The 115,343-nt window shown below is 54.1% G+C and carries 107 protein-coding genes, 3 pseudogenes and 1 riboswitch (1 of these 111 running past the window's edge); of the genes and pseudogenes, 49 read left to right on the top strand and 61 right to left on the bottom strand.

From position 1 onward, the window contains the following. Positions 1-1,322 carry the 5' portion of an arginine--tRNA ligase gene (gene argS, locus GKAS_RS01820; protein WP_035891733.1) on the bottom strand. 412 nt of this gene lie to the left of the window's left edge, so only the first 1,322 of its 1,734 coding nucleotides appear in the window; the start codon lies at positions 1,320-1,322; its stop codon lies off the left edge, out of view. A 231-nt stretch (positions 1,323-1,553) separates the two neighbouring features. Here argS and GKAS_RS01815 point away from each other — a divergent pair, with 231 nt between their 5' ends. Both GKAS_RS01815 and cutC read left to right on the top strand, forming a co-directional pair. Then, positions 1,554-2,120, top strand: a complete 567-nt coding sequence (locus GKAS_RS01815; RefSeq protein ID WP_035891731.1) for a VOC family protein — start codon at positions 1,554-1,556, stop codon at positions 2,118-2,120. Positions 2,121-2,193: 73 nt separating this feature from the next. Beyond that, on the top strand, positions 2,194-2,934 hold the full coding sequence (gene cutC / locus GKAS_RS01810) for a copper homeostasis protein CutC (RefSeq protein WP_035891728.1): 741 nt from the start codon (positions 2,194-2,196) through the stop codon (positions 2,932-2,934). Between the two features lie 288 nt (positions 2,935-3,222). Here cutC and cmoB read toward each other — a convergent pair whose 3' ends face one another. Genes cmoB through GKAS_RS01785 form a run of 5 tightly spaced genes read right to left on the bottom strand, consistent with a single transcriptional unit; the run spans position 3,223 to position 6,799 of the window. Beyond that, positions 3,223-4,191: a tRNA 5-methoxyuridine(34)/uridine 5-oxyacetic acid(34) synthase CmoB gene (cmoB, locus tag GKAS_RS01805; protein ID WP_035891727.1), complete on the bottom strand. Its 969-nt coding sequence runs from the start codon at positions 4,189-4,191 to the stop codon at positions 3,223-3,225. Next, on the bottom strand, positions 4,188-4,931 hold the full coding sequence (cmoA, locus tag GKAS_RS01800) for a carboxy-S-adenosyl-L-methionine synthase CmoA (protein WP_035891724.1): 744 nt from the start codon (positions 4,929-4,931) through the stop codon (positions 4,188-4,190). Before cmoA ends, cmoB begins: the two co-directional genes overlap by 4 nt. A gap of 39 nt (positions 4,932-4,970) precedes the next feature. Then, positions 4,971-5,366 carry an MAPEG family protein gene (locus tag GKAS_RS01795; protein ID WP_035891721.1) on the bottom strand — a complete coding sequence of 132 codons (396 nt, stop codon included), beginning with the start codon at positions 5,364-5,366 and terminating at the stop codon, positions 4,971-4,973. Between the two features lie 51 nt (positions 5,367-5,417). Then, complete coding sequence (locus tag GKAS_RS01790; RefSeq protein ID WP_035891720.1) at positions 5,418-6,236, bottom strand: DUF72 domain-containing protein; 819 nt, start codon at positions 6,234-6,236, stop codon at positions 5,418-5,420. Beyond that, positions 6,233-6,799 carry a hydrolase gene (locus GKAS_RS01785; RefSeq protein WP_035891718.1) on the bottom strand — a complete coding sequence of 189 codons (567 nt, stop codon included), beginning with the start codon at positions 6,797-6,799 and terminating at the stop codon, positions 6,233-6,235. Before GKAS_RS01785 ends, GKAS_RS01790 begins: the two co-directional genes overlap by 4 nt. A 267-nt stretch (positions 6,800-7,066) precedes the next feature. Between GKAS_RS01785 and aspS the strand changes: the two genes are divergently transcribed. The 7 genes from aspS to GKAS_RS01745 all read left to right on the top strand — a co-directional run bounded on the left by aspS (position 7,067) and on the right by GKAS_RS01745 (position 12,957). Continuing rightward, the gene (gene aspS, locus GKAS_RS01775; protein WP_035891713.1) at positions 7,067-8,854 is read left to right on the top strand and encodes an aspartate--tRNA ligase; all 1,788 of its coding nucleotides are present in this window, start codon (positions 7,067-7,069) and stop codon (positions 8,852-8,854) included. A 1-nt stretch (position 8,855) separates the two neighbouring features. Beyond that, positions 8,856-9,299: a dihydroneopterin triphosphate diphosphatase gene (nudB, locus tag GKAS_RS01770; protein WP_035891712.1), complete on the top strand. Its 444-nt coding sequence runs from the start codon at positions 8,856-8,858 to the stop codon at positions 9,297-9,299. Positions 9,300-9,327: 28 nt separating this feature from the next. Continuing rightward, positions 9,328-10,071, top strand: coding sequence for a YebC/PmpR family DNA-binding transcriptional regulator (locus tag GKAS_RS01765; protein ID WP_035891711.1), 744 nt, complete (start codon positions 9,328-9,330; stop codon positions 10,069-10,071). A 34-nt stretch (positions 10,072-10,105) separates the two neighbouring features. After that, positions 10,106-10,627, top strand: coding sequence for a crossover junction endodeoxyribonuclease RuvC (ruvC, locus tag GKAS_RS01760; protein WP_035891708.1), 522 nt, complete (start codon positions 10,106-10,108; stop codon positions 10,625-10,627). Between the two features lie 81 nt (positions 10,628-10,708). Continuing rightward, positions 10,709-11,320 (top strand): Holliday junction branch migration protein RuvA, encoded by a 612-nt coding sequence (gene ruvA / locus GKAS_RS01755; protein ID WP_035891707.1) that lies wholly within the window; start codon positions 10,709-10,711, stop codon positions 11,318-11,320. A gap of 8 nt (positions 11,321-11,328) precedes the next feature. Beyond that, complete coding sequence (gene ruvB, locus GKAS_RS01750) at positions 11,329-12,339, top strand: Holliday junction branch migration DNA helicase RuvB (protein ID WP_035891705.1); 1,011 nt, start codon at positions 11,329-11,331, stop codon at positions 12,337-12,339. Positions 12,340-12,504: 165 nt separating this feature from the next. Next, complete coding sequence (locus tag GKAS_RS01745; protein WP_035891704.1) at positions 12,505-12,957, top strand: hypothetical protein; 453 nt, start codon at positions 12,505-12,507, stop codon at positions 12,955-12,957. A gap of 83 nt (positions 12,958-13,040) precedes the next feature. On the opposite strand, the gene znuB is transcribed toward GKAS_RS01745, so the two are convergent. Next, positions 13,041-13,829, bottom strand: a complete 789-nt coding sequence (gene znuB / locus GKAS_RS01740; protein WP_035891702.1) for a zinc ABC transporter permease subunit ZnuB — start codon at positions 13,827-13,829, stop codon at positions 13,041-13,043. Further along, positions 13,826-14,581, bottom strand: a complete 756-nt coding sequence (gene znuC, locus GKAS_RS01735; RefSeq protein ID WP_035891701.1) for a zinc ABC transporter ATP-binding protein ZnuC — start codon at positions 14,579-14,581, stop codon at positions 13,826-13,828. Before znuC ends, znuB begins: the two co-directional genes overlap by 4 nt. Before the next feature lie 77 nt (positions 14,582-14,658). Here znuC and znuA point away from each other — a divergent pair, with 77 nt between their 5' ends. The 3 genes from znuA to lpxM all read left to right on the top strand — a co-directional run bounded on the left by znuA (position 14,659) and on the right by lpxM (position 18,060). Then, positions 14,659-15,618 carry a zinc ABC transporter substrate-binding protein ZnuA gene (gene znuA / locus GKAS_RS01730; protein ID WP_035891699.1) on the top strand — a complete coding sequence of 320 codons (960 nt, stop codon included), beginning with the start codon at positions 14,659-14,661 and terminating at the stop codon, positions 15,616-15,618. 12 nt (positions 15,619-15,630) lie between these two features. Beyond that, the gene (gene mepM / locus GKAS_RS01725; RefSeq protein ID WP_035891697.1) at positions 15,631-16,953 is read left to right on the top strand and encodes a murein DD-endopeptidase MepM; all 1,323 of its coding nucleotides are present in this window, start codon (positions 15,631-15,633) and stop codon (positions 16,951-16,953) included. Positions 16,954-17,061: 108 nt separating this feature from the next. Continuing rightward, positions 17,062-18,060, top strand: coding sequence for a lauroyl-Kdo(2)-lipid IV(A) myristoyltransferase (gene lpxM, locus GKAS_RS01720; RefSeq protein ID WP_035891695.1), 999 nt, complete (start codon positions 17,062-17,064; stop codon positions 18,058-18,060). A gap of 84 nt (positions 18,061-18,144) precedes the next feature. On the opposite strand, the gene pyk is transcribed toward lpxM, so the two are convergent. Next, entirely contained in the window at positions 18,145-19,587 is a 1,443-nt protein-coding gene (gene pyk / locus GKAS_RS01715; RefSeq protein WP_035891694.1) for a pyruvate kinase, read from the bottom strand. A 101-nt stretch (positions 19,588-19,688) separates the two neighbouring features. After that, a complete protein-coding gene (locus tag GKAS_RS01710) occupies positions 19,689-20,558 on the bottom strand; it encodes a MurR/RpiR family transcriptional regulator (RefSeq protein WP_035891692.1) in 870 nt (289 codons plus the stop codon). A 396-nt stretch (positions 20,559-20,954) separates the two neighbouring features. Here GKAS_RS01710 and zwf point away from each other — a divergent pair, with 396 nt between their 5' ends. The 3 genes from zwf (at position 20,955) to GKAS_RS01695 (ending at position 25,154) form a co-directional block, all read left to right on the top strand. Beyond that, positions 20,955-22,430: a glucose-6-phosphate dehydrogenase gene (zwf, locus tag GKAS_RS01705; RefSeq protein WP_035891689.1), complete on the top strand. Its 1,476-nt coding sequence runs from the start codon at positions 20,955-20,957 to the stop codon at positions 22,428-22,430. A 231-nt stretch (positions 22,431-22,661) separates the two neighbouring features. Further along, on the top strand, positions 22,662-24,473 hold the full coding sequence (gene edd / locus GKAS_RS01700; protein ID WP_035891688.1) for a phosphogluconate dehydratase: 1,812 nt from the start codon (positions 22,662-22,664) through the stop codon (positions 24,471-24,473). A 39-nt stretch (positions 24,474-24,512) separates the two neighbouring features. Then, positions 24,513-25,154 carry a bifunctional 4-hydroxy-2-oxoglutarate aldolase/2-dehydro-3-deoxy-phosphogluconate aldolase gene (locus GKAS_RS01695; RefSeq protein ID WP_035891686.1) on the top strand — a complete coding sequence of 214 codons (642 nt, stop codon included), beginning with the start codon at positions 24,513-24,515 and terminating at the stop codon, positions 25,152-25,154. 76 nt (positions 25,155-25,230) lie between these two features. Here GKAS_RS01695 and purT read toward each other — a convergent pair whose 3' ends face one another. Further along, positions 25,231-26,409 (bottom strand): formate-dependent phosphoribosylglycinamide formyltransferase, encoded by a 1,179-nt coding sequence (purT, locus tag GKAS_RS01690; protein ID WP_035891684.1) that lies wholly within the window; start codon positions 26,407-26,409, stop codon positions 25,231-25,233. 177 nt (positions 26,410-26,586) lie between these two features. Between purT and ptrB the strand changes: the two genes are divergently transcribed. Continuing rightward, positions 26,587-28,638, top strand: a complete 2,052-nt coding sequence (ptrB, locus tag GKAS_RS01685; RefSeq protein WP_035891682.1) for an oligopeptidase B — start codon at positions 26,587-26,589, stop codon at positions 28,636-28,638. Here the strand turns inward: ptrB and exoX are convergent, their stop codons facing one another. From exoX to GKAS_RS01670, 3 genes are all read right to left on the bottom strand, one after another. After that, the gene (gene exoX, locus GKAS_RS01680) at positions 28,639-29,298 is read right to left on the bottom strand and encodes an exodeoxyribonuclease X (protein ID WP_035891680.1); all 660 of its coding nucleotides are present in this window, start codon (positions 29,296-29,298) and stop codon (positions 28,639-28,641) included. Positions 29,299-29,320: 22 nt separating this feature from the next. Then, positions 29,321-29,989, bottom strand: a complete 669-nt coding sequence (locus GKAS_RS01675) for a carbon-nitrogen hydrolase family protein (protein ID WP_035891679.1) — start codon at positions 29,987-29,989, stop codon at positions 29,321-29,323. An 89-nt stretch (positions 29,990-30,078) separates the two neighbouring features. After that, positions 30,079-30,309, bottom strand: coding sequence for a DNA polymerase III subunit theta (locus tag GKAS_RS01670; RefSeq protein ID WP_035891678.1), 231 nt, complete (start codon positions 30,307-30,309; stop codon positions 30,079-30,081). A 137-nt stretch (positions 30,310-30,446) separates the two neighbouring features. On the opposite strand from GKAS_RS01670, the gene yobA reads away from it, so the two are divergent. From yobA to lpxP, 4 genes are all read left to right on the top strand, one after another. Then, positions 30,447-30,821, top strand: coding sequence for a CopC domain-containing protein YobA (yobA, locus tag GKAS_RS01665; protein ID WP_035891747.1), 375 nt, complete (start codon positions 30,447-30,449; stop codon positions 30,819-30,821). Between the two features lies 1 nt (position 30,822). After that, positions 30,823-31,692 (top strand): copper homeostasis membrane protein CopD, encoded by an 870-nt coding sequence (gene copD, locus GKAS_RS01660; RefSeq protein ID WP_035891676.1) that lies wholly within the window; start codon positions 30,823-30,825, stop codon positions 31,690-31,692. Positions 31,693-31,704: 12 nt separating this feature from the next. Continuing rightward, complete coding sequence (locus GKAS_RS01655; RefSeq protein ID WP_115074432.1) at positions 31,705-32,043, top strand: YebY family protein; 339 nt, start codon at positions 31,705-31,707, stop codon at positions 32,041-32,043. Between the two features lie 743 nt (positions 32,044-32,786). After that, entirely contained in the window at positions 32,787-33,722 is a 936-nt protein-coding gene (gene lpxP / locus GKAS_RS01650; RefSeq protein WP_035891672.1) for a kdo(2)-lipid IV(A) palmitoleoyltransferase, read from the top strand. A 31-nt stretch (positions 33,723-33,753) separates the two neighbouring features. On the opposite strand, the gene GKAS_RS01645 is transcribed toward lpxP, so the two are convergent. The 4 genes and pseudogenes from GKAS_RS01645 to yebS all read right to left on the bottom strand — a co-directional run bounded on the left by GKAS_RS01645 (position 33,754) and on the right by yebS (position 39,509). Continuing rightward, the gene (locus tag GKAS_RS01645) at positions 33,754-33,993 is read right to left on the bottom strand and encodes a YebV family protein (protein ID WP_035891671.1); all 240 of its coding nucleotides are present in this window, start codon (positions 33,991-33,993) and stop codon (positions 33,754-33,756) included. 110 nt (positions 33,994-34,103) lie between these two features. Continuing rightward, positions 34,104-35,543 (bottom strand): 16S rRNA (cytosine(1407)-C(5))-methyltransferase RsmF, encoded by a 1,440-nt coding sequence (gene rsmF / locus GKAS_RS01640; RefSeq protein ID WP_115074434.1) that lies wholly within the window; start codon positions 35,541-35,543, stop codon positions 34,104-34,106. Between the two features lie 79 nt (positions 35,544-35,622). Further along, positions 35,623-38,257: pseudogene (locus GKAS_RS01635) on the bottom strand (PqiB family protein). After that, entirely contained in the window at positions 38,226-39,509 is a 1,284-nt protein-coding gene (gene yebS / locus GKAS_RS01630; protein WP_035891665.1) for a membrane integrity lipid transport subunit YebS, read from the bottom strand. Before yebS ends, GKAS_RS01635 begins: the two are co-directional and overlap by 32 nt. Before the next feature lie 143 nt (positions 39,510-39,652). On the opposite strand from yebS, the gene GKAS_RS01625 reads away from it, so the two are divergent. The 4 genes from GKAS_RS01625 to htpX all read left to right on the top strand — a co-directional run bounded on the left by GKAS_RS01625 (position 39,653) and on the right by htpX (position 44,087). Next, a complete protein-coding gene (locus GKAS_RS01625) occupies positions 39,653-40,150 on the top strand; it encodes a GAF domain-containing protein (protein WP_035891663.1) in 498 nt (165 codons plus the stop codon). A 97-nt stretch (positions 40,151-40,247) separates the two neighbouring features. Then, entirely contained in the window at positions 40,248-40,940 is a 693-nt protein-coding gene (proQ, locus tag GKAS_RS01620) for an RNA chaperone ProQ (protein ID WP_035891662.1), read from the top strand. 19 nt (positions 40,941-40,959) lie between these two features. Continuing rightward, positions 40,960-43,008 carry a carboxy terminal-processing peptidase gene (gene prc / locus GKAS_RS01615; RefSeq protein ID WP_035891659.1) on the top strand — a complete coding sequence of 683 codons (2,049 nt, stop codon included), beginning with the start codon at positions 40,960-40,962 and terminating at the stop codon, positions 43,006-43,008. 194 nt (positions 43,009-43,202) lie between these two features. Further along, entirely contained in the window at positions 43,203-44,087 is an 885-nt protein-coding gene (gene htpX / locus GKAS_RS01610) for a protease HtpX (RefSeq protein WP_035891656.1), read from the top strand. Positions 44,088-44,139: 52 nt separating this feature from the next. Here htpX and pgaD read toward each other — a convergent pair whose 3' ends face one another. Genes pgaD through pgaA form a run of 4 tightly spaced genes read right to left on the bottom strand, consistent with a single transcriptional unit; the run spans position 44,140 to position 50,361 of the window. Then, positions 44,140-44,574 (bottom strand): poly-beta-1,6-N-acetyl-D-glucosamine biosynthesis protein PgaD, encoded by a 435-nt coding sequence (gene pgaD, locus GKAS_RS01605; RefSeq protein WP_035891655.1) that lies wholly within the window; start codon positions 44,572-44,574, stop codon positions 44,140-44,142. Further along, positions 44,574-45,902 (bottom strand): poly-beta-1,6-N-acetyl-D-glucosamine synthase, encoded by a 1,329-nt coding sequence (pgaC, locus tag GKAS_RS01600; RefSeq protein WP_035891654.1) that lies wholly within the window; start codon positions 45,900-45,902, stop codon positions 44,574-44,576. Before pgaC ends, pgaD begins: the two co-directional genes overlap by 1 nt. Further along, positions 45,899-47,905, bottom strand: coding sequence for a poly-beta-1,6-N-acetyl-D-glucosamine N-deacetylase PgaB (pgaB, locus tag GKAS_RS01595; protein WP_035891652.1), 2,007 nt, complete (start codon positions 47,903-47,905; stop codon positions 45,899-45,901). Before pgaB ends, pgaC begins: the two co-directional genes overlap by 4 nt. A gap of 8 nt (positions 47,906-47,913) precedes the next feature. Next, positions 47,914-50,361: a poly-beta-1,6 N-acetyl-D-glucosamine export porin PgaA gene (pgaA, locus tag GKAS_RS01590; protein WP_035891651.1), complete on the bottom strand. Its 2,448-nt coding sequence runs from the start codon at positions 50,359-50,361 to the stop codon at positions 47,914-47,916. 618 nt (positions 50,362-50,979) lie between these two features. Here pgaA and GKAS_RS01585 point away from each other — a divergent pair. Continuing rightward, positions 50,980-51,579 carry a helix-turn-helix transcriptional regulator gene (locus GKAS_RS01585; protein ID WP_035891746.1) on the top strand — a complete coding sequence of 200 codons (600 nt, stop codon included), beginning with the start codon at positions 50,980-50,982 and terminating at the stop codon, positions 51,577-51,579. A 21-nt stretch (positions 51,580-51,600) separates the two neighbouring features. Here GKAS_RS01585 and GKAS_RS01580 read toward each other — a convergent pair. Further along, a pseudogene (locus GKAS_RS01580) lies at positions 51,601-52,973 on the bottom strand (MFS transporter). A gap of 177 nt (positions 52,974-53,150) precedes the next feature. Here GKAS_RS01580 and kdgR point away from each other — a divergent pair. Next, on the top strand, positions 53,151-53,942 hold the full coding sequence (gene kdgR, locus GKAS_RS01575; RefSeq protein ID WP_035891649.1) for a DNA-binding transcriptional regulator KdgR: 792 nt from the start codon (positions 53,151-53,153) through the stop codon (positions 53,940-53,942). A 49-nt stretch (positions 53,943-53,991) separates the two neighbouring features. Here the strand turns inward: kdgR and GKAS_RS01570 are convergent, their stop codons facing one another. Beyond that, positions 53,992-54,231: a YobH family protein gene (locus GKAS_RS01570; protein WP_035891647.1), complete on the bottom strand. Its 240-nt coding sequence runs from the start codon at positions 54,229-54,231 to the stop codon at positions 53,992-53,994. Between the two features lie 168 nt (positions 54,232-54,399). On the opposite strand from GKAS_RS01570, the gene mgrB reads away from it, so the two are divergent. The 5 genes and pseudogenes from mgrB (at position 54,400) to rlmA (ending at position 56,991) form a co-directional block, all read left to right on the top strand. Continuing rightward, complete coding sequence (mgrB, locus tag GKAS_RS01565; protein ID WP_035891646.1) at positions 54,400-54,543, top strand: PhoP/PhoQ regulatory lipoprotein MgrB; 144 nt, start codon at positions 54,400-54,402, stop codon at positions 54,541-54,543. Between the two features lie 73 nt (positions 54,544-54,616). Then, on the top strand, positions 54,617-54,910 hold the full coding sequence (locus GKAS_RS01560) for a YebO family protein (protein ID WP_035891643.1): 294 nt from the start codon (positions 54,617-54,619) through the stop codon (positions 54,908-54,910). Between the two features lie 759 nt (positions 54,911-55,669). Then, positions 55,670-55,814, top strand: a pseudogene (locus GKAS_RS23540) (DUF2627 domain-containing protein). Between the two features lie 12 nt (positions 55,815-55,826). Further along, on the top strand, positions 55,827-56,036 hold the full coding sequence (cspE, locus tag GKAS_RS01555) for a transcription antiterminator/RNA stability regulator CspE (RefSeq protein ID WP_001062678.1): 210 nt from the start codon (positions 55,827-55,829) through the stop codon (positions 56,034-56,036). A 157-nt stretch (positions 56,037-56,193) separates the two neighbouring features. Next, positions 56,194-56,991, top strand: a complete 798-nt coding sequence (gene rlmA, locus GKAS_RS01550) for a 23S rRNA (guanine(745)-N(1))-methyltransferase (RefSeq protein WP_035891641.1) — start codon at positions 56,194-56,196, stop codon at positions 56,989-56,991. Here the strand turns inward: rlmA and mntP are convergent. From mntP to manX, 5 genes are all read right to left on the bottom strand, one after another. Beyond that, the gene (mntP, locus tag GKAS_RS01545; protein ID WP_035891640.1) at positions 56,988-57,557 is read right to left on the bottom strand and encodes a manganese efflux pump MntP; all 570 of its coding nucleotides are present in this window, start codon (positions 57,555-57,557) and stop codon (positions 56,988-56,990) included. The genes rlmA and mntP overlap by 4 nt on opposite strands. 17 nt (positions 57,558-57,574) lie before the next feature. Further along, positions 57,575-57,737, bottom strand: a riboswitch (yybP-ykoY riboswitch). A gap of 198 nt (positions 57,738-57,935) precedes the next feature. Then, positions 57,936-58,394: a DUF986 family protein gene (locus GKAS_RS01540; protein WP_035891639.1), complete on the bottom strand. Its 459-nt coding sequence runs from the start codon at positions 58,392-58,394 to the stop codon at positions 57,936-57,938. Positions 58,395-58,447: 53 nt separating this feature from the next. Next, the gene (locus GKAS_RS01535; RefSeq protein ID WP_035891638.1) at positions 58,448-59,302 is read right to left on the bottom strand and encodes a PTS mannose transporter subunit IID; all 855 of its coding nucleotides are present in this window, start codon (positions 59,300-59,302) and stop codon (positions 58,448-58,450) included. Positions 59,303-59,314: 12 nt separating this feature from the next. Continuing rightward, complete coding sequence (locus GKAS_RS01530) at positions 59,315-60,115, bottom strand: PTS mannose/fructose/sorbose transporter subunit IIC (protein WP_035891636.1); 801 nt, start codon at positions 60,113-60,115, stop codon at positions 59,315-59,317. Positions 60,116-60,177: 62 nt separating this feature from the next. Then, positions 60,178-61,146, bottom strand: coding sequence for a PTS mannose transporter subunit IIAB (manX, locus tag GKAS_RS01525; RefSeq protein ID WP_035891635.1), 969 nt, complete (start codon positions 61,144-61,146; stop codon positions 60,178-60,180). Between the two features lie 455 nt (positions 61,147-61,601). Between manX and yoaE the strand changes: the two genes are divergently transcribed. Beyond that, entirely contained in the window at positions 61,602-63,155 is a 1,554-nt protein-coding gene (yoaE, locus tag GKAS_RS01520; protein WP_035891634.1) for a CNNM family cation transport protein YoaE, read from the top strand. A gap of 91 nt (positions 63,156-63,246) precedes the next feature. Here yoaE and GKAS_RS01515 read toward each other — a convergent pair whose 3' ends face one another. The 4 genes from GKAS_RS01515 to pabB all read right to left on the bottom strand — a co-directional run bounded on the left by GKAS_RS01515 (position 63,247) and on the right by pabB (position 68,415). Continuing rightward, positions 63,247-64,812, bottom strand: coding sequence for an EAL domain-containing protein (locus GKAS_RS01515; RefSeq protein WP_035891631.1), 1,566 nt, complete (start codon positions 64,810-64,812; stop codon positions 63,247-63,249). A 136-nt stretch (positions 64,813-64,948) separates the two neighbouring features. Further along, entirely contained in the window at positions 64,949-66,313 is a 1,365-nt protein-coding gene (gene sdaA / locus GKAS_RS01510; protein ID WP_035891630.1) for an L-serine ammonia-lyase, read from the bottom strand. 165 nt (positions 66,314-66,478) lie between these two features. After that, on the bottom strand, positions 66,479-67,057 hold the full coding sequence (locus tag GKAS_RS01505; RefSeq protein ID WP_035891628.1) for a CoA pyrophosphatase: 579 nt from the start codon (positions 67,055-67,057) through the stop codon (positions 66,479-66,481). 2 nt (positions 67,058-67,059) lie between these two features. Beyond that, positions 67,060-68,415: an aminodeoxychorismate synthase component 1 gene (gene pabB / locus GKAS_RS01500; protein WP_035891626.1), complete on the bottom strand. Its 1,356-nt coding sequence runs from the start codon at positions 68,413-68,415 to the stop codon at positions 67,060-67,062. Positions 68,416-68,505: 90 nt separating this feature from the next. On the opposite strand from pabB, the gene GKAS_RS01495 reads away from it, so the two are divergent. Continuing rightward, the gene (locus GKAS_RS01495) at positions 68,506-68,691 is read left to right on the top strand and encodes a YoaH family protein (protein ID WP_035891624.1); all 186 of its coding nucleotides are present in this window, start codon (positions 68,506-68,508) and stop codon (positions 68,689-68,691) included. A gap of 40 nt (positions 68,692-68,731) precedes the next feature. Further along, positions 68,732-69,427 carry a phosphodiester glycosidase family protein gene (locus GKAS_RS01490; protein WP_373995158.1) on the top strand — a complete coding sequence of 232 codons (696 nt, stop codon included), beginning with the start codon at positions 68,732-68,734 and terminating at the stop codon, positions 69,425-69,427. Between the two features lie 70 nt (positions 69,428-69,497). Here GKAS_RS01490 and GKAS_RS01485 read toward each other — a convergent pair whose 3' ends face one another. The 10 genes from GKAS_RS01485 to GKAS_RS01440 all read right to left on the bottom strand — a co-directional run bounded on the left by GKAS_RS01485 (position 69,498) and on the right by GKAS_RS01440 (position 78,254). Continuing rightward, on the bottom strand, positions 69,498-69,818 hold the full coding sequence (locus GKAS_RS01485; RefSeq protein WP_035891621.1) for an AzlD domain-containing protein: 321 nt from the start codon (positions 69,816-69,818) through the stop codon (positions 69,498-69,500). Beyond that, positions 69,808-70,560 (bottom strand): AzlC family ABC transporter permease, encoded by a 753-nt coding sequence (locus tag GKAS_RS01480; RefSeq protein WP_035891619.1) that lies wholly within the window; start codon positions 70,558-70,560, stop codon positions 69,808-69,810. Before GKAS_RS01480 ends, GKAS_RS01485 begins: the two co-directional genes overlap by 11 nt. 168 nt (positions 70,561-70,728) lie before the next feature. Next, entirely contained in the window at positions 70,729-71,739 is a 1,011-nt protein-coding gene (gap, locus tag GKAS_RS01475; RefSeq protein WP_035891618.1) for a type I glyceraldehyde-3-phosphate dehydrogenase, read from the bottom strand. Between the two features lie 78 nt (positions 71,740-71,817). Then, the gene (locus GKAS_RS01470; protein WP_035891617.1) at positions 71,818-72,798 is read right to left on the bottom strand and encodes a GlxA family transcriptional regulator; all 981 of its coding nucleotides are present in this window, start codon (positions 72,796-72,798) and stop codon (positions 71,818-71,820) included. A 49-nt stretch (positions 72,799-72,847) separates the two neighbouring features. Next, positions 72,848-73,225 carry a hypothetical protein gene (locus tag GKAS_RS01465; protein ID WP_035891614.1) on the bottom strand — a complete coding sequence of 126 codons (378 nt, stop codon included), beginning with the start codon at positions 73,223-73,225 and terminating at the stop codon, positions 72,848-72,850. Between the two features lie 122 nt (positions 73,226-73,347). Then, on the bottom strand, positions 73,348-74,595 hold the full coding sequence (locus GKAS_RS01460) for an MFS transporter (protein WP_035891612.1): 1,248 nt from the start codon (positions 74,593-74,595) through the stop codon (positions 73,348-73,350). Positions 74,596-74,735: 140 nt separating this feature from the next. Then, entirely contained in the window at positions 74,736-75,635 is a 900-nt protein-coding gene (locus GKAS_RS01455; RefSeq protein WP_035891610.1) for a L,D-transpeptidase family protein, read from the bottom strand. 201 nt (positions 75,636-75,836) lie between these two features. Continuing rightward, positions 75,837-76,601 carry a class I SAM-dependent methyltransferase gene (locus tag GKAS_RS01450; protein ID WP_035891608.1) on the bottom strand — a complete coding sequence of 255 codons (765 nt, stop codon included), beginning with the start codon at positions 76,599-76,601 and terminating at the stop codon, positions 75,837-75,839. Positions 76,602-76,744: 143 nt separating this feature from the next. Continuing rightward, positions 76,745-77,596: a Vmh family MBL fold metallo-hydrolase gene (locus GKAS_RS01445; RefSeq protein ID WP_035891606.1), complete on the bottom strand. Its 852-nt coding sequence runs from the start codon at positions 77,594-77,596 to the stop codon at positions 76,745-76,747. A gap of 7 nt (positions 77,597-77,603) precedes the next feature. Further along, positions 77,604-78,254, bottom strand: a complete 651-nt coding sequence (locus tag GKAS_RS01440; RefSeq protein WP_035891604.1) for a DsbA family protein — start codon at positions 78,252-78,254, stop codon at positions 77,604-77,606. 109 nt (positions 78,255-78,363) lie between these two features. On the opposite strand from GKAS_RS01440, the gene GKAS_RS01435 reads away from it, so the two are divergent. Continuing rightward, complete coding sequence (locus GKAS_RS01435; protein ID WP_035891602.1) at positions 78,364-79,245, top strand: LysR family transcriptional regulator; 882 nt, start codon at positions 78,364-78,366, stop codon at positions 79,243-79,245. 54 nt (positions 79,246-79,299) lie between these two features. Here GKAS_RS01435 and GKAS_RS01430 read toward each other — a convergent pair whose 3' ends face one another. From GKAS_RS01430 to GKAS_RS01420, 3 genes are all read right to left on the bottom strand, one after another. Then, on the bottom strand, positions 79,300-80,562 hold the full coding sequence (locus GKAS_RS01430) for an MFS transporter (RefSeq protein ID WP_035891599.1): 1,263 nt from the start codon (positions 80,560-80,562) through the stop codon (positions 79,300-79,302). Between the two features lie 64 nt (positions 80,563-80,626). Continuing rightward, entirely contained in the window at positions 80,627-81,574 is a 948-nt protein-coding gene (locus GKAS_RS01425; protein WP_035891597.1) for an aminoimidazole riboside kinase, read from the bottom strand. Positions 81,575-81,604: 30 nt separating this feature from the next. Next, a complete protein-coding gene (locus tag GKAS_RS01420) occupies positions 81,605-83,041 on the bottom strand; it encodes a glycoside hydrolase family 32 protein (RefSeq protein ID WP_035891595.1) in 1,437 nt (478 codons plus the stop codon). A 173-nt stretch (positions 83,042-83,214) separates the two neighbouring features. Here GKAS_RS01420 and GKAS_RS01415 point away from each other — a divergent pair, with 173 nt between their 5' ends. Next, positions 83,215-84,210 carry a LacI family DNA-binding transcriptional regulator gene (locus tag GKAS_RS01415; protein WP_035891593.1) on the top strand — a complete coding sequence of 332 codons (996 nt, stop codon included), beginning with the start codon at positions 83,215-83,217 and terminating at the stop codon, positions 84,208-84,210. A gap of 17 nt (positions 84,211-84,227) precedes the next feature. Here GKAS_RS01415 and GKAS_RS01410 read toward each other — a convergent pair whose 3' ends face one another. The 5 genes from GKAS_RS01410 to GKAS_RS01390 are packed head-to-tail and all read right to left on the bottom strand — an operon-like array spanning position 84,228 to position 90,145. Continuing rightward, a complete protein-coding gene (locus GKAS_RS01410) occupies positions 84,228-84,956 on the bottom strand; it encodes a fimbrial biogenesis chaperone (protein WP_035891590.1) in 729 nt (242 codons plus the stop codon). After that, a complete protein-coding gene (locus GKAS_RS01405; RefSeq protein ID WP_051910711.1) occupies positions 84,956-86,290 on the bottom strand; it encodes a fimbrial protein in 1,335 nt (444 codons plus the stop codon). Before GKAS_RS01405 ends, GKAS_RS01410 begins: the two co-directional genes overlap by 1 nt. A gap of 11 nt (positions 86,291-86,301) precedes the next feature. After that, the gene (locus GKAS_RS01400; RefSeq protein ID WP_035891588.1) at positions 86,302-88,836 is read right to left on the bottom strand and encodes a fimbria/pilus outer membrane usher protein; all 2,535 of its coding nucleotides are present in this window, start codon (positions 88,834-88,836) and stop codon (positions 86,302-86,304) included. Between the two features lie 15 nt (positions 88,837-88,851). Beyond that, entirely contained in the window at positions 88,852-89,571 is a 720-nt protein-coding gene (locus tag GKAS_RS01395; protein WP_035891585.1) for a fimbrial biogenesis chaperone, read from the bottom strand. Positions 89,572-89,611: 40 nt separating this feature from the next. Then, complete coding sequence (locus GKAS_RS01390) at positions 89,612-90,145, bottom strand: fimbrial protein (RefSeq protein ID WP_035891583.1); 534 nt, start codon at positions 90,143-90,145, stop codon at positions 89,612-89,614. 920 nt (positions 90,146-91,065) lie between these two features. Between GKAS_RS01390 and GKAS_RS01385 the strand changes: the two genes are divergently transcribed. Beyond that, positions 91,066-92,553 carry an EAL domain-containing protein gene (locus GKAS_RS01385; RefSeq protein ID WP_051910709.1) on the top strand — a complete coding sequence of 496 codons (1,488 nt, stop codon included), beginning with the start codon at positions 91,066-91,068 and terminating at the stop codon, positions 92,551-92,553. Positions 92,554-92,823: 270 nt separating this feature from the next. Here GKAS_RS01385 and ychF read toward each other — a convergent pair whose 3' ends face one another. Further along, the gene (gene ychF / locus GKAS_RS01380; RefSeq protein ID WP_035891582.1) at positions 92,824-93,918 is read right to left on the bottom strand and encodes a redox-regulated ATPase YchF; all 1,095 of its coding nucleotides are present in this window, start codon (positions 93,916-93,918) and stop codon (positions 92,824-92,826) included. 159 nt (positions 93,919-94,077) lie between these two features. Next, entirely contained in the window at positions 94,078-94,662 is a 585-nt protein-coding gene (gene pth, locus GKAS_RS01375) for an aminoacyl-tRNA hydrolase (protein WP_035891580.1), read from the bottom strand. Positions 94,663-94,941: 279 nt separating this feature from the next. Between pth and ychH the strand changes: the two genes are divergently transcribed. Continuing rightward, positions 94,942-95,217, top strand: coding sequence for a stress-induced protein YchH (ychH, locus tag GKAS_RS01370; RefSeq protein ID WP_035891578.1), 276 nt, complete (start codon positions 94,942-94,944; stop codon positions 95,215-95,217). 90 nt (positions 95,218-95,307) lie between these two features. On the opposite strand, the gene lysC is transcribed toward ychH, so the two are convergent. Then, on the bottom strand, positions 95,308-96,669 hold the full coding sequence (gene lysC, locus GKAS_RS01365) for a lysine-sensitive aspartokinase 3 (RefSeq protein ID WP_035891575.1): 1,362 nt from the start codon (positions 96,667-96,669) through the stop codon (positions 95,308-95,310). Between the two features lie 611 nt (positions 96,670-97,280). Here lysC and GKAS_RS01360 point away from each other — a divergent pair. Further along, positions 97,281-98,666, top strand: coding sequence for a diaminobutyrate--2-oxoglutarate transaminase (locus GKAS_RS01360; protein ID WP_072011324.1), 1,386 nt, complete (start codon positions 97,281-97,283; stop codon positions 98,664-98,666). 15 nt (positions 98,667-98,681) lie between these two features. After that, a complete protein-coding gene (locus GKAS_RS01355) occupies positions 98,682-100,145 on the top strand; it encodes a pyridoxal phosphate-dependent decarboxylase family protein (RefSeq protein ID WP_035891569.1) in 1,464 nt (487 codons plus the stop codon). A gap of 91 nt (positions 100,146-100,236) precedes the next feature. On the opposite strand, the gene dauA is transcribed toward GKAS_RS01355, so the two are convergent. The 4 genes from dauA to lolB form a co-directional block, all read right to left on the bottom strand. Then, positions 100,237-101,919: a C4-dicarboxylic acid transporter DauA gene (gene dauA, locus GKAS_RS01350; protein ID WP_115074073.1), complete on the bottom strand. Its 1,683-nt coding sequence runs from the start codon at positions 101,917-101,919 to the stop codon at positions 100,237-100,239. Between the two features lie 124 nt (positions 101,920-102,043). Beyond that, a complete protein-coding gene (gene prs / locus GKAS_RS01345) occupies positions 102,044-102,991 on the bottom strand; it encodes a ribose-phosphate diphosphokinase (RefSeq protein WP_003856663.1) in 948 nt (315 codons plus the stop codon). 206 nt (positions 102,992-103,197) lie between these two features. Then, positions 103,198-104,046 carry a 4-(cytidine 5'-diphospho)-2-C-methyl-D-erythritol kinase gene (gene ispE, locus GKAS_RS01340; protein ID WP_167540396.1) on the bottom strand — a complete coding sequence of 283 codons (849 nt, stop codon included), beginning with the start codon at positions 104,044-104,046 and terminating at the stop codon, positions 103,198-103,200. Beyond that, entirely contained in the window at positions 104,046-104,669 is a 624-nt protein-coding gene (gene lolB / locus GKAS_RS01335; protein WP_035891565.1) for a lipoprotein insertase outer membrane protein LolB, read from the bottom strand. Before lolB ends, ispE begins: the two co-directional genes overlap by 1 nt. Positions 104,670-104,866: 197 nt before the next feature. On the opposite strand from lolB, the gene hemA reads away from it, so the two are divergent. The 6 genes from hemA to kdsA are packed head-to-tail and all read left to right on the top strand — an operon-like array spanning position 104,867 to position 110,201. Then, positions 104,867-106,123, top strand: coding sequence for a glutamyl-tRNA reductase (hemA, locus tag GKAS_RS01330; protein WP_035891562.1), 1,257 nt, complete (start codon positions 104,867-104,869; stop codon positions 106,121-106,123). 35 nt (positions 106,124-106,158) lie between these two features. Continuing rightward, the gene (gene prfA, locus GKAS_RS01325) at positions 106,159-107,241 is read left to right on the top strand and encodes a peptide chain release factor 1 (protein ID WP_035891560.1); all 1,083 of its coding nucleotides are present in this window, start codon (positions 106,159-106,161) and stop codon (positions 107,239-107,241) included. Beyond that, the gene (gene prmC / locus GKAS_RS01320) at positions 107,241-108,092 is read left to right on the top strand and encodes a peptide chain release factor N(5)-glutamine methyltransferase (RefSeq protein ID WP_035891558.1); all 852 of its coding nucleotides are present in this window, start codon (positions 107,241-107,243) and stop codon (positions 108,090-108,092) included. Before prfA ends, prmC begins: the two co-directional genes overlap by 1 nt. Continuing rightward, a complete protein-coding gene (sirB2, locus tag GKAS_RS01315; RefSeq protein WP_035891555.1) occupies positions 108,089-108,481 on the top strand; it encodes an invasion regulator SirB2 in 393 nt (130 codons plus the stop codon). Before prmC ends, sirB2 begins: the two co-directional genes overlap by 4 nt. 3 nt (positions 108,482-108,484) lie before the next feature. Beyond that, entirely contained in the window at positions 108,485-109,294 is an 810-nt protein-coding gene (gene sirB1 / locus GKAS_RS01310) for an invasion regulator SirB1 (RefSeq protein ID WP_035891553.1), read from the top strand. A 52-nt stretch (positions 109,295-109,346) separates the two neighbouring features. Next, positions 109,347-110,201, top strand: coding sequence for a 3-deoxy-8-phosphooctulonate synthase (gene kdsA / locus GKAS_RS01305; RefSeq protein ID WP_035891549.1), 855 nt, complete (start codon positions 109,347-109,349; stop codon positions 110,199-110,201). A 111-nt stretch (positions 110,202-110,312) separates the two neighbouring features. Here the strand turns inward: kdsA and chaA are convergent, their stop codons facing one another. Continuing rightward, positions 110,313-111,413, bottom strand: a complete 1,101-nt coding sequence (chaA, locus tag GKAS_RS01300) for a sodium-potassium/proton antiporter ChaA (protein ID WP_035891548.1) — start codon at positions 111,411-111,413, stop codon at positions 110,313-110,315. A gap of 364 nt (positions 111,414-111,777) precedes the next feature. On the opposite strand from chaA, the gene GKAS_RS01295 reads away from it, so the two are divergent. Then, on the top strand, positions 111,778-112,440 hold the full coding sequence (locus GKAS_RS01295; RefSeq protein WP_035891547.1) for a gamma-glutamylcyclotransferase: 663 nt from the start codon (positions 111,778-111,780) through the stop codon (positions 112,438-112,440). A 96-nt stretch (positions 112,441-112,536) separates the two neighbouring features. Here GKAS_RS01295 and GKAS_RS01290 read toward each other — a convergent pair whose 3' ends face one another. Both GKAS_RS01290 and GKAS_RS01285 read right to left on the bottom strand, forming a co-directional pair. Further along, positions 112,537-112,782: a DUF1883 domain-containing protein gene (locus GKAS_RS01290; RefSeq protein ID WP_035891741.1), complete on the bottom strand. Its 246-nt coding sequence runs from the start codon at positions 112,780-112,782 to the stop codon at positions 112,537-112,539. A 276-nt stretch (positions 112,783-113,058) separates the two neighbouring features. After that, a complete protein-coding gene (locus tag GKAS_RS01285; RefSeq protein WP_035891545.1) occupies positions 113,059-113,412 on the bottom strand; it encodes a DsrE/DsrF/TusD sulfur relay family protein in 354 nt (117 codons plus the stop codon). A gap of 70 nt (positions 113,413-113,482) precedes the next feature. On the opposite strand from GKAS_RS01285, the gene nasR reads away from it, so the two are divergent. Both nasR and GKAS_RS01275 read left to right on the top strand, forming a co-directional pair. After that, positions 113,483-114,700, top strand: a complete 1,218-nt coding sequence (nasR, locus tag GKAS_RS01280; protein ID WP_035891543.1) for a nitrate regulatory protein NasR — start codon at positions 113,483-113,485, stop codon at positions 114,698-114,700. A 200-nt stretch (positions 114,701-114,900) separates the two neighbouring features. Next, a partial coding sequence (locus tag GKAS_RS01275) for an ABC transporter substrate-binding protein (protein WP_035891541.1) occupies positions 114,901-115,343 on the top strand: 443 nt, incomplete at its 3' end.

Here is a 115,343-nt window from a genome sequence, read left to right as displayed (position 1 = left end):
TCGGTGGTGCGGTTTTTGGACAGATCCGCATATTTCACCGCGCCGATACCGACGACGTTGGCCAGTTTTTCCAGCTCGTCTGCTGGCATTTCCGGGTTCTTCTCTGCGACCAGGCGGCGTGCGCGCTCCAGTGCTTCGTCCAGCAGATCCGCCAGCTTCACGGTACCGCCAGCACGGGTTTTGAACGGCTTGCCGTCTTTGCCCAGCATCATACCGAACATGTGGTGCTCCAGCGGCACGGAATCTGGCACGTAACCGGCTTTACGCACGATGGTCCACGCTTGCATCAGGTGCTGGTGCTGGCGGGAGTCGATGTAGTACAGCACGCGGTCGGCATGCAGGGTTTCGTAACGATATTTCGCACAGGCGATATCGGTGGTGGTGTACAGGTAGCCGCCATCCTTTTTCTGGATGATGACGCCCATAGGCTCACCTTCTTTGTTCTTGAACTCATCCAGGAACACCACGGTTGCGCCTTCACTCTCAACGGCCAGACCTTTGGCTTTCAGGTCCGCTACGATACCCGGCAGCATTGGGTTGTAGAGGCTTTCACCCATCACATCATCACGGGTCAGGGTGACGTTCAGGCGATCGTAGGTCAGCTGGTTCTGGGTCATGGTAATGTCGACCAGCTGGCGCCACATTTTACGGAAGTATTCGTCGCCGCCTTGCAGCTTCACGACGTAGCTACGCGCGCGCTCGGCGAACGCTTCGTCTTCGTCGTAGTGTTTTTTCGCTTCGCGATAGAAACCTTCGAGGTCGGCCAGCGCCATTTCACCCGCGTTTTCCTGCTGCTGCTTTTCCAGATACGCAATCAACATACCGAACTGGGTGCCCCAGTCGCCAACGTGGTTAGCGCGGATAACTTTATGGCCCATCAGCTCCAGCGTACGAACGGCAGCATCGCCAATGATGGTGGAACGCAGGTGGCCGACGTGCATCTCTTTTGCCACGTTTGGCGCGGAGTAGTCCACGACGATAGTTTGCTTTTCAGGCTGCGCGATGCCCAGACGGTCGCTTTTCAGCGCCTGGCTAACGTGCTCTGCCAGGAAGGCAGGGTCGAGGAATATGTTGATAAAACCTGGCCCGGCGATCTCGACTTTATTAGCAATGCCGTTAAGATCGAGATGAGACAGTACCTGCTCTGCCAGTTGTCGTGGTGCCATGCCCAGTTTTTTGGCCACTGCCATCATGCCGTTAGCCTGATAGTCGCCGAACTGTACTTTTGCTGACTGACGAACCTGCGGTTCGCAATCGGCAGGCGCGCCTGCCGCAATCATGGCCTGACTGACTTTTTCTGAGAGAAGAGCCTGAATATTCACCGGAATACCTTACGTTTTAGACGCTGCAACCTGCTCGGTTCAGCGCCGGGTGTGGATAAATTAAGGCGGGAGTATACTGCATTTGCCTGATGCCGTCAGCACTGGGCCATCCTCTCATGCCTTGAAAAAACGCTGCCTGAGCAGGGATTAATCGCTCATGCGCCTGAACGGTTGGTTCAGAGGGAACAACAGGGTAGATTAGCCTTTTCATGTAATAAGAGTAGGGCTGAAATGGCAAACTGGCAGACTATCGCGGAACTGCAGGATATTTCTGCAGATCTCCCACGTTTTACTGACGCACTGGCGGCGCTTTCCCACCGGCTGGGGTTGGATATCACGCCGCTTAACGCCGATCATATTTCGCTGCGCTGCCATCAGAACGCCACCGCCGAACGCTGGCGTCGCGGGTTTGAGCAGTGTGGCACGCTGCTGTCGGAAAATATCATCAACGGCCGACCTATTTGCCTGTTCAAACTTGAGGAGCCGGTATGCGTGGCCCACTGGCAGTTTACGGTGATTGAGCTGCCGTGGCCGGGCGAAAAGCGCTACCCGCACGAAGGCTGGGAACATATTGAAATCGTTCTGCCGGGCGCACCGGAAGGGCTAAACGCGCGCGCGCTGGCGCTGCTCTCCGATGACGGACTGAGCCAGCCGGGCATTTCGGTGAAAACCAGTTCACCAAAAGGCGAACGCGAACGTCTACCGAACCCGACGATGGCCGTTACCGACGGGAAGGTCACGATAAAATTTCATCCATGGACGATTGAAGAAATTGTTGCCAGTGAGCAGCCAGTGTAACAATGTGAACTAACGCCGGGTCTGCAGATGGGAACGGTGGCATGATCTTTCGCTGAATCAAACGGAGAGAACTATGGCATTGCTGGAAATCTGCTGTTACAGCACGGAATGCGCGGTTATCGCGCAGCAGAACGGGGCGGATCGTATTGAACTGTGTGCGGCACCGCTTGAGGGCGGCCTGACACCTTCTTACGGTGTGCTGAAAGCCACGCGTCACCGGGTGACGATTCCCGTCCACCCGATAATCCGGCCCCGAGGCGGTGATTTCTGTTATACCGACGGTGAGTTCGCCGCCATGCTGGAAGACGTGCGTCAGATTCGCTCGCTGGGCTATCCCGGCTTTGTGATTGGCGTGCTGAATCCTGAAGGGCAGGTGGATATTCCGAGGATGCGCCAGATTATGGTCGCGGCTGGCCCACTGGCGGTGACTTTCCATCGCGCCTTTGATATGTGTGCGAATCCGCAGCAGGCCTTTGAACAGCTTGCGGAATTAGGCGTTGCGAGGGTGCTCACCTCCGGTCAGCAACCGTCGGCGGAAAAAGGTATTTTATTAATTCGGGAACTTATTGGTCGAAGGGATACTCCAACCATTATGGCTGGTGCGGGTGTAAGAGCGAGCAACCTTGCTCTGTTCCTCGACGCCGGTGTTAAAGAAGTACACAGTTCAGCCGGGCAATGGGTGCCCTCCGAAATGCGTTATCGCAACTCCGGACTTTCAATGTCAACGGATCCTGAAGCTGATGAGTATTCTCGCTATACCGTCGATGGCGCGGCGGTAGCAGCAATGCGGGAAATCATTGAGCGCCACGTGTAGCTAAAAGTTTTTTACCGCGTGTCATATTCGCCCAATATGATGCTTGCTTGTACCAGGCCCCTGCCCATTAAACAGGGGCCTTTTTTTCGCCGTCATATTTCACTCTGCGACTGCGTTGGCTTTCCTCGCTCGCCCCAGTTACGTACTGATGTACGCTCCCGGGGACTCGCTGCGTCGCCGCCTTGTTGCAGAGCGAAATATTCAGGCGAATCGCCGTCATATTTCCCCGGCGTTGGGTACGAACCTGTAGCCAGGCCAAGCGCAGCGCCGCCGGGAACGGCGCAAACGTTAAGGCTTACGCGCAATCAACACCGCGCGCAGCGGTGCCGGGTAGCCTTCAACCGTTTTGCTCGGGTCGTTCGGGTCGAGGAAATCGGCCAGCGACTCGGTGACCATCCACTCGGTGCGACGCTGTTCCTCGGTTGAGGTCACGCTCATATCGGCGATACGCACGTCAACGAAGCCACACTTCTCCAGCCAGTTTTTCAACGCCAGCGCCGACGGAATAAAGTAGACGTTACGCATCTGCGCATAGCGATCGCCCGGCACCAGTACCGTATTCTCATCGCCTTCAACCACCAACGTTTCCAGCACCAGTTCGCCGTCGTTGACCAGCTGATCTTTAAGCTGCCAGAGGTGCTCCAGCGGTGAACGGCGGTGGTACAACACGCCCATTGAGAAGACGGTATCAAACGCTTTCAACGCCGGAAGCTGCTCAATGCCCAGCGGCAGCAGATGCGCGCGCTGATCGTTACCCAGCAATTTACGCACCGCTTCAAACTGGCACAGGAACAGCTGGGTTGGGTCGATACCCACCGCCAGATGTGCGCCCGCGCCAATCATTCGCCACAGGTGATAACCACTGCCGCAGCCTACGTCGAGAATGGTGCGGCCGCTGAGGTCAGACAGGTGCGGCAATACGCGCTCCCACTTCCAGTCAGAGCGCCATTCGGTATCGATGTTCACGCCATACAGCGAAAACGGCCCTTTACGCCATGGCATCAGGTGGCGCAGCAGCGTATCGATGCGCTTCACCTGACCTTCGCTCAGCGGCGTTTCGCTTTCAGCCGTCACGCTGTGCAGCAGGTCGAGCTTCCACGGCTGGATTTCCGGCAGAAATTCCACTGCGTTGGACCACTGCTTAAACAGACCGTGCTGATCGCGTTGCCAGGCACCAATCTGTGCAGGCAGCGTTTCCAGCCAGTGGGATAGCGGGCTTTTGGCGATTTGCTGATAAAAATTGCCGAACTCGATCATGCCGGGGTTCCTGCTTTCAGTGCGACCAGAGAACCAAAGTTAAAGCACTGGAACCACAGCTCGCTGTGTTCGAAACCGGCCTGACTCAGGCGGGCTTTATGCACTTCAACGGAGTCGGTCAGCATCACGTTTTCCAGCATGCTGCGCTTCTGGCTGATTTCCAGTTCGCTGTAGCCGTTGGCGCGCTTAAAGTCATGGTGCATGTTGAACAGCAGCTCGCCGACGGTTGCGTCTTCGAAGCTGAATTTTTCGGACAGTACCAGCGCGCCGCCGGGGTTCAGCCCCTGATAGATTTTGTTCAGTAATGCCTGACGCTCTGCGGGTTCAAGGAACTGCACCGTAAAGTTCAGCACCACCATCGAGGCGTTATGAATCTCGATATCGCGAATATCGCCCTCAATGACATCAACCGGCGTCGGCGCTTTATAGGCATCGATATGGCGACGGCAGCGTTCAATCATCGCCGGGGAATTATCGATAGCGATAATCCGGCAGCTGTCGTGGGCAATATTGCGGCGGATAGAAAGGGTCGCGGCCCCCAGCGAGCAGCCCAGGTCGTATACCTGAGTATTCGGCTGCACAAAACGCTCGGCCAGCATGCCAATCATTGAGATGATATTTGAGTAGCCGGGGACGGAACGCTGGATCATATCCGGGAAAACTTCAGCTACCCGTTCATCGAAGGTCCAGTCGCCGAGGCGGGCTATCGGTGCAGAAAAAAGCGTATCGCGGTCAGACATAAGGTTAAATCCGGAAAAATAAAAACGGCGTATTGTGCGCTAACGCAGCGAGAAAACCAACTCCCACGGCATATACCACAGATTCATCAGCACCATTAGCAACAGTGAGAGGTAGGTGGCAATCATGCCAGAGCGTCGCCAGCGAAACAGGCGATGGTGAAAACCGTAGTAGTGCATGAGGCGACCGGCGAGCAGCATCAGGCCGCAGATATGTACCATCCAGGTTTCTGCGCCGTTCATCTCCATAAACAAAAGAAGCGCGACGCCAATTGGAATGTATTCCACCGCATTACCGTGAATGCGAATCGCACTTTGCAGCTCGCTAAAGCCGCCATCGCCATAGGCGACACGATAAAGTCTGCGCAGACGAACCACGTCGAAGGAAAATTTAATCAGTAACAACGCCGCGAGTACGGCGTACAGCGCGCTAACCATACAAACTCCCTTTAGGTTGGCAGAGGCTACTCATTATCATAGGTATGAATGTCAAAAAAGAGAAGATTGTTGTGGAATCGACGGGGCAGAACCCAGCTCGGGAAGGGCGGAATGCAGCGCTTCCCACAGAGAATGCACCAGCTCTGGCGCCTGGGCGATATCCGGGGTGTGCAGAAACAGATAAGGCGTGGTGGAATGCTGCCACTGTGCCAGTTTCTCTAGCCACGGCGCGAACATGGCCTGGTTCTGCGCCATGTCGTCACTGCCGATAAACCTCACCATCGGTTGCTCGGCGGTCACTACCGCATGTACCGGGACTTTGGGCTTTTTACGCTGAGCTTCTCGCACCGCTTCGTTGTGCGGTATGGCGGCATGTACCGGTCGGCTATCGAGGATCACTCGGTTCACGCCGCGCTCATGCAGGCCGCGGTTGAGCTGCCGCTCGCTGTCACTCTTATCGAAAAATTGCGGGTGGCGAACTTCAACGCCGTAGTGAAACACCTTTGGCAGCCCGTCAAGGAAATGCCACAGCGCGGGCAGGTCACGAGGGCCAAAAGTAGCCGGAAGCTGAAGCCAGTATTGCCCAATTCGCCCGTCAAGCGGTGCCATCCGCTGGAAAAAATCGAGCGTCAGATCGTCACAATGACGAAGCGCTGCCTGGTGCGAAATGGTGGCCGGAAATTTAAAGCAGAAGCGAAAATTATCATCCGTTTGCGCCAACCAGCGGTCGACTATTTCGGCTTTTGGCAGGGCGTACAGCGTCGTGTTGCCCTCCACGCAGTTAAAGTGGCGGGCATACTCTTCAAGGCTGGTAATACCAAGGCGCACCCATTTCGGGTGCGACCATTGGGGAAGCCCAAGATAAATCATAAGGCGGCAAGGATCTCTTCAGTGCTGCGCACGCGAGCAATGCGCGGGAAAATGTAGGAGAGGCTGCTCTGGTGCTGATCGTTATTGAACGCGCTGCAGGCATCTTCGGCAATAATCAGGTTAAAGCCCAGTTCCCACGCGTTACGGGCGGTGGACTCCACGCCGATGTTGGTGGAAATACCGCACAAAATAATGGTGTCGATGCCGCGACGACGCAGCTGCACTTCGAGGTCGGTGCCGTAGAACGCGCCCCATTGACGTTTGGTCACTTCAATATCACTGTCCTGTTTACCCAGCTCAGCCGGATAGGTCCACCAGTTTTCCGGCAGCGCTTTGGCCGGAGCGGGAGCGTCAACCGGCTGTTTCAACGCGTCTGCAAAGTCAGCTGACCAACCTACGCGAACCAACACGACTGGCGCGGAGGCAGCACGGCATTTGCCGGCCAGGCGAGCGGCGCGGGCCACCACGTCAGTAGCGGTATGTGGGCCACCGGCAAACGGCAGAATGCCTTCCTGCAGGTCAATAACGACAAGAGCGGTTTTTTTGGCGTCTAAATTCAGCATGGTTGTTCCTCTGTAAACGGGCTGTCGGGGGCATACCTTACAATCGACGCCAGGTTATTGAACTGATAATTATTGTTAATTTTTGTGAGCGTAGGCAATAAGCGTTCAGCAAACAGGCGTATAAGCTGCTCCGGGCTTATCGCGAGCGAGAATTTCCAGTATAATAGCCCCCTTTTTTCATCCAGTAGTGACATTCAGCTAAAGCTGCGACAGTAACGCCTGCACGGCAGGCGACAATCCGCCGACGGCTAAGTTAAGGGATATCTCATGCGTACAGAATATTGCGGACAGCTTCGACAGTCCCACGTTGGGCAGCAGGTGACTCTGTGTGGTTGGGTCAACCGCCGTCGTGATCTCGGTAGCCTCATTTTTATCGACATGCGCGACCGTGAAGGCATCGTACAGGTGTTCTTCGATCCGGACCGTGCGGATGCCTTGAAGTTAGCCTCTGAACTGCGTAATGAGTTCTGCATTCAGGTTACCGGCACCGTTCGTGCGCGTGACGAAAAGAACATCAACGCGGATATGGCGACCGGTGCGATTGAAGTTCTGGCTTCTGACCTGGTTATCATCAACCGTTCAGAATCACTGCCGCTGGACTCCAACCACGTCAACACCGAAGAAGCGCGTCTGAAGTACCGCTACCTCGACCTGCGTCGTCCAGAGATGGCTCAGCGCCTGAAAACTCGCGCTAAAATCACCAGCTTCGTACGTCGCTTTATGGACGATCACGGTTTCCTCGATATCGAAACCCCGATGCTGACCAAAGCGACCCCGGAAGGCGCGCGCGACTACCTGGTACCGTCTCGCGTACATAAAGGTAAATTCTACGCGCTGCCACAGTCTCCTCAGCTGTTCAAACAGCTGCTGATGATGTCCGGCTTCGACCGCTACTATCAGATTGTTAAATGCTTCCGTGACGAAGACCTGCGCGCTGACCGTCAGCCTGAATTCACCCAGATCGACGTCGAAACCTCCTTCATGACCGCACCACAGGTGCGTGAAGTGATGGAAGCGCTGGTGCGTCAGCTGTGGCTGGAAATCAAAGGTGTGGATCTGGGCGACTTCCCGATTATGACCTTCGCCGAAGCTGAACGCCGTTACGGTTCCGATAAACCGGATCTGCGTAACCCAATGGAGCTGGTTGACGTTGCTGACTTGCTGAAGTCCGTTGAGTTCGCGGTCTTCTCCGGCCCGGCAAACGATCCAAAAGGTCGCGTGGCGGCTCTGCGCGTACCGGGCGGTGCTGCGCTGACTCGTAAGCTGATTGATGAATACGGCAACTTCGTGAAGATTTACGGCGCGAAAGGCCTGGCTTACATCAAAGTGACCGAACGTGCAAAAGGCGTGGAAGGTATCACCAGCCCGGTGGCTAAGTTCCTGACCCCAGAAATCATTGAAGCCATCCTTGAGCGCACCGGTGCGCAGGACGGCGACATGATCTTCTTCGGCGCTGACAACAAGAAAGTGGTTGCTGACGCGATGGGCGCACTGCGCCTGAAGTTGGGTAAAGACCTGAGCCTGACCGACGAAAACATGTGGGCACCGCTGTGGGTTATCGATTTCCCAATGTTTGAAGACGATGGTGAAGGCGGTCTGACCGCAATGCACCACCCGTTCACGTCGCCGAAAGACATGACCGCTGAAGAACTGAAAGCGGCACCGGAAGACGCGGTAGCAAACGCCTACGATATGGTTATCAACGGCTATGAAGTGGGCGGCGGTTCCGTGCGTATTCACCGTGGTGACATGCAGCAGACCGTGTTCGGCATTCTGGGCATCAACGAACAAGAGCAGCGCGAGAAGTTTGGCTTCCTGCTGGACGCGCTGAAATACGGTACGCCTCCGCACGCGGGTCTGGCATTCGGTCTTGACCGTCTGACCATGCTGCTGACCGGCACCGATAACATCCGTGACGTTATCGCCTTCCCGAAAACCACCGCGGCAGCTTGTCTGATGACCGAAGCGCCAAGCTTCGCTAATCCGGCATCTCTGAGCGAACTGGGTATTCAGGTTGTGGCGAAAGAGCCAAAAACGTCGGCGGAGAACGAGTAACATGCCATTCAAGCGACCCGTCTCTATTCTGGTGGTGATTTACGCCCAGGACAGTAAGCGGGTGCTGATGCTGCAGCGACGCGATGACCCTGATTTCTGGCAGTCGGTTACCGGCAGCCTGGAAGAGGGGGAAACCGCGTCGCAGGCCGCCATGCGTGAAGTAAAGGAAGAGGTCACTATAGACGTTGTTTCTGAGCAACTGACCTTGATGGACTGTCAACGCACGGTGGAGTTTGAAATTTTTCAACATTTACGTCATCGCTATGCGCCGGGCGTTGAGCGCAATACAGAATCCTGGTTCTGTCTTGCGCTGCCCCATGAGCGGGAAGTTGTGTTCACCGAGCATCTGACCTACCAGTGGCTCGATGCGCCCGCCGCGGCGGCGCTCACCAAGTCGTGGAGCAACCGGCAGGCGATTGAAGAATTTGTCATTAACGCTGCCTGAAAGGGCATAGTTTTTTGGAGATATTTTTATGGCAGGTCATAGTAAATGGGCCAACACCAGACATCGTAAAGCGGCGCAGGATGCTAAGCGCGGCAAAATCTTCACCAAGATCATTCGTGAGCTGGTGACGGCGGCCAAACTGGGCGGCGGCGATCCGGATGCGAACCCACGTCTGCGTGCTGCGGTAGATAAAGCCCTGGCCAACAACATGACGCGTGACACCCTGAACCGTGCTATCGCGCGCGGTGTGGGCGGTGATGAAGATTCCAACATGGAAACCATCATCTATGAAGGTTACGGTCCTGGCGGCACCGCGGTGATGATCGAATGTCTGTCCGACAACCGTAACCGTACCGTTGCTGAAGTGCGTCATGCGTTCAGCAAAACCGGTGGCAACCTCGGTACCGACGGTTCCGTTGCTTACCTTTTCAGCAAAAAAGGGATTATTTCCTTTGAGCAGGGCGACGAAGACACCATCATGGAAGCGGCGCTGGAAGCTGGTGCTGAAGACGTTGTGACCTTCGACGACGGCGCGATTGACGTGTACACCGCGTGGGAAGAAATGGGTAAAGTACGTGACGCGCTGGAAGCGGCTGGCCTGAAGGCTGACGCGGCAGAAGTGTCTATGATCCCGTCCACCAAAGCGGACATGGATGCTGAAACGGCACCAAAACTGATGCGTCTCATCGACATGCTGGAAGACTGTGACGACGTTCAGGAAGTCTACCACAACGGCGAAATCTCTGACGAGGTTGCAGCAACCTTAGAATGAGGTGGCTGTTCCGCAACCTGACAGGAGGTGCGTGATGTCTATTATTCTCGGCATTGACCCGGGGTCGCGCATCACCGGTTATGGTGTCATTCGCCAGGTTGGCAGACAGCTAACCTACCTTGGCAGCGGATGCATCCGCACCAAGGTTGACGATCTTCCGTCACGCCTGAAGCTGATTTATGCAGGCGTGACGGAAATTATCACCCAGTTCCAGCCGGACTATTTCGCTATTGAGCAGGTTTTTATGGCGAAAAACGCCGACTCGGCGCTTAAGCTGGGGCAGGCGCGCGGGGTGGCGATTGTCGCCGCTACCAATCAGGAACTCCCGGTTTTTGAGTACGCCGCCCGCCAGGTGAAACAGACCGTCGTGGGTATTGGTAGTGCGGAAAAAAGCCAGGTTCAGCATATGGTCCGCACGCTGTTAAAGCTTCCCGCCAACCCTCAGGCCGATGCCGCCGATGCGCTGGCTATCGCCATTACCCACTGCCACGTCAGCCAGAACGCCATGCAAATGAGCGATACCCGGCTGAACTTAGCGCGTGGACGATTACGATAATCACAAATCAGGCTGGATAAATATCCAGCCTTTTTTTATGATAGTACATTACTCTTTTAGCCCTTAACGCAGGAGCGTCACGTGATAGGCAGACTCAGAGGCATCATTCTCGAAAAACAACCCCCGCTGGTTCTTCTGGAGACGGGCGGCGTAGGCTATGAAGTGCATATGCCAATGACCTGCTTTTATGAGCTGCCGGAAGCCGGGCAGGAAGCGATTGTTTTCACCCACTTTGTCGTCCGTGAAGACGCGCAGCTGCTATACGGCTTTAATAACAAGCAGGAACGTACGCTGTTTAAAGAGCTGATTAAGACCAACGGCGTTGGGCCGAAGCTGGCGTTGGCCATTCTCTCCGGCATGTCGGCGCAGCAGTTCGTCAACGCGGTAGAGCGCGAAGAACTTGGGGCGCTGGTTAAGCTGCCGGGCATCGGCAAGAAAACGGCGGAACGCCTTATTGTCGAAATGAAAGATCGCTTTAAAGGTCTGCATGGCGATCTCTTTACGCCAGCCGCCGATCTGGTGCTGACGTCTCCTGCGGGTCCGAGTGCCGACGACGCCGAGCAGGAAGCGGTTGCTGCGCTGGTGGCGCTGGGCTATAAACCTCAGGAAGCCAGCCGAATGGTGAGCAAAGTTGCCCGTTCGGATGCCAGCAGCGAAACATTGATCCGCGAAGCGCTTCGCGCGGCGCTATGAGGTAGAGGATGATTGAAGCAGACCGCCTGATTTCGTCAGGCAGTAGCATGGCAGAAGAGGTGGCGGATCGCGCCATCCGTCCTAAGTTACTGGCCGAATATATCGGTCAGCCGCATGTTCGTTCGCAGATGGAGATCTTTATCCAGGCGGCGAAGCTGCGCGGCGACGCGCTTGACCACCTGCTTATTTTTGGCCCGCCGGGGCTTGGGAAGACCACGCTCGCCAATATCGTTGCCAACGAAATGGGCGTAAACCTGCGCACCACGTCAGGCCCGGTGCTGGAAAAAGCGGGCGATCTGGCGGCGATGCTGACCAACCTCGAACCTCATGATGTGCTGTTTATCGATGAGATCCATCGTCTTTCGCCGGTGGTGGAAGAGGTGCTCTATCCAGCAATGGAAGATTACCAGCTCGATATCATGATTGGGGAAGGCCCGGCCGCGCGGTCGATTAAAATCGACCTGCCGCCGTTTACCCTGATTGGCGCCACCACGCGCGCAGGTTCTCTGACGTCACCGCTGCGTGACCGCTTCGGCATCGTGCAGCGCCTGGAGTTTTATCAGGTGCCAGATTTACAGCATATCGTGGGGCGCAGCGCGCGCTTTATGGGACTGGAGATGAGCGATGATGGTGCGCTGGAAGTGGCTCGTCGCGCGCGCGGAACGCCGCGTATCGCCAACCGTCTGCTGCGCCGAGTCCGAGACTTTGCGGAAGTGAAACATGACGGTACCATTTCGGCAGATATCGCCGCCCAGGCGCTGGATATGCTCAATGTCGATGCGGAAGGCTTTGACTATATGGACCGTAAGCTGTTGCTTGCGGTCATTGATAAATTCTTCGGTGGGCCGGTTGGGTTGGATAACCTCGCGGCGGCAATCGGGGAAGAGCGCGAAACGATTGAAGACGTGCTGGAGCCGTATCTGATTCAGCAGGGATTCTTGCAGCGCACTCCGCGTGGCCGTATTGCGACGACGCGGGCGTGGAATCACTTCGGTATTACGCCGCCGGAAATGCTGTAATGACGAGCAGACGGAATGATATATTCCGTCTGCGACCCTGACCCATTATTTTCCTCATCAGATTTATCATCCATATCATTTTAGATATCTCGCTCATTTGTGATGAATTTATAGCGAAACCCCCATGCTATAAATCAATTTCATCAATACATGAGGAGTAACAAAATGAAATCAATGACCGTCCTATCAATTGCTGCCCTGACTATCGTCGCGATGTCTGGCGTAGCGAATGCGGCTATTTCCGGAACCCAGACATGGAAAATGGTAAATGACCAACTTCAAAATACCAGTAACGGACAAACATTGTGTATGACCGGTGTTGCTTTCCAGCAGGCAACGATGGGAGTATGTGGTTCTAATCCAGGTATGCAAAATATTCGTCAGGTCACTTTCGAGATGAATGGCGCACTGCGACTGGATGCGCATCCAAATTATGCTTACACACCATTAGACGGTAAAATTTATATCCGCGAATATGATACCGTTGTGAGTAATTGGGACTATATCAACGGACAGCTGAAAAAAGTTGATTCCGATGGTGTTCTCAAGTGTCTTGATATTGAAGGCGGCAAAAACGTTCAGGGCGCCAAATTGTATTTAGCAGCTTGTACCCAGTAATAAAATAAGCACCGGTACTATCATCGGTGCTTATTTATTTAGCCGATTTCAAATCACCTCCTATGGAGGTGTTTATCGTTTATTCAGGTATTCGGTTGTTTTTTCATCATGCTGAAAATAAACAACAGGGCCGCACACAGCACCACCGACGGACCCGCAGGCGTGTCATAGAACGCTGAGAAGGTTAAACCACCGGTGACCGCTATCATGCCCACGCCAACAGCGACGCCCGCCATCTGCTCCGGCGTGCGAGCGAAACGACGCGCCGTGGCCGCCGGGATAATCAGTAGCGACGTAATAATCAGCGCGCCGACAAACTTCATCGCCACGCCAATGGTGAGTGCCGTGACCAGCATCAGCAGCAGCTTCACCCGCTGCAGCTTCACGCCGTCGACAAAAGCCAGATCCGGGCTGATGGTCATCGACAGTAAATTACGCCACTGCCAGAACAGAATCGCCAGCACCACTACCACGCCCAGCGCAATGGAGATAAGATCCTGCGGCGTGACCGCCAGCAGGTCGCCGAACAGATAGGCCATCAGATCGACACGAATATTCGACATCAGACTGACCACCACCAGACCCAGCGACAGCGCGCTGTGCGCCATAATACCCAGCAGGGTGTCCACGGCGAGATGAGGGCGTTTCTCCAGCCACACCAGGCCGCCCGCCAGCAGCAGCGTCACAAAGATAACCGCATAGAATGGATTAACGTTCAGCAGCAGGCCAAACGCCACGCCCAGCAGAGAAGCGTGCGCCAGCGTATCGCCAAAATAGGACATCCGTCGCCAGACAACAAACGAGCCAAGCGGGCCGGCAGCACACGCCAGCATTATTCCGGCAAGCCAGCCGGGAAGTAAAATTTCAATCATGACTGCCCATTTCCCCGACGTAGAACGATACGGCCCTGTAAATCATGGCGATGATTATGCTGATGGCGGTAAATACCCAGCTGTTCTGCACCGCGAGGGCCAAACATTGAGATAAATTCCGGATGCATAGAAACCACGTCCGGTGTTCCGGAGCAGCAGATATGGTGGTTAAGGCAAAGCACGTCGTCGGTCTTGGCCATCACCAGATGCAGATCGTGCGAGACCATCAGTACCGCGCAGTCGAGTTCCTGGCGAAGCTGGTTGATGAGATCGTAAAGCGCAACCTGACCGTTAACGTCCACGCCCTGAGTCGGTTCATCCAGTACCAGCAGCTGCGGTTTATTCAGCAGCGCACGCGCGAGCAGCACGCGCTGGGTTTCCCCGCCGGAAAGCTTCTGCATGGGGGCGTCCTGCAGATGTCCCGCCTGAACGCGCTTCAGCGCGGGCAGAATATCTTCTTTTCGCGTCGCCGGATGTAAACGTAAAAATCGCTTGACGGTCAGCGGCAATGTGGCGTCGAGATGTAACTTTTGCGGCACATAACCAATGCGCAGATGTTTATCGCGGATGACAACACCTTCGCTAGGTGCTACGAGGCCGAGCACCACGCGTACCAGCGTTGATTTGCCCGCGCCATTCGGACCAAGCAGCGTCAGAATGCGGCCTGGCTTGAGATTCAGCGAGACGTCAGCGAGCACCCGGCGTTGGCCGAAGGTGACGGAGACATTTTCCAGAGATACAAGATTCGTCATAGCAATTAGGGGTTGCACAAGATAGTGAATGTTATAATATCACACTTCACTTATTCATTTCGATTAATAGACGCATTATGTTACAGAAAAATACGCTTCTTTTCGCAGCTTTATCCGCTGCACTTTGGGGAACGACAGCACAGCATGCTGATGCTGCCGTTGTAGCATCGCTCAAGCCGTTAGGCTTTATTGCTTCAGCCATTGCAGATGGCGTCACTGAGACGCAAGTATTACTGCCAGACGGTGCGTCTGAACATGATTATTCACTACGTCCATCTGATGCAAAACGCTTACAGAACGCGGACTTAGTCGTATGGATTGGTCCTGAAATGGAAGCATTTATGGACAAGTCATCGCAAAGCATTCCCGACAATAAAAAAGTCACCATCGCCCAGCTTGACGGAGTGAAACCGTTGCTCATGAAAGGGGCAGATGACGATGACCATGATGCCGGTGACGGAGATGACCATGACCACGCTCACGGCGAAAAAGGTGACGCGCATCACCATCATGGCGAGTACAACATGCATCTGTGGCTCTCCCCAGAGATAGCGCGGCTGTCGGCGGTTGCAATCCATGACAAATTAGTGGAACTTATGCCCCAGAGTCGAGCCCGACTCGATGCCAACCTGAAGGATTTTGAGGCCAATCTGGCCGCAACCGATAAGCAGGTGGCGAACGAGCTGGCACCGGTAAAAGGAAAGGGGTACTTCGTTTTTCATGATGCCTATGGCTATTACGAAAAACACTACGGTTTGACGCCGCTTGGGCACTTCACCGTTAACCCCGAAATTCAACCTGGTGCGCAGCGTTTACATCAAATAAGAACACAGTTGGTTGAGCAAAAAGCAACCTGCGTTTTTGCTGAGCCACAATTCAGGCCCGCCGTCGTTGAATCAGTTGCGCGGGGAACCAGCGTTCGCATGGGAACGCTCGATCCTCTAGGCACGAACATTAAGCTGAGTAAAGAAAGCTATCCGGCGTTTCTTACTCAACTGGCGACCCAGTATGCGAGCTGCCTGAAAGGAGATAAGTAAGGAAGTGAATACGTGCAGCAGATAGCCCGCTCTGTCGCTCTGGCATTTAACAATTTGCCGCGGCCCCACCGCGTTATGCTGGGGTCACTCACCGTTCTCACGTTGGCCGTCGCTGTCTGGCGGCCTTACGTTTACCATCCAACCTCTTCATCCCCCGTCGTCCGTACGATTGAGCTGGAGAAAAAAGAAATTCGCTCGCTTCTGCCAGAGGCCAGCGAACCGATTGATCAGTCCGCGCAGGAAGACGAAGCCATCCCTCAGGATGAGCTGGACGATAAAGCCGACAACGAAACGGGTGTGCATGAGTATGTGGTATCCACGGGCGATACCCTGAGCAGCATCCTGAATCAGTACGGCATCGATATGGGGAATATCAGCCAGCTCGCCTCGGTTGATAAAGATCTGAAAAATATGAAAGTGGGGCAGCAGCTCTCCTGGACGCTGAATGACGATGGTGATTTACAGCGTTTAACCTGGGAGATGTCGCGCCGTGAAACCCGTACCTACGATCGCGTTGCTAACGGTTTTAAAATGAGCAGCGAGTTGCAGAAGGGCGACTGGGTTAACAGCCTGGTGAAAGGCACCGTTGGTGGAAGTTTCGTCACCAGCGCCGTCAACGCCGGTTTAACCAGCGCGGAAGTCAGCGCGGTGATTAAATCAATGCAGTGGCAGATGGACTTCCGTAAGCTGAAAAAAGGTGACGAGTTCTCGGTGCTGATGTCACGCGAAATGCTGAACGGCAAGCGTGAACAGAGCCAACTGCTGGGCGTGCGTTTACGCTCCGACGGCAAAGATTATTACGCGATCCGCGCCGAAGACGGTAAGTTCTACGACCGTAATGGTACCGGGCTGGCGAAGGGCTTCCTGCGCTTCCCAACCGCGCGCCAGTTCCGCGTGTCGTCAAACTTTAACCCGCGTCGTCTGAACCCGGTAACCGGTCGTGTAGCGCCGCACCGTGGCGTGGACTTCGCAATGCCACAAGGCACACCGGTGCTGGCCGTCGGTGACGGTGAAGTGGTGGTAGCGAAGCGCAGTGGCGCAGCAGGTTACTATGTCGCCGTGCGTCATGGTCGTACCTACACCACGCGCTACATGCACCTGCGTAAGCTGCTGGTGAAACCAGGTCAGAAGGTGAAACGTGGTGACCGTATTGCGCTCTCCGGTAACACCGGACGTTCTACTGGCCCGCACCTGCACTATGAAGTATGGATCAACCAGCAGGCGGTGAACCCGCTGACGGCGAAGTTGCCGCGCACCGAAGGGCTGACCGGTTCGGATCGTACCGATTACCTGGCCCAGGTGAAAGAAGTGCTGCCACAGCTGCGTTTCGACTAATTTCGCCTAAGAAGTATCCGTTCAGAGCCGGTGCCTTTACAGCACCGGCTTTTTCTTTTGTGCGAAGCACCCGGCCTCGCTACACTATCTGATTATCCACATTGACCGATGATTCAACCCCGGAATAGGCATGGAAACGAAAAAAATAACAGTGAATACATTCCCGAGTTTGAGAAATCTTTCCGCCATCCTCAATACTGGGGTGCCTGGTTAGGCGTACTGGCATTTGCGGGGATTGCTTACGTACCGGCAAAAATCCGTGACCCTATTTTGGGTAAGCTCGGTCGCCTGGCGGGTAAATTTGGCCGCAGCGCTCGCCGTCGCGCGCAGATCAATCTGCTGTACTGCTTCCCGGATAAAAGCGAAGCTGAGCGCGAAGCCATTATTGATGAGATGTTTTCCACCGCGCCGCAGGCAATGGTTATGATGGCCGAACTGGCGCTGAAAGGGCCGGAAAAAATTCTGCCGCGCCTCGACTGGCAGGGGCAGGAGATTATCGATGAGCTCCGTGCCAATGGCGAAAACGTCATTTTCCTCGTACCGCACGGCTGGGGCGTTGATATCCCGGCAATGGTGATGGCGTCGCAGGGCCAGAAGATGGCGGCGATGTTCCATAATCAGGGCAACAAAGTCTTCGACTACGTCTGGAACACTGTTCGTCGTCGTTTTGGCGGTCGTCTGCACGCCCGTAACGACGGCATCAAGCCGTTTATTCAGTCCGTCCGTCAGGGCTACTGGGGCTACTATCTGCCGGACCAGGATCACGGCCCAGAGCACAGCGAGTTCGTGGATTTCTTTGCTACCTATAAAGCCACGCTGCCGGCGATTGGCCGTCTGATGAAGGTGTGCCGCGCGCGCGTAGTGCCGCTGTTCCCGGTTTATGATGGCAAAACGCATCGCCTGACCATTCTGGTTCGCCCACCGATGGATGACCTGCTGGAAGCGGATGACAACACCATTGCGCGTCGAATGAACGAAGAGGTGGAGATTTTCGTTGGGCCGCATACTGAGCAGTACACGTGGATCCTGAAGCTGCTGAAAACGCGCAAGCCGGGTGAAACCGAGCCGTATCAGCGTAAAGAACTCTATCCAAAGAAAAAGAAATAGCCCCGTAGCCCGGCGACACGACGCTTAGCCGGTTACGCAGATAAAAAAACCGGCATTGTCCGGTTTTTTTATAGCGAGAATAACTTACTCAACGGTCAGAATACGCGTGGTGTTGGTTGAACCCACGGTGCTCATCACGTCGCCCTGGGTAACGATAACCAGGTCGCCAGACATCAGATAGCCTTTATCACGCAGCAGATTTACCGCGTCGTGTGCCGCCGCAACGCCGTCACATTCGCTGTCGAAGAAGACTGGCGTCACGCCGCGATACAGCGCTGTCAGGTTCAACGTACGCTCATGGCGGGACATCGCGAAGATAGGCAGCCCGGAGGTGATACGGGAGGTCATCAGCGCGGTACGGCCAGACTCGGTCATGGTGATGATGGCGGTCACGCCTTTCAGGTGGTTAGCCGCATACATTGCCGACATGGCAATGGCTTCTTCCACGTTGTCGAACTGTACGTCCAGACGGTGTTTAGAAACGTTGATGCTTGGGATCTTTTCTGCACCCAGGCAAACGCGCGCCATGGCGGCAACGGTTTCAGAAGGGTACTGACCCGCAGCGGTTTCCGCTGAGAGCATCACCGCATCGGTACCGTCCAGCACAGCGTTCGCCACGTCCATGACTTCCGCGCGGGTTGGCATTGGGTTGGTAATCATCGACTCCATCATCTGGGTCGCGGTGATCACGGAGCGGTTAAGCTGACGAGCGCGACGAATCAGCGCTTTCTGGATACCGACCAGCTCAGGGTCGCCGATTTCAACGCCGAGGTCACCACGAGCAACCATCACGACGTCGGAGGCCAGAATGATGTCATCCATCGCGTCCTGGCTGCACACGGCTTCCGCACGTTCCACTTTGGCGACGATTTTGGCATCGCAGCCGGCTTCGCGCGCCAGACGGCGAGCGTAGTTCAGGTCTTCACCGCAGCGCGGGAAGGAGACGGCCAGGTAATCAACGCCAATTTTAGCCGCGGTATGAATATCCGCTTTGTCTTTATCGGTCAGCGCTTCAGCCGAGAGGCCACCGCCTAACTTGTTGATGCCTTTATTGTTGGACAGCGGGCCACCGACGGTCACTTCGGTGAATACCTTCATGCCCTGGATTTCCAACACTTTCAACTGTACGCGGCCATCGTCCAGCAGTAGGATGTCGCCCGGCACGACGTCAGCAGGCAGACCTTTATAGTCGATGCCCACTTTCTCTTTGTCGCCTTCGCCTTTACCGAGGTTGGCATCGAGCAGGAATTTGTCGCCGATATTGAGGAAAACTTTACCTTCTTTGAAGGTAGAAACGCGAATCTTTGGTCCTTGCAGATCGCCAAGAATAGCTACATGGCGGCCCAGTTTTGCTGCGATTTCGCGTACTTTGTCAGCGCGTAGCTGATGATCTTCTGGCGTACCGTGAGAGAAGTTCATGCGTACGACGTTAGCACCGGCGGAAATTACCTTCTCGAGGTTGTTATCGCGGTCGGTTGCTGGGCCTAACGTGGTGACGATCTTGGTTCTGCGAAGCCTTCTGGACATGTAATACTCCGTTGACTAATACAACTCAGGTGTTGCGTGAATAGGGATCCGGTATCAATCATTACCGAATGTTTAAATCGAATACACCGTTATTATCGGTTTTAGTGATTATCGCTGTGTGCGGAAAGCTCTTTATCAAACCGCGATTCCTTTAATGCTTCTTTGACTCGCTTCAAGTTATCCCTGAATTTCGCCCCTCGACGTAAGGTAAAACCGGTTGCCAGGACATCGATCACGGTTAGCTGCGCAAGTCTGGAAACCATCGGCATATAGATGTCGGTATCTTCGGGAACGTCCAGCGTGATAGCGAGGGTCGCTTCTCTGGCCAGCGGCGTGCCGGCGGAGGTGATGGCGATAACCATAGCATCATTTTCCCTCGCCACTTGGGCGACCTCGACCAGGCTTTTGGTTCTGCCGGTATGGGAAATCAGCACCACAACGTCATCGTCGCTGCAATTCATACAGCTCATACGTTGCAATACGATGTCATCAGAATAGATGACCGGGACGTTAAAGCGAAAAAACTTGTTCATCGCGTCATGCGCCACGGCGGCGGAAGAACCCAGGCCAAAGAAAGCAATTTTCTTGGCCTGCGTTAGCAGGTCTACCGCACGATTAACCGCCGACATATCGAGCGACTGGCGAACGTGTGCCAGGCTCGCCATGGCCGACTCGAAAATTTTCGCCGTATAAGCCTCAACGCTGTCATCTTCATCAACATTACGATTAACATACGGTGTACCGTTGGCTAGGCTTTGGGCAAGATGGAGTTTGAAGTCGGGGAAACCTCGGGTCTCCATACTGCGGCAGAAGCGGTTAACGGTGGGTTCGCTGACCTCGGCTTCAAGCGCGAGTGCGGCAATGCTTGAATGGATTGCCTGTTCTGGCGCGGCCAGAATAACTTCCGCCACTTTTCGCTCGGATTTGCTAAGGTTTTCCAGTTGGGTCTGGATTCTTTCCAGCATGTTCATCGTGACAAGTTGCTCATAGATTGAAACGATTCCATTAATGGGTGAAATCTGCAGGCGTTTTAGCAAGAATATACCCCTGAAGCTGAGTGAAAAGCGAAGAGGAACAGCAAAAAATGTTGTTTTTTTCATAACATGATCACCGTCGTATTTTAACAGACGAGGCTCAGGCGAAAGAACGAACAAAACTGGCGGATTGCCTAATGCCGCAGCCGCAATGGTTCCGAATTGTGCGATCGGAGCCGGCGAAAGGCGTTAAAGGGTTTCGGCAATTTCGTAAACACAGTACAGTGCACCGTAAGAAAATTACAACGATATCCGTCGCTTTTCGGCAAAAGCTGAACGGTGACGGGTAGATAGCCTGGCATAGAACCGGGAATATAAACTGAGGAGAATGACATGGCGGTAACGCAAACGGCCCAGGCATGCGATCTGGTCATTTTCGGCGCGAAGGGCGACTTGGCCCGCCGGAAATTGCTGCCTTCCCTGTATCAGCTGGAAAAAGCTGGCCAGATTAATCCGGACACCCGGATTATCGGCGTCGGCCGTGCCGACTGGGATAAAGCGGCATACACCAAAGTTGTCCGCGAAGCGCTCGAAACCTTCATGAAAGAGAAGATTGATGAAGGTTTGTGGAACACCCTCAGCGCACGCCTTGACTTCTGCAACCTCGATGTCAACGATGCGCCAGCATTTTCGCGTCTTGGCGAGATGCTCGATCAAAAAAATCGCACCACCATCAACTACTTCGCTATGCCGCCAAGCACCTTTGGCGCCATCTGCCGCGGCCTGGGTGAAGCGAAGCTGAACGCTAAACCGGCGCGCGTCGTCATGGAAAAACCGCTGGGCACTTCGCTGGAAACTTCCCGCGAGATTAACGACCAGGTGGGCGAATATTTTGAAGAGTGCCAGGTTTATCGTATTGACCACTATCTGGGTAAAGAAACGGTTCTGAACCTGCTGGCGCTGCGCTTTGCCAACTCCCTGTTTGTGAACAACTGGGATAACCGCACTATCGATCACGTGGAAATTACCGTTGCTGAGGAAGTCGGGATTGAAGGCCGCTGGGGTTACTTCGACCAGGCCGGTCAGATGCGCGATATGATTCAAAACCACCTGCTGCAAATTCTGTGCATGATTGCGATGGCTCCGCCGTCCGATCTGAGCGCCGACAGCATTCGTGATGAGAAAGTGAAAGTGCTAAAGTCGCTGCGTCGCATCGACCGCAGCAACGTGCGTGATAAAACCGTGCGCGGTCAGTATACCGCAGGGTTCGCGCAGGGGCAGAAAGTCCCAGGCTACCTTGAAGAAGAGGGCGCTAACAAATCCAGCAGCACCGAAACCTTCGTTTCTATTCGCGTGGATATTGATAACTGGCGTTGGGCAGGCGTGCCGTTCTACCTGCGTACCGGCAAACGTCTGCCGACCAAATGCTCTGAGGTTGTCGTTTACTTCAAAAACCCTGAACTGAACCTGTTCAAAGAAACCTGGCCTGAACTGCCGCAGAACAAGCTGACTATTCGTCTGCAGCCGGATGAAGGCGTGGATATTCAGATCCTTAACAAGGTTCCTGGTCTGGAGCACAAGCATAACCTGCAGGTGACCAAGCTGGATCTGAGCTACTCAGAGACCTTTAATCAGACTCACCTGGCGGATGCCTATGAACGTCTGCTGTTGGAAACCATGCGTGGTATCCAGGCGCTGTTCGTTCGCCGCGACGAAGTGGAAGAGGCCTGGAAGTGGGTCGACTCCATCACTGAAGCATGGGCAAGCGATAAAGACGCCCCTAAACCATACCAGGCTGGCACCTGGGGACCGGTTGCTTCGGTCGCGATGATCACCCGTGACGGCCGTTCCTGGAACGAGTTCGAATAAGGGACCGCGATAATCCGGAAGGGTTATTTTACCGGTAACATGATCTAACACAGCATGTAGTGCTATTTTTGCTCATTTAAGCCCCGAGTGGATTCACCACCGGGGCTTTTTTATTACACTACGGGTAGACCTTTGCCTCTGAGCTGCGCTATACGGTGATTTTCGATAAATCAGACCAATGATTTACCCGTGTAAGATAGCGGCCTGGACAGAAAAATTTGAGGAGCCTTTATGAACTCTGTAATGTTACGGGTAACAAATCGTATTATTGAACGCTCGCGCGACACGCGTGAAGCCTACCTGGCGCGTATCAATCAGGCCAAAACTGAAACGGTTCACCGTTCTGAACTGGCCTGCGGTAATCTGGCGCACGGTTTTGCCGCCTGCCAGCCCGACGATAAAGCATCGCTGAAGAGCATGCTGCGTAACAATATCGCGATCATTACCTCCTATAACGACATGCTTTCTGCCCACCAGCCGTATGAACACTACCCGGATGTGATCCGTAAAGCGCTGCATAGCGTGAATGCGGTCGGTCAGGTCGCGGGCGGCGTGCCGGCTATGTGCGACGGCGTAACCCAAGGGCAGGACGGCATGGAGCTTTCTCTGCTGAGCCGCGAAGTGATTGCGATGTCTGCTGCGGTAGGCCTGTCTCATAATATGTTTGACGGCGCGCTGTACCTTGGTGTGTGTGACAAAATCGTCCCAGGGCTTGCCATGGCGGCGCTCTCCTTTGGTCATCTGCCTTCCGTCTTTATTCCATCGGGCCCGATGGCGAGTGGTCTGCCGAACAAAGAAAAAGTACGCATTCGTCAGCTTTATGCTGAAGGCAAAGTGGATCGTAATGCGCTGCTGGAGTCCGAAGCCGCGTCCTACCACGCTCCGGGCACCTGCACTTTCTACGGTACCGCCAACACCAACCAGATGGTGATCGAATTTATGGGCATGCAGCTGCCGGGCTCCTCTTTTGTTCACCCGGATGCTCCGCTGCGTGCAGAACTGACCGCTGCCGCTGCGCGTCAGGTGACGCGTATGACCGGTAACGGTAACGAGTGGATGCCGCTCGGTAAGATGATCGACGAAAAAGTGGTGGTTAACGGTATCGTGGCGCTGCTGGCAACCGGCGGTTCGACCAACCACACCATGCACCTGGTGGCGATGGCGCGCGCGGCGGGCATCATCATCAACTGGGATGATTTCTCTGACCTGTCAGAAGTCGTGCCGCTGATGGCGCGTCTCTATCCGAACGGCCCGGCGGATATCAACCACTTCCAGGCGGCGGGCGGTGTACCTGTGCTGGTCCGTGAACTGCTGAAGGGCGGTCTTCTGCATGAAGACGTAAACACGGTAGCCGGTTTCGGTCTCTCTCACTACACCATGGAGCCGTGGCTGAACGAAGGCAAGCTCGACTGGCGCGAAGGCGCTACGGCTTCGCTGGATGACAACATCATCGCCACCTTCGACAAGCCGTTCTCTAAACATGGCGGTACCAAAGTCCTGAGTGGCAACCTGGGCCGCGCGGTCATGAAGACTTCAGCCGTCCCGGTTGAAAACCAGATTATTGAAGCGCCAGCGGTGGTGTTTGAGAGTCAGCACGATGTGCTGCCAGCCTTCGAAGCAGGCTTATTGGATAAAGATTGCGTGGTTGTTGTGCGCCATCAAGGGCCAAAAGCGAACGGCATGCCAGAATTACATAAACTTATGCCGCCACTTGGTGTATTATTGGACCGCTGTTTCAAAATTGCGTTAGTCACTGATGGACGACTGTCCGGTGCATCCGGTAAAGTGCCGTCAGCGATCCACGTAACCCCTGAAGCATATGACGGTGGCCTGCTGGCGAAAGTGCGAGATGGCGACATGATCCGCGTCAATGGCCAGACCGGCGAGCTGACGCTGCTGGTTGATGAAGCCGAACTGGCCGCACGCCAACCGCATATTCCTGATCTGAGCGCTTCGCGCGTGGGGACAGGCCGTGAACTGTTTGGCGCATTACGGGAAAAACTGTCCGGCGCAGAACAGGGCGCAACCTGTATTACCTTTTAAGATGACACGTTTTGTAGATCTGGCGAGAGAAAATTTCTGATGAAAAACTGGAAAACAACTGCAGAAGCAATCCTGACCACTGGCCCGGTAGTACCGGTAATCGTGGTTAACAAGCTTGAGCACGCTGTACCGATGGCGAAAGCGCTGGTTGCTGGTGGCGTACGCGTACTGGAAGTGACGCTGCGTACTGCCTGTGCGATGGACGCTATCCGTGCTATCGCAAAAGAAGTGCCGGACGCTATCGTGGGTGCGGGTACCGTGACCAACGCTCAGCAGCTGAAAGAAGTGACCGACGCTGGCGCGCAGTTTGCTATCAGCCCAGGCCTGACCGACAACCTGCTGAAAGCCGCTACCGCGGGCACCATTCCACTGATCCCAGGTATCTGCTCCGTGTCTGAACTGATGCTGGGTATGGAACACGGCCTGAAAGAGTTCAAATTCTTCCCGGCTGAAGCGAACGGTGGCGTGAAAGCGCTGCAGGCAATCGCGGGTCCGTTCTCTCAGATTCGTTTCTGCCCAACCGGCGGTATCTCTCCAGCTAACTACCGTGACTACCTGGCACTGAAAAGCGTTCTGTGCATCGGCGGTTCCTGGCTGGTGCCGGCCGACGCGCTGGAAGCAGGCGACTACGATCGCATCACCAAACTGGCTCGCGAAGCGGTTGAAGGCGCGAAGCTGTAAGGTGTTCGCTGCGCCCGGTCTGATAGCCGGGTAAGCAAAAGAAGGGCGGGTATGCGTAAGCAGCCCGCCTTTTTTCTTATCCCTGAACGACGACTGCCGCCGCGGCGATTTTGGCGCGTTCCACGGCCTCTTCAACGCTGTCTGCGGTTGCCAGCGCGACGCCCATGCGACGAGAACCCGCGATATCTGGTTTGCCAAACAGGCGCAGCTGTACGCCAGCTTCCAGTGCATTCTGCACGTTATCAAAGGTGACGTTGCGACTGGTCAGCGTCGGCAGCAGTACGGCAGAAGCGGACGGACCGTACTGACGGATGCCACCAATCGGCAGCCCAAGGAAGGCGCGAACGTGCAGGGCAAATTCCGATACATCCTGCGAAATCAGCGTCACCATGCCGGTATCGTGCGGGCGAGGGGACACTTCGCTGAATACCACGTCGTCACCGCACACAAACAGCTCCACACCGAAGAGACCGTATCCGCCCAGCGCCAGCACGACCTCGCGGGCGATCTCCTGCGCGCGTGCCAGCGCCAGTTCGCTCATCTGTTGCGGCTGCCAGGATTCACGATAGTCGCCATCTTCCTGGCGATGGCCGACAGGAGCGCAGAAGTGCACGCCGTCGACGGCGTTAACGGTCAGTAGGGTGATTTCGAAATCAAAATTAACCACGCCTTCCACAATCACTCGGCCCGCACCGGCGCGACCGCCTTCCTGCGCATACTGCCAGGCCTGCGCCAACTGGTCTTCATGGCGAATAAAGGTCTGGCCTTTCCCGGATGAACTCATGACGGGCTTCACGATGCACGGCAGGCCGATATCGGTGACCGCCTCACGGAACTGCGCTTCGCTGTCGGCAAAGTGGTAGGCTGAGGTTGGAAGCTTGAGCGTTTCTGCCGCCAGACGGCGAATGCCTTCGCGGTTCATCGTCAATTTGGTCGCTCGGGCGCACGGCACCACCTTCTGGCCCGCCTGCTCAAGCTCAATCAGCGTATCCGTGGCGATGGCTTCGATTTCCGGGACGATAAAGTCCGGTTTTTCCTGCGCAACCAGTGCTTTCAGGACATTGCCATCGAGCATGTTGATAACGTAAGCGCGGTGCGCGACGTGCATCGCTGGCGCATCGGCGTAACGATCGACGGCGATCACTTCAATGCCTAAGCGCTGGCATTCGATCGCCACTTCTTTACCTAACTCACCTGAACCCAGAAGCATTACGCGCGTCGCAGCGGGACGCAAAGCTGTTCCTAATAACGTCATTACCCATTCCACCGTCTATCCAAAGTTTGGCGCATTATAAACGAAAACGTTTGCGTCTGTCTTGCGAGTGGCACAAAAGGCTGATGAAACGTAGGATGAGGGGATAGGTTAAGTTGGCAATGAGCGCGACTTTTGCCAGGCTTAATAATGAATTAACACAACAAGAAGAATAACGAGATGCCACCTAAAGCGAAACGGATACCCCACACCATGACATTGCATGGTGATACGCGCGTCGATAACTACTACTGGCTTCGCGATGACACCCGCACCAAACCGGCGGTGCTTGACTATTTACAGCAGGAAAACGCCTACGGGCGCGAAGTGATGTCCTCCCAGCGCAGTCTACAGGATCGCGTGCTGAAAGAGATTGTCGACAGGATCCCACCGCGTGAGGTCTCCGCGCCTTATATCAAAAACGGTTATCGCTACCGCCAGGTTTTTGAGCCGGGACGCGAATATGCGATTTACCAGCGTCAGGCGTTAGATAGTGATGAATGGACGTTGCTGATTGATGAAAATAAGCGGGCGGCGCACAGCGAGTTTTATACCCTGGGCGGGCTGAACGTAGCGCCGGACAATAACCTGCTGGCGGTGACCGAAGATTTCCTTTCCCGCCGTCAGTACAGCCTGCGGATTCGCCATCTGGAAAACGAAACCTGGCTGCCAGAAGTGATTGACGATGTCTCGCCGGGCGTGGTGTGGTCAAATGACTCCCGCGTGCTTTACTACGTTCGCCAGCACCCCACGACGCTGTTGCCGTGGCAGGTCTGGCGGCATCAGGTTGGGGCATCTACCGAACAAGATGAACTTATCTATGAGGAGCAGGACGAGACGTTTTACGTCAGCCTGCACAAGACCTCTTCACGCCAGTACGTGGTGATTGTGCTCTCAAGCACCACGACCAGCGAAATGCTGCTGCTCGATGCCGACCAGGCAAACGCCCAGCCGCGCGTCTTTGCGCCGCGCCGTAAAGACCATGAATACAGCCTTGATCACTATCAAAACCAGTTTTACCTGCGCTCTAACCGCGATGGCAAAAACTTTGGTTTGTATCGCAGTGAATCCTGGGAAGAGGCTGAGTGGCAAACTCTGATTGCGCCGCGCGACGCGGTCATGCTGGAAGACTTCACGCTGTTTCGTGACTGGCTGGTGGTTGAAGAGCGCCAGCGTGGCTTAACCAGCCTGCGCCAGATCCATCGCCATAGCCAGCAGGAAACGGCCATCGCTTTTGATGATCCGGCCTACGTGACGTGGATTGCCTACAACCCGGAACCGGAAACCGCCTGCCTGCGCTATGGCTACTCGTCGATGACCACCCCCGACACGCTGTTTGAGCTGAACATGGACAGCGGAGAACGCCGCGTGCTGAAGCAGCAGGAGGTGAAAGGTTTTGATGCCAGCCGTTATCGCAGTGAGCGTCTGTGGATTACTGCACGTGATGGCGTAGAGGTCCCGGTTTCACTGGTTTACCGCCATGAACATTTCCGTCGGGGTAAAAATCCGCTGTTGGTCTACGGCTACGGCTCTTACGGTGCCAGCATGGACGCCGACTTCAGCAGCAGCCGCTTAAGCCTGCTTGACCGCGGCTTTGTCTTTGCTATTGCCCATATTCGCGGCGGCGGTGAGTTGGGGCAGTTATGGTACGAAGAGGGGAAATTCCTCAAGAAGAAAAATACCTTCAACGATTATCTGGATGCGACGGAAGCGCTGCTGGCCAAAGGCTACGGTGACCCCTCGCTGTGCTATGGCATGGGCGGTAGTGCGGGAGGTATGCTGATGGGCACGGTGGTAAACGAGCGTCCCGATCTGTTCCACGGTGTCGTTGCACAGGTGCCGTTCGTTGATGTCGTGACTACTATGCTCGACGAGTCGATTCCGCTGACCACCGGCGAGTTTGAGGAATGGGGTAACCCGCAGGATGAAACTTACTATCGCTATATGAAATCCTACAGCCCTTACGACAATGTGCGTGCGCAGGCCTATCCGCATCTGCTGGTGACATCGGGGCTGCATGATTCCCAGGTGCAGTACTGGGAACCCGCAAAATGGGTCGCTAAGCTGCGCGAGCTGAAGGTAGACGACAATCTGTTGCTGCTGTGCACCGAGATGGACTCCGGCCACGGCGGGAAGTCCGGACGCTATAAAAGCTATGAAGGAGTGGCGCTGGAGTTTGCCTTCCTGATTGCCCTGGCGCAGGGAACGCTGCCGGGGCAAACCGAGCGTTAATTACTGCTCGAGGTAGTGCTTAAGCGTAACGCGCAGTTCCGGGCTCATGCGGTCGAGGTTGTTAAACAGCCAGCGCAGGTAGCCCGGATCGTTTTTCGCCACTTCCGCGACTTCCTGCCCGCGGTACTTGCCGAAGGTAAAGGTACGCAGCAGCGCCGGTCGACCGGTGACGTCTACCATTTGATCCGGCGTCCAACCTGACACCTGCATAATATCAATCAGCAACGACGCGGTGATATAGCAGTCGTAAAGCGCGCGGTGATGATGCAGACCTGGTGGTGTCGCCACGCTTAGCTTGCGTGATTTATACAGCGCCATATTGCTGTACTTGATTCCCGGCCACAGGCGGCGGGCCATCTTCATGGTACAGATCCATTCGCCGTCCATTTCAGGCAACACACGGCGGTCGAAGCTGGCGTTGTGGGCGACATACCACGGGCTACCCTGGTAAAACGGCACTACTTCTTCAATCCACGGTTTGTCGGCCACCATCTCTTCGGTGATCCGGTGGATGGCCATCGCCTGCGGGCTGATAGGGCGGTCCGGGCGAACCAGATGACTCATCGGGTTGACGATTTTACCGTCAATAACATCGACGGAGGCTATCTCGACGACGCCCCCTTGTAGGTCACAGGTTTCTGTATCGATTACGCGCAGCATGGCAAACTCCGGCCTAAAACGTTTAGCGTAATGGAATGATCTCGCCTTGCCAACCCTGGGCGTTCTTTCTGCCTGTCAGCAACAGTTCGCCGCCGTCGGCGCGGACGATAAGCTGGCCGTTTTCATCCCACAATGCGCTGCCGCCTGAAAACGTGCCGCTGGCATAGTTCGATTTTAAAACGGCAATGGCATATTTGTGGGCGAAGCGCTGAAGCCGCTGGCTGGTGCGCTGCTGCTGCGGCTCCGCCATGGAGCTGACGGTTGCCAGCACTGAGGCTTGTGGGGAGAGTTCACACCCTTCATGGTTCAGCTCAAAGACGCTGATTTGATCTGATTCGGGTGCGAGACAGGTTCCTTGGCCTTGATGCTGCTTAATGGGGCCTGGGGTATGCGGGGCAAAAATGACAATACCCTTAATGCGTTTGCCGTCGTTGTCCATTGGCAGGCCAGCAATAATGGTCATTTGATGGCGCTGAGCGGCTTCGCTTAACGGCAAAAGCTGAGAATCGTCCGGCGGCGCAGGTAACGTCTGTTCGTCGTCAGGGCCGGTAAGCGAGAGCTCTGGAAATATCAATACCTTACAGGCCTGTTCGGCCGCGACATCGATAAACCGCAAATGGTGGGTAATGTTCTCCGCAACATCTCCCTTACGGGGAGCATATTGCGCTGCTGCGATAGTCCATGTCAGCATCGTTGCATCCTTCAACACGTTGTCATTGGGCTTTTATTCCAGCTCATAGTATCAGGATTGGCGTAAGGAACTGTAACCAAGCGTAAGCTTTACTTGGATTTAGGCTCGTACGGCAGCCGGGAAAGATTGACGGAGGCCAAACGGTGCGTAATCAGGCGTTCGCGGAACCAGTCTCGCAGATGCGCTGGCTGTTCACGTTCAACCACTTCGGCGACGACCGGCATGTTATAGCGCTCTTTAAACGCCACGCCAGCGGCAGCCAGATCAACGTTCACTTTGTCCATCTCGTCTTGTGGTAGGGTTGCCAGATTGGTGTGCATGATTTTCTCCTTGGAATAACGCGCAAAAGTTACTAAGAGTATCGCAAAATGGCAAGTCCAGAGGGTGCTCATCTCGACGAGAACATTATACAGCGTTATTCTTTGTCATATATCGATAACAAAAGGGAATGATGGAAATGAAATTCACCGCGCCTCGCGCACTCAGTGCCATGGTGTTTGTCCTGGGTTCACTCAGTGCTTCATCCGTCTGGGCTCATGCCCATCTTCAGCAGCAAATCCCAGCAGCAAATTCAGCGGTCAGCCCCGCACCTCACGCATTAACGCTTAACTTCTCTGAAGGTGTTGAGCCTGGCTTCAGCGGTGTGACGCTGATGGGGCCAGATAAGCGCATTATTCCCGTTGGTAAAGCCACGCGTAGCGAAAGCGATAACGCGCAGCTGGTTATTCCGCTGAACGAAACGCTGGGCCACGGGCTTTATACTGTCGAATGGCACGTTGTTTCCGTCGACGGGCACAAGACTAAAGGTCAGTACCAGTTTAGCGTGAAGTAATATGCTGGCGGCTCTCTACGTTGGCTTGCGTTTTGCTCACTTTGCCGCGCTGATGGTGGCCTTTGGCTGCACGCTTTATGCGGGGTGGTGGGCGCCTGCAGAACTCAGGCGTTTGCTGGTCCAGCGCTTTTCTCAGCTACTGCGCAGCGCGTTAGCGGTAAGCGTGCTTTCAGCTATGTTGATGCTGGTGGTGCAGGGCGGGCTGATGGGCGACGGCTGGTCAGATACCTGGCGGCCCGAAGTCTGGCGGGCGGTGATACAGACTCACTTTGGCAGCGTCTGGCTGTGGGAGATTGTCCTCGCGTGGGTCACATTAGGCGTCGCCTGGATTCAACCTCGACAGATGATGCGTCGGCTTTTGCTTCTGGGCGTCGCACAGTTTATCCTGCTGGCGGGTGTAGGGCATGCCGCCATGTATGACGGCGCGCTTGGTGTGCTGCAACGTATCAATCATGCGGTACATCTCCTTTGTGCTGGCGCATGGGTTGGCGGGCTGGTGCCGTTTCTTTATTGCCTGCGTCTGGCAAAAGGGCGCTGGCGTAAAGCGGCTATTGACACCATGATGCGCTTTTCCCGTTATGGGCACCTGGCGGTGGCTGGGGCGATTGCAAGCGGTCTGGTTAATGCCTGGCTGATTCAGGGTGGGCTTAGCGTTGCAACACCCTACGGGGTCGCGCTGTGGGTGAAGTGCGGCTTCGTGGCGTTAATGGTGATGGTCGCGTTGGCGAATCGTTATCTGCTGGTGCCGAGAATGTCGGCCGCGACGGAACTGACGCAGCGTATTTTCCTGCGAACCACGCAGGCGGAAATTGTCCTGGGGGCTCTGGTGCTGGCGTGTGTAAGCCTGTTCGCCACCTGGGAACCTTTTTAATTGAACTGGCGAATTATGAAAAAGATTATTCTCTCTTTGTTGTTACTTACCACCACCGGCTCAGCGTTGGCTGCACAGATTATTACCGTCAGCCGTTTTGAGGTGGGTAAGGAGAACTGGGCGTTCAACCGCGAAGAGGTCATGCTGACCTGTCGCCCTGATAATGCGCTGTACGTCATCAACCCGAGCACGCTGGTGCAGTATCCGCTTAATGATGTGGCTGAACAGCAGGTGAAAGCGGGCAAGACTCAGGCGCAGCCGCTAAGCATCATCCAGATTGACGATCCTAAACAGCCGGGTGTGAAAATGAGCCTGGCACCGTTTATCGAGCGAGCGAAGAAACTCTGCTGATTCTCAGAATATCTGTTTAAAAATCAATAAAAAACCGCAATCATTCTCATGGAATGGCTGCGGTTTTTTTATCTTATGCCGTTTATTCAACGAAATTTTTCAGCTCACAGCGGTTGTGGACTGGAAAACCTGTCACGGTCATCTATTCTTATAAAGCAAGGCGACTTAGCCTGCATTAATGCCAACTTTTAGCGCACGGCTCTCTCCCAAGAGCCATTTCCCTGGACCGAAAACAGGAATCGTTTTCGGTCTCTTTTTATCTGTCGTTTCCTTCCAACAGGGCAAACACGGTATACGGCTCGGGTGCTTGTTAAACCAATGTAAACAGATTTTCTGCCGCATCCAAGTACTTTTGTGTCATTTCGCAAAAAAAAAATTTCCGTGGAAATGTGATGCAGGAAATGGAACTGCTGAAAAACGCAGAAGAATCATTTCACTCACTAAAACCGCTATCGTGCTAATTATATTTATGCTCAGTATTAGAATAATTATTTCAATGCGTGAATAAAAATCGCTATTTTTTTTAAAAGAAAAAGCGCATGCTTGCGGCGAGTTAAGCCACAGCCTGCCACGCCGTATTACACCTCCGTATTCTGCCGTTTTGTAAATAAACGTCCGGACAGTGAATTTGTCGAATGCAGTACTGTCAAATACTCATACGTACCGCGTTAAGACAGAGGAATGGACTCATTTTTTTCTTAAGCGTTACCTTGTGCAGTGCTCCACGTTATCCGGAAAAAATGATGTTCCAGAATTTTGATGTTCGTTTGCTTCACCCACGTAATGGGTTGAAGTGGTTTGCGCTTGCTCTCTTATGGCTAGTAGTCCAACTCCCTTATCCGCTTTTACACCTGCTCGGTACCTCCGTCGGTAAAGCCTCGCGTCGTTTTCTGAAACGCCGTGAGCAAATTGCTACGCGCAACATTGAGCTCTGTTTCCCTCATATGACGGCGGAAGCGCGCGAAAAGCTGATTGAACAAAACTTTATGTCTCTGGGCATGGGGCTTATCGAAACCGGTATGGCCTGGTTCTGGAGCGATGCGCGCGTGCGCAAATGGTTTGATGTCGAAGGCTATGCCAACCTGATGCACGCGCTGACAGAACAGCGTGGGGTGATGGTGGTTGGTGTGCACTTTATGTCACTGGAATTAGGTGGCCGTGCGATGGGTCTGTGCCGTCCGATGATGGCAACCTATCGCCCGCACAACGACCCGTTGATGGAGTGGGTACAAACCACCGGGCGTCTGCGTTCAAACAAAGCGATGATCGATCGTCGTAACCTGCGTGGCCTGGTTCAGGCGCTGAAAGCGGGGGAGGCGGTGTGGTTTGCGCCGGATCAGGACTACGGCCCGAAAGGCAGCGTGTTTGCTCCGTTCTTCTCGGTGAGCGAAGCGGCAACCACCAATGGTACTAACGTATTGTCACGCCTTTCCGGTGCGGCGATGCTGACCGTGACGATGGTGCGTAAGCCTGATACGAAAGGCTACACGCTGCACATTAGCGAAGCGATGACCGATTATCCTTGCGGGGATGAAGTGTCGGCGGCGAGCTATATGAACAAAATTATCGAACGCGAGATTTTACGTGCACCGGAGCAGTATCTGTGGGTGCATCGTCGGTTTAAAACCCGACCGCGGGGAGAAGCATCGCTCTACAAAGTGGTGCCACACGCCAAATAAATAACCCGCCTATGGGCGGGTTCCTTTTGGGTTAGACAAGCCGCATAACCCAGGCATCAGACGGTTGATCGTAATGTTTGCGATAAAGCACTGAATGTTCGCCATCAAGAAGGGCCGGGATGCTGATATCGGCATCCCAGGCATCTAACTGCATGCACAAATCGGGATCGGACTTACAAGGGATGCTTAACGTTCGCTCGCCGTGTTGCTCGGCGTGCAGCACGGCATCATCAATTTCGAATGCGCCGATGCGTACGCTGGTTTTGCTCATAATGCTCTCCGTTAATCTGCTGACCGGTGTGGTACGACCAGTGGCCGTACCTTTTCATCCTAGACAACACAGAGCATTTCGCCAATCAAAAAATGCGCTTTTTTTGTGCGCTACTCCGACCTGTTGGCAAAAAGTTTTCCATCGCGCACCAGTTCACGCGGATAGCTGTTCTTCAGACGTGAACCAATACGTTTTGCCAGACCAAGCGGGAACCCCTGGAACGTGACGATGACATCATCATGAGACGGGGCATTTTCCGGGTAGACGTCGCGTCCACGGTACCATTCCTGCGCGTCAGCTGATGTTAATTCGTGGCCGAGTTCAGCGGGGTTGGCCAGCGCAATCACCGCTTCATGCTGCCAGCGGAAACCTTTATTGTGAGTTTCGGCAAGCTTAATACCAATGCGTGAGAAACGCACTTTACCCAGCAGCGGCTCGATTTCTTTCGGGAACAACCAGACTTCTTTGTCACGCTGCCATAGCACCAGCGACTCATCCCACTCAATACCGACACGGCGCGCGGCATCGATGACGGTATGGGATTCCCGGGTTTTCATCGGTACGAACGGGAATTTACCCACTTTGTAGCCCGGCGCGGGCAGCGGGTCGATCGCCGCCGTTTTCTGCAGACGGGCCACGAAGAACCCTTCGCAGTCATAAATCTGCGGGAAAACGTGCAGGTAACCTTCCGCAGTCAGCGCCTGGTCGGCAGTAGGGAAAAGGTCGCCTAACGGGAGAACGTGCACCGCATCGGGATAGCGCTCGAGCAGCCAGTTCACCACCGATTCATTCTCATCACGGTTGAGCGTGCAGGTGGAGTAGACCAGCGTACCGCCGGGGCGCAGGGCGTGAAATGCGCTGTCGATAAGCTCACGTTGGGTGTTGGCAATATCCTGATTGCTGGCAAGCGACCAGTTCTTCAGCGCGTCCGGGTCTTTGCGCACTACGCCTTCGCCGGAGCACGGCGCATCCAGCAAGATAGCGTCGAAGCACTCCGGCAACGCCGCGCCGAATACGCGACCATCAAAGTGGGTCAGCGCCGTATTGGCAATGCCGCAGCGGCTGATGTTGGCGTGCAGCACCTTGACCCGGCTGGCGGAAAATTCGTTAGCCAGCAGCATGCCGCGGTTACCCATTCGGGCGGCAATCTGAGTGGTCTTAGAGCCAGGTGCCGCGGCGACATCCATTACTCGCGCAGGCGCGTCACCGTCGGCAAACAGGGCTGCAACCGGCAGCATGGAGCTCGCCTCCTGAATATAAAACAGACCGCTCAAATGCTCTGCGGTACTGCCCAGCGGGAACTCGTCTTCGTTATCACGCTCAATCCAGAAACCTTCGGCGCACCAGGGCACCGGCGTTAACTGCCAGCCATAAGGCGCGACCAGTGCCAGAAAATCATCGACGGTAATTTTGAGCGTGTTGACGCGAATACTCCGGCGCAGTGGGCGCTGGCAGGCATCAATAAATGCTTCAAAGGAGAGATTCTTCGGCATGGCCTCGCGCATCTGCGCAAGGAATTCATCGGGGAAAAAGACTGCGTTTTGAGCCACTGGCGAATACCACAAGGAGATAAAGAGCGCGCAGTTTACCATAAAAATGCGCCGGTGACGGGCACCGGCGCAGAGGTTGTTAGCGTGGCAGGGCGGTGCCCCATTCTCGCCATTCTTTCGGCTCTGACTCCAGCAGCAGGAAGTGTTTTCCTTCCTGCGCTTTTGGCGCCAGCGGAATGCCCGGTGGAGTGGCAAAGGCAATGCCGCCGCGGATGAACTGATTGAAGGTGCCGGTTTTGACCACGCCACCAATCAGCCCGAAATCGAGGCTGTAGCCAGAAGCCAGCCAGAACACCGAGTTGTTGCGTACCAGATGCTGATAACGCTGGCCGATGCGCATTTCGATCATCACGCGGTCGGAGAGGCTACCCAGACGCAGACCGGTGACGGTCCCGACTTCAAGTCCGCGGAATAATACCGGCGTGCCGATACTCAGCGAACCCGCTTCTGGCGCTTCGACGACGATGTTCAGGCCGTTGAGATAGCGTGAGTCGGAGATGGTCGCTTCCTGAAGCTCAAAATCACGACGCATTTCACCGTGGCCCGGCTCGACGTTAACGTACGGCTGCAGCAGGGTATCCAGATGCTCAACGCCTGCAGCCGAAATTTGCGGGGTGATCACCGAGAAGCGGGTGCCGCGGCGGGCGAACGTTGACACGTACTCAGGGTAGAGCACGGCGCTGGCCTGGACTTCGTTGCGTGAGGCGTTCAGCTCAAGGCTTTGCACCTGGCCGATGTCGATACCGAGGTAGCGAATCGGCATGCCGGAGGAGAGCTTATCGGCATCAAAGGCGTGTAGCGTTATCTGCCCGCCGATAGCACGAGCGGCGGTTTCTGATGCATAAAGCAGGCGTTTGTCACCCTTGCGGCTGCCTGCGCTGGCAGCGTTGAGATTATCGAAGCTGATAGCCCCTTTCAGCGCACGTGAAAGCGGTGAGGCTTGCACCGTTAGCCCGCTGCCATTCAGCTGCACTTTCGCACCACCTTCAGCCCAGAACACGCTATTTGGGGTCAACAGTGAGCGGTATTCCGGTTTAATGTGAACCGCAATATCGAACGCATTAGCGCGCGGCTGCACCGAGGTGACTTCGCCGACTTCAAACTTACGATACAGCACGATAGAGCCGGTCTGAATATCCGGCAGGGTATCGGCGGTCAGCATCAGGGTAGTGGTAGGGTAGTCGCTTAAATTGTTCTCCTGCGCTTTCTCGAGATTAGAGAACAGCGGGTAGCTCGCCTTCATTGGCCCTTTTTCGCCAGGCAGAATGCGAATGCCGCCGCTTAACCACTCATTGGCGCTGGCACCTAAGAATTCAACGCCGTCGATGCCCACTTTGACATCCATCTTGCTGTTGACCACAAATTTGCTGTCGCCGTGGAGCAGGTCGCGGTACTGCGGGTCGATGGCTACCGCAAAGCTAATACCTTTCGCACTCAGCGTGCGTTCCATCACCTGACCGATTCTGACCCCGTGCAGCATGATAGGCTGTCCGGCATCAATACCGTAACTTTCCGGTGCGGTCAGCGTCAGCGTCAGGACGCCAGGCTGTTGCAGTAACGTTTTGTCGGCGGCCAACACGGTAAAGCGGTCTTTTGGTTCGCCGTCACCGGGTACCAGTTCAAACGTACTGCCGGTCAGCAGGGTGCTCAGATTCGGATTATCCAGCGATAGCTTAGGCTGATTCAGTTCAATCCGGGTCTTTTCTCGCAGCAGCGAGACGACGCTCGGGTCAACGGTCATTTCACCGGTAACGGAGCTATCCGGATTCAGCGTCAGTTTGGTCAACTGACCCACTTCCAGCCCTTGGTAGAGCATGGGTGTGGAGCCCGCTTTCAAACCGTCGCCGCTCGGCAGCTGAAGCTGGATCAACACGCCACGTTGGCTGTGGGCGAGGTCTTCATAGAGGCCATACTCATCGTTTTGCGCAGCGGCCTGCGAGTCGGGCGGTGAATCAAAAGCGATAGCACCGTTGACCAGCGCCGCGAGGCTTTCGAGCTGTACTTTGGCACCGCTCAGCCCTACATCCGCTTTAATGCCCGACACGTTCCAGAAGCGGCTGCCTTTTTTCACCAGATTGGTGAAACGACGCTCGATCAGGACATCAATGGTTACGCCCTGATTGTTCGGATTAATGGCGTAATCGTAAACGCGTCCCACGGGGATTTTGCGGAAATAGACCAGCGAGCCGCTGTTGAGCGAGCCTAAATCCGGCGCGTGCAGGTGGATCATCAGTTCGCCGTTGTTCAGGCGATATTTCGGCTGCGTGTCCAGTGCGGTGAAGTGATCGCGCGCTTCGCCTTTACCGGGCATCATACCGATATAGTTACCGCCAACCAGCGCATCAAGCCCGGACACCCCGGCGAGGGACGCTTTCGGGGTCACCAGCCAGAACTGAGTTTCATCGCGCAGGGCGTCTTCCATATCGCTTTTAATGCTCGCGCGCACTTCAATCTTGCTGCGATCCTCGGCGAGCCGAATGTCCTGAACCGTACCGACCTCGACGCCCTGGAAGCGCACAGGGGGTGCGCCCCGGGACAATACCGTCTGCCGACATGAAATCGATAGTAATGGTGGTACCGCGATCCTCGTAGCTGTTCCAGATTAGCCAGCCAGCAATCATCAGTGCGATGACCGGCAGCAGCCAGAACGGAGATATGCGGCGTTTGGTTTTAATTCGCGCCTCAGTCTGTGAAGCGGGCGTTTCCTGACTCATGTGCGTCCCAAAGTATGCGGCTGTCCAGCCATTCAACTGCAAGAATAGTTAATATTACCGCAGCGCCGAAATAAAACGCAGCGGGGCCCATCGTGAAGGCGAGAAGCTGATCGCGATTGATGAGCGACATGGTTAACGAAATGACAAACAGATCGAGCATTGACCAACGGCCAATCCAGGTGACAAAACGCAGCAGCAGTATACGCGTGCGCAGCCCCTGTTCACATTTAAAGTGGATGCTAATGAGTAGCGTCAGCATCACGATAATTTTGGTAAACGGTACCAGAATACTGGCGATGAATACCACCGCCGCGACTGCGATGTTACTGTTAGCCAGCGACATGATCCCGGAGAGAATGGTGTCGGTTTGACGCCCACCGTTGACGTAGATAACGGAGATAGGCAGCAGGTTAGCCGGGATCAGAAAAACAATGGAGCTGACCAGCGCCGCCCAACTTTTTTGCAGGCTCTGTCGGCGCCGATAGCGCAGCGGCGTATGGCAACGGCGACAGCGACCACGGGTATCGGCGTGCCCGGTGTAACCGCACGCAATGCAAACCCGCAGGTTGGCATCGGGCCGTGTTGAAGGGCGCTGCGGATAAAAACGCTCCCACAGCTGTTCAACGTTAAGGTGAATCAGGGTCAGAATGCTGAGCACCACCAGAGAGATAAAGGCGAGCAGGCCAATTCCAGGCTGCAGGAAGGCATAGTCCTGGACTTTGATCGAGGCGACCGCGATGCCAACCAGGTAAATATCCAGCATCACCCACTCTTTGAGCTTATCGAGCATCAGCAGGACAGGGCGCAGATTCATGCCCAGAATATTACCGAGCCACAGATAGGCGATGGAGACGACCAGCACGGCAGGCGCGCCGACGGTGCAAAAGAAGACCATTGCTGCGGTAATCGGGTCACCCTGATCAGTCATCTGCCAGATACCCGACAGCAGATTGGCGTCAATACGCACCCCCAGCAGATGAAGGCGCAGCAGTGGCTCACTCCAGGCGAACGGCATCAGTAACAGCATAGTAATGGCCATTGCGCCAAGGCGAGTCAATGACCAGTCGCGCCCGTCGCGCACTTTGGCGTGACAGCGTGGACAATAGGCACTTTGCGATGATTTTACGACCGGTAACCGAAAAAGCATATCGCACTGCGGGCAACGTTGGTAATGTGCCCACGGCAACGGTGCATCAATCTTGTGAATATGTATTTTTTTCGACGGCGTTATGCGTGATGTTTTCAGTGCCATTTATTACATTGAGAAATGAATGTATAACTCTATCTTAACCTAAGTATCGATTCATCTTGAGCCCGAACGCACTTAATGCGTATTTTATAAGGCGATAAGCTGAGTAATGCATCAGTAACACCGTAAACAATAATGGTTATATAATGAGCAAAACAGAATTTTACGCGGATCTTAACCGCGATTTTCAGGCATTGATGGCAGGTGAAACGAGTTTTTTAGCTGTAATCTCCAATACCAGCGCACTGCTGTACGAGCGTCTTTCTGAGGTGAACTGGGCGGGATTTTATCTTCTGGAAGGCAAAACGCTGGTCCTTGGGCCATTCCAGGGCAAAATTGCCTGCGTGCGTATTCCGGTTGGCCGCGGTGTCTGTGGTACTGCCGTGGCGGAAAATCGCGTGCAGCGCATCGAAGATGTCCATGCCTTTGATGGTCACATTGCCTGTGACGCAGCCAGCAATGCCGAAATCGTCCTGCCTCTTGAGGTGAACGGTCAGGTTATTGGTGTGCTGGACATCGACAGCACGGTCTTCTCCCGCTTTAGCGAAGAAGATGAAAAGGGCTTGCGTGAACTGGTCGGCCACCTTCAAAAAGTGCTTGAAGCGACCGATTATCAAAAATTCTTTGCCCCCGTCGAAGGATAATCAACGGATAACGTAGCATTTACGGATTGCGTCATTATAATGTCGCCTGTTCATGCCTGCGGCTTGTTGGCTACGTCCGTTGTAATCAGGAAATTTCATGGAAAATCAACCTAAGTTGAACAGCAGTAAAGAAGTTATCGCATTTTTAGCCGAACGTTTCCCGCAGTGCTTTAGCGCGGAAGGTGAGGCTCGCCCCCTGAAAGTCGGTATTTTTCAGGATCTCGTAGCGCGTGTTGAAGGGGAAATGAACCTCAGCAAAACTCAACTGCGCTCCGCATTACGTCTTTATACTTCAAGCTGGCGCTACCTCTACGGTATCAAAGCGGGTGCAGTACGCGTCGATCTCGACGGCAACCCATGCGGCGAACTCGACGAGCAGCACGTGGCGCACGCGCGTCAGCAGCTTGAAGAAGCGAAAGCTCGCGTTCAGGCGCAGCGCGCTGAACAGCAGGCAAAAAAACGCGAAGCGGCTGCTGCTGCGGGCGAACAGGGTGACGCACCACGTCGTGAGCGTAAACCTCGTCCTCCAGTACGTCGTAAAGAAGGTGCCGAACGTAAACCACGCGCCGCCGCAGCTAAACCTGCTGCTAAGCCAGTTCGCGAAGTCCGCGAAGAGAAGTTTACCCCGGTATCCGATCTGTCCGCGCTGACGGTCGGCCAGTCCCTGAAAGTTAAAGCCGGCAATAACGCCATGGATGCGACCATCCTGGAAATCACCAAAGATGGCGTTCGCGTTCAGCTTACTTCTGGTATGTCAATGATTGTACGCGCAGAACACCTGGTGTTCTGAAACGGAGGCCTGGCCAGGCATGAACAAATTCTTTAGGCTCTCCGCGCTTGCTGGTCTGTTATTGATAACAGGCCAGGTCTTAGCGGTGGAAGATATTACCCGTGTTGATCAGCTTCCTATTCTTAAGGAAGAGACGCAACACGCGACGGTGAGCGAGCGCGTAACCTCGCGCTTTACCCGTTCTCACTACCGCCAGTTCGATCTCGACGAGGCTTTTTCAGCCAAAATCTTCACCCGCTATCTGAACCTGCTGGACTATAGCCACAATGTGCTGCTGGCCAGCGACGTTGAGCAGTTCTCAGCGAAGAAAGGGCAGATTGGCGATGAGCTGCGTTCTGGCAAACTTGATGTCTTTTACGATCTCTACAATCTGGCGCAAAAACGCCGTTTTGAGCGCTATCAGTACGCGCTGAAGGTGCTTGAGCGCCCGATGGATTTCACCGGCTCCGATACCTTTAATCTTGACCGCAGCAAAGCGCCGTGGCCGAAAGATGAAGCCGAACTGAATAAACTTTGGGACGGCAAGGTCAAATTTGACCAGTTGAGCCTGAAGCTTGCGGGCAAAGACGATAAAGAGATTCACGACACGCTGGCGCGTCGCTATAAGTTCGCGATCCGCCGCCTGGCGCAAACCAACAGCGAAGATGTGTTCTCGCTGGCGATGACCTCTTTTGCGCGCGAAATCGACCCGCATACCAACTACCTCTCTCCGCGTAACACCGAGCAGTTTAATACCGAAATGAGCCTGTCTCTGGAAGGTATCGGCGCGGTGCTGCAGATGGACGACGACTACACCGTGATTAACTCCATGGTGGCAGGCGGTCCGGCGGCGAAGAGCAAGGCGATAAGCGTAGGCGACCGTATCGTTGGCGTCGGCCAGACCGGTAAAGGCATGGTTGATGTGATCGGTTGGCGTCTTGACGATGTGGTGGCGCTGATTAAAGGACCGAAGGGCAGCAAAGTGCGTCTGGAAGTCCTGCCTGCTGGCAAAGGTTCGAAAACCCGTATCGTGACCCTGACCCGCGAGCGTATTCGTCTTGAAGACCGCGCGGTGAAAATGTCGGTTAAAGGTACAGGTAAAGATAAAGTTGGCGTACTGGATATTCCAGGATTCTACGTTGGCCTCACTGAAGACGTGAAGGTTCAACTGCAGAAGCTGGAAAAACAGAACGTCAGCAGCGTGATTATCGATCTCCGTAGCAACGGTGGCGGTGCGCTGACCGAGGCGGTTTCGCTCTCTGGTCTGTTCATTCCTTCCGGCCCGGTGGTGCAGGTACGTGATAACAACGGCAAAGTTCGCGAAGACAGCGATACTGACGGCGTGGTGTATTACAAAGGCCCGCTGGTAGTGCTGGTTGACCGCTTCAGTGCTTCGGCGTCGGAAATCTTTGCCGCGGCGATGCAGGACTATGGTCGTGCGCTGATTGTCGGTGAACCGACCTTCGGTAAAGGCACCGTCCAGCAATACCGTTCGCTGAACCGTATCTACGATCAGATGCTGCGTCCTGAATGGCCTGCGCTGGGTTCCGTCCAGTACACCATCCAGAAGTTCTACCGTATCAACGGCGGCAGTACCCAGCGTAAAGGAGTAACGCCGGATATCATGATGCCTACCGGCACGGAAGAGACCGAAACCGGTGAGAAGTTTGAAGACAACGCACTGCCGTGGGACAGCATTAATGCTGCCACCTATGTGAAGTCTGGCGACATGAAACCGTTTGAACCAGAACTGTTGAAGCTGCATAGCGATCGCATTGCGAAAGATCCAGAGTTCCAGTACATCGCCAAAGATATTGCCCACTTCAACGCATTGAAGGATAAGCGCAGTATCGTGTCTCTGAACTACGCCCAGCGTGAGAAAGAGAACGAAGAGGATGATGCAACCCGTCTGGCGCGGATTAACGATCGCTACAAGCGAGAAGGTAAGCCAGCGCTGAAGAAACTGGAAGATCTGCCAAAAGACTACAAAGAGCCGGATCCATACCTTGATGAGACGGTGGATATTGCCATCGATCTGGCAAGGCTTGAGAAGGCTGCCCCGGCAGAACAGCCGGCGGCGAGCAAGTAAGACACTGACAGGCACAAGCAATTGTGCCTGTTTTTTTATCTCTCTCTTCTTCTCGTAAACAACTATGCTACAAAATGTAAAGTTGTGTCTTTCTCGTGACTTAGCCTAACGTAATCGTTGAAAATTCCCGGATTACCCCTACGATATGGGTAATCGCATAGTGCGTTTTGTTAAAAAGAGGTTAAAAGTAAATTATGATGCGAATCGCGCTCTTCCTGATGACCAACCTGGCAGTGATGGTTGTGTTTGGGCTGGTGCTAAGCCTGACAGGAATTCAGTCGAGCAGCATGACCGGCCTGCTGATTATGGCGCTGTTATTTGGTTTCGGCGGTTCCATTGTGTCATTGATGATGTCGAAATGGATGGCGCTGAAATCCGTCGGTGGGGAAGTGATTGAACAGCCGCGTACCGAACAGGAACGCTGGTTGGTGGATACCGTTGCGCGTCAGGCGCAGCAGGTGGGCATTGCTATGCCACAGGTCGCGTTGTATCACGCGCCGGACATGAACGCCTTTGCTACCGGCGCTCGTCGTGATGCGTCGCTGGTGGCTGTGAGCACCGGTCTGCTGCAGAACATGAGCCGTGACGAAGCCGAGGCGGTCATTGCCCATGAAATCAGCCACATTGCTAACGGCGATATGGTGACCATGACCCTGATTCAGGGCATCGTGAACACCTTCGTTATCTTTATCTCTCGCGTTATCGCGCAGATTGCGGCCGGTTTCCTCGGCGGCAACCGTGATGATGGTGAAGAGAGCAGCAACGGCAACCCGCTGATTTACTTCGCGGTGGCCACGGTGCTGGAATTGGTGTTCGGTATTCTGGCGAGCATTATCACCATGTGGTTCTCACGCTACCGTGAATTCCACGCCGATGCGGGCTCCGCAAAGCTGGTGGGTCGCGAGAAAATGATTGCTGCGCTGCAGCGTCTGAAAACCAGCTATGAGCCGCAGGAAGCCAGCAGCATGATGGCATTCTGCATCAACGGTAAATCCAAATCGCTGAGCGAAATGTTCATGACTCACCCACCGCTGGATAAGCGTATTGAAGCGTTGCGCAGCGGCGAGTACATGAAATAATCCCTCGGGGTTCTGAGAATGCCAGTCGGTAACACGACTGGCATTATTGTTTTTACTCCTCAACTTCCTCCTGCCGATTAATCTTTAAATCAATAATGCGGCCAATTCCATCGTGATAGACCGTGAGCAGATTATTGCGGCTCATCTCCGAAATGATTTGGGGTTCGACTTCAAAGCTTCTTGCCAGTTCGTCCCGCGGCAACGCCAACCGCCAGGTATGACGGCGAGCGTGGGATCGCCGTCGGTTATACTGGTACCAGATAATCAGCAGCCAGCCGTTAAGCGCGGCAATCAGCAAATAGGCCAGCACGGCATTAAACGATCCGGTAATCGCGTCCCAACGGCCATATTTCTGCTCGGTAAACTGCATCAGCAGATTGGCGTACAGAAAAAACAGAAAACCGCACCAGGCGAGCGCTGTGAGCACGGCATCAAAAAGCCGGGGAAACGGTCGATGCTCGGTTAAAATTAACGTACTTTCATTCATCAAATGCTCCTTTTTCCACGATCCGGACTTACCCAGCGAGCTCTTGCACGCTGGCGTTTCAGCATGACTTTGGGAAAGGCAACCACGGTGGTAAATAGCCCAATCATCCAGTAAACCATCGGAAACCAAATGACCCAGAACAGCGCCCCGGCGACCTGTCTTTCATAGCGCCGCTCAATGTACAAACTGACGACGAATTGCAGCAGACACATGACCCCTAGCAGCATGCCGGTAAAGCCCGGAGGGAAAAGGCTCTCCACCGTCAGGTTTGCCGGAAGCGGTGCGAGGTAGCTGAGGATAAAAAGCAGCACCGTTGTCGCGTAGGCAAAGGCCCAGAATGTTGACAGGGCGTACTCGGCAAACAGCGGCCACATGCGGTGATGCTCCCAGCGGGTCAGAATGCGTAGATTCACCAGAAACACTTCTGCGCCGCCCTGTGCCCAGCGAAGCCGCTGTCGCCACAGGCCTTTTAAGGTTTCCGGCATTAAAATCCAGCACAACGCGCGCGGTTCGAAGAAGATGTCCCAGTGATGGAGCTGGAGCTTCCAACTGATATCGATATCTTCGGTTATCATGTCCGGGCTCCAGTAGCCTACCTCGGCCAGCGCCTGTCGGCGAAAGGCGGCAATGACGCCTGAGACGGTAAATACGCGGCCATAAATCCGCTGCGTACGTTTGATTAGCCCGATAATGGATGAAAACTCGCCCACCTGAATGCGCCCGATAAGCGTAGAACGCGTGCGGATGCGCGGGTTGCCGGTGACTGCGCCGACGTGGGGATACTGAATCAACGGTGCGACCAGATAGGCAGCGGTATCGCGGTCAAGCAGGGCATCGCCGTCAATACAGACCAGCAGGTCGCCTCTGGCCGCTGCGGCACCCGCTTTCAAGGCCACTGCTTTTCCCTGATTTTCCGCCAGGTGAATAACCCTCAGTCCCGGTTGTTCTTGCGCTATCTGCGCTAATACGGCGGCGGTGTTATCGGAAGAGCCGTCGTTAATGGCGATAACCTCAATATTGGGATACCGCTGCGCCATGGCAGCCGCAATGGTCTCGCGAGCGTTCTGGGCTTCGTTAAAACAGGGGATCAGAATCGACACCAGCGGGTTACCCGGTAGTGATGGCGCAGGCATGTCGTGACTCCACGGCCAGTGCCGTTCCAGTTGAAACCAGAAATAGAGCCCGCCGGTTATCCACAAAACCGACATAAACAGCGGCCAGAAAAAGACGAAATCCAGAATCAGTTCACCGGTAAATACGGCGGCGACGCCAAACGGTAGCCCGAAAACCAGACATAAAATGCAAAAAGCGAGCAGACGATCGGTCATTTGTTTGGGTACCAATACGATGAGAATTCAGGCCTGATTTGTGAAATATCAGGTTGGTTATGGATAAAATCGTCGGGGTAATAGCCGTAATTTTTAACACCCTGTAGCTGAAGCAGGCGCATCCACGCCACCATCTGCTTATCAGCAATGGCGCTATGTTGGTGCCAGTCTCTGGCTTGTAGCTCAAAAATAGTTTTGTTAAGCCCGCCAGGCCGCTGTGCGACGGCGTTCACCACGCGCGTCAGCCACTCATCGCTGTTTTTCGCGGGTACGGATTCCATTAATGGCATCGCCATCGGAACGGTCCAGTCATAAGCCCGGAGAAAATCATCCAGATTTTGCGCAAACCAGGCTTCGCTTTCGGGTTCAATAAGCGGCAGCGCGAAGATATTGCGTGCTGTTTTTATCTGTGGGCCGCGAATGGCTTTAGCGGCCAGGCTCAGGCGTTGGGTGAAATCGATAAGCTTCTGGCTTTTAAAACGAGTCCAGGCGTGTAGCGCAGACGGCGTTTGCTGGAAGTGATGCATATCGAACGCACGTCCTGTGCGTTGCCACGCTTGCAGGGCATCTGGGCTGATATCCTCATAATCCGTCAGCACGGCATCATCATGGAACAGAATGCCGTTGAAGGGGGCGTAGCGGGCGAGATCCTGATAAATATCGATGACCTGCTGCTGCGTTTGCGGGTTCCACGGCGAGAGCCGCACGTAGGGTTCAGTGGACATCTGCGCGCGTTGGGTTTTCGGGTCCCAGCGCTGCACGCGGGGAAGCGAAGCCGCGAGATTAAACGAGAGTACGGGCATCCAGGCGAACACCTGGACCTTCGCGCGGGTTTGCAATTGCCAGGAGACAAAGTTAAACAGGTCGGCGCGCATGGGGAGATGGCGGTTGGGGAAATAGAGCGCATTAATTTTGCCATCGCCAGCCGGGTCCGAAAACGCCTGTAGAAAGACGTGGGTGATTTTCATGTCGTAGACACGCTGCACCAGTTTATCGATGTTGCGGGTTTGCTGTTCGCTATCGCGGTCGTAGACATAGTCGAGGTCGACGTGCATCACGCGGACGGGTTCCTGTTCCTGAACCTGCGTGACCGTACTGGCAAACGTCTTGATAGAAGGGTTTCCTGAGATAAGCAGGCGAGGAATATTATCAAGATGGCGCACGTCGCCGAGTCCATCGGCAAGCGTGAAGGCCAACTGATAACCCTGACGTTTTGCAATGGCAAGCGACGTGCCGTTTGCCTCGCCGTAAGGCCATACCCAGGCGCGCGGTGCTTTGCCGGTCACTTGTTCGATTTTGCTGGTAACGTGGCGAACGTCTTCGCTAATACGCTGGTCGAACTGGGCGTCGGTTTCATAGCGCCCGGTGGTTTTATCGTAGAATCGATTGGCGATGGCGGGTTCGAGACTGCCTTGAGGGTTCGCTTGAATACCGTAATGGGAAGCCCAGGTATGGGCACCAATTTCGACCCGTGAAGAGTGGCTCAATTCACGGACCATGTCCCAGGTAGCAAAGCGTTCACGCGGGGTCATCAGCCCGCCGAAGTTAACCGCCTGTCGCGCTGGAGTATCAACCCAGCTTCCGACCGGCGCCCACAGAGCAGGCACGTCCCAGGCCTGAAGCAGCGGCCAGACGCGAGTATAAAAACTGCTGTAGCCATCATCAAAGCTCAACAGAAACGCTTTTGGCGGCAGCGTTTTACGTCCCTGGTGCGCGTCCAGAATGTCCTGAACGCTGATGGCTCGATAACCGTTATGGAGCAGCCAGCCAATCTGATCGTTGAGGGCACTGGTTCGTACCGTCAGATAGCGTTGATCGGCTGCATCATCTTCGACATCGTGATAAGCCAGCACCAGGAAACGATTGGTGGGCCACGGTTTTTCCGCCTCCAGTGGCGTTCTATTTTGTGGCGGAGTAAAGGTCAGCGGTTTGGCACAAACTCCCGCACTCAGGCACAACCAACCGGCGAGAACCAGGCGGCAACCCAGACTTCTGTTCAACATAATCATCCTTAAAAACGTATCGTTGCATCAATGGCGATGGCGAGGTTACTTTCGCGTTTGCCGTCATAAGGGCGCTTGTCCCAGCTCAGCACCACGCCGGTATCAACGACGTTGTTCCACTGAATTCGTTGACCGTAACCGGCGAGGGTAATCGCGCCGGGAGCCTGTGCTTTTTGCCAGTAACCGCCAACCCCGGCGAGTAGCTGTTGGCTCCAGAGCGTGTCGTAGTGGCGATACATGAGATGCTCAAGGGCAAACGTCGCGGCAGCGGAGAAATCCCGGGCCGGGTTGTAATAATCGGTATCGACCCGGCTGTTGGTACTGGCCGAGAGTTCCGGCATGAGAGAAAGCGTCAGCGCCGGTGTCTGCCACAGGCGTTCTGAGCCCGTGAGGGTGTATTCCTGTCGGCGGTTGCCGTCAGTGAAGTCGCTTAGCGCCGCGCTGAGGCGGTACTCGCGTCGTTCGTTCTGATACCAGCGGAGCCAGGCCTCGCCTCGATTAGCGCTAATGCCGCTACGCAATGCGCGCAGCGGGGTGGTGCGGGAAATCCGTTCGAGGTTGCTGCCTATCTGCCAGCTATCGCCGAGACTATAGCGGGTGGAAAGCCGGGCCCCCGTTTTGCTGGTACCGTGAAAATGAATAGAGGACACTTCTGCTTCGGCCCAGAAATCACGCGGTCGCCACTCAATACCGCCAAACTGCTGGCGGCTGATGCCTTTGCCTTCATCAAATTGCCCTTGTGCAAAACGGCTGCCCGCAAAAGGACGCCAGCTACCGTCAATCGGTGGGCCGTAAAGGGTGGCATCCCAGGAGAGGTCATGCGAACCACTAATGGGGTTATCGGAATGAAGACCTTTACCCACGTTCAATTTCAGCTCTGAGAAATGGTGAAGGCTGCGCATTCTTGCCAGGTCGCGAGAGTCGGTGTCCTTTGGCGTTCTGGCAACGACATCGTTGGTGAGCAGTTCCATTTGCTGCCATTCGTGAAGGTCCATGGCCACGTACGCCTGCTGACGCTCCAGTTCAATGTTGGTGGGCTCCAGCGCTTCTGCCATCTTTAGCGTCCGTTCTGCGGCGCGGGGCAACCCGCGGGCCTGTAGCAAGGTGGCGTAATCAATTTTCAGCCCTTGATTGCCCGGTGCTGTCGATGTCAGATGTTGCGCGAGTGCCTCCGCTTCAGACAACGAGTGGGTTTGCAGCAGATACTGAAAATAGAGGGATTGACCGGTAAGCCATCTATCATTTGGCTGCGGCGAGGGATCTCCGTAGTCATAGCGGGCCCAGGGAGTCTGTTTCACGATGCTATCGACGTACTCACGTGCGGCCTCATAATGGCCGGTATTCAGCAGGGCGAAGAAGAGATCCTGCTGTTCGTCATCTGGATCGGGCTTATAGTTCGGGTGCTGTGCCAGTAGCGTAAATGCAGCGTCGGCATTTTTTTGTTCGAGATAAGCGGAAATGACCCAGCCGATAGCCCAATCTGGCAGGGACTGGCCTTGCGCAATGAGCGATTGATATGCGCTGATGACGCCGGGGTAATCGGCGTTAGCGTACAGGGCGCCAAGTCTATCGATTTGCGCACGATATCTGTCCGCCTGCGCATCGGGTTGGGCCTCCCAGCGTGTTAGCAGAGTGCGATAGCGGCTCAGGGTACGTTGAGGCAGTACAAAGCGTTCCTGCTCCGTTCGTGTTGGCAGCGCAGCCACGCGCACCATGCTGGCCGCATCATTCAACGCCAGACGACGTTGTTGTTCTGGTGATGGCGTAATTTCCCGCGAAAAGGAAAGGGCGGGACTATCGATCCGGTTTTGCGTCAGCGCGTCGACCCATTCCTGCCGTATTTCAGGGGTATCCTCACCGCGGTTAAGTATTCGCGTATCAACCAAAAGCCGGTCGGCATTTTTCCCCTGACGCTGATACACATACGCGAGTGTTTGCAGATGCGCGAGACTCGGCTGTGACGCGAGCAGGCGCTGTGCCTCCTGTAGGGCGAGATCATCCTTCCCCGCGTCGGCTAATGTTTTCACGTAGCTAATGCGATAGTCATCGTTGTCCGGTGACAGGGTAATGGCTTGCTCCCAGAGGGGAAGAGCATTATCCCACTGATGAAGGTTGCACCAGGACTGTGCCGTTGCTGCGATCGCGCGTGCTGGCATTGGCATATAAACCTGATAACGCTCCCAGAGATGAATAACGTCCCGATCTCGTCCTGCCCAGGAGGCCACCTGCAGCCAATCCGCAACCTGCTGTGAGGTTAACGGATGGTGCTGCTCATAGCGCTGAACATAAAGGAGATACGGCGCATAATTTCTGTCGCGTGCCTGCTGAATTTGTTGGTCATATATCGATTCAGTGCCCAGTACTCGCCCAGGTAAAAGTAATAACAAGCTAATTGAAATCGACAATGTTGCACGATGATAAAGGTATGATTTATTGAAATGAACTGTACTTTCCATATCTATTAGCCATTGGTGTATCAAAAGTCACTGCAAAACCTATCCGCCTTTCAGCGCTGGGTGAAAGGTAAGGTCATGAACGCATTTATCCTGATTGCACATTGCGATGGTCGGTTTATTTTATGGAAATAAATGGCTTCCTTATTAATGGCTGGGAATGCCAAGCAATATACACCTGATATGGTTGTTGTTAAATATGTTCGAGGAAGGCTAATGTTTTAGGATTTATCTGTGGTGATTCGGAATTTTTGTAATCACGAGATCGGGTTTGTATTTTTATCATATTGATATTAATGCGTTTTATTGTTTTTTGATTTTTTTGAAACCATTCTGGTAACTGCGTTTTAGTATTCTTTTTCAGGCTTTTATGGGCACATTTGGGACAGTTTTTGACAGAAATTCCTAATGTCCAGAATGCTCTCTTTTACTCTGTTGCAATTTAATTATAATTAACCGTACTAGACGTAATGATACTTCTTTTTAGAGAAGGGATGAACTCATAAAATACACCTTTATTAAAGGTGGTGAAGCCCTATCATCATAATAAAAATATTGTGAGACGGCATTCTATCCACTTCTTCCATGGACGCTCTTGTTTGAAAATATAAAGGGATGATTGTGGCAACATCAATACTGTTAGTGACGCAGGATTGTTATCTCGTCAAAGGTATAAAAATATTTTTCCCTGACATCATCCAACTCAGTTCGATTAACCACCAGGTTTTTGAAAGTCAGGCTGACGAGTATTCTGTACTGATCGATAGCCGCTCACCGCTGCGTTGTTATGACTACCTGATTATAAATGCCGTAAAGGCCAGGAAGCCTGTCTATTGCGTGATGCTGGATATGCGTCAACGGGAGTCACAGCTGTTTAGCCTGAAGATGTTTTTAAACACATCGCGATCATCAGGAGATATGGCAGGCCTACTCACGCTGTTTCTTAATATGAAGAGCAAACGTCTGACGCCAGTATGGCTCGAGAATCTCGGACTTAGCGTGCATGAGCAAAGCATGCTTCGCATGCTGAACGCAGGGATGTCGATGGAGGAAATAGCGGGCGTATTGAAGGTATCGGTTAAAGGGCTTTACCGGGAAAGAACGGCGCTCTATGAACGCCTTGGTGCCACGAATTTTAACGAGGCCTGTCTGTTTATCTTCCGCAACCGTCTTCTGGACGATTTGAGTGATGGCCCATTGGCAATGCGCCATACCCCTTGAGGTATGACGCTCGACAGGATTTTAGCTTTGCGCGCGCGGCTGCGTGACGCGCAGTCCGCTGAACAACGTGGCGACGACTGCTAGCGTACCGGCCAACAGCAGTGATACGTGAGTACCGCCGTTGCCAAAAGAGTTAAACATCAGGGCGACGAGCGCTGCACCGGTACTTTGTCCCAGCAATCGCGCGGTACCGAGCATGCCGCTGGCGCCACCGCTGCGGTTACGCGGTGCGGAAGCAATGATGGTGTGGTTGTTCGGTGACTGGAAGAGGCCAAAGCCGGCACCGCACAGCAGCATACGCCAGATAATATCGATATCGCTCGGTGACGACGGCAGCAACGCCAACCCAAACAGGCCGCAGGCCATAATTGCCATACCCAGCGCCCCCAGCAGACCCGCATGAACGCGCTCGATAAGATAGCCCGCTAGCGGAGCCATCACCATGGTCGCCAGCGGCCACGGCGTCAGCAGCAATCCAGTCTCTACCTCGGTACGGCCGACAACCGACTGCAGGAAGAACGGCAGCGACACCATTGCCAGCATTTGCGCACAGAAAGAGCAGATAGAAGTGCAAATGGACAGTGAGAACAGCGGAATACGCAGCAGGTCGACCGGTAGCAGCGGCACCGGCAGACGCAGCTGGCGACGGACGAAGAAGAAGCCAATCACCAGCAGCGCAACGATTTCCAGCAGCACCACTTGAGTGGACTGCCCTTGAGCAAAGCCACTCAGCGCCGTGATAAGCAGACCAAAAGTAAGCGCATTCATCACTGCGCTCGGCAGGTCGAAGCGTTGCGTCTGACTACGTGTACCGTTTGAAGGCAGGAAGCGGACGGCCAGTAACCAGGCAATAATCCCGAGCGGCACGTTAATAAAGAAAAGCCACTGCCAGTTGGCGAGTGAAAGAATCGCCGCTGCAATAGTGGGGCCTGCTGCCGAAGAGACCGCGACCACGAAAGAGTTTATCCCCATCCCACGACCTAACTGACGCTGTGGGTAAATCAGGCGAATGAGCGCCGTGTTGACGCTCATGAGCGCGGCGCCGCCGAAGCCTTGCAGAATACGCGCTAATGTAAGCATTTCCAGGGAATTGGAGAACGCGCAAAACAGTGAAGCCAGCGTGAAGACCACCAGACCCGCTTTATAAATGCGGTGGTAGCCAATCATGTCGCCGAGGAAAGAGAGGGAGAGCAGGGAGATAACAATCGCTATCTGGTAGGCGTTAACTATCCAGATGGACGCTGCCGGTGAGGCGTGCAAATCTGTTGCTATGGTGGGTAGCGCAACGTTAGCAATAGCCCCGTCTAGCACTGCCATCGTAATGCCGATAACAATGGTAAGAATAGCCCGTAACGTTGAGGGGTCGGAAGGCCATCAATCAGGTTTCGAGTCATGTTAGAAACTTGTTTTCATGTAAATTATTATCCAGAGAATGATTCTAGCATCGATTATTCGTTTGAATGTCGTAGATTTGTAACCAGGTCACAGAAGTTTCATTGCTACGGAGGCATTGCGAAATTATAATAAAAACCGGTTCTAATTTTTATAAAACAGTTGCGATGAGGTGATAAATGTCAGCAACGGATTTGGACAAACAACCAGATTCTGTCTCTTCGGTACTCAAGGTATTTGGTATCCTGCAGGCACTTGGCGAAGAACGCGAAATTGGTATTACTGAACTGTCGCAACGCGTCATGATGTCAAAAAGCACCGTCTATCGCTTTTTGCAAACCATGAAATCATTGGGATACGTTGCCCAGGAAGGAGAATCCGAAAAGTATTCACTCACGCTGAAGCTGTTTGAGCTAGGTGCGCGTGCCCTGCAGAACGTCGATTTAATCCGCAGTGCGGATATCCAGATGCGCGAACTCTCTCGTCTGACGAAAGAGACCATTCACCTGGGCGCGCTGGATGAAGACAGCATTGTCTACATTCATAAAATCGACTCTATGTACAACCTGCGTATGTACTCTCGCGTAGGTCGCCGGAATCCACTGTACAGCACCGCGATTGGTAAAGTACTGCTGGCATGGCGCGACACGGCTGAGGTTCGTCAGATCCTCGAAGGGGTTGAGTATAAATGCAGCACCGAGCGCACCATTGCGAATACCGATGAACTGATTACCGTTCTGGAGCAGGTACGTAAACAGGGCTGGGGTGAAGATAACGAAGAACAGGAAGAAGGGCTGCGCTGCATCGGCGTACCGGTATTCGATCGTTTTGGCGTGGTGATCGCCGGGTTGAGTATTTCTTTCCCAACGCTGCGTTTTTCTGAAGAACGTCTGCATGAGTATGTGGCGATGCTGCATACCGCAGCGCGTAAAATTTCAGAGCAGATGGGATACAACGATTACCCGTTCTGAGTTTGAAATAAGAAAGCCCGGCGTTGAACCGGGCTTTTTTTACTCATTTTTAACCGTTATCGACCACGCTTGTACTTTTTCTCAGCAGCGGGCAACTAGACCGACCGACCACACCATTGTCACCGTGTAGATAAAATGCGGTGCTATAGCCTTGTGCAGTCAGATACTTACATTGCAGGCCCAGGCCGCCAGCCGTTTTCTGGCTTCCCACCAGTACGCCGTAACCGCTCAGGAGCACCCCGATCGATACGATAACCAGAAAAACGATAGTTCTGATAAACAGGCGCATAAGAATTCCTCTTCTATTATTTCTTTCATGAATACTACGTTACTGCGATAACGGATTGACACAAGTCTCTGATTCCTAAAAGCGGGAGATGCCGTTACAGTTAGCCGCGGTTTAAGGTTAGCATGCTAACCTGGTTGCATCTGAATAAGAATTCATGCGGAGAGTGGAGTGAAAAAGTTTCGGTGGGTATTACTAATACTCGTGATTGCCGCCTGCCTGCTGCTCTGGACACAGATGATCAACGTGATGTGCGATCAGGATGTTCAGTTTTTCAGCGGCATTTGCAGCATTAACCGGTTTATACCCTGGTAAAACATTTTTGCCGGCTATGATTTCCTTCCGTAATGTGAGTGGTAGAATAGATCGTTCCTTTTGAGGTGGTAAAATGAGTGATCTTGTAAGTTCTGGGGCATTAAATCTGGTATCTCTGGCATTTTCCTTCCTGCTGCTGTTAGTCGGTCTGGTGTTGTGGTTCTTTGTGAATCGCGCCAGCTCCCGCGCTAACGAGCAAATTGAACTCCTTGAATCGCTGCTCGATCAGCAAAAGCGCCAGAATGCGCTGCTGCGTCGTTTATGCGAAGCCAATGAGCCGGAAGCGAAGGAAGAAGAGGCACCAAAAGCAGAAGAAGTTGAAGACGAAAGCAAAGATGATTTCATTCGCCTGGTGGCAGAACGATAGTATCTTTAACAGCCAACGCCGGGCAGCCTGATTCAGGCTGCCGGACGCCGCTCGATGCACTGTCCTGGTGCGCTTATTTCCGCTCTCCTTACTCTCAGCCGTTACGCCACATGCCACGCTTATTGCGCAATGGAGAAAGGATATATTTGTCCCCTGTCCAGACGGCCTTATCTATAACGTTATGTTATTATTGCCTATAAATCATTCAATTAATCTATTCCTCACGCAGAGATATTATTGTTCGTATTAACCTTGTACGAAGTGGTTAATTAATCACCCGGTGGGTCAAGCATAATCTGCACCATAATAGCGAAACGTTTTTATTGCTTTGTATTGAAGCAATGTCACGAAACTTTCATTATTTTGGTGCAATATAAGATGTGATTGTGAGTCGTATGCTCATCGTTTGGTCGACGGGTTCGGACAGGGTACTTATAACTGACGGGCTAATCGGCATGCGAAAATGTTATAGCGAAAATAATCTAACGATATAAAAAATTTTTGAGGCGATAAGGTTAATCTGGACGCTGAAAAAAAGTTGGTCTATGTTAAAAATGTCTTACGTTACCGTAAGCTAGGTCACATTTCAGGTCTGCTAACATTCATTAAACACCGCGTTTTGTTGTGGGGAAATGCGCCTCGAGACAACGGAATTGTTGGGATTTGTGCGGCTGATCGAGACACCTTTAAAAATGGCTTGCCATTATTAACGTTGTATGTGATAACACGTTTTGGGTTAAACGAGGTACAGTTCTGTTTATGTATGGCATTATCAGTAAAGAAGTTCTGAGTAAACACGTTGACGTTGAATACCGCTTCTCTGCCGAACCTTATATTAGTGCCGCATGCAGTCATGTCTCAGTTTTATCTATGAAAACGCCTGCGGGCGCAGAAAACACTCTAAGGAATTTTGCAAATGGCAAAGATTAAAGGTCAAGTTAAGTGGTTCAACGAGTCTAAAGGTTTTGGTTTCATTACTCCTGCTGACGGCAGCAAAGATGTATTCGTACATTTCTCTGCAATCCAGGGTAACGGCTTCAAAACTCTGGCTGAAGGTCAGAACGTTGAGTTCGAAATTCAGGACGGCCAGAAAGGCCCAGCGGCTGTTAACGTAACCGCTATCTGATTCGACAATCACTGATCTTGCAGCGCGTTAGCGCGACATTATCAGACATAAAGCCTCGCTAATGCGGGGCTTTATCATTTTATGCCCATCGCTTCACCTTTCTCCTTCGCCTGAATAGCGGTACACTTTCGCCCTTTAAAATAGAGCCGGAGTTGCTATGTCCTACAGTTGTCCGCTTTGCCATGCGCCGTTAGCGCGCAGCGGCAATAGTTATCTTTGCCCGCAGCGTCATCAGTTCGATCGGGCGAAAGAGGGATACGTTAACCTCCTGCCAGTACAGCATAAACGCTCCCGTGACCCCGGTGATAGCGCCGAGATGATGCAGGCGCGTCGCGCCTTTCTTGATGCCGGGCACTATCAGCCGCTTCGCGATACCGTCAGCGCTAAATTACGCGCGATCAAACCCGAACACCTGCTGGATATTGGCTGCGGGGAAGGGTACTACACCCACGCTTTTGCAGATGAAGCACAGGTAACGTGGGGGCTGGACGTGTCGAAAACCGCGATTCGTTATGGTGCGAAGCGCTATCCGCAGGTGGATTTCTGCGTAGCATCCAGTCAACGTCTCCCTTTTGCTGACAACAGCATGGATGCGGTAGTGCGTATTTATGCGCCTTGTAATCCACAAGAGCTGAAGCGGGTGGTGAAACCGGGCGGTTGGGTGATAACCGTAACGCCGGGGCCACGACATCTGGTCGAGCTGAAAGGGCTGATTTATAACGAAGTGCAGCTTCACGCGCCGCATTCAGAAGTGCTGGATGGCTTTACCCTACAAAGCCACGATGCGCTGGCCTATCCAATGCAGTTGACCGGTCAGGAAGCGGTTACGCTTTTGCAGATGACGCCGTTTGCGTGGCGGGCGAAGCCGGAAGTGTGGGAGAAGTTAGCGGAGCAGACACAGTTTGCATGCCAGACGGATTTCGCGATTCACGCCTGGCAAAGAGATGCGGATTAACCCATATAGTGGGCGTAAAGAATCTGCGCACCGATAGCAATCAGCACAATCCCGCCCAAAATTTCGGCCCGTTTGCCAAGCAGCGGGCCGATAAAGCGACCCACCATCATCCCTAAGGTAGACATCAAGAAGGTCGCGCAGCCGATGGCAAACGCGGTTGCGAGAATGTTGACCTGCAGGAAGGCCAGGCCAACGCCGACGGCCATTGCGTCCAGGCTGGTGGCAATGGCGGTGGTCACCAGCAGCCAGAAACCATGACGACGCGGAGTTTCTGCATCATTGTCGTCATCTGTGCCACGGAACCCTTCCAATACCATACGGCCGCCGAGGAACACCAGCAGAACGAAAGCGACCCAGTGGCTCCACTCCATAACGAACTGACTCGCCAGCATGCCAAGACCCCAGCCAATAAGCGGCGTTAGCATTTCAATGATGCCAAAAATGAGGCCAGTACGCAGGGCTTCGGAGAATTTAGGTTTGTGTAGCGTGGCGCCTTTACCAATCGATGCAGCGAACGCATCCATTGACATGCCAAGGGCGAGAAGGATAGTGGCGGTTAAGTTCATGCGAAGGTCCAGACCGGGAAGTTTCCATATGACACATTCCTGCCCCCAGTAATCAGCAGTAAATGCGTCTATGGTCTCGCTTGACTACGATGTAATCCGTACGCACCACGTTTTTCAACGAGTATGTTGACACGTACATTTCCATTTAATGGAAATTAGCTACTCCCCAACGACGGGCGCAACCTTAACATATTTTTAGAATATAAAACAACTCTAAGGCTTGCTTATTTAATCTTTTAATGATAACGATTTTCATTTAGATTTATTGGGTAATCAGGAGGTTAACAAATATGGAGGTATTTTGCGGAATAAACATAGCCAACGCTATAATTGATCTGTTTGAAAATAGCACAGATATAGCGATGGCTATATTTTAACTCATTGAGAATTAACGAGAAGTTTGTAAATCTTTTCCAGGTCGTCAATATTCTTTACGCGGACAAGAAGGCGGCGCTGTTCTAATTGCATAACCAGTACACCATCTTCCGATAAATTCATTTTTTGGATTCGACTGTATTTAATCCATGCATTTGCAAAGAAGAAGCCTTCGGTTTTAAAGATAATTTTCGGGCTACGGATCCAGAACAGATAAAATCCAGTCAGCGCTAGAGCACATAATAACCATGTGGTGATTAATTCACCGTGGTTATTCACATTGTTGTAAACCAGGATAACGATCAGTACAACGAAGATAACGCTGTCGACACGGCCAGCGCGCAGCAGCGGAACGGACAGCAGAGTGGTGCCATGACGGCGGGGCATGATGAACTGGTCGTAGATGGCAAATGCCAGCATTGCAATGATAAAGAGAACCAGTACCAGATCCGTGATTGTCATTAAGCCTCCAGATAAAAAAAACCGGGGGCAGGGCCCCCGGCATACTACAGATATTACAGACCCAGCAGGCCGACAGCGTAGCCTGCGATACCAATGACGAAGAAGCCAATGATGATCCACAGGGCGTTAACTTTCTTACGCAGCAGCCACATACAGGCGAAGGTCAGCAGCAGCGGTACCAGACCCGGCATCAGCTGATCCAGGATGGTCTGCACGGTGGTAACACGAGTCTGACCATCCTGACCGGTGATGGTCGAAACCACCAGCGGGATGTTCACGTGCGTCCACTTGTTAACCAATGCCCCCATGACAAACAGGCCGAGGATTGACGCCCCCTCAGTCAGTTTCTGCAGGAAGCCGCCGCCCATATCCTTAACGATGTCGATCCCTTTCTGGTAGCCGTAAGCCACGCCGTAGTAACGGGTCAGCAGACGTACTGCGTTGAAGAGGATGAAGAACAGCAGTGGCCCAAGCAGGCTGCCGCTCATCGCGATACCGGCACCCAGTGCCGCGAATACCGGACGTACGGTACCCCAGAAGATTGGGTCACCCACGCCTGCCAGCGGCCCCATCAGACCAACTTTGATACCGTTGATAGCACCATCGTCGATCTCTGCGCCGTTCGCACGCTGCTCTTCCATCGCCAGCGTTACGCCGAGTACCGGCGCTGCTACGTATGGATGGGTGTTAAAGAATTCCAGGTGACGCTTGATGGCCTGTTTACGCGCATCGTTGTTCTCTGGGTACAGACGACGAATCGCTGGAACCATAGAGAAGCAGAAGCCCAGCGCCTGCATACGTTCGAAGTTCCATGAACCCTGGAACAGGTTAGAACGAATGAACACGCCACGAATATCACTCGGTGTGAGTTTTTTCTCGGTGGTGGTAGTTTTAGTCATATCAACCATTTCGCTCACCTGTTAGTCCAGTTCGTTATCAAGATCGTTATTACCAGCAGCCTGAACTGGCGCACCGGCTACGCGGTTATATTTCGGGCTCAGCTGAATGTAGAGGATGGCCATAACTGCACCAATCACACCCAGAGCAACCAGGTTGAAGTTAGTAAACGCCGCGGTAACGAAGCCGAGATAGAAGAACGGCATCAGGTAGCCTGCGCGCATCATGTTGATGACCATCGCATAACCAACTACCACAATCATACCACCGGCGATGTTCAGACCGCTGGTGACCACTTCTGGCAGGGCGTTCAACAGGCCCTGAACTTCACTGGTGCCTACGGATACGGCAACGATAACCGCTGGGATAGCGATACGCATTGCTTGCAGGAACAGGGAAGAGACGTGCAGCCACGAGATGGCCGTCAGGTTACCGTTTTCCGCCGCTTTATCCGCCGCGTGCTGGAAGGCAACGGTGATAGTACGAACGATGATGGTCAGAACCTGGCCTGCTGCTGCCAGTGGAATCGCCAGAGCGATACCTGCACCAATGCTTTGGTGACCGGCAATAACCAGAACGGTTGAAATAATTGAGGCCAATGCGGCATCTGGTGCTACTGCTGCACCGATGTTCATCCAGCCCAGCGCGATCATTTCAAGGGTACCACCGATGATAATACCGGTTTTCATGTCCCCAAGAACGGCACCGATTAGCGTACAGGCCACCAGCGGACGGTGGAACTGAAATTCATCAAGTACCGACTCCATACCCGCGATACATGCGACGATGAACACCAGCACAATCTGAAGAGTGGTAATCTCCATTGTACTTCTCCTATTGCTTATACAGACTTAAGTGTGAAAGCTAAAAAACGTTGCCCGAGCGGTTATTTATCCGCTTTGGCAATCAGATCCATCATTTTCAGTTTCTGATCGGTGGAGACCTTACGGGCTTCCAGCTCAATACCGCGGGCATTCAGTTTCTTGAAGGCTTCGATATCTTTTTCATCAACGGAAATCGCGTTGTTGACCTGGGTTTTGCCCTGACGGAATGCCATGCCACCAATGTTTACGCTGGTCAGTTTCACGCCGCCTTCGACGATACGTTCAACGTCGGTCGGGTTGGTGAACAGCAGCATCACACGATCGCCTGCATATTTCGGGTTGTTGTAAACGCGGATCATTTTGGCGACATCGACAACGTGTGCCGTTACGCCTGGAGGAGCAACCTGAGTCAGCAGGGTTTTACGCACGGTATCGGCGGCAACTTCATCGCTGACGACAATGATGCGGGTGACGTTGGTCTCTTTGGTCCAACGGGTCGCAACCTGGCCGTGAATCAGACGGTCATCGATACGCGCCAGACCGATGGTCATGTAGTCGTTCGGGCCCATTGGTTTCGCCGGAGCGGCGGCTTTCGGTGCAGCAGGAGCCGCAACCGGAGCAGCTTTCTCGACAGGTTTGGCTTTCAGCGCTTTCACGCCTTCGCTACCGGTTTCCACCGCCAGCGCAACCAGCTCGTCAAAGCTTGGGTTATCGTCACGCGCCATGAAGGTTTCGACCAGCATCGGTACGTTGACGCCCGCAATCACTTCATAGTTTTCTTTATCAACAACAATGCGGCTTGCCGCGTTGAATGGGCTACCGCCCCAGGTGTCAACAAGGAACAACACGCCTTTGCTGGTATCAAGCTTAGCCAGTTGCGCATTGTATTTTTCGATTAACGTGTCTGCATTCTCGCCAGGCACGAAATCGATCCAGCCAACATTGTCCTGCTCGCCCAACAGCATTTCTGCCGTTTTCAGCAGTTGTTCTGCTGCCCAACCATGTGTGCCTATTACAATAGCAATCGTCACTTGCTACCTCCTTTATTATCGTGTGTATCAGTAGGGCTGATACATTCATGAGTCGACACGTTACCGAATCGATTCAGACAAGGGTTAGAGACAAAAAATAAATAACTACCGAGAATTATTTTAGACAGTGAAAGAATAATTAATGTGATGAAGATCCGTAATTTAGTTAAAGAGCCGCAATTATTTTGTGGTGCAAAAAATTACCTTACATTTTGCAAAGACTCGTAAATCTCTGCCAAAATGTCATTTGTTTTTGCTATGTTAATGCTTCGTTTAATCACACAGGAGTATAGGGCATCAGCCCGATGTATGGATCGTCACCGACGCCTTTTTGCACACGTTCGCTTTTGCGACGCACTTCCCGGCCTTTCGCGCCACGCTTTTCTATCGTCTGGTATCGTCTCGCTTAAACATGACATAGCGATGACTCGTCTCGTCTCTCGTTGGAGTGGTTTATGGAATTGCTAATGGACCCGTCAATCTGGGCTGGATTATTGACGCTTGTCGTTCTGGAAATCGTTCTCGGTATTGATAACCTGGTGTTTATCGCCATTCTTGCCGATAAATTGCCACCAAAACAACGAGATAAAGCGCGTCTGATTGGCCTGTCGCTCGCGTTAGTGATGCGTCTGGGATTGCTTTCCGTCATCTCATGGATGGTCACGCTGACCGCGCCGCTCTTCAGCGTATGGGGGCAGACGTTCTCCGGACGAGACCTTATTATGTTGGTCGGGGGTCTATTCCTGCTGTTTAAAGCGACGACCGAGCTGCACGAACGGCTGGAAAACCGCCAGCACGATTCCGGGCACGGTAAAGGCTATTCCAGCTTCTGGGTTGTGGTGGCGCAGATTGTCGTACTGGATGCCGTCTTCTCGCTTGATGCGGTGATTACCGCGGTCGGGATGGTGAACCATCTTCCGGTGATGATGGCGGCAGTCGTGATTGCGATGGGCGTGATGCTGCTGGCCTCGAAGCCGTTGACGAATTTCGTCAACCAGCACCCAACGGTGGTGGTGCTGTGTCTGAGCTTCCTGCTGATGATTGGTCTGAGCCTGGTTGCCGAAGGCTTCGGCTTCCATATTCCGAAAGGCTATCTGTACGCGGCGATTGGCTTCTCGATTATTATTGAGCTGTTCAACCAGATTGCCCGTCGTAACTTTATTCGCCACCAGTCGACGCTGCCGTTACGTGCGCGTACGGCAGATGCCATTTTGCGCCTCATGGGCAACCGTAAGCAGGTGAATGCGGCAAATGACGAAGGTCAACAGCCGACGATGCCGGTGCCGGAAGGCGCGTTCGTGGAAGAAGAACGCTATATGATTAACGGCGTTCTGACGCTGGCCTCTCGTTCGCTGCGCAGCATTATGACCCCGCGTGGGGAAATTAGCTGGGTGGATGCGGACCTGAGTACCGAAGAAATCCGCCAGCAGCTGCTGTCATCGCCACACAGCCTGTTCCCGGTGTGTCGGGGTGAGCTGGATGAAATCGTCGGCATCGTGCGTGCTAAAGAGCTGCTGGTGGCGCTGGAAGCGGGTGAAGACGTCCTGGCGATAGCCTCGGCAACACCGGCGATTATCGTCCCGGACACGCTGGATCCTATCAACCTGCTGGGCGTACTGCGTCGGGCGCGCGGAAGCTTCGTTATCGTGACCAACGAGTTTGGTGTGGTACAGGGGCTGGTCACGCCGCTGGACGTGCTGGAAGCGATTGCCGGTGAATTCCCGGACGCTGACGAAACGCCGGAAATTGTGGCGGATGGCGACGGCTGGCTGGTGAAGGGCACCACCGACCTGCACGCGTTCCAGCATGCATTGGGGCTGGATAACCTGGTGGATGATGATATCGCGACGGTGGCGGGGCTGGTGATTGCCGTCAACGGGCAGATCCCTCATGTTGGCGATGTGATTGAACTGCCATCGTTGCACATCACGATTACGGCGGCCAATAACTATCGTGTCGATCAGATTCGCGTGGTGAAGCTGGCTTCACCACACGACGAAGACGAATAAGGTAGTTGAGTAATCCCGGCGGCGCTTTGCCTGGCGGGACTACGAGAAGAAGTGACTTTGGGGAACTCCCGGGTCACTTCGTTCACTCGGGCTACGATATCTGCGAATTCAATTTGTTATGCGTCGCCAGCCACTCGGGAAATGCCTCCAGCGGCATCGGCTGCGCATAGAGATACCCTTGCAACAAATGCACGCCGTGCTGCTGCAAATAGAGCGCTTGCGCTTGGGTCTCGACCCCTTCAGCAACCAGCTCGATATTCAACCGCTGACCCAGCGCGATAATGATATCCGTCACCGCCGAGTTCACCGCATCGGTGCCAATGGCGCTGGTAAAAGATTTATCAATTTTCAGGATGTCTGGATGCAGCATTTCAAGCCAGGAAAGCGAACTGTTGCCGGTGCCAAAATCATCGATCGCCAGTTTAATCTGATGGTTCCCCAGCTCGCTGCGTAACGGGTAGCTCACGTCATTCAGCGCGTCACGCTCGGTGAGTTCTACAGTCAGTTGCTGTACGGGGTTTACGTTGAACCAATTCTGCTTTAAATCTTTCAACAATTTGCCGTTTTTAAAGTGCGGAGCCGCAACGTTGATGCCTATCTGAAAATCGCTATCCTGAGGGAACAAATGCAGACGCTGCGCCGTTTCGCTGATGACGTAGCGGGTCAGCGGAATAATCAGGTTTTGCGTTTCGGCAATGGGTATAAAGACGTCCGGCGCGACCCAGCCGACGCGCGGATTGTTCCAGCGCAGCAGGATCTCCACGCCGATACAGCGCTGTGCGCGAGCATCCATTTGCGGCTGGCAATAAAGGCCGAACTCTTTACCAGCGATGCCCATGTTAATTTCCCGGGAAAAGCTCAGTCGACCAGCGGTCGCAAGCCAGGCAATCCACGTAAACAGAACGCTCATGATAAGCGCCAGCGGCAGGTCGGTGACCAGATTAGTGAGCGCAAGCCGGTTCGGGCCTGGACTTAGCGCCGCGACGCTAAACGGGAAGGCAGTTGAAGCACGTAGATACACCTGATTGCCTGTGCTGTCTAACTGCCCGGTTATCCCAATATCGTGCTGATAATGCTGGTCAGCGACGTTCAGGCTAACGTGCGTTATCAGCGGTGGGGCGGACTCAAGGATGATATTGCTGATTAAATCAATGTTGATGGAGACCATCACGCCATCCTGACCATCCGCCGATGCAGGAAACCACTGGACAAGGATAGGGCTGCCTATCATTAAGGAATGATCGGTTGTGAGCAGGAGCAATGGATTTTTAGTTGGCAACTGCGGCTGAAGTGAATGGACGTCGATATTGCGTGAACCCAGCGCGCTGGAGCAATAAAGCTTGCCCGATTTAACCAGCGCAATAGAGCGTACCGTTTGCAGCATGACGGCCAGTTTACGCAGCGGCAGATGAATGGCCTCACACGGCTGTCCGACCAGGGCGAGCATCTCTGCACGTTGTGTTTTTAGCGGTTGTAGGATTCGGTTGAGACGGTCGACGGAGTGGGCCGTGAGAGCATCAATCTGATGCTGATTTATGCTGTGCTGCGAAATAAATCGTATTCCTAGTGTCAACGCAAAAGCACAGAGCGCGACAATCACACAGACGGCGATTCGCTTATGAAGGTAGAGCCTGATAATTCCTTGTGCTGATTGCATATCCGCTGCTCGTCGCGCTTTGAGTGGTTATGAAAATAGCAGTGACAACAGAGCAAGTGTAGTGGGTAGCGAAAATAGTGAGAAAAAATAGGCAAATAAATCGCCTACCCGTATTAGGGGTAGGCGAAATAACGTATTAGTCGCACTGAACCTTAATAGCCAGACCACCACGCGACGTTTCGCGATATTTGGCGTTCATGTCTTTACCGGTTTCGTACATGGTTTCAATAACCTTGTCGAGGGAAACGCGCGGCTCGCTGGTACGACGCATCGCCATACGTGCGGCGTTAATCGCTTTGACCGAGGCAATGGCGTTACGCTCAATGCACGGCACCTGAACCTGGCCTGCAACCGGGTCACAGGTCAGACCGAGGTTATGCTCCATACCAATTTCCGCCGCGACGCACACCTGCTCTGGGCTGGCACCCAGCAGCTCAGCCAGGCCGGCTGCCGCCATCGAACAGGCTACGCCCACTTCACCCTGGCAACCCACTTCCGCGCCGGAGATAGAGGCGTTCATCTTATACAGCGCGCCAATGGCACCGGAGGCCAGGAAGTAGCGAATATAGATATCCGGGCTAACGGACTCGATAAAGTGATCGTAATAGGCCAGTACCGCCGGAACGATACCGCAGGCGCCGTTGGTCGGTGCTGTGACCACGCGGCCACCGGCGGCGTTCTCTTCGTTTACCGCCAGCGCGAACATGTTCACCCAGTCGATGACGTTCATCGGGTCGCTGGAGAGCTTATCGCTGGAAACCAGCATACGGCGCAGCGCGGAAGCACGACGCGGTACGCGCAGCGGACCCGGCAGCACGCCTTCGGTATTCATGCCGCGGTCAATACAGGCGCGCATGGTCTGCCAAACGTTCTCGAAGTAGTCTTCAATCTCTTTCTTGCTGTGCAGCGCCAGTTCGTTCTGCATCACCATGCCAGAGAGCGACAGGCCGGTCTCTTTACAGTAGTTGAGCATTTCGGTCGCTGAAGCAAACGGGTAAGGCACCTGCACTTCGCCGCTGTCCGCTTTGCCAAAATGCTCTGCGTCGACGATAAAACCGCCGCCGATAGAATAATAGGTTTTGCTGTAGAGCTCGGCGTCACCTGCCCAAGCGGTTATCTGCATGCCGTTTTCGTGCAGCGGCAGATTACCGTTATGGAAGCGCATGCCGTTATCGGCCGGGAAATCGACCTCAACGCGGCCAAGCGCTAGCAGCAGACGGCCGCGTGCTTCAACGTCACGAATAAATGCCGGGATGGCATCAATATCGACGGTATCCGGCTGGTTGCCCGCCAGACCCATAATAATCGCGATATCGGTATGGTGGCCCTTACCGGTGAGGGACAGTGAACCATAGACGTCGACGGCAACGCGCGTCACGTCATCAATCAGTCCCTTTTCGACCAGGTCATCGACGAACTGTTTGCCAGCCTTCATCGGCCCTACAGTATGGGAAGATGAGGGACCAATCCCCACCTTAAACATGTCGAATATACTAATCACTTTAACACTCCTGACAGGGTTGCCGCGTTGTTGCGGCAACGATGTAATAACTGCGCATAGTGTATGAGGGAACCTGAAACTCAGCTGAACTATTCACATGAATTTAATTAATGTGTAGCGTTGATTTTACTAATGCTGAAATGCCGGTTTTCAGGGTAAGTATAGTCAGGGTTTTAGGCCCACCTGTAGCGCCAGCTCACGAATAATGCCGGCGGTCATGCCCCAGACAAAATAGTGCTGATACCACGAAAGCCAAACGCGATGCTCATTGCCACGGCGGTGAATATCGAGCGGGTGATAACGCCCCAGACGTAGCGCTTCGGCAAGCGGCATTTCAAACACCGACGCCACTTCATCTTCGCTGGCGTGATAGTGCAGATCCGGCGGGATCACCCCGAGCACCGGCGTAACCTGAAAGCCGGTCACGCTGTCGACCGGCGGCAGCACGCCGATGATATCCACGCACTCCGGAGGAATGGCGACCTCTTCCTGCGCTTCACGCAGTGCGGCGGCAATCAGCGAGGCATCGGTGCTGTCTACGGCACCGCCGGGGAAGGCCACCTGGCCGGGGTGTTTGCGCAAACGCGCCGAGCGCTGGGTCAGCAGCAGGCCCGGCTCGGGGCGGCGAACAATGGGCACCAGTACCGCCGCCTGTCTGGCGTTTAATGCTGCCCGCGCGGTCTGCGGGCGAAGCAGCTGAAAGCGGGAGAGGAAGTCATCCAGGTTCAGCGCGGGCTCTTGCATTGTCAGGACTCCAGTTGTTGAAGGATTCTATTCACTTTATCAAATGTTTCCTGATATTCCGCATCTTCGTCGCTATCGGCGACCAGGCCGCCGCCCGCCGAGCAGTAAAGCGTGCCGTCCGAGGCCGTTACCGTGCGAATGGTGATGCTGGTATCCATGTTGCCACAGGCGCTGACATAGCCGATGCTGCCGCACCAGGCGTTACGGCGGTGGGGCTCCAGTTCGTCGATAATCTCCATTGCGCGAACTTTTGGCGCACCGGTAATTGAGCCGCCGGGAAACGCGGCGCGCAGCAGATCGGTAGCGTGCAGCGTCGCTGGCAGCTGCGCGGTGATGGTGCTCACCAGATGATGTACCGCCGGGAACGGTTCAACGACGAACAGCTCCGGCACGCGAACACTTCCCGGGACAGCGACGCGCCCAATGTCGTTGCGCATCAGGTCGACAATCATCAGGTTTTCTGCACGATCTTTCGGCGAGTTGGCCAGCCGCTGGGCCTGCTCGGCGTCAGCCTCTGGCGAGCCCAGACGCGGCAGGGTGCCTTTAATCGGCCGAGTCTGAATGCAGCCCTGCTCGAGCTGAATAAAACGTTCGGGAGAAAGGCTAAGAATAGCGCTCTCCTCAAGACGTAAAAACGCGCTAAACGGCGCACGATTCGCACGGTTGAGTTCCACAAAGGCCGCCCATTCGTCGCCGCGATAGCGCGCCTGAAAACGCTGGGCGAGGTTCACCTGATAGCAGTCGCCGCTGTGCAGATAGGCCTGCACCTGGCGAAACTTCTCGCCGTATTGCTCGCGGGTCATGTTCGACTGCCAGCCAGAGGTGAGGGCGAAAGGCTCGGCGACAGGGGCAACCTGTTGTTCCAGCCAGCGTAAGCGGGCCTGAATATCGCCGTGGCAGAGCAGCGTTACCGTCTGGCGTTGATGATCCACAATCAGCGCCCAGTCATAAAGCCCAACGGCCATATCCGGCACGCTCACATCCTGCCGCGCCTGGTCGGGCAGCTTTTCAAAGCGACGGCCCAAATCATAACCAAAAAGACCAACCGCACCGCCAGTAAACGGAATGTCGGCGAGGGGAGCGGTCGAGATGTTAAGCCGTTCAATGGCCTGCTGCAGCAGCGCGAGCGGGCAGTCACCGGAGGCCTGTGTTTGCCCTGCACGGGTGATGAGGGTGCTATCGCCACGGGTTACCAGGGTCTGGCAAGGGTCGGCCACCACGATATCGTAACGGCTGTGCGGGTGGTCCGCGAAGCCTGAGTGCAGCATCATCGCCCAGGGCGATGCGTTTAACGGGGCAAAGTAGTGTTCGGCGGCATCCTGTCGCCAGGGAAGCGTCATCGTTGAAGGGGGTAACATTGTTTCTCTGTCCAGCCTTGTTGCACTGCCACTGGCGAATGTTCGGGCAGCATGAAATAATACGCGCTCACAATGTAGCAGGAGTAAATGATGTTTGCAGGATTACCTTCACTGAGCCATGAGCAGCAGCAAAAAGCCGTTGAGCGCATTCAGGAACTGATGTCGCAGGGCATGGCTAGCGGCCAGGCGATTGCGCTGGTGGCCGAGGAGCTGCGTGCTACCCATACTGGCGAGCGTATTGTCGCGCGTTTTGAGGATGAAGACGAAGACGAATAACGTCATGTCCATTCGTACAATACCGCTGCTGCTGGCGCTGATGGCCGTGCCTTTCGTGGCAGCAGCGGGCAGTTCGTGTCGCCTGACGGACCCCAATCTCACGCTACAAAGCTATACCGCCGATCCCCAGCACGAACGCATTGCCATGTACTGGCTAAAAGCCAACGGTAAAGACTACGGTTCGCTGCGCGCGCTGCTGTCTGACATTAACGGCGACGGTCGCGTGCGCATGGCGATGAACGGCGGCATCTACGATAAAGCCTACGCCCCCCTTGGGCTGTATATTGAAAACGGCCAGCAGAAGGTGGCGGTGAACCGGGCGTCCGGCGGCGGAAACTTCTTTATCAAACCCGGCGGTGTTTTCTACGTTAAGGGCGACCGTGCGGGGATAGTCAGCGTCGACAAACTGAAATCGACGAAAGGCATGGACTACGCGGTGCAGTCCGGCCCGATGCTGATTGAAAACGGCGTGATTAACTGGCGGCTGAAACCGTCGGCAAGTTCACGCAAACTGCGCAACGGTGTCGGGATCACCACGCAGGGCAAGGTCGTGTTTATGCTGAGCGAGCGGGAAACCAACTTCTATGATTTCGCCTGCTATGCGAAATCGCGCCTGAACGTGCGGCAAATGCTCTATCTCGACGGCACCATCTCAAAGATGTACCAGCAGGGGGGCAGTCTCCCCTGGCAGTACCATCCTTTCGTCACCATGATAACCGTGGAAACACGCGAGTAGCCCGGACGAGGCGCATCGCGCCGACTCCGGGGACTTATCCTCGCATATTATCGCTCGCCCGGTTACGCACCTAAGCCAACAAATAGCTTAACCCCATAAACGCCGCCATTCCCGCAATCACCGTCGCAAACAGGCTGCGGCTCAGCGCGCCAATCAGCGTGGCTACCGCGGCCGCCAGCAGTGAAATGCTGATTCCACTGCCGGTTAACGCCGGTTTTCCCACCAGTTCAGCGGCGATAATGGCCGACATAATCGCCGCAGGAATAAAGCTCAGCCACTGCTGCAACGCAGGCGGCATACGAAAACGCGACAGCAGCAGTACCGGCACCACGCGCATTAGCGCGGTTACCCCCGCCGAAAACACAATCGCCAACAGAATATTACGCTCCATCCTGATGCTCCTTTTGCTTAGCAAATTGCATTCCTAGCGTTGCCAGCGTCGCGGCAACTGACGCGGCGACAATCACCACCAGGCTGGTATCGGTATGCCCAGACATGAGCAGCGTAATGATCACTGCCACCGCGATGCTGAAAGACTCCAGCAGCTTACGACGGCTGGCAAACCACAGCATCAGCACCAGGCCGATAAACATCGACACCAGGCTAAAGCTCAATCCTTCCATCAAGGCTTCCGGCAGCGCTGACGCCAGCCCCGCGCCAATCACGCAGGCCAGGATCCAGTTCAGCCATGCCGCAACGTTCAGGCCAAACATCCACGCAAAGGACACCTTATTCTGCTCGCCCGCGCGCTGTATCGCGACGCCAAACGTTTCATCGGTCAGCAGCAGACCGCTGACGATTTTCTGTAACGTTGTCTGCTCACGAAAATAGACGCTCATTGCCGAACTCATCAGCAGATAGCGCAGGTTGACCAGCAGCACGCTGAGCACCACTGAGGCGACTTCCGCGCCTGCCGCCCAAAGCGAATAAAAAAGAAACTGCGCCGATCCGGCGTAGAGCAGGCTTGCCAATAGCGCCGTTTGCAGGGTAGTAAAACCGGAAAGGGTACCGATGGCACCGGCGGCGAAACCAATACTCCAGTAGCCTGGAATGGTGGGGAAGCAGGCGATTACCCCGGCGCGAAACTGTGCCCTGGCCTCATTGCGTGGTGAGGCGGCGGTGTGAGTTAACATCCATCTGTCCTGTGGTTTGTATGTCGGTCTGACGATGGGCACGAGTGCACCATCTTTTATAAGAAAATCGTATGTATCAGAACAAACAGCATATTACAGGTTTGATGTCGGAGGATAAAAAAATCCACGCGGGGGCGTGGATTTTAGAGGCGATGCCAGAACGTCGGATTAGCTTTCGCGTTTCGCCATCATCACCGCGAGGTCGACGAGACGGTTGGAGAATCCCCATTCGTTGTCATACCAGGCCAGGATTTTAACCATATTGCCGCCAATCACCAGCGTTGACAGACCGTCAATAATGGAAGAGCGCGGGTCGCCCTGGTAATCGCTTGAAACCAGCGGCTCATCGCTATAGCCGAGGATCCCTTTCAGCGGACCTGCCGCGGCGGCCTCACGGAACGCATTGTTCACCTCTTCAACGGTGACATCACGCTCAAGGGTTACGGTCAGGTCGACGATGGAAACCACCGGTACCGGTACGCGCAGCGAATACCCGGTTAAGCGTCCGTCCAGTTCGGGAATGACTTTACCCAACGCTTTCGCCGCACCGCTGGAGTAAGGCACGATTGACAGCGCAGCAGCGCGCGCGCCTCGCAGGTCTTTCTCTGGCTGATCGTGCAGTGCCTGGCTATTGGTGTAGGCGTGGGTAGTGTTCATCAGACCATGTTTGATACCAAAGTGCTGATGCAAAACCTGCGCGGCAGGCGCCAGCCCGTTGGTGGTGCAGCTACCGTTGCTGACGACAACGTGTTTGTCCGGGGAATAGAGTCCGTCATTCACGCCCATCACGATGGTCAAATCCTCGTTTTTGCCGGGGGCCGAGATAATCACGCGTTTTGCGCCACCGCTGTGGATATGCACCGCCGCCTTGTCGCGTTCGGTAAAGAAGCCGGTGGCTTCAATGACGATGTCGACCTGTTCCTGGCGCCACGGAATGTTGGCCGGGTCGCGTTCGCTAAACACTCTGATGGGCTTGCCGTCGACCACCAGCCGTCCTTCATCGGCGGAGACCTCCGCGGCGAGGGTGCCGAGCAGTGAGTCGTGTTTCAGCAGGTGCGCCAGCGTTTTGCTATCCGTCAGATCGTTAATCGCCACAATCTGCATATCCGGGTTGCCCAGCGCCGCGCGCAGTACGTTACGTCCGATTCGGCCAAAACCGTTAATACCGACCTTTACCATGATCAACTCCTTATCTGTTGTCTCTGGCATTACTGTAGGCCGGTGGCTATTTGGCGTAAATGACAAAAAAGGATCACTTTACGCCATTTTGCGGCAGTGGAACCGCTGGCGATATTCTCCCGGTGTCAGGTGAAGCTGTTTTTCAAACATACGACGCAGATTAATGCTGTTGCCAAAGCCGGTTTGCTGGGCAATTCTCTCCAGCGTGTCGTTGGTCTGCTCTAGTCTTTGTCGTGCGGCGGCCAGACGGGCTTCAGCCACATAACGTGCCGGGGAGGCACCGGTTTCCCGGGTGAAGACGCGGGTGAAATTGCGTGGGCTCATGGCCACTTTTTCCGCCAGTTTCTCCACGCCAAGGTCGTCGGTGAGATTATCAAGGAGCCAGGCCAGCAGGTCGTTAATGGGGCCAAGCGTGCTGGTTTGTTGAAGGTGGTAGCGGCTAAACTGCAGCTGGCTGCCGGGGCGATGCAGGTACATCACAAAATCCTGGGCGATATCGCGCGCCAGGCTGAAGCCGTAGTCCTCTTCAACCAGCGCCAGCGTCAGGTCAAAACCGGAGCTGACGCCGCCGGAGGTCCAGATATTGTCGTCCTGCACATACAGCGGCCCGCCTTCCACGCGTACCTGAGGATATTCTGCTTGCAGGGTTTCCAGCAGCTTCCAGTGGGTGGTGGCGCGCCTGCCGTTCAGCAGCCCGCTCTGTGCGAGCAGCATCGCGCCGCCGCAGATAGAGGCGATACGGCGAGTATGTGGGGCGGCAAGACGTAGCCAGTCGACGACGGCAATCCCTTCCTGCGGATTCTGCCCCCTGCCGGTAATGATGATGGTATCAAGAGGTTCCCGCGGGTCTATCTCGTGGAGGCGATGATCGGCCAGCAGATTTAAACCCGACTGGCCGTGGATCACCTGATGCGGTTGAGTGGTTGCCAGCTGGACCTGGTAGCAGGGAGCGGTGGCGTTTTCTGGATGCAGACGGTTTGCCTGCATCAGGATGTCGGCAATACCAGCGGATTCGAACAGCATGCCGCCATCGGGGACGATAATCAGGATTTTCTTCATGTCCTGAAAAGTAGTCTTTTTACAGAATAAGTCAACAGGAGGCGACGGTTCAAAAACAGCTGTTCTGGGTGATAGGCTTGCCAACCGCTACCACGTTATTGGTTTTGGGGTCGACGTTTAGCACCACTGAGCGAATTTGCGGGCAGATAACCTCCATGCTCTGTTTACTGCATTCCAGCTGTAGCCAGCGATGCTGAACGCCATCCTCGGTCTGGACGTGATTCAACGCGGGAGCGGGACTACAGATGAAGCCGTTTTCAGCCACTCTGGCCTTTGCGGCGTTCATACTCAGGCCAACGACATGCAGCGCGTCAACCTCTTTGGCATGCGTACTGTCTGATACACGAGTCAACATGCAGCCAGACAGCGAAGCGGTGAGAAGGAGTAACGGCGCAATGCGCAGGAAGGCGAAGTATTGAGTGAGCATCCGGCAATCTTTGTGGGGTGACATCATCATTCACCGTAACGGGTTATCGGGGTGTTACGGCACGCTATCATTGAATCATAGACAATGAAAACCACGCTGCGCCGTTTTTGTACCCGAGGAATTCAGCTATTGACTGCTTTGTGCGGTTTCGCCTGCGCGGCATTATCAAGTCGTCGGATAGCGGGCACCAGGCTCGCGCATACTGTTGCCACAACCACCGCGACCGCCGATACCATCAGCACATGACTGCTGCCAAAACGCATGGCCAACGGGCCAGCAACCAACTCGCCGAATGGGATAGCCACAAAGGAACCTACCGCATCGTAGGCATACACGCGCGCCAGCTTTTCTGGCGGAATATGCGTCTGCAATGAGTGCGCCCAGGAAACACCGAAGAGGCCGAAAGCCACGCCGGTAACAAAGAAAGCGACAATCAACCACGATGCGCTGACAGCCTGGCTCAGCATAAAAATCGGCACCGCGCAGAGGACAACCAACATCACGCCAATGAAGAGATCCCGGCGCGGACGCCAGCGCAGCGCGAGGAAGGTACCGGCGATAAGCCCAATGCTTTGCGCCGCGACGATCATGCCCCAGCGCGCGCGACCAAAAGAGGCGTCCGCAATGGCGGGACCGAGCACCATCACCACGCCGCTGAACGCCGCATTGACGATGGTGAACTGCACGACGATAGACCATACCCAGGAACGGCTGGCGAACTCTGTCCAGCCTTCTTTTAAATCCTGCAAGATATTGCTTTGCGACTCGCTTGCTTTGATGGCGCTGACCCGAATCAGGGAGTAGAGCGGGGCGGCGGCGGCGAAGCCAAGCGCATCAATCGCCAGTCCCCAGCCGGGCCCCACCGAGCTTGCCAGCACACCGCCCAATGAGGCGCCAATAACCGTCCCGCTATAGACGCCAAGCTGAATCAGGGCGTTGGCTTCACGCAGGTTTTGGGCGGGCACCGTTTGAGGAACCAGCGCAGACGACGCCGGTAGAGCAATGCCCGCCGCCGCGCCGTTCAGCGCACCGAGGAGCGCAAGGCTGATGACGGTGGCGGAGCCATCCAGCACCGACCACGCGACAATCCCCTGGGAAATGGCGGCCACAACGGAGGAGTAGACCAGCACGCGGCTGCGTGAATAACGGTCGGCCAGCACGCCGCCGAGCAGCAGAAACGCGACGTTAAAAATCGAACGTGACGCGACGACAATGCCTAAATCGGAGACCGAACCGCCGATATCAAGCACCGCAAAAGCCAGCGCAATTGGGGCAATGCCGTTGCCAAGAACGGTCAGTAAACGCGCCGTAAAAAGATGGCGAAAAACGGGGAAATGCCAGGCTCGAATTTTTTTATTATGCGTCGTCATTGTCGCGGCAACTTCTGGTCTGAAGAATGGGTAAGAGCAAGAGGTCGCAACAGAGTATCGGCAGGTTCAGCGGGGGTAAAGCGGCAGCGCTAAAAAAATCCACGCCGCGACGTGGATTTAGCATGATGCGGTATTCGATATTAATTCAACCTGACCGGCATGCCTGAACGCATCGCCAGCGCCTGTTTGAGAACGGGCTGCTGGATATCCGCCGCCGCTAACGTGGCGTTGAGGGATGCCGGTATCACCGTTGCTTTTGCGGTGCTGGCACCCGATTCAGATAACGGGCTGTGCACTTCGATGTAGCGCGCGCCGTCAGGTTCAACGCTGGCTTTTACAGGCTGATTAACAAACTCAACGCGGGTGCCAACGGGAACTTCGCTAAAGAGTTTTTTCAGATCGTCGGCCCGTAAACGCACGCAGCCGTGGCTGACGCGCAGACCAATACCAAAATTCGCATTGGTGCCATGAATGGCAAACTGATTGCCAATATACATGGCATACAGCCCCATTGGGTTATCCGGCCCCGCGGGGACGACCGCTGGCAGGATATTCCCTTCGGCGGCAAATTCAGCACGCTCGTTCGGGGTTGGTGTCCAGGTCGGCCCGACCTTTTTCTGTTTCACTGAAGTGACCCAGTGTTCTGGGGTATCGTGGCCAATCTGACCGATGCCGACCGGGTAGATTTCAACCGTACCACTGCCCGCGGGGTAGTAGTAAAGGCGCATTTCAGCGGTATTTATGACGATTCCCTGATGGACGGTGTCAGGTAAAAGCGTCCGTGACGGGAAAGTCAGGACGGTACCCGGTGCAGGTAAATACACATCCACGCCGGGGTTCGCATCCAGCAGGTTACTCATACCGATATGATGCTTTGCCGCGTAGGTCTCCAGCGGCGATTTTTGCCCCTGCGGGACTTGTTCGTATTGGTTGCTGCCGACCAGACTGCCGCCCCCGTTGGGCAGTGGGTAGGTGAGCGCAAATGCGGGCGAGACGCTGAAGGAAATGACCAGTGATACCAGTAATGTGTTAACTTTCATTTGGTTGAATTGTACGACAAATTAGCGTGTCATTGATTGTACTCGCCTGGTATCTGCAACTCCATTGTTTTCGGCGGATAGGGTTACGTACCTCGCCGGCTTGGAATTCATGGGGAGCGGATAGGTAGTTTTAAACGGAAGTCGCCAACCGGCGGCGCAAGTGCCGTTAGACACCGCCGGATGATGGCCGGTGACTCTGCGCTATTTGCGCGAACAGCAGGCTATATAGTTTAGCTGGTGGCGGTTGCGGCGAAAGAAGCGAAACATGCCCAAAAAGCGCGTCCGATTCTCGCGGGTGCGCAAACCGTTAAACAGAATTTTTGCGGCGCGTGCCAGCCCCTCGTCGCGAATCATTCCGGCGGGGGACATCAGAGACATCGCGCCGTGGTGGGTGTCGACCGAGCGGAAACCGCTATCGAGAAAGAGCGTTTTCCACGCCGCCTGGGTCATCGGGCTGACGTTGGATTTCACTATCTCTTCCAGCTGCGCTTGCCCCCGGGTTTCCAGCCGCTCCTGGGTAAACATAATGTCATGCGTCAGCAGGCGGCCGCCCGGTTTAAGCACGCGATAGTACTCGTCGATAAGCCGGGTTTTAGCCTTGTCCACATACATGGTTAGCATGGCTTCGTTGATCACCACGTCGAAAGTCTCATCCGCAAAAGGAAGCTTTGTTGCGTTGGCTTCCATGACCGTAATGTTCTCTCCAAGGCCAGCGGCGGCGATATTTTCACGTGCTTTAGCGAGCGCGTTTTTATCCATATCGACGGCATAGATAGTGCAGCCAAAACGCTGGGCCAGCTCGATAGAAGTGGTGCCCATATTGCAGGCGACTTCCAGAACGGTGCTGTCCGGTGACAGCGCGGACTGATTAAAGAGCCATTCAGTGGCATCAACGCCACCGGGACGCAGCCGGGTTTTCCCCAGACTTGCTAAAAAGGTGTGACCGGCTTTTTCACTTGCGCTCATGGTTTGCTCCTGCCAATAAGATTCATTTAAAATGCAACTTATCATATTTGCAAGTTAATGAGAACTATTTGCATTGATGAGCATTCCAGCCGGTCTTACCTTTGTGACGTCCACGTTCAGGGCGCGAGGCGATTAAACCAGTGTTACCATTTCATTTCACCGGTATTCACCTTGGCGCTGAGTTCGAGCGAGCTTTCATCCGCCAGGTTCGGGTAGGCCGCTTTCATCGTCTTGATAACGTCGGCAGATCCTTTGTGGTTTGCCAGCGCCTGCTCGAACGTTTGCAGATAGCGGTGGGTAAAGGTGATGGCCGCGTCTTTTGCCGGGCGCTCACCGAGATAGTGACCCGGAATAACCTGCTGAGGTTTCAGCGACTGCATTTCGCTTAATACCGTCATCCAACCCTGGCGAATGGCGGGAGTCTGGGTATCGGCGGTCCAGACGTGAATGCCGGACGCAATACCGGTTCCGCCCAGAATGGCCTTGTTTGCGGGGATCCACACATAGGCGGCATAGTCACCAGAATGCTTGAGTTCCAGCGGCTCGCCGTCAACGGTGAAACGCGTCACCTTGGTCGCCTGCGGCACGGTGATTGTTGTTGGCGCACCGTCCTTCATCTGCGGGCCCCAGAAGGCCAGCTTGGCATCCTTGGTGGCCTTGATATGTGCCACGACCGATGGCGAAGCGACGACGCTGACGCCCGGGAATGCTTTCACCAGCGGCTCAAGCCCAAAATAGAAGTCGGGGTCGCCAGAGGTAATCACGATCGTTTTTAACGTCTTACCACTGGCTTTGATCATCTCTACCAGTTTTTCGCCATCTTTGACGCTGAACTGGGCATCAACCAACACTGCTTCTTTCGGGCCAGAGACCAGCGTGGAGGATACCGGGAAAATGCCTTTTTCCTGTGGATTGTAGACTTCCAGGTGCAGCGGGGCGGCAAATACGGGGGCCGCTGCCAGTGACAAGGCCAGCGTGAGTGATTTCATGTTCATAGGTTCCTTAGCGGTGTATCCGGGTAAGTTGAGGTTTGACTAACGCGAGAAAGGCATCCGGCTGGCCGTAGTGCTGTGCGACGGGCAGCAGCGTGCACTGTCCGTCGGTATCGATAATGACCGCCGTTGGAAATCCCTGGCCTTTAGCCATGGCCATCAGCATCCGCGCGTGCTGAATGCTCTCCAACGCTTCACTCTCGGTGATTTGCTCGAGTTTCACGCCAGGCGAGATGGCCTGTTCGAGCATCTGGTTGACGACGGCGGTCTGGGTAATGTTTTGCCCATCGACATACCAGGCGCGCTGCACGGCGTTGAGATAGTTGAGATCCTCGCCGGGTTTGGCAAAGCGCTGCGCCGCTAGCAGCCCGCGCGTCGCGGGTAGGGAGTCGAGCATTAACGTGCTGTCTTCCAGCAGCATCTGGTGATAGCGATCGCCAAATTTCATTCCGGTTAACGTTGCGATGCGAGCATCGTGTTCATTCACGTGCGCCACCCATTCGGGGTTCAACGTGCGGCGGTTGGCGCCAATAAAAAGCCCGCCGGACAAAATTGGCTGGTGGGGAAAATGTTGGGCAATGCGGTTCATCAGCGGCAGCGCGCCGTAGCTCCAGCCGCATAGGGGGTCGATAATCCAGTAAAGCCCGGCCTGAAATGCCATGACGTCGTTCTCCGTTAATGGGGTAAATCCATTCTACGGATTTTGGCTTCTGCTAGAATTCCTGAAACAATACATGCTGAGTTTCATAAAACGATCAAATGGAGTGGCGATGGATAGGGTCATGGCGGCAATTACCTATAACCGCATTTGCGAGCTTGGGAGTCTGAGTGCGGCCGCGCGCTCGCTGGGGATTTCTCGTCCCATGGTCAGCCGCTATCTTGATGAGATGGAACAGTGGGCCGGCGCGCGGTTAATTCATCGCTCAACCCGGCGGCTCACGATTACTCCCGCGGGGGAGAAAACGCTGGAGAAAACGCGCCAGCTTGCACTGTTATCTCAGGGTATTGAGGGCGATGCTACGCGGCTGACGCCGTCGGGTACGCTGCGCATTGCCTGCGCCCATTTTACGGCGACGCACCTGCTTGGCCCTGTTATTCCAACCTTTCTGAATCAGTACCCCGCGTTACGCATTGAAGTGGATATTAATAACCATCCGGTCAGCCTGGTGGGCGAGCGCATCGACCTGGCCATTCGCATTACCAATGAACCGGAGCCGGGCGCGATTGCCCGTTTTCTCGGAACCTGTCAGTCGGTGCTGTGCGCCTCCCCGCGGTATCTTGCACGAGCGGGCATTCCCGAGACGATTGAGAGCCTCGCGCAGCACAACTGTCTGCACTACAGCCGCTTTTCCGGGCAGTCCTGGTCTTTCCGCGACAGGGAAACAGGGGGAATGTCGGTGGCGGTGAGCGGCAATTTCAGCGCGGGGATATCGTCACTGCTCTGCGATATGGCGGCGGCGGACATGGGGCTGGCGATGGTGCCTGAAATAGAGGCGAGGGCGGGGTTGGAAAGCGGGCGTTTGGTGCGAGTGTTGCCGCACCTGGAGCCAGCACCGCTGGGGATATACGGGCTTTATCAGTCGCGAGACCATCAGCATGCGGCGCTGGGGCTGCTTATTGATGCGGTTAAAGGGTATCTGGCGGCCGGGTAAGTACGATTGAGGTACAACGGGGCCATTCCGGCCCGTTGTACCGTTGAGCCCACTTTACTGCTCGGCCGCCAGTTCCTGCCGTTCGCTCTGCGGATGATGTCTTTTGCTGAGCGTGAAGTAACCAAATATCAGTGTGATGACCACGATACTCGCCATAACCAGGAAGATTTCCTGATAGCCCACCTTATCAAACAGCTTACCGATAGGCAGCGACAGTACGATGATGCCGATGGAGCTGGCGATATTAAAGCCAATCAGGTACATCGTTGATGAGAGGCGTTTATCAAAGTTCGCGACGCTGAATTTAAACACGGAGATGACAAACAGCGGCACTTCCAGCGCATGCAGCATTTTGATCAAGGAAATAATATAGATATCAGTGAACAACGCAGAGCCCAGAATGCGACAGGTCATGATTGTGCCACCCAGCAGCAATGCGGATTTAGGCCCGATGCGGTTAATCAGGAACGGAATCATCGCCATGCCGACGGCTTCCATAAACACCTGTACCGAGTTGAGGTAGCCGTAGACGCGCGGAGCCAATTCAGGGTCGTCAAATAAGCTGGCGTAAAACACCGGGAACATCTGCTGATCGTAGATGCTATAGAACGACCAGGTGCCGACGACAAAGATAACGAAAAACCAGAACTGCGAATCTTTAAAGATGGTGAGAAAATCCTTTCGGGTCAGCGCGTCTGGCTCGGGCGCACGTGTATCCGCGGATGCCGGGGTCGGTGCGTCGGTTTTGAACACTACGTTAATCACCAGGAATAACACCCCCATGACCGACACGCACCAGAAGTTAATATGCGGGTTGATACTGAAGAAGATGCCACCCACAAACGTCCCTGCGGCGTAGCCAAGCGATCCCCAGAAGCGGGCGGTGCCGAATTCAAAGTTGAATTTGCGGCTCACTTTTTCGACGAAGCTTTCCACCAGACCGCAACCGGCGAGATAGCCAAGGCCAAAGAAAATGGCGCCCAGCACCATGCCAAGCTTGAAGTTGGAGACCAGCAGCGGTTCATAAACATAAATCAGGAACGGACCGCTGAGCGTGATGACGGTCCCCATCATCCAGATAAGGGGCTTGCGGGTGCCGAGCTTATCCTGCAGAAAACCGTAGCCCAGCATAAACAGCATGCTGAAAAACTGGTTTACGGCATACAGCATTCCCAGCTCCGTTCCGGACAGGCCTAATTTGCTTTTTAGCCATATGGCATAAAAAGACCACCACAGAGACCAGGCGGCAAAGACAAAGAGCAGATACCCGGAGGAATACCGGTATTTATCATTACTGAACGGCATCATTATTTTCATGTTTTTCCAATCCAGATTAGGTCATTGTAAGGTCTTGCCGCCGAGACGTAACGCGTGCTCGGTATTACGGGTTTATCGTTCTGCGTAGCGAAGGTTGTGACTGAATAAAGCGGCTCAGCTGCTGGTTGTTGGGGAACGCGCTAAGCGCGCCACGCTGGGTAGTTGCCAGAGCACCGCAGGCGCTGGCCTGTTCGAGAAGGGAGGACAACGCCGCCGTTGACGCAGGCCAACCTGCACCGGCAAGCGCTGCCAGCAGTCCGGCCATAAAGGCATCACCTGCTCCGGTGGTATCGATGCTGTCGACGTGATAGCCGCTTAACGTCAGCCTATGGTTTTGCCAGAAAGCGATAGCGCCATCGGCGCCGCGGGTGATGATTTTCAGGCGTGCGGGAAAACCCGTCAGGCGCTCGCAGGCGCTGTTCAAATCGTCGGTCTGTGTTAGCCAAAGCAGTTCTTCCTCCGACATCTTCAGTATGTCGCTCTGCCGTGCGAAGTCGCTCACCTGGTCAAACATCTGCGTCTCATTGCTCCACATTTGCGGACGCAGATTGATGTCGAAGCTCAGCGTGCCACCGGCCTGGCGCATAGCCGCCATTGCCTGGGTAAGCGTGGCTCGGCAGTCAGGGGCGACCAGCGCCAGCGAGCAGAAGTGCAGAATATCACGGCCAAAGTTGGGCAGGCTCGCCGGGCTGAGAAACTGATCGGCAGAGGGGTTGACCAGAAAATCAAATTGCCGCTCACCGTCAGGGTCCAGCGATACCAGTACGGTGCTGGTGTGTCGCTTGGGATCAAACTCCAGGCTTTTGGTGTCCACCTGCGCCGTCACCAGCGTTTGGTGCAGAAAGCGGCCGAAGGCGTCATTGCCTACGCGGCCGATAAAGCCGCTGTCATGGCCGAGGCGGGCGACGCCGATGGCCACATTGAAGGGCGCGCCTCCCGCACAGGCTTCAAACTGCATATTGTCGCGCGGTAGCAAATCCACCACGGCATCTCCGAGCGTCCAGATTGTCATTATTTTTCCCCAAAGCAGTGATACGGGTGGTTATTTGGCGGCGAGCGGCCAGGCATGCCCGTTATTAAAAATGGCGTGTCCGTTCTGGCTAAATAAGGTCAGTTGGCGATCGTCCGGTTCAGGATAAATACGGCTGCTGAGGGTGTACTCGCCGTGATTAACAAAGATTTCTACCGACGAACTATCGATAAACAGGCGCAGATCCAGCACATCATTGGCGGGCAGCGGTACACTACGGCAGCCCGACAGACCGTGTTGCGGATAGCGACGTTCCAGCACCAGACGCTGTGCCTGGGTATCGACGAAGACGCGCAGCCCGTCACCCAGCGCGATGCCATACTGTTCAGCCTGGCTGCGGGCGATATCGAGGCTCAGTTCGACTTCGAGAGCAAGCGCCTGTTCTTCTACCATCAGGGTACGATTGTTCAGGTCGCTGACCGGCCAGACATGAAGCTGACCGCGTAATGACTCCAGCTCTTTGACCGGGTTCATGCACAGCCGCAGATCTGCATTGAGCGTCACTTCCCGGGGAAGAGTAAGCATGCCCGCCCAGCCGTCGGCCTGTTCTGGCATCGGCGACTCCCACATGGATAGCCAACCGATCACCACGCGGCGACCGTCCGGAGTGATAAATGACTGAGGGGCGTAAAAATCATGCCCGTGATCCATCTCCTTGAAGGGTTGGGTAACGTGGAACTGATGGTTATCCTGCCACTCACCGACCATATAACCGCTCTGGAACAGGTTACGGTAATCGTAGCCGTCGGCGGCGATACCCTGCGGCGAGAACATGAAGACGAGTTTATCGTCCAGCGGGAAGAGGTCCGGGCACTCCCACATGTAGCCCATGCCGTCATCGGCCTGGGCGAGCGTGCTGGCAAACTGCCAGTGCTGCAGATCCTGCGAGCGATAGAGCTGTACTTCGCCCACGTCGTCAACCCGGGCGCCCACCACCATGTACCAGCTTTCTCCCTCTTTCCAGACTTTCGGATCGCGAAAATGGTGAACACCCTGCGGGGTATCCAGAACCATACCCTGGCGTTCGAAGTGAACCCCATCGGTGCTGGTGGCCAGACACTGCACCTGATACAGGTTTTCCTCTTTCGCTTCGCCGTCGAATTTGTGCCCGGTGTAGATCAGGGCCAGTTTATTTCCGTCAACCACCGCTGAACCGGAAAAACAGCCGTCTTTATCTTCTGGTCCTTCTGGCGCCAGTGCTATCGGTAAGTGCTCCCAGTTCACCATGTCGCGGCTGCGCGCGTGGCCCCAGTGCATGGGCCCCCAGACCGGTTGCCACGGATAGTGCTGATAGAACGCATGGTAGTAACCATCAAACCAGGACAGGCCGTTAGGGTCATTCATCCAGCCCGCTGGAGGGGCGAGGTGATAGCGCGGATACCAGCGCGGATTGATACGGTCTTTTTGCTGGTTTAGGGCCTCGTTGGCCGTGGCGAGTAATGCTGTCATTTGTTTGTCCCTATCAGTTAATTGAGTAAAAGATAACGTTAACATTCTCGTTTTTCTCGCAGAATTGATGGTAATATCGATGTTAATCACAAAAGTTAACGTTAACATTTTGCGAGTGTTATCAAGATCGCATTTTCAGACCCGGTAGGGTGAACGCCGTCAAAGGAGAGGGTATGGCATCTTTAAAGGATGTGGCGCAACGGGCTAACGTCTCGTTAATGACCGTATCGCGAGCGATTAACGAGCCCGAACGACTGCGGCCAGAAACCTATAAAAAGGTGATGGAAGCGGTAGATGCGCTGGGATATGTCTCCGATCTCTCGGCGAAAAAAATTCGTGGCGCGAAAACCACGGCTAACACTATCGGGGTGTTAGCGCTGGACACCATGACCACGCCATTTTCCGTGGAGATAACGCTCTCTATCGAAGAGACCGCGCGGGCGCACGGTTGGAATAGCTTTGTGGTGAATATGTTCAGTAATGACCAGCCAGAGAAAATGGTGGATCTGCTGCTGGCGCATCGCCCTGACGGTATTATCTACACCGCGATGGGGCTGCGTCAGGTTCCGGTGCCGGAAAAGTTGCATAAGTATCGCTGCGTGCTGGCGAACTGTGAAAGCATCAGTGGCCCTTTTCCCACCTATATTCCTGATGATGAGCAAGGGCAATACCTTGGCGTGAAAGCGCTGTTGGCCGCAGGCTATCGTCGGCTGCTGTGCATCCACCTGCCAAAAGGGATTGTGGCGACCGATCGCCGTAGGGCGGGAATGGAGCGCGCCTGTCGTGAAGCGGGTGTCGACCCTGATGCCATGTTCCACCACTATCTGCCGCCCGGTGAGCGCCACCATATTGATGCGGCGGAGATTGCCGGGCATTACCTGAGCGGCACGCGTCCGATGTTTGATGCGGTGGTATGCGGTAACGACCGCGTGGCTTTTGTTATCTACCAGGTCTTGCTGGGGCGAGGGCTGCGCATTCCTCAGGATGTTGCCGTTCTGGGCTATGACAACATGGTAGGCACCGGCGAGCTGTTTTTGCCGCCGCTATCCACAGTACAGCTGCCGCACTATGAAATCGGTCGTCTCAGCGCACTGCATCTCATCCAGGGGCTCGATCACCGCGATACCGTGCGGGTAGACAGCCCCTGGCTTGCCCGTGAATCGATATGATTGACCGAATCCGCGGATTATCTGTTAAGAGCATGGCTTATTTCTTCTCGCTCTCCCGCATCGTTAATCAACCGAAAGGTGATGTTATTTCCCGTCCCGAGTGACGCTTGCGGCAGCGCTTTTAACCCAAATCGCTGAGTGGAGAAGGGGGGCAGCATCAGGTCAAGCTCGGCAGTGGCCTGGTAGCGGTGTCCGCGAAAGCTCACGCTTATGTCGTTATAGGAGAGAAAATAGCCGCTCGGATTACGACAAACTAAGGCGAGGGGCGCATTATCTTCTACCGTACACGAAACGGATTCCCCCGCAGCAGTGACGTTATCGCGCAAACTTTTGGGGCGGTAAATGAGCTTTAGCTGCGTCTTCATTGACATCAACAGATACTGCTGCTGGGTAAGCCCCGTTTTTACCGCCGGTACCTCGTAGAGGTTAATCCAGAACAAACTTTCCCTATCGGCCGCTAACTTTTTACCGTCGTAGATGATTTTCACCGATTTCACTTCGTCTGCCCGGAGATTAAATATCGGGGGGATAAGGACAAACGGTGCATCGGGGCTCTGGGTGAAATTATTAATGTCGCCGGTATCGACCCACACCTGAACAAAAGCAGGGTAGGCGTTAATGTTCATGACGTTGATGCCCTGAGTGTCTTCACCTTCATGAAAAATGACGCGCGTTTTGTCGACCAACATCCCCGCGTGCGCGTTTAACGTCATCGCCGCGAAAAATAGTGCAGTGAGTTTACGCATCACTGTACTCTCACCCAGACGTACGCTTTAGCGCTGACTTTGCCTGCGGTGACCGTCTGCCCCGGTATTTTTTTCAAGGTTGCGGTCAGCACCGACTGGTAGTTGGTATATCCAGAGGCCGAACTACCGCTGGCGGATGCGCCGGTGAGCACGGAATACCAGCCCACGTCGTTACCGCTTGGGCAACCGGTGGAGGTACAGGCTCCCCAGCCCAGGAAGTTCATCGCCGTACCGGTTGCGGCGTTGCTTAACGCGATGCCGACACCGGTGGCGATAGTGGCATCGGTGCCATAGCCATCGGATAAGAGATAGCTCACGCCGCCGGAGCTATTCACCAGCCCCAGCTTTTGCGCGGCTAAATAGCTTTCATACGGTACCTGTAGCCCTAACGCCGTGCCTCCTGATGAGACGCCGGACACGGCGGTGTTATCGCATTCAATGGAGACGGTAAAGTTAGACTGTGATGTTCCGCCGCCTTCCAGAGATTGGATGCTGATAGTGGGTAACAGAACCAGTGGCGTGACGTTACGCGCCACGCAGGTCGCCGTGTGGGTTAAGGTCGAGATGGGGGACGTGCCCATGCCCATCGCTATCCAGCGTCCGGTGCCCCAGGTTGAATAGTTATAGGCTGAATCCGAACCGATAGTATCGGTGGCGATACCGGGCCCTTTGAAGGTGACGTAACCATTCGGCTGAGTACAGGAATAACTTGAGGTTCCCGTAGCTGAGGCCATTCCCGCATAGGGATTGCTGGAACTGGTCGCGCCACAATAACGGCTTGCACCATTGCCAGGAAGCCCGCTGATACGTATCAGGTCAGCGCGAATGGCGCTGAAATCTTTCACCCGGATCTGTATTTTGCTGCCGACAGTGGCGTAGCTGGTAATCGGGTACTGCTGCCAATAGCGCGTGAAGGGCATACCAGAATTGAGGTGTGTGAGCTTAATGCCGACATAGGGGAAATAGGTCGCGTAATAGTCTGGATTCCCGTCATCGGTGCCCAGGTCGTAGAAACCGCCTACGCGGTCGTCACCGTTGGTGGCAAACACTTCGTAGATACTGCCGACATCGCTGGCGTCGCATTCGTATAAAACCAGGTCGCCTGCGCCGCTGCTGCTGTAGCGTGATGCGGTGGTGATGCTGAATACGGTGCTGCCCAGCGGCGTCCCCGTAGGCTGGAGATAGGCGCTGGTGATATTGACGTTGCCGAGCCCAATCCCCACGCCACAGCTATCGCAACCGGCATCGATTGATGATTTACGGGTACAGGTTGCCTGCGCGGTGGCGACAGATAAAAGCAGGAGGGCAGCGCCCCAGATTAATGTACGTAACATGGAATGGTGTCTCACCGGCATTCTCCAGGCGTTTTAATAATGGTGTCGTGGCTCTGCTCATCCGCAATGTGATAATGCAAGCGGCAGGATTGCTGATTCCCCCACTGAATGGTCAAGGTGTCTTCCAGTTTGTCATTGCGAACCCAAGCCTGATTGTTCTGCCCAACCGTGCCAACAGAGCGACCGTCGTTGTCGTAAATGCTGGCGCCAATCGGCAGGCTGCCGCGATAGCGAATATCAATGAGCATGGGGTAGCCGTGGATGACGCTAAATTTGACCCGCACCATCGCGCCAGCCAGAGGCGCAATGCGCTGACTGCTTGATACCAGTTCGGCATTTTTGTTTATCCCGGACGAGTCGAGAACGACGTTGTTATATTGATATGGCGCGACAGATGGGCTCAGGGCAAAGCCAAATCTGTCTATAGCCACGTTCTGACTTCCGGCGATCGTCGCGCCCTGGGCGCCCTTGGCCTCCACTAACGCGAAGGTTTCGCCCAGATAAGGCCCTGCGGTGATGCCATCTTTATGAATCACCACCGCGCCCTGCAGCCCCGCGGACCCCTGAGAGTAGTTTTTGCCATGCGAGAGGGTGCCTTGCAGAGACCCAATTGTCGTAGCGGTTTGCAGGGTACCGCCGACGGAATGCGTGTTGTCGTAGTCGCGCGCGTAGGTGACGCCATAGCTTAACGGGCGTTCGCTGTCCGTGACGCCGGATAGCGTGGATTGCAAGGTTGAACCGATGCCGTTTTGTTGCGTGTAGGTTGAGCTGAGCGTCGTCTGCCGGTTCTGGCCAAAGGGAATGGAAACCGAGACCGAGCTTAGGGTCTGCTGATTGGCGGAATAATAGTTATTGATATAGTTGTCATAGCCAATTCCTCCATCAATGGTTGAGCGATAAACCTCGCTGTAGCGGGTACGTGCAATTGACGCATTTATCGATATGCCGTTGGCAAACTGCTTGCTATAGCCAAACTGGTATTGCTTATCCGGGCTTCGGCCGTCGCGGTAGGCCTGCGTTGAGCCCGAAAGCCAGACGCTACCAAGGGCATCCATATCCTGGGTGACGGAGACTTCAAAGCGGGAGGACTGGTTTAAGGTCGTCGAGGTCCAGTCTTGCTTATTCTCTTCCCTTGCCTGGCGTAAGCCAAAAACGTCTGAAAGATCGCGGTAGCCAGCCGTTGAGTAGCGATATCCGGCGATGGCGATGGTGGTATTGGTGGGTTCAATACGTTTGCTATAGCTGGCATGGAACATCCAGCCGGTTTGCGAACCGTTGGGCAAATCGGCCTGTGAGAACGTTGAGTCCAGTCCGAAGGCGCCAAGCTCGGAGGAGTGCACTGCGCCCATGACGGCGGAGAAGTAGCCCTGCGCCAGGCGGCTGCCAAGGTTGGTGGTGATGTTATTGCTCACGCCGTATTGTAGCGTGAATTCGGTGAAAGGGTCCTCGTCGCCCACATAGCGGGAACGACCCGCTATGGCAGCGTATTTGAACATTCCCTGTCTGACGGATTCAGGACCCGCGGCGTAGGGCACGGTAAAGGTGCTGACGCTGCCATCGGCTTCGGTGACCGTCACGGCGAGATCCCCGGAATAAGAGACCGGGTACAGGTCGCTAATCTCAAAACTGCCGGGAGGAACGGTGGTTTCGTAGATAACAGCTTTGCCCTGGCTCACAGTGACGCGGGCATTGCTCCTGGCAACGCCGCGCACCACAGGGGCATAGCCCTGCTGGGACTGAGGCAGCATTCGGTCGTCAGAAGCGAGCGAAACGCCGCGAAAGGCCATACCGGAGAAGAAATTACCGGCGGTATAGCTATCGCCAACCGTCAGGCTGCTTCTGATGGGCAAAATAGGGCGCTGGAGGTAGGCGCGGTTGCTGGACCATAAGGTTTTCCCCGGAGAGCTGTGTGACCAGGAGCCCTGCTGACGCAACTGCCATTGTCCGAAGTTTATCGCGTTATTTAAGCTAACCCAGGTTGATTGATAATCACCGTTAGCGCTGCCGTTAAATCGCGAGTAATACTGATTCAGGCTGTAATTTGACAGGAGCATGGTTTCCCCGGCATTCAGATCGTCCGGCGGAACATATCCTCGAGGTGTTTTAATCAGCTCGGTTTCAGGAATAATAATATTCACCCGCATTTTGGTCATGTCGGTATCGACAGATGACTGTGCAACCACCGCGGATAAAAAATAACAACTGTCTGATTTTACAGTGGCTTTATCTTTTAGCGGCAGCTGCGCGATGAGTGCAGGCGAGAAGCATGGCTGCGTGCTCTCTTTCGTGACGTGGAAATCGACATTTTCATGCGATAAGAATATGCCATTAAGCTGAATATCAACCGAATAGACGCCAGGCTTTATTTTATCATTAGAGATATAGTTGATAATATCATCAACTGGTAAACCGCTCCCTTTTAATAGTGTTGTGTCAAAAACATAGTCGCTATCGCTGTTATGTATATCCGTGCTGCCCGAACTGGCATATACGGATAATGATAACGGGGTAACGAACAGTGTTAACACTATTGTCCTTAATATCATTACCACATTTCCCGGTTAACGCGCTTTCAGCGTTTTTTCTTGCAATACGCCGTAGTCATTGAGGAAACCAACGCGAATCTCTTTTGCATTCTGCACGGCATCGCAGTTGGCCTTTAGTTGGACAGTTGACTCAGGTGCGAGCATGGTCATGGGGATTGCGCTCTTTGTCGCGCCAGACGGCATAGAGACACGAATACTATTGAGATAATAGGGTGACTGATTGCTGACCTCGAGGTAGCAACCATGGGTATTTTTCTCAATTTTATAATGAACGAAATCGAGCATCTGCTCGTAGGCAATAGGCAAGTCAGAGGGGCGCAAGAAGATCTTCACCGTACTATTAACGATGAGAACCAGCTTATTTTTATCCTGCTGGTCTGCGGGCATTGAAGGGACCTGAGTAAAATGCAGATAGGATACCTGCTCTTTAGTCAGTTTCTGTCCCGCCGCCGGATTTAGCAGGCTGATCACCTGATCTTGCTTCGGCCCAATTTTAAAAATAGCCGGCGATACCGCGAGCCTATTTTGCTGGCCGTCAGCCTCTTTGCCATCTGGCGTTACGGATAGCCAGACCTGAACGATGTAGGGGAAACTATCGTTGTTGGTAAATTTGACGGTCTTCTGCGCGAGGCTGGCATCTAAAATGACTCGGTTACCTTCCATCACGACGCTAGCGCTGGCCGTTAAGCCGGTGAAATACAGCAATGGCAGAATGCAGACTGTTTTTTTAAACATGGGGATCCTGGCAGGCACATATTGCTATGCGCCTGACGGTTTAATTATAGGAAATGGAATACTGTGCCGAGGCGATTACGGTCCCAGGCGTCACGCCTGCCGTTTCTGCGTAGTAACGTGCGGTGAGATCCTGTGACGCGGTTGCTGAGGCTGCGTCTTTACTAAATGAGGTGGTTTTCACCGTTGAACCATTTACAAAAGATAATGCCGTAGAGCCGTCGCTATCCATAATCTGAATAGAAACGTTGGTTGCGGTACCGCCCACGTTGCCAAGGTTGCTGTTTGTGGTGATGTTATTGCCAGCCAATACGGTTGAAATGGTTGCCGCATCGGTGGTGTTGCAGCCGGTGACGTTCACGGTGAATTTCGTATCGCCCGCGGTGGCTTTTGCTGTGCTAAGAGAGCCCGTTGATACCGTTGGCAGTAATACAATTGGTGCCGTCGAGTTGCCATTAATATTGACCGTACAGGTTTGTGCGTTTACTTCGCCTTTAAATTGCACGGTATTTGCCGAAGCCGCAAATGCGGATGACGACATCATGGCAAGAGAGATGAAAAAAAGTTGAGCTTTCATTAAGCATCCTTGTTTTGAAGATGAATCATTGTGTGTGATAAGCGTGCGAAACCGCCGTCGGTGTTAAATCCGGGTTGAGGTTAGTGTGAGGGTTATTATTATAGAGTAGGGGCATGAGTAAATGGCGGATACGCCAGTAATGTTCGTCAAAAGTATTCATGGCCGGGTTTTGTCCCACTCGCCAATTCAGTTCTGATGGTTGGAAATATATTAAGCCCCACCTAACATAAACCACGAGATTTATCTTAAGACTAATCTCATCTAACTTTAATTTTTTTCATTTTTTTTACATGATTTCAGATTTGTCCCGTTATTTTCTGAGGTAATTAGTTGTTTTGGGAAAAATCCTAAAAGATATGAATGCACCCATAAAATTTGTTATTTTTCCTATGTTGCTCATAATGACTGCAAGTTAATCATTTGAATACAAAGACTTAAGTATGTTGCATTGTTGTTTTTTCGAGCGTATTGCGTGTCAAGATATTGAGCGGAATGGGGAAAAATCGTGGTGATGAGATCGTAGACATCATTATGTGACGTAATACTACTTAAGTAGGGGAATGCGATGACTGTTGACAGTATCGCGTCGCTAATGCCACGGTGGTTTAAGCATCGTTTTATTCAGTTAGTGCAGTATAAATTAATATAAAGTTATTTTTAGTAGTTTAAAAAATGAGGAATGATGGATGTTGGCGTATTAAGATTACCGATGGTGTTTATCTGTACCAGGAGGTTTTGCATTCTAAGTCTGTATTCAAACATGAGTTTTAAAAGCATATTTAAACATATGATCACTTAAAATACGGATAGCCAGGACAGAGGCTACTGTGTTGATTTTGATGCCATAGTGTAAATTCTTAAACCTCGTTTTGTGTATGACAACGTCGAATCAAGGTGATTTTCAGACAAATGAGGCAAGGATGTTTGATAAAGACATAGATAGTGTCAGTTGTAGAGATGTTGATTATATTTTATCACCCTGTGGTATGGCTACTCATGGTCTTCTCGCGATGCTGCACGACAATAATGATGTGGCTGTTTTAGATGTTGAAAGTGAGGAAAGTATTGATAATGTGCAAGTCCTTCAGAACGAAAGAATGGTTGTCTATGTCCCTAATGAACCCTATTGGATGCTTTCAACGCTTAAGTCATTAATATCGATATTAAATCGCTCGGGACATATCTTTTGGGTGCTCATTATCAGCAAACTGCCGGCTTCCTGGCTGTGGAATGTGATTAAATCCCAGGTGGCAAAAACTAAAATTGATAACGCAGTGATTCATATTGCGCCATCCGATCTGCCCTGTGATAAATTATCTGAACTTTTATTACCTGAGAGGAATGTTTGTCCATATTTAAAAAGTGTGGTGATAGCAGAGAATTTCTATTTAGGGAAGCATGATGATCTGCATGGTAATGATAGGAAAGAAGGACTATCAAAAAAAGAAATGCAGGTCATGGCGGGCCTGTTTCAGGGAGTTAATATTGCCGAACAGGCTGACTATCTAGGTGTGAGCAAAAAAACGCTATATAATCAGCGCCTGTCTGGGATTAAGAAAGTATCGGGAGTGATTCCCTATTTATTTTCTAGTATCCATGAAAAAACAGGCATGGCTAACGGAGATATCACTATGCTAAGTCGTCTTTCTTCATTTGAGAGGGAGTTCGCACATGCTTTGTACAGTAATGAGCTGTTTGTTGTCTTCCAGCCGGTGACTCAAGGTCCTAAAAATCTTGAGGGTTTTGAAATTCTGATTAGATGGTATAGCAAAGGTCATGTTTTAACACCGAATGAGTTTTTGCCTAAGTTACATTCCACTTATGTGTGGATTATCTTGACGGCATTTCTTATCCAGAAAACGGTAAGCTATATTAACTTTTATCAAGGCAAGTATTTCTTCTCAATTAATATTGAGTCCAGTACCATCGATAATGATGGCCTGGTCAGAATGTTGGAAACGGCCAAAAAACAGCTGACATCCTCTGACTGGACTAAAAAATTTGTTCTGGAGATTAATGAGCGTAACGATCTTAGCCAAAATGAACAATCGCTAGACAATCTTGCCTACCTGCAAAAGTTAGACTTTAGCATCGTCCTGGATGATTGCTTTTCACGCAATAGCGTGAATTTCCCGGTACGAAAGTTTCAGTTCGATGGCTACAAGTTGGATATGAATGTGGTGGATGCCCTGAGTCGGGATGGTGAGGCGTTAGCGCTGGTCAAAAGCCTCTCTTATTACTGCAAGCTAACGAATCGCTATTGTATTGCCGAAGGCGTAGACCGGCCGGAGAAAATGGCTATTTTGCAAGAGTCTGGTATTTCGTTCTATCAGGGCAACTATATATCAGAGCCTATTACCGGTGATGAGTTGCCGCAGTTTATCAGCGAATTTACCGTTAAAACCTAAGGTGTACGCGCTCAGAGCAGGTTAAGTTACGTAAGAACAACAACGATTTTAGCAGCGTTGAGAGCCCTAACAGCCAACCACATGGCTCTTGCCTGGCCACAATTGGCGGTAGTGGTATACGATCGTTAACACCGCTGCTATATGGCCTTAAGTCCCGGCAGCGGTATCCCGCTGGGAAGTGCTGGTGATGAAAAAAATCCACGCAGTTGCGTGGATTTTTAGTTCATGGGCTGGTTTCCCGGGCGATGGATGACCGCCAGGAATAGCGGATTAGACGTTGAACAGGAAGTTCATCACATCGCCATCTTTAACGATGTAATCTTTCCCTTCTGCACGCATCTTGCCGGCTTCTTTCGCACCTTGCTCACCTTTGTAGGTGATGAAGTCTTCAAATGCGATGGTCTGTGCACGGATAAAGCCTTTTTCGAAGTCGGTGTGGATTTTACCCGCAGCCTGCGGTGCAGTTGCACCAACTGGGATAGTCCATGCACGGACTTCTTTCACGCCAGCGGTGAAGTAGGTCTGCAGGTTCAGCAGTTCATAACCGGCGCGGATAACGCGGTTCAGACCTGGCTCTTCAAGGCCCATTTCAGCCATGAATTCTTCACGGTCGGCGTCGTCGAGTTCAGCGATGTCGGCTTCAACGGCGGCACATACGGCGACCACAACAGAACCTTCAGCCGCTGCAATTTCACGCACTTTGTCGAGGTACGGGTTATTTTCAAAACCGTCTTCGTTGACGTTAGCGATATACATGGTTGGCTTCAGGGTCAGGAAGCTCAGGTATTTAATGGCCGCTTTGTCTTCTTCAGTCAGCGTTTTCAGCGCGCGCAGCATGCCCGCGTTTTCCAGCTGTGGCAGACATTTTTCCAGCGCAGCCTGTTCAGCTTTAGCGTCTTTATCGCCACCTTTGGCTTTTTTCTGTACACGGTGCAGGGCACGTTCGCAGGTGTCGAGGTCAGACAGCGCCAGCTCGGTGTTGATAACGTCGATGTCGTCAGCCGGGTCCACTTTGTTGTTCACGTGGATGATGTTGTCGTTTTCGAAGCAGCGAACAACGTGACCGATAGCTTCGGTTTCACGGATGTTGGTCAGGAACTGGTTACCCAGGCCTTCACCTTTGGAAGCACCTTTTACCAGGCCCGCGATATCAACGAATTCCATGGTGGTTGGCAGGATGCGCTGAGGTTTAACGATTTCCGCCAGCTGGTCCAGACGCGGATCGGGCATCGGAACAACGCCTGTGTTCGGCTCAATAGTACAGAACGGGAAGTTTGCCGCTTCAATACCCGCTTTGGTGAGCGCGTTGAACAGGGTGGATTTGCCTACGTTTGGCAAACCAACGATACCGCATTTGAATCCCATGTTTAAATCACCTTAATCTTTTGATATTCAACCTGTTGTAGAAAACAGATTGTAGAAAAGTAAATAACTCCGCCTATTATACACGTCATACAGGAAAAAAACCGTACTTCATCCTGATGTGGTGGCGGCACCTGAAGACTTTTTCGTACCGCAGTAGATTTATTGCGCTTTGAAAGCGTGCAGACGATTCGTCGCTTTGGTCAGCCCGTCTTTCAGCCAGATCTCGGTACAGCGCGCCGCTTCGTCTACGGCATCGTCAATCAGCTTCTGTTCGGCAGACTGAGGCTTGCCTAAGACAAAGCCAACAACTTTGCTTTTATCGCCCGGATGACCAATTCCGATGCGTAAGCGGTGAAAATTAGGGTTATTACCCAGTTTGCTGATGATGTCCTTCAGGCCATTATGGCCGCCGTGGCCGCCGCCGAGCTTGAACTTTGCCACGCCGGGTGGGAGGTCCAGCTCATCGTGAGCCACCAGAATTTCATCTGGATTAATACGATAGAAGGTCGCCAGCGCCGCAACGGCTTTGCCGCTGAGGTTCATAAAGGTGGTTGGCACCAGCAGGCGAACATCTTCTCCCGCCATATTAATGCGCGAGGTGTAGCCAAAAAACTTACTTTCTTCACGCAGCGGCGCGCGAAAACGCTCTGCCAGCAAATCGACGTACCAGGCACCCGCGTTATGACGCGTTCCCGCGTACTCTGCGCCGGGGTTAGCCAGGCCGACAATCAGTTTAATCGTCACGTTGTTATTCCTGAGTGGGCAATCTTTCCGGCGGCTAGTTTACGTCGAGAGGGCGCGCTTGACAAAAATAAGCGCCCTGAGCGGCAAAACTTGAATAATTCATTACCGGAATAATATTGATTGAAAAGTATTTCAGTCACTTAAATGTAAAGATTTGTTGATGAGATGTTCTTATTTGTGATCGCCAGCGCACTTATCCACAGCGGTGTTGTCTATACTTTACACACTAGGAATAGGGATATATCCCTAAACCCAAAGCCAATCTACGGAGGTGACATTATGAAACGCAAAAACGCTTCGTTACTCGGTAATGTGCTCATGGGGTTAGGTCTGGTCGTTATGATCGGCGGCGTTGGTTACTCTATTTTAAACCAGATGCCACAACTTAACCTACCGCAGTTTTTTGCGCATGGTGCGATTCTAAGCATCTTCGTGGGTGCGGTGCTTTGGCTGGCTGGGGCGCGTGTCGGTGGGCACGAGCAGGTGAGTGATAGATATTGGTGGGTGCGTCACTATGATAAACGCTGCCGCCGCAACTCTCATCGCCACAGCTAAAATACAATAATGGCTCCCGCAGGAGCCATGAATAAAGCTTTCAAAGTCCTGGTCAATGGCCGGGACTTTGTGCTTTCAGGACTGTCGACGTTATTCGAACAGTCGGTGATGCAACGCTTTGACCGCGCTGTCGGCCGCATCGCCGGGCAGCAGGAAGCAAAGGTTGTTATGAGATGCGCCGTGGCAAATCATCCGCACCGCATGCTCTTCCAGACGAGAGAAAACATCGTTGCACACGCCCAGCTCTTTCGTCAGCTGATTTCCCACCAGTGTCACCAACGCCAGCCCGGTTTCCACTTCAACACGACAGTGGGAGGCGAGGGCGGTAAACAAGGCCGTGGTCAGCGTATGGTCTTCGCCGGAGGTGGCGTTCGAAGAGTCCAGCGCCAGCGCAATGGTCGATTCTGATGTGGTCACCAGATCCGTTGCGACGTTGTGCTCAGCCAGCAGCGTGAAAATCTGTGCTAAGAAACGGTTAGACGGCTGCTCGTCCAGGCGATGCAGGCGCAGCAGCGTTTGCTTGCGGCGTACCGCCACTGCACGATAGCGCGGTGGGTTGTCGGTAGTGCAGCAAACCAGCGTACCGCCAGCGGCCGTATCTTTACTGGAACCCACAAACACCGGTATGTTCTTACGCATCGCTGGCAGCAGCGTAGCCGGGTGCAGCACTTTCGCGCCGTAGCCTGCCATGTCACTCGCTTCAGAGAACGAAATACTGTCGATGCGTTTTGCGTTTGGCGCGATACGAGGATCGGTGGTGTAGATACCGGCGACATCGGTCCAGATATCAACGCGGCCTGCGTGCAGCGCTTCACCCAGCAAAGAAGCCGTATAGTCGCTGCCGCCACGGCCAAGCGTGGTGGTGCGACCGTTAGCATCACGGCCAATGAAACCCTGGGTAATCATTATTTCTTGTTCGATGCGCGGGCGCAGGTGCGTTTCAGCAAGTTCAGCCACGGCGCTAACCTGAGGTTCAGCACAGCCGTGAGTGGAGTCGGTGCGAATCACGCTACGCGCGTCGAACCAACTGCTTTCTACGCCGCGCTCACGCATGACTTCCGTAAACAGCAGACTGGACATCAATTCACCATGACTCACCAGCTCATCGCTCAGCGCTGCCGACGGAGAAACCGTCGCCGTTTGTGCCAGGCGGCTAATATTGTCGAGGAGATTATCGATCTCTTTGCTGATAACGGTCGGCTGCTTCAGACGGGAAATAATGTTGTACTGAATCGTCCGTAGGGTATCCAGTTTGTCCAATTGCTGATGACTTTCCAGACCTTCAGAAAGCTCAACCAGTAAGTTGGTGACACCTGCGGAAGCAGACAGTACGACTAAACGAACATTTGGATTGGCAAGCACAATGCTGGCACTGCGGTTCATCGCATCAAAATCAGCAACGCTGGTGCCGCCAAATTTGGCAACGATGAATTGTGGGTAAATGCGGGTCATAACACTCTCATATCAGGGCGCCATATGGTGATGGCTAGAAAATTTTCATTCTCGGCATAAGGGAAGATTCCTTCTCCTTACGAAATGTCCGCCCGCGAACATTTCTGGATGACAACCCAGGAGTAATCCTGTTGTCGATAACGTGTTCTGCCCGTCACACGCTACCGGGTGCTGCGCATTAGTCTATATTTACTGGGGGGTAAATAAGCGCGCCATAGTAAGTGATTTATCTCTATGGATCGACTTTTTTATTTATATCTCAGTAAATAAATGAAAAATCCCGTTTTATTCGAAATCCTCAAGCCTATTAACGGTAAAAACACGTAAAAAAATAATAAATCCTTAACAATTGGGTGGCTATCATTACATCATCAGCTTTGTATTTATCTGAAGCTTTTAAAAATAAATGGTAACAATTTGGTACCAGGGTGTTGTGGGTTTTGTAATGTTATTCATTGATTTTAAAGTGAAAAATGACGACTGAAAACCGCGAAAAATAAATGATTGAGTCCTTCGCTAAAACAACATATATTAGCCGCGATTTTTTACAGGTAATCCTTATAACCATTTATTCAATCAGGCGTTAATCTACACCTGGTTGTAGGAGTGATATGATGACGGATAAAGTCCGTATTGATACTTTACGTGCTAATTCATTACCACAGAGCAATGATACCTTTTTAGCAAGACAAGCTGAGTTTGAATCTAACGTCAGAAGCTATCCACGTAAGCTGCCATTAGCGATTGCGAAGGCACAGGGCGTATGGATCACTGACGTTGAAAATAATCAATACCTTGACTGTCTGGCGGGTGCCGGCACCCTGGCACTTGGTCATAATCATCCTGATGTACTTCAAAGCATTCAAAGTGTCATCACGAGTGGCTTACCGTTACATACGCTTGATCTCACGACCCCATTAAAAGATGAATTTTCATCTTATTTACTCTCCCTGTTACCGGGTGAGGGTAAAGAATATTGCCTGCAGTTTACCGGCCCATCCGGCGCGGATGCTGTAGAAGCGGCTATCAAACTGGCGAAAAAAGCGACCGGTCGTTCTGGCGTAATCAGCTTCTCCGGCGGTTACCACGGTATGACTCACGGCGCGCTGTCCGTGACCGGTAACCTGTCACCGAAAGAAGCCGTCAGCAACATGATGCCGGAAGTGCAGTTCATGCCATATCCGCACGAGTACCGCTGCCCGCTGGGTATCGGTGGCGAAGCGGGCGTGAAAGCGCTGACCTACTACTTCGAAAACCTGATCAACGACGTTGAAAGCGGCGTACGTAAACCTGCGGCGGTGATTCTGGAAGCCGTTCAGGGTGAAGGCGGCGTGAACCCGGCTCCGGTCGAGTGGCTGCAACGCATCCGTAAAGTGACTCAGGAACACGGCATCATGCTGATCCTCGACGAGGTTCAGGCTGGCTTCGCGCGTACCGGTAAGCTGTTCGCCTTCGAACACGCTGGTATCGAGCCAGACATCATCGTGATGTCCAAAGCGGTTGGCGGCGGTCTGCCACTGGCTGTTCTGGGTATTAAAAAGCAGTTTGACGCATGGGCACCAGGCCACCACACCGGTACCTTCCGCGGCAACCAGCTGGCAATGGCGACCGGCCTGACCACGCTGAAGATCCTTAAAGATGACAAGATTGCCGATAAAGTTGCCGCCCAGGGCGAGTGGCTGAAAGGCAAACTGGCAGAGCTGCAGAAACGTTACCCGGTTATCGGTCACGTTCGCGGTCTGGGTCTGATGATCGGTCTTGAAATCGTTAAGCCTAACGAAGCACCGGATCACATGGGCTGCTTCCCGGCTGATGGCGAGCTGTCTGCGTTGCTGCAGAAGAAATGCTTCCAGGCGGGTCTGATCCTGGAACGCGGTGGTCGTAACGGTTGCGTACTGCGCCTGCTGCCATCCCTGCTGATCACGAACGATGAGCTGGAAATCTTCCTCGATAAATTTGAGAACGCCCTGAATGCCGCTGGCGTGAAGCCGGTTTAAACGGAGTAGGATCGAATGTCTGACGTAAACCCGATTCTGTCCGGCTCGGCGCAGAGTATTGCTGCCTATCAGGACGCTATCGAGCAGAGTACTAAAGCGGTCGTTGAATGGTTAAAACAGCCTGAGATGTATCAGGGTAAAACCGTTGAACAGCTGCGTGAACGTATCAACCTGAACTTTACGTCTCAAGGCCTGGGTAACCAGGCCGCTATTGAGCGTGCGGTTGAATACTTTCTGAAAGACAGTCTGTCCGTTCACCATGCGCAGTGCGTGGCGCACCTGCACTGCCCAAGCCTGGTCATTAGCCAGGCGGCGGAAGTACTGATCAACGCCACTAACCAGAGCATGGACTCCTGGGACCAGAGCCCGTCCGCGACCATTATTGAGATCAAACTGATCGAATGGCTGCGTGAACAGGTTGGCTTCCCGGCAGGCGATGCAGGCGTGTTCACCAGCGGCGGCACCCAGAGCAATCTGATGGGCCTGATGCTGGCGCGTGATGCGTTCTATGCGCGTCAGGGGCACTCTGTACAGCAAGACGGTATTACCGGCGACCTGCGCAAGATGAAAGTGTTCTGTTCTGAGAACGCGCACTTCTCCGTGCAGAAAAACATGGCGCTGATGGGTCATGGCTATCAGTCCGTCACGCTGGTGAAAACTGATGCTTTCTCTCGCATGGACATCAATGACCTGAAAGAGAAGTTGGCGCAGGCGAAAGCCAACGGCGAACAGGTGATGGCGATTGTTGCGACGGCTGGTACTACCGATGCGGGTGCAATCGACCCGTTAACGGAAATTACCGCGCTGGCAGCGGCAGAGCAGATCTGGGTTCACGTGGATGCCGCATGGGGCGGGGCATTACTGCTGTCTGAGAAGTATCGTCATTTCCTCAATGGACTTGAGCAGGCTGACTCCGTCACCCTGGACTTCCATAAGCAGTTCTTCCAGACCATTAGCTGTGGGGCGTTCCTGCTGAAAGATGCGCGTCATTATGAACTGATGCGTTATCAGGCTGCGTACCTGAACTCTGATTTCGACGAAGAGCACGGCGTGCCGAACCTGGTATCCAAGTCTCTGCAGACCACGCGTCGTTTCGATGCGCTGAAGCTGTGGATGGGCCTCGAAGCGCTGGGCAAAAAGCAGTATGCCGAAATCATTGATAACGGCGTAACGCTGGCGCAGCAGGTTGCTGAATTTGTTGCGTCCGAGCCGCACCTGGAGCTGGTCATGCAGCCTCAGCTGGCAAGCGTTCTGTTCCGTTTCCGTCCGGAAAACAACGACAGCGCGTTTGTGGCTCTGCTGAACCAACGTATTGGTGACGTACTGCTGGCTTCCGGTAGCGCGAACGTGGGTGTGACCGAAGCTGATGGCGTAACCTGCCTCAAGCTGACGCTGCTGAACCCAACGGTATGCCTGGAGGACGTTAAAGTTCTGCTGGCGAGCGTGAAAGACACCGCTGAGCAACTGTTGAAAGCATAAGCAATCTTGTTGCGATAAAAATGGCTCCCGAGGGAGCCATTTTTTTTGCCTGTTATGCCGCCCGGCGGCGTTTCGCTTGACCGGGCTACGGTTAGAGGATGTCTGCTAATGCGGCATCTTTGTTTGGGAAGAAGGTCAGGCGTCCTGGGATTGGCTGAATACCCGCGCGAGCCATGGTGCGCAGCGGCTGGAACTCCAGGTTGGAGACGCGCAGCTCGCAGCCTTCAGGCAGTTTTTTCACGAAACGCTGGAAGGCATCCAGACCACCGGCGTCCAGCACCGGTACGGCATCCCACTTCAGCACCACGATACGTTTGCCCTCAATACGTGTTTCAAGATCGCTGAACAGACCTTCGGCGGCGGCAAAGAACAGCGGGCCAATCACGCGCAGCACCAGCACATCGTCCGGCACGGTCACGTTCACGGCGGAAAGACGAGTCATGCGCGCAATACGGCGCATAAACAACAGCGAAGCCAGCACGATACCGACGCTGATGGCGATAACCATATCAAACAGCACGGTCAGCGACATGCAGATAAGCATCACGATGATGTCGTCTTTCGGCGCTTTGCGCAGCAGGTACACCACCTTGTGCGCCTCGCTCATGTTCCATGCCACCATCAGCAGCAGGGCCGCCATGGCAGAAAGCGGCAGCCAGGAAAGCACCGGGGCCAGAATCAGCAATGCCATAATCACCAGAATCGCGTGGATCACCGCCGAAACCGGTGAGGTAGCACCGGCACGAACGTTTGCCGCCGAACGGGCAATTGCCGCGGTGGCGGTAATGCCGCCAAAGAACGGCGCGACGATGTTACCGAGACCTTGGCCGACCAGCTCGCTGTTCGCTTTATGTTTAGTGCCGGTCATACCGTCGAGCACCACCGCGCACAGCAGAGATTCAATCGCCCCCAGCATCGCCATGGAAAACGCCGCTGGCAACAGGGCGTGAATAGAAGCCCAGCTTAAGGTGAAGGTTGACCCCGGCATGTCCCATGGCAGCACAAACTGCGGTAGCAGCTGCGGGATACCGTTGCCCTGAGAGCCGTCAGCCAGGATGTAGTGGAACTGGGAGCCGATGGTGGCGACGTGACCACCGAGCAGGTTCACAATCAGCATCACCACGCAGCCCGCAATCAGCGCAGGTAGGTGGCCCGGCAAACGCAGGCCGAGGCGCGGCCAGAGGATCAGCGTGCCGAGGGTGACGATGCCAATAGCCGCATCGCCGACGTTGATGGTCGGCAGCGCCATCACCAGCGCGCCCACCTTCTGTAAATAGTGTTCCGGAACGTGCGTCATCTGCAGGCCGAGGAAGTCCTTAATCTGCATGGTCCCGATGGTGATACCAATCCCCGAGGTGAAGCCCAGCGTCACCGACAGCGGAATATACTCAATCAGGCGGCCAAAGCGGGCCAGGCCAAAGAGGATCAGGAATATACCGGACATCAGGGTCGCGACCAGCAGGCCCGCCAGGCCAAACTGCTGCGAAACGGGGTAGAGAATAACCACGAAGGCCGCGGTCGGCCCGGAGACGCTAAAGCGCGAGCCGCCGGTCAGGGCGATAACAATCCCCGCGACGGCAGAGGTGTACAGGCCGTACTGCGGTGCCACGCCGCTGCCGATCGCCAGCGCCATCGCCAGCGGAATGGCGATAATCCCGACGGTGATACCGGCAATCAGATCGCGCATAAATCGTGCGGAGGTGTATTTCTCTTTCCAGCAGGCATCAATCAGCGCGCGGAAAGGCATAACGTGAGGGGAGAGTAATTTATTCACAGTCGTGTTTCATCCATGAGCGCATCATCTACCATATGAATGATAGTTGAAGTTGGCATAAATCATACAAATTAAATACATAAACAAAAAAACCCGCCGCAGCGGGTTTTTTAACCAGATTCGATTAATGTTCGAACATGGCAGAGATGGATTCTTCGTTGCTGATACGACGAATCGCTTCGGCCAGCATCCCGGACAGAGTCAGGGTACGAACGTTTGGCAGCGCTTTGATCTCATCACTTAATGGGATGGTATCGCAGACGACCACTTCATCGATAACGGAGTTACGCAGGTTGTTCACCGCATTGCCGGAGAAGATCGGGTGGGTTGCGTAAGCGAATACGCGTTTAGCACCACGTTCTTTCAGCGCTTCAGCGGCTTTGCACAGCGTGCCACCGGTATCGATCATGTCATCAACCAGTACGCAGTCACGACCGGCAACGTCACCGATGATGTGCATAACCTGGGAAACGTTCGCGCGAGGACGACGTTTGTCGATGATCGCCATGTCGGTATCGTTGAGCAGTTTAGCAATAGCACGAGCGCGGACTACGCCGCCGATGTCTGGAGAAACCACGATTGGGTTATCCAGGTTCAGCTGCAGCATATCTTCGAGCAGGATTGGGCTACCAAATACGTTATCAACCGGAACATCGAAGAAGCCCTGGATCTGTTCAGCGTGCAGGTCTACGGTCAGTACGCGGTCAACGCCAACGCTTGACAGGAAGTCAGCAACAACTTTAGCGGTGATAGGTACACGAGCAGAGCGAACGCGACGGTCCTGGCGAGCATAACCGAAGTAAGGGATAACGGCGGTGATACGGCCTGCGGAAGCACGGCGCAGGGCATCTACCATAACGACTAATTCCATCAGGTTGTCGTTAGTCGGGGCACAAGTGGACTGGATGATGAAAATATCACCACCGCGTACGTTTTCGTTAATTTGTACGCTGACTTCGCCGTCGCTAAAGCGACCTACAGCGGCGTCGCCGAGAGAAGTGTACAGGCGGTTGGCAATACGTTGTGCTAGTTCCGGGGTGGCGTTACCAGCAAAAAGCTTCATATCAGGCACGAGAAGAACCTCAGGCATGCGTCCAGTGGTGGATGAAACGAGCCAAAAACTGTGCGGGCCAGGCGCGGTTTCATCCAGGCGGTGTATTAAAGAGCGCGATGCAACGTCTGGAACAGGGTGACGTTGTCACCAGAGCTCAGTTTGCCCGGCTTGGTTACTCATCACTATTCTTTTTTCGTCAGCATGACTGACGAAAAACGAATGAATCAGAGCAGGGCTTGCTTCAATGGTGAAAGGTTTACGCCTTTCGCCACAAAGCCTTGCAACCATTCCGGGGCTTGCTCAAGCACCTGGCGGGCAGCGAGTTCTGTGTCGAATTCAGCAAAGACACAGGCTCCTGTTCCAGTCAGGCGCGACGGCGCGTATTCTAACAGCCAGGAAAGCACATCATCAACCTCGCGAAAACGTTTTCTTGCGATAACCTCGCAATCATTGCCGAATTCACAATTTAATAACGTTTCTATTGACCTGACCGGGGTGTTTCGTGGCAGCTCCGGGTCGCGGAAGATAACCGGAGTTGGAATGCTGACGCCGGGGTGGGCCACCAGATACCATTTTTCCGCAACTTCTACCGGCGTTAGCACCTCACCAACCCCTTCAGCGAAGGCCGAATGACCGCGGACGAACACCGGAACATCGGCACCGAGCGTCAGGCCAATGGTCGCCAGCTCATCTTCCGAGAGCCCGCACTGCCATAAATGGTTAAGCGCAACCAGCACAGTAGCGGCGTTAGATGAACCGCCGCCAAGGCCGCCGCCCATTGGCAGGCGCTTATCAATGCTGATGTCCGCGCCGCTGCCTTCAGGCAAACGTTGGCTATCGGCGGCGGTTTTCATCAGCAGGCGCGCGGCGCGAATAATCAGGTTCTCTTCGTTCGGCACGCCGTCCACGGGGGTGAGCAGCCGCAGCTGACCATCCTGACGCGGCACAATGGTCAGCGTATCGCCGTAGTCGAGAAACTGAAACAGCGTCTGCAACGTGTGATAACCGTCCGCACGCTGCCCGGTGATGTATAAGAACAAGTTCAGTTTTGCCGGAGAGGGCCAACGGGTCATCATTTAACGATCCAGTTATCCATTTTCAGCTTGATGCGCTGTGAACCTTCGGTCAGTTCCATGTTAGACGGCAGGGCCGGTTTGGTTTTGCTGTCATAGCCGCCGTACACCACTTTCCAGGTTTTCCCGTTCTGGGTGTAGTTAAGCTCGCTCAGGCGATACTGGTCATCGAGCTTATAGTCGGTAGCGTCGCCCGGCAGGCCGAGGATCCACTGACGCAGGCTGTTGAGCGGAATGGGCATCCCGGTGAGCTTACCAATCATCTCTTCGCCGTCGGCGGCGGTATAGTGCTGGCCTTTGTTATCGGTCAGCTGTGCGGAACCCGGTTTACCAATCAGCTCAAGCTCAGTGCTGCCAAGCGGGTTGGTCAATAGCAGACGATAGTTGTCCTGGCCGGTTTGCTGCCAGAAGAAGCGAGCGTAAACCTTTTGCTGGTCGGACAGATACGCAAACGCGCCGCGGGTCTGATACTGGCTTAATTGACGGACCTCTTGCTGGTGCTGCTTCCACTCAGGGGCGGTTGGGCTTTTGCCCGGGCCCGTTGGCGCAGTGGTGGTACAGGCGGTAAGGACCAGGGCTGCCAGCGGCAGCAGACGAATCAGGCGGAAATCAGACATGACAATCCTTGAAATGCGTTGCAGTGATAACGCTTAATGCTAGCGTTGCCTGCGGGCAGCGTCTACGCTCAAGTTGTCTTAAATCATAAAATTAACCAAGCCCGCCTATTACTCCAAAAGGGGGGCGTCCCTTTTATTGATCTCGCGCATCCTGTATGATGCGCTCAGACTAACCTTATCAACGCTGGTACTACTCCCGCACAATGACCCTTTTAGCTCTTGGCATCAATCATAAAACAGCCCCGGTAGCGCTGCGAGAACGTGTGACGTTTTCGCCAGATACGCTTGACCAGGCGCTGGAGAGCCTGCTGGCTCAGCCAATGGTGCAAGGAGGCGTGGTACTGTCGACCTGTAACCGCACCGAACTCTACCTCAGCGTAGAAGAGCAGGATAATCAGCATGAAGCGATTATTCGCTGGCTGTGCGATTACCACGGCCTGAATGAAGAAGAACTGCGCCAGAGCCTTTATTGGCACCAGGACAACGACGCCGTCAGCCATTTGATGCGCGTTGCCAGCGGGCTGGACTCGCTGGTATTGGGTGAGCCGCAAATCTTAGGGCAGGTTAAAAAAGCGTTTGCTGATTCCAGCCGCGGGCATCTGCACGTCAGTGAGCTGGAACGCATGTTCCAGAAATCCTTCTCTGTTGCCAAGCGCGTGCGCACGGAAACGGATATCGGCGCCAGCGCGGTGTCGGTGGCGTTTGCGGCCTGCACCCTGGCGCGACAGATTTTCGAATCGCTCTCGTCGGTCACCGTACTGTTGGTGGGTGCGGGTGAAACCATCGAGCTGGTGGCGCGCCATCTGCGCGAACATCACGTGAAAAAAATGGTGATTGCCAACCGTACCCGCGAACGCGCGCAGGTGCTGGCCGATGAGGTCGGAGCCGAAGTGATCGCGCTGAGCGACGTCGGTGAACGCCTGAAAGAGGCCGACATCATTATCAGTTCTACCGCCAGTCCGCTGCCAATTATCGGTAAAGGGATGGTGGAGCGCGCGCTGAAAGCGCGTCGCAACCAGCCGATGCTGCTGGTGGATATTGCCGTGCCACGCGATGTAGAGCCAGAGGTGGGGAAACTCGCTAACGCCTATCTCTACAGCGTGGACGACCTGCAAAACATTATTCAGAATAACCTCGCGCAGCGTAAAGCCGCCGCGGTACAGGCTGAAACCATCGTTGAGCAGGAAACCAGTGAGTTTATGGCCTGGCTACGCGCGCAAAGCGCCAGTGAGATCATCCGTGATTATCGCTCCCAGGCTGAAACGGCGCGTGAAGAACTCACCGCTAAAGCGATCGCCGCACTCGAACAGGGTGGCGATCCGCAGGTCATCATGCAGGATCTGGCGCGCAAGTTAACCAACCGCCTGATCCACGCGCCAACCAAATCTCTTCAGCAGGCCGCCCGTGACGGGGATGACGAACGCCTGCATATTCTGCGCAACAGCCTCGGGCTGGAGTAGCACAACTCTATTTATAACAAGGTGCATTTACGCCAATGAAGCCTTCTATTGTTGCTAAACTGGAAGCTCTCTACGAGCGCCATGAAGAAGTTCAGGCGCTGCTCGGAGACGCAGCAACTATTGCCGATCAGGACCGTTTCCGCGCGCTGTCCCGCGAATACGCACAGCTGGGCGACGTGGCTCGCTGTTATACCGACTGGCGTCAGGTTCAGGACGATATTGAAACTGCCCAGATGATGCTCGACGACCCGGAAATGCGCGAAATGGCGCAGGAAGAGTTGCAGGAAGCCAAAGCCAAAGAAGAAGAACTGGAGCAACAGCTTCAGGTACTCCTGCTGCCTCGCGATCCGGACGACGAACGCAATGCCTTCCTTGAAGTACGCGCCGGTACCGGCGGTGATGAAGCTGCACTGTTTGCCGGCGACCTGTTCCGCATGTACAGCCGCTACGCCGAATCGCGCCGCTGGCGTGTTGAGATCATGAGCGCCAACGAAGGTGAGCACGGTGGTTACAAAGAAGTGATCGCCAAAATCAGCGGTGAAGGCGTTTACGGTCGTTTGAAATTTGAGTCCGGCGGCCATCGCGTGCAGCGCGTTCCGGCCACCGAATCTCAGGGGCGTATTCACACCTCCGCCTGTACCGTGGCCGTGTTGCCAGAGGTACCGGAAGCGGAATTACCGGATATCAATCCGGCGGACCTGCGTATCGATACCTTCCGCTCCTCGGGCGCGGGCGGTCAGCACGTTAACACCACCGACTCCGCTATCCGTATTACCCACTTGCCGACCGGCATCGTGGTGGAATGTCAGGATGAACGTTCCCAGCATAAAAACAAAGCCAAAGCGATGTCGGTGCTGGGCTCGCGTATTCGCGCGGCGGAAATTGCCCGTCGTCAGCAGGCGGAAGCCTCCGAACGCCGTAACCTGCTGGGCAGCGGCGACCGCAGCGACCGTAACCGTACCTATAACTTCCCGCAGGGCCGCGTGACCGACCACCGTATCAACCTGACGCTTTACCGTCTGGATGAAACCATGGAAGGTAAGCTGGATATGCTGATTGAGCCTATCGTGCAGGAATACCAGGCCGACCAGCTGGCGGCGCTTTCCGAGCAGGAATGATGACTTATCGACAATGGCTGCAGCAGGCCGTGACGGCGCTACAGGGTGGCGAAAGCCCTCGTCGCGATGCGGAGATCTTGCTGGGGCACGTGACCGGAAAAGCGCGCACCACTATTCTGGCGTTTGACGAAACCGAGCTGACTGCGTCGCAGGCTGAAACGCTGGCGCAACTGCTGGCCCGTCGCGTGAATGGCGAACCCGTGGCTCATCTGGTGGGCACGCGCGAATTCTGGTCGTTGCCGCTGTTTGTCTCTCCCGCTACGCTTATCCCGCGCCCGGATACTGAATGTCTGGTTGAACAGGCGTTGGCGCGTTTGCCGTCGACGCCGTGCCGTATTCTTGACCTTGGCACCGGCACCGGTGCGGTGGCGCTGGCGCTGGCGAGCGAACGCCCCGACTGTACGCTTACCGCCGTAGATTATGTTGCCGATGCTGTCGCGCTGGCGCAGCGTAATGCCGATAATCTGCGCATTAATAACGTCACTATCCTGCAAAGCGACTGGTTCAACGCGCTGGGTGAGCAGCGTTTTGCGATGATCGTCAGCAATCCGCCGTATATCGACGAGCAGGATGAACATCTTGCGCAGGGGGATGTGCGTTTTGAGCCGAAAACGGCTCTCGTGGCGGGGAATAACGGTCTGGCTGACCTGGCGCACATCATCACCCAGGGCCGTGGCTGGCTGGAGCCCGGTGGCTTTATGCTGCTGGAGCACGGCTGGAAGCAGGGCGCCGCGGTGCGTGAGCTGTTTACGTCCGCTGGCTATCTTCAGGCTGAAACCTGCCGCGACTACGGCGACAATGACCGCCTGACGCTGGCACTGTGGCCTGGTAACGTGGAGGCACACGGATGAATCTGTTTTTATGGGTGCTCTATTTGCACATTGGGGCAGCTATCGTCTCGGTGAGCTTTTTCGCACTGCGCTTTTGGTGGAAACACCATCAAAGCCCGCTGTTTGATGCGCGCTGGGTGCGCGTACTGCCGCATGGCGTCGACAGCCTTTTGCTGCTCAGCGGTGTGGCGCTAATGGTGATGACGCGCTATTTCCCGTTCACCGAAGAAGGGACGTGGCTGACGGAGAAGCTGTTTGGCGTTATCATCTACATCGTTTTAGGGTTTGTTGCGCTGGGTCGTCGTCGACCGCGCAGTCAGCAGAGCCGGTTTGTTGCCTTTCTGCTGGCGTTGGTGGTGTTGTGCATCATCGTTAAACTCGCCATCACTAAAGTTCCGCTGTTAGGGTAGGGTATGAAGTCACTGGCTGATTTTGAATTTAATAAAGCGCCGCTATGCGACGGCATGATCCTGATTTCCGAATTCATTCGTGATGATTTCCCATCGCAGGTGGTGCGTGAACAGCTCGAGTGTCTGGTGGCGCTTGCGCGTGAAGAGATCAGCCCAGCCTGGCCGTTACCGCGCCAGATGGAGCGTCTGATTGAACTCTTCTATCATGAGTGGAATTTCAGCGATTCCTCGGGCAAATATCGCCTTTCAGACGCACTGTGGCTGGATCAGGTGCTGAAGAACCGTCGCGGTAGCGCGGTGACGCTGGGGGCGATAATGCTGTGGATCGCCGGCAACCTTGATATTCCGGTGGTGCCCGTTATCTTCCCAACGCAATTACTGCTTCGTGCTGATGTAGACGATGCGGAGATGTGGCTGATTAACCCGTTTAACGGCGACACGCTTGATGAGCACACGCTGGAAGTGTGGCTGAAAGGTAATATTGGCCCGATGGCCGAGCTGTTTAATGAAGACCTTGATGAAGCAGACAACGCCGAGGTTGTTCGCAAGCTGCTGGATACGTTGAAATCGGCGTTGATGGAAGAGCGGCAGATGGAGCTTGCGCTGGGCGCCAGCCAGACGCTGCTGCAGTTTAACCCGGAAGACCCGTACGAAATTCGTGACCGTGGGCTAATCTATGCGCAGCTTGAATGTGAACATATCGCGCTGAATGATTTGAATTATTTCGTTGAGCAATGTCCGGAAGACCCGATTAGCGAAATGATCCGCGCGCAGATTAATACCATCTCGCATAAACAAATTACGCTTCACTAATTAGCGACAAACGCGGTTATAATCGCGGAAAATTCCCTAACAAGGCGATCTTATGAAAGAAAAAGTGGTTAGCATTGGTGATATCAAAGTAGCAAACGACCTGCCGTTTGTTCTCTTCGGCGGTATGAACGTGCTGGAGTCTCGTGACCTGGCGATGCGTATCTGCGAACACTACGTGACCGTGACTCAGAAACTGGGCATCCCTTACGTATTTAAAGCCTCTTTTGATAAAGCCAACCGTTCATCCATTCACTCTTACCGTGGTCCTGGCCTGGAAGAAGGGATGAAGATTTTCCAGGAGCTGAAGCAGACCTTCGGCGTGAAAATCATCACCGACGTTCACGAAGCAAGCCAGGCGCAGCCGGTTGCTGACGTTGTTGACGTTATTCAGCTGCCAGCGTTTCTTGCGCGTCAGACTGACCTGGTTGAAGCGATGGCGAAAACCGGCGCAGTCATCAACGTGAAGAAACCGCAGTTCGTAAGCCCTGGCCAGATGGGTAATATCGTCGACAAGTTTATCGAAGGCGGTAACGACAAGGTTATTCTGTGCGACCGTGGTTCTAACTTCGGTTACGATAACCTGGTTGTGGATATGCTGGGCTTTGGCGTGATGAAAAAAGCGTCCAACAACTCCCCGGTTATCTTCGACGTTACCCACTCCCTGCAGTGCCGCGACCCGTTTGGTGCAGCAAGCGGCGGTCGTCGTGCTCAGGTTACCGAGCTGGCGCGCGCGGGCATGGCGGTGGGTATCGCTGGTCTGTTCATTGAAGCGCATCCGGATCCGGAAAACGCACGCTGTGACGGCCCGTCCGCGCTGCCGCTGGATAAGCTGGAACCATTCCTGAAACAAATGAAAGCTATCGATGACCTGGTAAAAGGCTTCGATGAGCTGGATACCAGCAAATAAGTTTTGCTGATGAATAAAAAAGCCGACCCTGGGGTCGGCTTTTTTGTCACGGTTGCTGGATGGCAAATCGTCTGTAGCCCGGCTAAGCGAAGCGCCGCCGGGAAACAGCACTCAGGCAAAAATCGTCATCAGATACGCCGCAAACAGCGCCAGATGGGCCGCGCCGTTCAGCACGTTGGTACGCCCGGTCGAGAACGAAATATGGCACAGCACCAGCGAGGCGACCATCACAATCATCTCCGGCATGCCCAGGCCAAACATCAGCTCGTTCCCGGTCATAAACGCAATGAGCGTCACCACCGGCACGGTCAGCGAGATGGTCGCCAGCACCGAGCCAAAGAACAGGTTCATCGCGCGCTGTACCTGATTGTTCAGTACCGCCTTCAATGCCCCCAGACCTTCCGGCGAGAGGATAAGCAGTGCGACCAGGAAGCCGGTAAAAGCAACCGGTGCGTTCATGCTGGTCAGCAGCGTCTCCAGCGGATTGGCGTTCATTTTCGTGACCGCGATAACCGCAACCAGATGCACAATCAACCATACCGCATGCCACAGGCTGCTGTGCGCCGAAGGTTTACCGTGGTGTGGGTCATCATCGTCGCTGTCATCTTCATGCTCGTAGACAAACAGACTCTGGTGCGTTTTGGTCTGAATAAGTAAAAACACGCCGTACATCGCGGCAGAAATTAAGGCCACCAGCAGCGACTGACCAATCGTAAAATTGGCGCCCGGCAGCGAGGTTGGGAATACCAGTACAATAATGGCGAGCGGGAACAGGGCAATTAAATACTGCTTGATGCCAAACAGGTTCATATATTGCGTGGCAAATTTACGTCCGCCGAGCAATAACGAGAAGCCGACTAAGCCGCCGGTCACAATCATGATGATGGAATAGAGCGTATCGCGCATCAACGTTGGCGCGGCATCGCCGGTTGCCATAAGCGCTGAAATCAGGCTCACTTCGAGGATAACAACGGAAAGACTTAAAATCAGAGAACCGTACGGCTCACCCAAACGGTGCGCAAGCACGTCCGCGTGACGAACGACGCTAAAGGCGCTGCTGAGAATACCGACCAACGCCATAGCGTTGATAGCAATGACCACTGGCAATGACTGACTGCTTCCCCAGAAGAACAGAATTGCCAGTGCCACCAGCGGGAAAATAAGCGACGTCTCCTTATGGCGAGTTTTCACCGCCTCTTGTGCGTGGGTCATGTTTGTCTCCATATCTGCAGGTATTTATAATTATAGAAAAAATCAGCAGCGTAAATTAACAAATTTTAGCGTTCAGAATGCGATTTTTTACTAAAGTTTACCCATAACGCCTTTTTTTCTAATAGATGGCTATAATATAAAGTACTGACTAAATATTTTTTAAATAACAGCGTATTAATGCGCTGGATTTCCTATTTTACTTATCGGTAAAACCCGCTTGAACCGAGGATAGCAATGGGAGACAAATTGCATCCTGAACCATAAAGCTGGATAATATTTCATCAAAGACAGCTCCGGAGGTCGCCATCCGTTCCCGTAAGAACGCATGTGAAGCAGGGAAGAGAAGTGGCGGTGGAGGTTTAAAGTGTTAACGCGTGATTTCTTAATGAAGGCGGATTGTACAACGGCGTTTGGCGCCATTGAGGAATCTCTGCTTTGGTCCGCTGAGCAGCGCGCAGCGTCGCTGGCGGCGACGCTGGCCTGTCGGCCTGATAACGGCCCGGTGTGGATTTTTGGCTACGGCTCCCTGATGTGGAACCCGGCGCTGAATTTTAGCGAGTCGGTCACCGGTACCCTGGTGGGCTGGCATCGTGCTTTCTGTTTGCGTCTGACGGCGGGGCGAGGTAGCGCCTGTCAGCCTGGTCGTATGCTGGCGCTGAAAGAGGGCGGTCGCACCACAGGTGTGGCCTACCGTCTGCCGGATGATGAAATTGAAAACGAGCTGTCGCTGCTGTGGAAGCGCGAGATGATCACCGGCTGCTATCTGCCCACCTGGTGTAAGCTGGCGCTGGACGATGGCCGGACGGTCAACGCGCTGGTGTTTATCATGGACCCGCGCCATCCGCTGTATGAGTCAGATACCAGCGTGCAGCTGATTGCCCCGCTGATTGCCCGCGCCAGCGGCCCATTAGGTACCAATGCGCAGTATCTCTTCTCATTGGAGCAGGAGCTACAAAAACTGGGGATGCCGGATGACGGCCTGAATGAGTTGATTAACAACGTGCGGCATCTGGTGGGTGGGAATTAATCAGCCGGGCGTGGCATAAAGAAAAGCCCCGCAAGTGCGTGCTTTCGGGGCTGAATGCCGGATGAAGCTTCGCTTATCCGGCCTACATGCTCTATATCAGGCGGCAACGTAGCTGATGGAGTGTTCAAGAGACTGGCTGTGGCTGTCGATCAGCACATTCCAGGTCCCGCTGTAAGGCACGGTCAGGTACGCTTTCTCTTCGTTTTGCACGCTTAAAATATCAGAACCGCCGCTGCTGGTGTTTTTCTGCGTGCTCATCAAATGAATATGGCAACGCTCAGAACAACGCACCACGACTGTATCCCCACCAAATAACGTCAAACTTGCTTTTACCATCGCCAAAATACCCCGCTGCAAATGAGTCTACGCACTCCCTACGCGTTAATCCTGCCTGTGAAGTTGTTCACAAATCACTCATCGCATAACACCAAACCCTGACCACACCGATGCTGATTTTGATCAAAAAATGCCGTAACACTTCAACAAAAATGACAATATCCCTGAATGCATTCAGCTATCGTGACAAATCGGTGAGGAACGTCACAAAGGTGAAATAATATCCTTTAAATGGCCATGGTTTTAGCGGGCTACGCTGATTAGGGCTTTGACGATGCTAAATCAGAAGGTCAGCACTTTGTCGGCCGCCAGCGTCCACTGGGCCAGCTCGACCAGCGTACCAATCTCCACGCCGTCAATCAGCGGCAGGGCGGTGATGCCGCGCCCGTCGGTGCAGGTCTTACACAATTTCACGGGAACACCCTGAGCGGTGAGAATTTCCAGCATCTGCTGAATGTTGTAGCCCTCGGCGGGTTTCTGCCCGCGCAGACCCGCCGTCACGGCATCAGACATCAGAAAAAGCTGAAGCTGCAGGTCATCCTGCTGCTCGCGCAGGGCAATAGCTAAACGCAGGCTGTTGAACAGCGACTCACTGCCGTAGGCAGCCCCGTTGGCGATAATGACAATACGTTGCATCTGAACTCCTTTAAGGCACGGTTATTGCTAGACATCAGGATGGTAAGCAAATCCTCTAACGGGAGAGCGCATGATAAACCGTGAAGATGATACACCCGGCGCTATCGAGTGGTTTCGTTACGCGCGTCAGGTGCAGAAAACACAGCTCCAACAGCTGGCGCAGCAGGGGCAACTGGTCAGCCAGTTAAGCCACGTGGTGCACATGTTACAGTGTGAACGCGGGGCGTCCAACATCTGGTTATGTTCGCAGGGGCGATTATACGCCGCCGAGCGTCGTGCTAGCGCGGCACTGGTGGATGAACAGATTCGCCAACTGCTGGCCCATCTCCAGCCGCAATACTTACCCTCTGCCAGCGGTTTATGCCAGCGCATCGCCCGCGCGGTCTGGTCGCTGGAGCAGGTGCCTTCGTTGAGAGAGAGCGTTGCCAGCCAGCAGGTCTCTGCCGAAACCGCATCCAGCCAGTTCAACCGCACTATCCGCCATTTGCTGAATATCATCCCACAGCTTAACGACAGTATTGATGACCCGACGCTTGCCGGGCGTCTGGTGGCGCTGTACAGCTTTATGCAGGGTAAAGAGTTGGTGGGACAGGAGCGCGCGCTAGGGGCGCAGGGTTTTGCGCAGGGCAGCTTTAGCAGCGAACTGCGCCAGCGGCTGGTGGATCGCATCGACGGTCAACAACCCTGTTTTGACAGTTTTTTATCGCTGGCGACCAGCCCGCTTAAGATGCTGTTTTATACCGAATGTCAGGCGAGCATCGCCATTGAACAGCTGCGACGCATTGCCTGCACTCGCCAGCCCCCGGCGGACGATGGTGCCAGCGCGCTGCGCTGGTTCCAGTTGCAAACCCAGCGTCTGGAGCAAATGCGCGGGCTTGAAGAAGCCTTGATTAGCGAACTGATGACGGCGGTGGATGACCTGCTGCTGGATGATGAAGAGCAACAGGCGCTGGACCCGGTGGGTGACGATCCGGCCAGCGATAACATGGTGCTGCATCTTGACCGCCAGCTTCTGCCACTGGTACGCCAGCAGGCGCGGGAGCTGGAGCAACTCTCCAGTCAGTTAGCCTCGCTCAAGGATACACTGGAGGAGCGTCGGCTGATTGATAAAGCCAAAAGCGTGCTGATGACCCACCGTCATATGAACGAAGAACAGGCCTGGCACTGTCTGCGCAAAATGGCGATGGATAAGAATCAGCGCATGGTGGAAATTGCCCGTGCGCTGCTGGCGGTAAAGGCGCTGTGGCAGAACGAACCGGCATCGCCGTTGCACAATGAACGGGCATGAATGCTTTGCGTCGGTGCAAAAATAGCGATTGAGTGCACATTTTTCCGCGGATTTAGCGCTGTAAAAGCTGGCATCTGAATTGCATTAGTTAAGTAAATAGTCGGTGGCGGGCCAATGGCGGCCTGCACATCGCGAGGATAAAGGCGTCCTGCAATGCGTAAGCATTGCCGGGCGCTTTTTTTTTGCATTCGGGAGCGAGTATGGACGAAACGGTTTCACTATCACGGCGACGTTTGTTACAGGCGGGCGCGGTACTCGGCGGCGCTATGCTGCTGCCTGGCCTGAGTCAGGCGGTCTGGGCGGCGGGCTCCGATAAACCGGAACTACAGACGGTTAAGGTAGGCTTTATTCCGCTGACCGACTGCGCGCCGCTGGCGATTGCCTCACTGAAAGGCTTCGACAAAAAGTACGGCATTACGCTGGTACCGAGCAAAGAAGCGAGTTGGGCCGCGGTGCGCGACAAGCTGGTCAACGGCGAACTTGATGCGGCGCATGTGCTTTACGGCCTGCTGTACGGGCTTGAGCTGGGCGTGGCGGCGAAACCACAGCCGATGGCTAACCTGATGACCCTTAACCGCAACGGTCAGGGGATCACGCTGTCGAGCGATTTGCAGGAAAAGGGCATCACCCACCTCGGCGCGCT

This window comes from Kluyvera ascorbata ATCC 33433 (assembly GCF_000735365.1).
Taxonomy (GTDB): Bacteria; Pseudomonadota; Gammaproteobacteria; order Enterobacterales; family Enterobacteriaceae; genus Kluyvera; species Kluyvera ascorbata.
Note: the sequence above shows the minus strand (reverse complement) of the source record. Positions and strands in the feature narration are given on the sequence as shown.

Excerpts from the sequence above, each read along its gene's own strand:
- GKAS_RS01815 (WP_035891731.1), top strand. The coding sequence starts at position 1,554 with ATGGCAAACTGGCAGACTATCGCGGAACTGCAGGATATTTCTGCAGAT.
- cutC (WP_035891728.1), top strand. The coding sequence starts at position 2,194 with ATGGCATTGCTGGAAATCTGCTGTTACAGCACGGAATGCGCGGTTATC.
- cmoB (WP_035891727.1), bottom strand. The coding sequence starts at position 4,191 with ATGATCGAGTTCGGCAATTTTTATCAGCAAATCGCCAAAAGCCCGCTA.
- cmoA (WP_035891724.1), bottom strand. The coding sequence starts at position 4,931 with ATGTCTGACCGCGATACGCTTTTTTCTGCACCGATAGCCCGCCTCGGC.
- GKAS_RS01795 (WP_035891721.1), bottom strand. The coding sequence starts at position 5,366 with ATGGTTAGCGCGCTGTACGCCGTACTCGCGGCGTTGTTACTGATTAAA.
- GKAS_RS01790 (WP_035891720.1), bottom strand. The coding sequence starts at position 6,236 with ATGATTTATCTTGGGCTTCCCCAATGGTCGCACCCGAAATGGGTGCGC.
- GKAS_RS01785 (WP_035891718.1), bottom strand. The coding sequence starts at position 6,799 with ATGCTGAATTTAGACGCCAAAAAAACCGCTCTTGTCGTTATTGACCTG.
- aspS (WP_035891713.1), top strand. The coding sequence starts at position 7,067 with ATGCGTACAGAATATTGCGGACAGCTTCGACAGTCCCACGTTGGGCAG.
- nudB (WP_035891712.1), top strand. The coding sequence starts at position 8,856 with ATGCCATTCAAGCGACCCGTCTCTATTCTGGTGGTGATTTACGCCCAG.
- GKAS_RS01765 (WP_035891711.1), top strand. The coding sequence starts at position 9,328 with ATGGCAGGTCATAGTAAATGGGCCAACACCAGACATCGTAAAGCGGCG.
- ruvC (WP_035891708.1), top strand. The coding sequence starts at position 10,106 with ATGTCTATTATTCTCGGCATTGACCCGGGGTCGCGCATCACCGGTTAT.
- ruvB (WP_035891705.1), top strand. The coding sequence starts at position 11,329 with ATGATTGAAGCAGACCGCCTGATTTCGTCAGGCAGTAGCATGGCAGAA.
- GKAS_RS01745 (WP_035891704.1), top strand. The coding sequence starts at position 12,505 with ATGAAATCAATGACCGTCCTATCAATTGCTGCCCTGACTATCGTCGCG.
- znuB (WP_035891702.1), bottom strand. The coding sequence starts at position 13,829 with ATGATTGAAATTTTACTTCCCGGCTGGCTTGCCGGAATAATGCTGGCG.
- znuC (WP_035891701.1), bottom strand. The coding sequence starts at position 14,581 with ATGACGAATCTTGTATCTCTGGAAAATGTCTCCGTCACCTTCGGCCAA.
- znuA (WP_035891699.1), top strand. The coding sequence starts at position 14,659 with ATGTTACAGAAAAATACGCTTCTTTTCGCAGCTTTATCCGCTGCACTT.
- lpxM (WP_035891695.1), top strand. The coding sequence starts at position 17,062 with ATGATTCAACCCCGGAATAGGCATGGAAACGAAAAAAATAACAGTGAA.
- pyk (WP_035891694.1), bottom strand. The coding sequence starts at position 19,587 with ATGTCCAGAAGGCTTCGCAGAACCAAGATCGTCACCACGTTAGGCCCA.
- GKAS_RS01710 (WP_035891692.1), bottom strand. The coding sequence starts at position 20,558 with ATGAACATGCTGGAAAGAATCCAGACCCAACTGGAAAACCTTAGCAAA.
- zwf (WP_035891689.1), top strand. The coding sequence starts at position 20,955 with ATGGCGGTAACGCAAACGGCCCAGGCATGCGATCTGGTCATTTTCGGC.
- edd (WP_035891688.1), top strand. The coding sequence starts at position 22,662 with ATGAACTCTGTAATGTTACGGGTAACAAATCGTATTATTGAACGCTCG.
- GKAS_RS01695 (WP_035891686.1), top strand. The coding sequence starts at position 24,513 with ATGAAAAACTGGAAAACAACTGCAGAAGCAATCCTGACCACTGGCCCG.
- purT (WP_035891684.1), bottom strand. The coding sequence starts at position 26,409 with ATGACGTTATTAGGAACAGCTTTGCGTCCCGCTGCGACGCGCGTAATG.
- ptrB (WP_035891682.1), top strand. The coding sequence starts at position 26,587 with ATGCCACCTAAAGCGAAACGGATACCCCACACCATGACATTGCATGGT.
- exoX (WP_035891680.1), bottom strand. The coding sequence starts at position 29,298 with ATGCTGCGCGTAATCGATACAGAAACCTGTGACCTACAAGGGGGCGTC.
- GKAS_RS01675 (WP_035891679.1), bottom strand. The coding sequence starts at position 29,989 with ATGCTGACATGGACTATCGCAGCAGCGCAATATGCTCCCCGTAAGGGA.
- GKAS_RS01670 (WP_035891678.1), bottom strand. The coding sequence starts at position 30,309 with ATGCACACCAATCTGGCAACCCTACCACAAGACGAGATGGACAAAGTG.
- yobA (WP_035891747.1), top strand. The coding sequence starts at position 30,447 with ATGAAATTCACCGCGCCTCGCGCACTCAGTGCCATGGTGTTTGTCCTG.
- copD (WP_035891676.1), top strand. The coding sequence starts at position 30,823 with ATGCTGGCGGCTCTCTACGTTGGCTTGCGTTTTGCTCACTTTGCCGCG.
- lpxP (WP_035891672.1), top strand. The coding sequence starts at position 32,787 with ATGTTCCAGAATTTTGATGTTCGTTTGCTTCACCCACGTAATGGGTTG.
- GKAS_RS01645 (WP_035891671.1), bottom strand. The coding sequence starts at position 33,993 with ATGAGCAAAACCAGCGTACGCATCGGCGCATTCGAAATTGATGATGCC.
- yebS (WP_035891665.1), bottom strand. The coding sequence starts at position 39,509 with ATGGCACTGAAAACATCACGCATAACGCCGTCGAAAAAAATACATATT.
- GKAS_RS01625 (WP_035891663.1), top strand. The coding sequence starts at position 39,653 with ATGAGCAAAACAGAATTTTACGCGGATCTTAACCGCGATTTTCAGGCA.
- proQ (WP_035891662.1), top strand. The coding sequence starts at position 40,248 with ATGGAAAATCAACCTAAGTTGAACAGCAGTAAAGAAGTTATCGCATTT.
- prc (WP_035891659.1), top strand. The coding sequence starts at position 40,960 with ATGAACAAATTCTTTAGGCTCTCCGCGCTTGCTGGTCTGTTATTGATA.
- htpX (WP_035891656.1), top strand. The coding sequence starts at position 43,203 with ATGATGCGAATCGCGCTCTTCCTGATGACCAACCTGGCAGTGATGGTT.
- pgaD (WP_035891655.1), bottom strand. The coding sequence starts at position 44,574 with ATGAATGAAAGTACGTTAATTTTAACCGAGCATCGACCGTTTCCCCGG.
- pgaC (WP_035891654.1), bottom strand. The coding sequence starts at position 45,902 with ATGACCGATCGTCTGCTCGCTTTTTGCATTTTATGTCTGGTTTTCGGG.
- pgaB (WP_035891652.1), bottom strand. The coding sequence starts at position 47,905 with ATGTTGAACAGAAGTCTGGGTTGCCGCCTGGTTCTCGCCGGTTGGTTG.
- pgaA (WP_035891651.1), bottom strand. The coding sequence starts at position 50,361 with ATGGAAAGTACAGTTCATTTCAATAAATCATACCTTTATCATCGTGCA.
- kdgR (WP_035891649.1), top strand. The coding sequence starts at position 53,151 with ATGTCAGCAACGGATTTGGACAAACAACCAGATTCTGTCTCTTCGGTA.
- GKAS_RS01570 (WP_035891647.1), bottom strand. The coding sequence starts at position 54,231 with ATGCGCCTGTTTATCAGAACTATCGTTTTTCTGGTTATCGTATCGATC.
- GKAS_RS01560 (WP_035891643.1), top strand. The coding sequence starts at position 54,617 with ATGAGTGATCTTGTAAGTTCTGGGGCATTAAATCTGGTATCTCTGGCA.
- cspE (WP_001062678.1), top strand. The coding sequence starts at position 55,827 with ATGGCAAAGATTAAAGGTCAAGTTAAGTGGTTCAACGAGTCTAAAGGT.
- rlmA (WP_035891641.1), top strand. The coding sequence starts at position 56,194 with ATGTCCTACAGTTGTCCGCTTTGCCATGCGCCGTTAGCGCGCAGCGGC.
- mntP (WP_035891640.1), bottom strand. The coding sequence starts at position 57,557 with ATGAACTTAACCGCCACTATCCTTCTCGCCCTTGGCATGTCAATGGAT.
- GKAS_RS01540 (WP_035891639.1), bottom strand. The coding sequence starts at position 58,394 with ATGACAATCACGGATCTGGTACTGGTTCTCTTTATCATTGCAATGCTG.
- GKAS_RS01535 (WP_035891638.1), bottom strand. The coding sequence starts at position 59,302 with ATGGTTGATATGACTAAAACTACCACCACCGAGAAAAAACTCACACCG.
- GKAS_RS01530 (WP_035891636.1), bottom strand. The coding sequence starts at position 60,115 with ATGGAGATTACCACTCTTCAGATTGTGCTGGTGTTCATCGTCGCATGT.
- yoaE (WP_035891634.1), top strand. The coding sequence starts at position 61,602 with ATGGAATTGCTAATGGACCCGTCAATCTGGGCTGGATTATTGACGCTT.
- GKAS_RS01515 (WP_035891631.1), bottom strand. The coding sequence starts at position 64,812 with ATGCAATCAGCACAAGGAATTATCAGGCTCTACCTTCATAAGCGAATC.
- GKAS_RS01505 (WP_035891628.1), bottom strand. The coding sequence starts at position 67,057 with ATGCAAGAGCCCGCGCTGAACCTGGATGACTTCCTCTCCCGCTTTCAG.
- pabB (WP_035891626.1), bottom strand. The coding sequence starts at position 68,415 with ATGTTACCCCCTTCAACGATGACGCTTCCCTGGCGACAGGATGCCGCC.
- GKAS_RS01495 (WP_035891624.1), top strand. The coding sequence starts at position 68,506 with ATGTTTGCAGGATTACCTTCACTGAGCCATGAGCAGCAGCAAAAAGCC.
- GKAS_RS01490 (WP_373995158.1), top strand. The coding sequence starts at position 68,732 with ATGGCCGTGCCTTTCGTGGCAGCAGCGGGCAGTTCGTGTCGCCTGACG.
- GKAS_RS01485 (WP_035891621.1), bottom strand. The coding sequence starts at position 69,818 with ATGGAGCGTAATATTCTGTTGGCGATTGTGTTTTCGGCGGGGGTAACC.
- GKAS_RS01480 (WP_035891619.1), bottom strand. The coding sequence starts at position 70,560 with ATGTTAACTCACACCGCCGCCTCACCACGCAATGAGGCCAGGGCACAG.
- gap (WP_035891618.1), bottom strand. The coding sequence starts at position 71,739 with ATGGTAAAGGTCGGTATTAACGGTTTTGGCCGAATCGGACGTAACGTA.
- GKAS_RS01470 (WP_035891617.1), bottom strand. The coding sequence starts at position 72,798 with ATGAAGAAAATCCTGATTATCGTCCCCGATGGCGGCATGCTGTTCGAA.
- GKAS_RS01465 (WP_035891614.1), bottom strand. The coding sequence starts at position 73,225 with ATGCTCACTCAATACTTCGCCTTCCTGCGCATTGCGCCGTTACTCCTT.
- GKAS_RS01460 (WP_035891612.1), bottom strand. The coding sequence starts at position 74,595 with ATGACGACGCATAATAAAAAAATTCGAGCCTGGCATTTCCCCGTTTTT.
- GKAS_RS01455 (WP_035891610.1), bottom strand. The coding sequence starts at position 75,635 with ATGAAAGTTAACACATTACTGGTATCACTGGTCATTTCCTTCAGCGTC.
- GKAS_RS01450 (WP_035891608.1), bottom strand. The coding sequence starts at position 76,601 with ATGAGCGCAAGTGAAAAAGCCGGTCACACCTTTTTAGCAAGTCTGGGG.
- GKAS_RS01445 (WP_035891606.1), bottom strand. The coding sequence starts at position 77,596 with ATGAACATGAAATCACTCACGCTGGCCTTGTCACTGGCAGCGGCCCCC.
- GKAS_RS01440 (WP_035891604.1), bottom strand. The coding sequence starts at position 78,254 with ATGGCATTTCAGGCCGGGCTTTACTGGATTATCGACCCCCTATGCGGC.
- GKAS_RS01435 (WP_035891602.1), top strand. The coding sequence starts at position 78,364 with ATGGATAGGGTCATGGCGGCAATTACCTATAACCGCATTTGCGAGCTT.
- GKAS_RS01430 (WP_035891599.1), bottom strand. The coding sequence starts at position 80,562 with ATGAAAATAATGATGCCGTTCAGTAATGATAAATACCGGTATTCCTCC.
- GKAS_RS01425 (WP_035891597.1), bottom strand. The coding sequence starts at position 81,574 with ATGACAATCTGGACGCTCGGAGATGCCGTGGTGGATTTGCTACCGCGC.
- GKAS_RS01420 (WP_035891595.1), bottom strand. The coding sequence starts at position 83,041 with ATGACAGCATTACTCGCCACGGCCAACGAGGCCCTAAACCAGCAAAAA.
- GKAS_RS01415 (WP_035891593.1), top strand. The coding sequence starts at position 83,215 with ATGGCATCTTTAAAGGATGTGGCGCAACGGGCTAACGTCTCGTTAATG.
- GKAS_RS01410 (WP_035891590.1), bottom strand. The coding sequence starts at position 84,956 with ATGCGTAAACTCACTGCACTATTTTTCGCGGCGATGACGTTAAACGCG.
- GKAS_RS01405 (WP_051910711.1), bottom strand. The coding sequence starts at position 86,290 with ATGTTACGTACATTAATCTGGGGCGCTGCCCTCCTGCTTTTATCTGTC.
- GKAS_RS01400 (WP_035891588.1), bottom strand. The coding sequence starts at position 88,836 with ATGATATTAAGGACAATAGTGTTAACACTGTTCGTTACCCCGTTATCA.
- GKAS_RS01395 (WP_035891585.1), bottom strand. The coding sequence starts at position 89,571 with ATGTTTAAAAAAACAGTCTGCATTCTGCCATTGCTGTATTTCACCGGC.
- GKAS_RS01390 (WP_035891583.1), bottom strand. The coding sequence starts at position 90,145 with ATGAAAGCTCAACTTTTTTTCATCTCTCTTGCCATGATGTCGTCATCC.
- GKAS_RS01385 (WP_051910709.1), top strand. The coding sequence starts at position 91,066 with ATGTTTGATAAAGACATAGATAGTGTCAGTTGTAGAGATGTTGATTAT.
- ychF (WP_035891582.1), bottom strand. The coding sequence starts at position 93,918 with ATGGGATTCAAATGCGGTATCGTTGGTTTGCCAAACGTAGGCAAATCC.
- ychH (WP_035891578.1), top strand. The coding sequence starts at position 94,942 with ATGAAACGCAAAAACGCTTCGTTACTCGGTAATGTGCTCATGGGGTTA.
- lysC (WP_035891575.1), bottom strand. The coding sequence starts at position 96,669 with ATGACCCGCATTTACCCACAATTCATCGTTGCCAAATTTGGCGGCACC.
- GKAS_RS01360 (WP_072011324.1), top strand. The coding sequence starts at position 97,281 with ATGATGACGGATAAAGTCCGTATTGATACTTTACGTGCTAATTCATTA.
- GKAS_RS01355 (WP_035891569.1), top strand. The coding sequence starts at position 98,682 with ATGTCTGACGTAAACCCGATTCTGTCCGGCTCGGCGCAGAGTATTGCT.
- ispE (WP_167540396.1), bottom strand. The coding sequence starts at position 104,046 with ATGACCCGTTGGCCCTCTCCGGCAAAACTGAACTTGTTCTTATACATC.
- hemA (WP_035891562.1), top strand. The coding sequence starts at position 104,867 with ATGACCCTTTTAGCTCTTGGCATCAATCATAAAACAGCCCCGGTAGCG.
- prfA (WP_035891560.1), top strand. The coding sequence starts at position 106,159 with ATGAAGCCTTCTATTGTTGCTAAACTGGAAGCTCTCTACGAGCGCCAT.
- prmC (WP_035891558.1), top strand. The coding sequence starts at position 107,241 with ATGACTTATCGACAATGGCTGCAGCAGGCCGTGACGGCGCTACAGGGT.
- sirB2 (WP_035891555.1), top strand. The coding sequence starts at position 108,089 with ATGAATCTGTTTTTATGGGTGCTCTATTTGCACATTGGGGCAGCTATC.
- sirB1 (WP_035891553.1), top strand. The coding sequence starts at position 108,485 with ATGAAGTCACTGGCTGATTTTGAATTTAATAAAGCGCCGCTATGCGAC.
- kdsA (WP_035891549.1), top strand. The coding sequence starts at position 109,347 with ATGAAAGAAAAAGTGGTTAGCATTGGTGATATCAAAGTAGCAAACGAC.
- chaA (WP_035891548.1), bottom strand. The coding sequence starts at position 111,413 with ATGACCCACGCACAAGAGGCGGTGAAAACTCGCCATAAGGAGACGTCG.
- GKAS_RS01285 (WP_035891545.1), bottom strand. The coding sequence starts at position 113,412 with ATGCAACGTATTGTCATTATCGCCAACGGGGCTGCCTACGGCAGTGAG.
- nasR (WP_035891543.1), top strand. The coding sequence starts at position 113,483 with ATGATAAACCGTGAAGATGATACACCCGGCGCTATCGAGTGGTTTCGT.